The sequence below is a fragment of the Pseudoalteromonas sp. SWYJZ19 genome, assembly GCF_015864375.1.
Classification (GTDB): Bacteria; Pseudomonadota; Gammaproteobacteria; order Enterobacterales; family Alteromonadaceae; genus Pseudoalteromonas; species Pseudoalteromonas arctica.
The window spans coordinates 173014-273398 of sequence record NZ_JADYXI010000004.1; the positions used below are offsets into that span (position 1 = coordinate 173014).

Genomic DNA, 100385 nt, shown 5'->3' on the forward strand with positions numbered 1-100385 from the left:
TTTCGCTACTTTTGCCAGCAAGGAGCAAGTAATAAATGCCGAACTCCAATGACCGAGTTACCTAATGAGCTTGCCGTCGCTATTGCTAAATACGATATTGGCGGAGTTATTTTATTTTCTGAAAACACTCAATCAATAGAACAAACCATTACGCTTAATAGCCAATTGCAAACAGCTGCAAGTAAGTCCAGTAGTAAGCTGCCTTTATTTATATCAATAGATCAAGAAGGCGGACGTGTAGCGCGTTTACCACGCGATGTTGCTACATCATTTACCGGTAATATGTCGATTGGCGCAACGTACAAAAAACACGGTACAAGCTTTGCCACAAAAACAGCAACAGTAATAGCTAAAGAGCTAAATTCGCTGGGTATCAATGTAAATTATGCGCCTACGGTTGATGTAAACATGAACCCCGATAACCCTGTTATCAACGTACGCTCATTTGGTGAAAACCCAGCACTCGTTAGTAAGCTAGGCGCAGCTCAAGTTGCAGGGTTTGAAAACAATGGCGTTATTACTTCGTTAAAGCACTTTCCTGGGCATGGCGATACAAATGTAGATAGCCATACAGGTTTGCCTCAAGTAAACCATGTAAAAGAGGTTATTTACGAGCAAGACCTATCACCGTTTAAACACATTATCGCCAAGCAAAACCCTGGCATGATCATGACGGCGCATATCCAGTATCCAGCGCTCGATAGCACAACGTTTGTAAGTGTTGATGGCAAAACCATGATAAAACCGGCAACAATGTCGCGCGCAATCATTACTGATATTTTACGCGGTGAGCTTAATTACCAAGGTGTTGTAGTAACCGATGCGCTTGATATGGCAGGTATTAGTAACTTTTTTACACCAACTCAAGCGGTAATTAATACGTTTGCGGCTGGGGCTGACATTGCCCTAATGCCCGTTGAAATTAGAACGCCGGATGATTTAAACAAGCTCGATGACCTTATTAAAGAGCTTGTTGCAGCGGTTAAATCAAAACAACTTGATGAGCAAGAAATAGCACAATCTGCGATGCGTATTACCTCTCTTAAAAATAAATTTAGATTAAGCACTAATTTTGACCCTATTACCGCGCTTACTGAAGCTAAGCAGGTTATTGGCAGTGCAGCACATCGTGAAATAGAAGCGCAACTTGCTGTAGAGGCTATAACGCAGGTTAAAAATAATAACAGTATTTTACCGCTTAATTTAAAAGCAGGAAGTAATGTTCATATTATTATGCCCGACACGCGTAAATGTATGGCAATGCAGCAAGCAATTGAAGCTACCAGCCAGCAAAAATTCACCTATAGCTGTAGTAGCTTACAAGGGTTCGACCCTGCACTCGCAAAAGCACAAATACACGCTGCTGATATAGTTATAGCCGGCAATGCAACGCCTAATCAAAGTGCGGTAGAAATTGGCGGTATGGATGATTTAAAAGACGATCCTAATTTTGCACTTAATAATGCAGAGCAACCAAAAGCACTTGAGTCATTATTAAATATGGCAAAAGAGGAAAATAAAAGCACTGTTTTTATAAGCCTAAGAGCACCGTACGACATTGCTAAATTTGGTAATTATGCAAATGCTGTACTTGCATCCTACGCATATAATATTGATGTAGATAAAAACGATATTGTATCTGGGCCTGCTTTTACCGCCCTTGCAAAAGTGTTACTGGGTGAAGCGCCTGCTAACGGCGTACTGCCTGTTACAATAAAATCGCAAAAGGCGCATTAATATGAAACTTAATTGTGATTTAGGCGAAAGTTTTGGCGCGTGGAAAATGGGGCTAGACGATGATGTAATGCCACATATTGATATGGCTAATATTGCCTGTGGTTTTCATGCCGGCGATGCCGATGTAATGGCAAGCACGCTCACACTTGCCAAACAATATAACGTACAAATTGGCGCTCACCCCAGCTACCCAGACCTGCAAGGTTTTGGTAGGCGCTCAATGAATCTTAGTACAAGCGAGCTAATAAACTGCCTGCATTATCAAATAGCCGCTATTGAGGGCATGGCAAAAGTACAAGGTTTAACGCTTAGCTATGTTAAACCACATGGCGCGCTTTATAACGACATGATGGCAAATGAGTCAATATTACAAACCGTTATAAATGCAATTGCCAGCTACCCTACCGATTTAAAACTAATGGTTTTAGCGACTAAAAATGCCAATAAGCACATTCAGATAGCTAAAAACTCAGGAGTTGAGCTAATACTCGAGGCATTTGCCGATAGACAGTACACCGACGACGGGCATTTAGTGTCACGAACACTTGAGGGTAGTGTTCACAACAAAGCTGCATTACTAAAACAAGTAACTCAGCTTTTATCCGATGGCAGCGTGACAACACGAACTGGAAAAAAGCTAACGCTCAACGCCGATAGCTTATGCGTACATGGCGACAACGCTGATGGCATAGCGCTTATAAAAGATATAAAAGCCCTGTGTAACTCAGCTAACTAAACTTTTACACAACCTCAAATAGAAGCTGTAAACCCCCTTTACAGCTTTAACTCATAGAGTTAAATAAGAGCTTCATCGCATCCTACTGTTAATTTAATAATCCCTAACATATAACTACTTAGCAAATTAAAAAAGTAACAACAGGGATTAAAATGAAACAGCTTTTAACACTTAGCCTCATTTTAGGCTGTAGCAATTTAGCCTACGCTGAAACAAATACACTACAACTGCAAGACGTGTTTAATTTAGAATATGCCAATCAAATAGATATAACCGAAGACGGTAAAACTGTTTATTTTGTGCGTAACCGCATGGATATAAAAACAGATCGCAAAGTTGGTAATATTTGGTCTGTTGATTACAAAACCAAACAAATGCAGCCGCTAACCTCTGGCGTGCATATGGATTATTCGCCAGTCCTCTCTCCTGATGGTCAACGCCTTGCGTTTATATCAACCCGCGATGGCAGCAGCCAAATATATATTAAATGGCTTAAAACAGGTGCCATGGCAAAAATTAGTAACTTAACGAGTAGTCCACGTGCGATTACATGGAGCCCTGATTCTAGTCAGCTAATATTTAGCATGTTTGTTCCAAGCGCTAATTCAGCGCCAGTGAGCTTACCAGGCAAACCAAAAGGCGCAACCTGGGCAGAGCCCGCTAAATTTATTGATGATGTTTATTACCGTTCAGATGGTGGCGGTTACACGCAAAAAGGTTTTAGCCAATTATTTTCCATAGATGCTAACGGTGGTAATGCCAAACAACTCACTCATGATGAATTTGATAACGCAGGCGATGTAAGTTTTAGCAACGATGGTAAATCGCTTTATTTTTCTGCGAACAGGCACACAAACAACCAGCTAAAACCCACAAACAGTGAAATCTATCAACTCGAGTTAGCCACACAAAATATAACTAAAATTACTGACCGAAACGGACCTGACGAGCAGCCTAAAGTATCGCCCGATGGTCGTTACTTAGCGTACACAGGTTACGATGATAAACGCACTAACTACGAAAACGCTCAGCTTTATATTCGTGATTTAAAAACAGGTAACACAACTAGCTTAACGCCAGATTTTGATCGTAGCGTAGGTCAAATGAAATGGAGTGCAAACTCCAAAGGCATATACTTTAGCTATGCAGATAAAGGTCAAACCGCCCTCGCCTATCAACCACGCAGCGGCAAGCGTAAAATAATAACAACTCAAATTGGCAGTGTTGCCTTTGGACGCCCTTATTCTGGTGGTGACTTTGATGTAAGCGAAGATGGCGAAGTAGCCTTTACCCTTGCCGATACTCAGCGCCCTGCTGATATAGCAACAATTAAACGCGGTAAAGCGCAGCGTTTAACTACCCTTAATAGTGATGCTCTGGCTGATAAAACTTTGGCTAAAGTGGAAGAAATTTGGATTAAATCAAGCCACGATGAGCTACCAATCCAAGGTTGGATTGCTTACCCACCAGAATTTGACAGCAGCAAAAAATATCCGCTAATACTAGAAATACATGGCGGTCCAGTAGCTAATTATGGCCCGCACTTTAGCGCTGAAATTCAGCTGTTTGCAGCCAAAGGAAATGTAGTTTTATACATGAACCCACGTGGTAGTGATTCATACGGTAAAGAGTTTGCACAAACTATTCATCATAATTATCCAAGTAACGATTTTGATGATTTAATGACTGGCGTTGATGCGCTAATAGCGAAAGGCTTTATTGACGAGTCTAAATTGTTTGTAACCGGTGGCTCTGGCGGTGGTGTATTAACAGCTTGGATTGTAGGTCATACAGATCGCTTTGCTGCGGCTGTAGTTGCTAAGCCTGTTATTAATTGGATCAGCTTTGTACTAACTGCCGATTTTTACCCGTTTTTTGCTGATTACTGGTTTCCGGGTAAACCGTGGGATCACATTGAGCATTACATGAAGCGCTCGCCTATTAGTTATGTTGGAAACGTTAAAACTCCTACTATGTTGCTCACTGGCGAATCTGACTACCGTACACCAATATCAGAAACTGAGCAGTTTTATCAGGCATTAAAACTACAAGGCGTTGATACTGCAATGGTGCGCATTCCTAATGCATCGCATGGTATTACAGCTCACCCATCAAACTTAATGACTAAAGTAGCTTATATTCAATGGTGGTTTGATAAACACACTAAATAAACTCTGGGTAATAAATTTATAGCTCAAATAAAAGCCACTTCAAATAAGTGGCTTTTATGTTTACCGCCTTAGTATTCAAACTGTAAACCCCCTTTACACTTCTGTGGCAGTTAAATATCGGACTTAGCTAAAACTTCAGTTAGTAAAATTTCGGTTTATAGCATTTTTTGTAACTTGAGTTGGTAAAAAATCGGTTTGAGTCACTGTTTATACCCTCTCAGTTAGTAAAATTTTGTTTTATAGCACAGAGAAGTTAGTAAAAAATCGGTTTATAAATTCGCTAAGTTTGCTTATTAAAGCAAAAATCAGTCACTTACCTGCCTTTTAAAGTTGTTGTAAACGCTTTTTACAGCAAAATCACCCCAAATATGCTGTTTTATGAAAGGTTAGTTAAACTCTGATCTGTAAATTCACTCAGGTAGTTAAATAGTGATCCAACATGATTTGGCAAGGGCGTGTTGAACTTTGGTGGGTTAATTTGCAGCAGTATGTTTGGTTTTTAGGCAAGACGGAGCTTATGTAGTGTGGTTATTCCCCATGAATAGGCGATAACGTAGCATAAATACCAAACATGCGCTGCCCTTTGGGTTCTTTCTAGGGACGATAAACTCTTTGTTGCTCGGTTTTTACTTAGCCCACTAGGTTACAAACCTCGCGCCGCGATTTAATCGCCCCTAGATTGAACAAATTTCAATCCACAAAGATCAACACGCCCTAGTTAAAGTCTGATCTGTAATTGTGCTTCAATGTTCTAACTTTACTTAAAGCAATAAAAAAGGGCCTATTGGCCCTTGAGTAACACTATCTAGTTAGGAATTAAAATTGGTTCATGGTGTTATCTTCACCACCGGCTTTTAGCGCGTTATCACCAGAGAAGTATTCTTTGTGTGTATCGCCCATGTTAGACCCCGCTAAATCTTGGTGCTTAACAGATGCCTGCTCACGGCGAATTTCTTGGCGTTGTACATCACGTACATACGCCAGCATACCCATGTCGCCAAAGTAACCTTCCGATAAAATATCAGTGCTTAGCGCAGCTGTATGGTATGTAGGCAGAGTAATTAAGTGATGGAAAATACCCGCTTCACGTGCGCCATCGCGTTGGAAGTTTTGTACTAATAAATCGGCTGCTTGAGCAAGCTCTGTTGCATCCATTTCTGGAGCCATTAAGCCTTTGTTGTCGCCAAGGCTTGGGTAAGCACTTAAGTCACGGCCAGCTTCTTGCCATTCTTGATACACTTGCTCACGAAACTTAAGCGTCCAGTTAAACGAAGGCGAGTTGTTGTATACCAGTTTTGCATTTGGCACATGCTCTTTTACACGATTTACAAGCTCTGCAATTTGTTTAACATGTGGTTTTTCTGTTTCAATCCACAGTAAATCAGCGCCCGACTGCAAGCTTGTAATACAATCTAGTACTACGCGGTCTTTTTCAGTGCCTTCGCGGAACTGAAATAAACCGTTATCTAGGCGAGTTGGTTTACATAACTGGCCATTAATTTTCATTGCTGTGTCGCCTTCATTTAAGTCATCAACACCGTTAATTGGCGTGGTTTCTAAAAATGCATTGTACTGGCTTGCTAAATCACCAGGTGTTTGCGACACAGGTACTTTTTGAGTAAGGCTGGCACCTAATGAATCTGTGCGTGCCACAATAATACCGTTATCAATACCGAGTTCTAAAAAAGCGTAACGTACTGCATTGATTTTTGCTAAAAAGTCTTCGTGCGGTACTGTAACTTTACCCGCTTGGTGACCACATTGCTTAGCGTCAGACACTTGGTTTTCTATTTGAATGGCACACGCACCGGCTTCAATCATTTTTTTAGCGAGTAAATAAGTTGCTTCTTCGTTACCAAAACCAGCGTCAATATCAGCAATAATTGGCACAACATGGGTTTCAAAGTTGTCTATTTTATCAATAACCGCTTGAACGTCACCGCCATTCGCTTTTGCTGCATCTAGGTCATTAAATAAGTGGTCAAGTTCGCGTGCATCAGCTTGCTTTAAAAACGTATAAATTTCTTCAATTAATGCAGGAACCGACGTTTTTTCGTGCATGCTTTGATCTGGCAGCGGGCCAAATGCAGAGCGAAGCGCTGCAACCATCCAGCCACTTAAGTACACATAGCTGCGTTTAGTTGTTTTTTGGTGGCGCTTAATAGCCATCATCATTTGTTGGGCAGTAAAACCATGCCAACACCCCAAAGACTGTGTGTACTGGCTTGTGTCTGCGTCATATGCAGCCATATCTTCACGCATTACGTCTGCTGTGTATTGCGCAATTTCAATCCCAGTACGAAAGCGGTTTTGTAAACGCATACGGCTTGCGTATTCAGGGTTAATAGCTTTCCATGGGCTGCCTTGAGATTGGCAAAGAGTAGAAAGAGTGTCTGTTTCGCGTTGATATGTTGTCATAATAAAATCCTTCGAACGAGTGTGTAAATTATTTTAATGTTGTGAGAGTGGCTAGGAGTGTGTGCTCCGTTTCGCTTGATTCAACATTAGGCTCATTTTTTAGATTTAGTAAATTTATAGTTATTATTGCGGCTATACATTTTGTGAATGGCTAAAAAGCACTCAACATTGCTTTTTTGAGTTATTGTTGCCTTAACGCACAAGCACACAACAACATCGCGACCGTTTAAGGAAGGCAATTATGTCCCACACTCTCACACATTCAGGACTCAGCGTAGACACACAACTTGCTGATTTCGTTAAAAACCAATTACTCCCTGGCACGCATTTGAGTGAGCAGCAGTTTTGGCAAAACTTTGCACATATAGTGCAAACACTTACCCCTACAAACACAGCATTGCTTGAAAAGCGAGAGCTGCTTCAAAAGCAAATAGACGACTACCATCTTGCTAATAAAGCGTGGGATAGCGTTAAGTACCAAGCCTTTTTGCAAGATATTGGTTATTTAGTAAAAGAGCCTGCCAACTTTGAGATTGAAACTCAAAATGTAGAACCCGAGGTAGCGCTTACAGCAGGGCCTCAGTTGGTTGTGCCTGTAAGTAACGCACGCTTTGCACTTAATGCTGCTAACGCACGTTGGGGTTCGTTATACGACGCTTTATACGGCACTGATGTGTTAAGCGAAGAAGACGGCGCCGAAAAAGGCACTACTTACAACCCAGTACGTGGTTTTAAAGTCATGGCCTACGCTCGTCAGTTTTTAGATAAAGCATTGCCGCTGACTAATGGCTCGCACATAGAAAGCACTAATTATTCAGTAGTAGATGGCGCACTTTTAATTACGTTACGTGATAGCTCTCAAACCACATTAGCCGACCCATCTCAGCTTATTGGCTATCAAGGTGAAGCGCAAAATCCTACTGTAGTATTATTAAAAAACAATGATTTACACATAGAGCTACATATCGATCACCACCACATTATTGGCCAAGCAGATAAAGCAGGCTTAAAAGATGTAGTGTTAGAGGCCGCGCTTACAACCATTATGGATTGTGAAGATTCTGTAGCTGCGGTAGATGCAGAAGATAAAGTACAAGTTTATAAAAATTGGCTTGGTCTGATGCAAGGTAACCTAGTTGAATCGTTTAAAAAAGGCGATAAAACTGTAGAGCGCACTCTGCAAAGTGATAAAACATACACCGCACTCGATGGCGGCACCGTTACTTTAAAAGGCCGTAGCATGATGTTTGTTAGAAACGTTGGCCATTTAATGACGAACCCTGCTATTACCGATGTGTACAATCAACCGGTATTTGAAGGCATTATGGATGCGATGTTTACTGCCACCGCTGCCCTGCACGACCTAAATAAAAAAACAGGTATTAAAAATACCAGCGCGCAAAGTATTAATATAGTAAAACCAAAAATGCATGGCCCTGAAGAGGTAGCGTTTACTAACACTTTATTTAGCTTAGTAGAGGAAGCGCTAAGCTTACCTAAAAACACGCTTAAAATGGGTATTATGGATGAAGAACGCCGTACTTCTGTAAACCTAAAAGCCTGTATTTATGCAGCTAAAGAGCGTGTTGTATTTATAAATACTGGATTTTTAGACAGAACAGGCGATGAAATTCATACCTCTATGCAAGCGGGTGTTGTACTTCCAAAAGCACAGATTAAGCAGCAACCATGGATACAAGCTTATGAGGATCGCAACGTCGATATTGGCCTTGCTTGTGGCTTAAGTCATAAAGCACAAATAGGTAAAGGCATGTGGCCAATGCCAGATAAAATGGCATTAATGATGGAGCAAAAACAAGCTCACCCTAAATCAGGCGCTAATACTGCATGGGTGCCCTCCCCTACAGCCGCTACTCTGCATGCAATGCATTATCACGATATAAACGTATTTACCGAGCAGCAAAGTATAGCTAAGCGAACTATTGCGAGCCTTAATGACCTGCTTACACCGCCGCTAATGACAGACCCTAAAAGGCTTTCAAAAGAAGATATTCAAAGCGAGCTTGAAAACAACGCACAAGGCATTTTAGGTTACGTTGTACGTTGGATTGATCAAGGCGTTGGCTGCTCAAAAGTACCCGACATTAACCATATCGGGCTAATGGAAGACAGAGCAACACTGCGTATTTCAAGCCAGCATATGGCTAATTGGTTGCTAAATGGCGTGTGTTCACAGGCGCAAATAAAATCAACAATGGCTAAAATGGCCAAAGTAGTTGATGGTCAAAACGAGCACGACACTGCGTATACACCCATGGCAATAAACGAAGAAACCCTTAATAACAGCATTGCGTTTCAAGCTGCACTTGCACTGGTTTTAGAAGGCGCAACACAACCGAGTGGTTACACTGAACCACTACTACATAGCTACCGTATAAAATATAAAGCACAAAAAACGAATACGCTTTAAGCGCTTAAGCAAAGTTCAGATTAAGTACTAAACCAGCTTTTAAGCTGGTTTTTTATCTCCTAAAATTAGAATAACAGCACTTTTAAGGCATTTTAAAAATATATATTCAAATAAGCATAATACACATGAATATCTAACATTTATTCAAACGTAAAAAAGCGTGTTTTGCATACACAAAACACGCTTTTTAAATCTTTTAGCTAATTAAATCTAATTTTTTACAATAGCATTGTGATAAATGTTTTGTACATCGTCACAATCTTCAAGCATATTTATAAACTTATCAAAGTTAGCAATAACTTCTTCGTCTTCAATTTCAATATTAACTTGAGGAATAAACGTAATTTCGTCAACTTCAAAGTTAATGCCTTCAAATGCGTCTTCAAGGGCAGTTTTAGCTTTAAAGTATTCTGTTGGCGGTGCAAATACCGATATTTTACCGTCCTCGGCTTCAACATCGCTAACATCAACATCAGCCATCATTAATGCTTCTAATACTATTTCGTCGTCATCACCCGCAAAGCCAAGTACCGCATAATGATCAAACATATGTGCTACGCAGCCAGGAGTACCAATTTTTGAGTCTGTTTTAGTAAACGGTAAGCGTACATCTTTAATTGTACGGTTCGGATTGTCAGTTAAACAGTCAACTATAACCATGCAATTACCAGGACCATAGCCTTCGTAACGGGCAACAGAGTAATCTTCCCCTGCGCCACCGGCTGCTTTTTCAATTGCTTTATCGATAACGTGCGCGGGTACTTGGTCTTTTTTAGCTTTTTCGATTAGACGGCGTAGTGTTTGATTTACTTCGGGATCGGGATCGCCACTTTTTGCTGCAACGTAAATCTCTTTACCATACTTTGAGTTTACTTTTGTTTTTGCATTAGCTGTTTTGATCATAGAACTTTGACGAACTACAAATGCTCTGCCCATTTTTTGCCCCTAATGAATACGTTACGTTTTGCGGTATTTTACCAATTCAAAACGTATTGGGCTAGGAACAAACGTTATTTTGTAATTTAAATAACGTAGCACTTATTCTTAAATAAATTTAATAGTGCGCTATTTAACATAACTCTATTTTTTCAGAATAACTCTCAACTAATGTCACTAATTCAACAAAGTCATGTAAAACGTAATCTGCCTGATCGGCATAAGCAGGCGTTGACTCTGGAGCGTATAAACACGCGCGCATATTTGCATTGTGCGCAGCTTGAATGTCGTAAAGGTAATCGCCTACATAAAGTAAATTTCTGGCGTTAATGTTCCAAAGTGTAGCAATGGCATTTAAAGCGCTGGGATCTGGCTTTGCTGGGGCATCGCTTCGTGTTAAAACTGTACTGATAGGGAGTGGATTATTTTGTAATTTAATTGCCGCTGCTTTATCAAAATTGCGAGTAACAATCGCCATCGGAATATTTTTAGACTTTAAAGCATGAATAGCTTCACTCACACCAGGTAATATTCTGGCATGTTGTGCATCTATTAATTCGTGTTGGTGAACTATATTCATTGCCTCTTCACGCATATACGGTGAGGGCAACTGAGCAATGTAATCAAGTAAGTCTTGCTCGCAAGGGCAACCTATTTGGGCCTTTATTAATGCAAAATCTAATTCTGATGAAACCAATGTTCCATCTAAATCAAAAATCACTCCAAAAATAGCCTCAACCTGAGTAGTCATATCATTCCCTGAATTTAGTTATTACTAAATGAAATTTAAACATAAAATTCTCTACTGCTTATGCCCTAGGCCGGTAAATACAAAGGGATAAATGAAACTAACTATATTTAAATATTAATACGCACCATTATCAATCTATTGATAACAAAGTAATTTAAGTGCTTGATATATCATGCGCAAAAAAAGGTAAATATACAAATTGAACTCACAAATTTTACGTAAATTTACAAATAACAGATCAAACATGAACGCAGTTTAAACGTATGAAGAAAACGCGCACATAAACAACTGCTGTGCGCGTCGGTTGGGGAAGTTTTAAATATTAATTTTGCTCAAAGCGGGCTTCGAGCCAAGTATCATCTTGAGCAAAGTTTAAAGTTTTAATCTTACCTTTGCCCTCAACGTTTACCATATTTACCTGAGATGGCCATAAATCACGAAGTGCGCCATTACTCATTTTAATTCCTTCAATATTTTCAGGAATTGGTGCTTCTTGGTAAACCCAAAAAAACTTACCATCAACTTGTGCTCCCACAAAGTTAAGTGGTAAAGGTTCACCACTTAACGTTTGTAGAGCAACATGCGATTCAACATACTTAGCAAAACGTTGTTGGTCGGCTTTATTACTAATAATATCAATTTTGCCTTTAAACAATGTTCCTACGGCGTGTTCGGTATCATGTAAATAAAAGCGATGCATTAATTCAACATTATGCGTTCGTTTATTAAAAAGCACGGTTGTAACTGACGACTTTAGTTGATGCGCCATACTTGGCGCAGCAACTAAAAGGCAAACAATAATAAGCAAAAAGCGCATTATTGCTGCTCCTCACCGTCATCCTTTTCGTCTTTCTTCTCATCAGTTTTAAGCTCAGTTTTAATATCTTGCATGATATCGCGACTTACTTTAGCTTTACTCTTTTCCTTTTTAAACACTTCAATACGTGAAGGAATAATACGACGAGGGTAGTTATTGTTTTCAACATCTACGTCAGCTGTTTCCCAGCCTGGGTCAACAGTAACTGATACAAGCGGTTTGTTTTTATCGGTAACAATCAGCTTTTGAACGTTTTTATAATTACGACGCCAAATTTCAGCAGGAATATAGCGCTCTTCTTTAGTGCCATCTTCATATGTTAGCTCTAATAAAATAGGCATTACCAAACCACCAAGGTTTGAAAATTCCATAACGTAATAGTTTTTATCTTCTTCTAAAGCACGCTCAAGCGTTTTACGCTCCCACGGCTCTAAGCCTTTTAAAAACTTATTGTACGAGTTACGTTCTTTATTGGTTACAGTAAAACGGTCGTTTTCGTCATAAAAATCGGTAACATCAGAGTTTTTCTCAACCCATGTTTTTTTACCTTGTGCGCGGTTACGCTCAACAAATAATGAAGTAGGTTTGTCTGCTTCAATATCACGTAAACGGCTGTAATCAATATCAGGGTTTTTAGTGTCTAAACGTAGTTGATATACTTTATCTAAAGAGATATCTACATGGTCTGTGGTGTAAAACCAGCCACGCCAAAACCAATCTAAATCAACACCAGAGGCTTCTTCCATTGTACGGAAAAAATCAGCTGGAGTAGGGCGCTTGTATTTCCAGCGCTGAGCATACTCTTTAAATGCAAAGTCGAATAAGTCACGGCCTAAAATTACTTCACGTAAAATATTAAGGGCTGCTGCAGGTTTAGTATAAGCATTAGGACCTAAGCGTAATACACTGTCTGACTGAGTCATAACAGGTACTTGGTTTTCAGACTTCATGTAGCTCACTATATCGCGAGGCTCAACACCCCAAGGAATAGTAGGATCCCATTCACGACCAGCAACGCCATCTAAAAAGCTATTTAAGCCTTCATCCATCCACGTCCATTGGCGCTCATCTGAGTTAACAATCATTGGAAAGTAAATATGACCCACTTCATGAATAACTACGCCAAGTAAAAAGCGCTTTTCAGCTTGAGAATAAGTACGTGTACCATCATCTTGTAACTTAGTACGCGGGCCGTTAAAGGTAATCATTGGGTATTCCATACCGCCAACAGGGCCATTTACCGATTGCGCAGTTGGGTATGGGTAGTCAAAAGAATACTTAGAGTACACTTCCATTGTGTGTACTACCGCTTCAGTTGAGTACTTCTCCCATAAGTCACCACCTTCTTTAGGGAAGAACGACATTGCCATAACTAAAGGTTGAACGTCACCACCTTGCTGATAACCCTTTGCATCCCACATAAACTTACGAGACGACGCCCAAGCAAAGTCACGTACGTTTTGCGCTTTAAAGTGCCACGTTTTAGTTTTGTCGGTGCCTTCTTTTTCGTTTTCTAGCGCTTCTTCTGCGTTAACAATAAACACAGGACGCTTAGATGTTTCGGCTTGCTTTAAACGTTTACGCTGAGTACTCGTAAGTACTTTGCTCGCGTTATCAAGTTTACCTGTTGCCGATACAATGTGATCTGCCGGAACAGTAATCTCAACATCGTAATCACCAAACTCAAGCGTAAACTCACCTGAGCCTAAAAACGGCTTGTTTGTCCATGCTTCGTAATCGGTATAAGCCGCTAAACGAGGAAACCACTGAGCAATTAAGAATATGTCGTTGCCGTCTTCTTCAAAGTGCTCGTAACCAGAACGTGCACCCACTGCATCTTCTTCAACAATGTTGAAGGCAAAGTTCATGCTAAATTCTACTTCTTTACCTGGTTTTAATGGCTCGTTTAAATCGATGCGCATTAAGGTATCAACTACAGTTACGCGTAGTTCTTTACCATCGTCATCTTTTACGCCACTGATTGTATAACCCAGTTCGTTGTCGCTCATAAATTGCTGGCGACGTAATTCACCTAAACTTAATTTAGCGGGCTTTTGAGCTGGTAGGCTTTCTAAAGTGCTTTTAAATGTTTTTGTTGTTTCGGCAATAGAATCGCTTTTAAAAATATTTTGATCTAACTGTAACCATAAATATTTAAGCGTATGTGGTGAGTTATTTTTATATTCAATGCTTTGACTACCAGTAATGCGGTGCTTTTTTTCATCTAGCTTCACATCAATATCGTAATTTACACGTTGCTGCCAGTATTTTTCACCTGGTTCGCCAGCGGCACTACGATAAACATTGGGTGTAGGAAGTGCTTCGTCTAATTGACGAAATTTATCAACAAAAGAACCTTTTGTTTGCTCAACCGAAGACGCCATAGCTGCACTCGATATTGCGAACGGCAATACAAAAGCACTTAGCGTAAGACCTATTTTTTTCATTGTTAGTCCTAATATAATTTTGTGAGCGTACTTTGACAAATATACCAGTTAGCTTCAATAAATTAGCGACCAAGTACCGTATTTTTAGGGTGATGCTCACTTAGTTTTTTAGATTGAAAAATACAATTATTTTGTAACAAAATACGAATAGATAAAAACTGTAAAGGGGGTTTACAAAATTGGGTTTTAATAATGGTTTTGATCGGTTAAATACAAAGTCCCAGAACTTAAAAAAATATCATTCATTTTATATATATTGCTAAAAAAGTATTGCTTTGGCATTACCAGGTAAACCATTAATCCTACGTATAAGTATTACTAATTCGCAACAAGTAAAATGGCCTAAAAGCCCTTTCTACTGAACAAAAACACAGTGAAACGAGTAAATAATTGGCTCAAATATTGCCGAACTTCATTAATATTCGCTATTTGTACGATAAATGACAAATAGTGTAATTTTAGGTTGATCTTTAGTGCTGTTTATATTTAAAATCGCCAACCTTTTTATTTGAGGCAAATAAATTCGTCACATTTATCCTCAAATTAATATCGATTACTAGCAAGAAATGCGGTGGGCTTATGGATTTTTACATCCTAAAAAAACAACAAGAACTAATTGCGATTCCAGCAAGTGAGAATAACTGTAAGCAGTATCTCGATTCGGGTTATTTTTATATCGATAAAGTAGCAGCGTGCAACGAAACTAATGCACTAAAGGCGCTACACGCAAAACAAACTAAAACGTTAAAAATCCCATTATTAATGGCACTTTTAGCATTGCCGGTTGTTTTTTCAGCGTGGTACAGTTTAACCTAAAGTAATGCGGGTCTTAGGCTTGCATCTTTAACTGCCTTGGGTATATTGGCGCTCTTACGGTTTTATTAAGAGCGCGACATGAAAGTCCTCCACACCTCAGATTGGCACCTTGGCCAACAATTTTACGAACACGATCGCCGTGTTGAACATCAAGCTTTTTTTACCTGGCTATTAGCCACTCTTGTTGATCAACAAATAGACTTACTTTTAGTTGCTGGCGACATTTATCATACAGCGACTCCAAGTGCTAGCGCCGAAAATCAGCTTTATCAATTTATTAAAGATGCCAAAAAAGCATGCCCACTATTACATGTAGTGATTATTGCGGGTAACCACGACTCTGCAAATCGTATTTTGGCAGCTCAGCCATTACTAGCCCAGTTTGATACTCACGTAATAGGGCGCTTTGATGTCGCAACACCCGATGAAACTGTTATTACCATAAATACTAATGGTAAACGCGCTGTAATCGTCGCTATGCCATTTTTACGCGCAAGCGATGTAAGTTCACTTAGCCAAACTGAAAACGGCTCTAGCTATGCACAAGGCGTTGCAAAAGCTTACGAACTTGCACTAGAGCAAGCTGTTAATATAAATGAGCAAAACTCACCATTAATAGTTATGGGGCACTTACACGCTAAAGGCGGAGATATATCAAGTGATTCTGAGCGTAACTTAGTAATAGGCGGTGAAGAGTCTATTTCAGCTAATGTATTTGGTAAACAAGCCAACTATGTTGCTCTTGGGCATTTACACAAAGCGCAACAAGTTGCTAAAAGCGATGTTATTCGCTACAGCGGCACACCCATTCCAATGTCGTTTTCAGAGCGTAACTACACGCACCAAGTAAATGTTGTTGAGTTTATTACTGATGAAAAACAACATATTAGTACAACTGTAAACCCCCTTTACATTCCGCGCTCTGCCGATGTAATTGTTTTACCAAAAGGGGAGTGCGTTCCATTAAGTGAACTGTGCGAGCAAATAAAAGCACTCGACACATCACAAAATACAATAGCGCCTTATTTACGTGTAAAGCTTAAATCGAGCGATACTGACACCACCTTCAGAGAGCAAATAGAACAAGCACTTGAAGGTAAGCATATTAAATTTTGTGGTATTGAACGCGTACGCGAGCAATTAGCTAACAATGACGACAGCACCGTATTTGAAGATTTAAGCGAGGTTGAAATGCTCAACCCACTAAACCTATTAGAACAAGCATTCGCAAACGATAAAGACATGGCAGGGCAAAGCGTACCCGATGAGCTAAAAGCACTTTTAAGTGACGTGATAAACGAGCTAACGGAGCAAGAACAACTATGAAAATAACCGCAGTTCGTATTCATAACTTGGCCTCAATTGTTGACGCTGAAATAGACTTTACTAAAGCCCCATTAAAAGACGCGGGTTTATTTGCCATTACAGGCGATACCGGCGCAGGTAAAAGTACCTTTTTAGATGCGATATGTTTAGCGCTTTATACAAAAACAGCACGGCTACGTGGCGATAAAGGTAATTTAATAGAGTTTAACGGCGACAGCATTAAGCTAAATGATGCGCGAAACTTACTGCGTAGAGGTACCTGGGAAGGCTACGCTGAGGTCGACTTTTTAGGGCAAGATAAACAGCTTTATCGTGCACGCTATACAATTTCACGCACCCATAAAAAAGTAACAGGCAAACTTAAAGTAGCAGAGCACACATTAGTAACCCTGCCAGACGAAACCCTAATAGCTGACAAAAGCCACACAATAAAAGAAGTAGAAAGCAAAATAGGGCTTAACTTTGAGCAATTCTCCCGTGCGGTTTTATTAGCGCAACACGAGTTTGCTGCCTTTTTAAAAGCTACGGGCGATGAGCGAGCGCAACTTTTGGAGTGCTTAACAGGCACCGACAAGTTTAGCCGTATTGGCGTGCGTATTTTTGAACGCCATAAAGAGCAAGTAGCAAAGCTTGAAGCGCTTAAAGCAGGCCTTGAAAGCTATACCTTATTAACAAGCGAAGAGCTTGAGTTACAACAAACCAAGTTAGCCGATTTAAAAACGCAAACCGAACACACTAAAAAAGAGCTGACCAAAACAGAAAAAGCACTTAGCTGGTATCAGCAAGCTACAGTGCTTGAGCAAAACTTACTGCAAGCACAGCAAACGCAGCAACAAGCAAGTTCAGCGCTTGAAAGTATCGTTGAGCAAAGCGAGCAGGCAAAACAAGCTAAACAAGCGCTTGAAATAAAAGATAACCGCAGCCGTTTTAGTTTGTTAACAGATCAAAACACGGTGCAAAATGAGCAAATTACAACGCTTAAAAGTGTTGATCATTTAGCGGTAATTAATGAGTGTAGTACTGCGCTGACCAAACATACCGAGCAGCTTAATAACGCCAATGAGCAAAAACAAAATGCAGCGCCCGTTATCGCTAAAGCGCGCGAGCTCGACAGCAACATTGCTTTGCAAAGCCAAAGTATAAAAGGTACTGAGTCACAAATAGCTAAAGAGAAAACGCAACTTGATGAACTCAATCAGCAGTTAAAGCAAAGCAGTAACGAGTTAGAACTCGCTAATACCGACTCTACAAAAAGCCAGCAATGGCTTAATGAGCATGAGCAGCTGCATGTTTTAGCAAAAGATTGGAGCTATTATAAGCAAAGTTTTACTACCTACTTAAGTGCACAGCAGCAATTAGCCGCAAACGTTACGCAAAGCCAAACTCTTAATAGCGAGCTTACAAATCAGAGTGAGCTTTTAAATACGCAAAATAATAAAGTGCAGCAGTGCGAGGCGTTACTTAATAATGAGCAATCGGCATTACAGGTATTAAATAACCAGCTGACTGAATTTAATGCAGAGCATTGCGACGCGCAGCTAAAGAGTATTGATTACTTAAAAGAGCAACGCGAGCGTTATGGGCAATTTAATACAGAACTAAAACAAAGCACGCAACGCCAACAAGTGCTCAACCAGCAGTTAAATGAAAGCCAGCAAGCTCATGCTTTACTTAATCAACATTTAATAACCAGTGAGCAAGCGCTAAAAGGCAGCGAGTACGCACTTAACCAAGCGCGCTTAAGAGCCAGCGAAAACGTTGAGCATTTACGTACTGAGCTTCGCCCTAATGAGCCTTGTTTAGTGTGCGGTGCAACGGAGCACCCGTACGCGGTAAATCAAAATCAGCAATTAAATAACTTAATTACTGATTTTGAAAATGCTTTTAATACCGCCAAAAAGCAATTTGAGAATGCACAAAGCGAGCTGCATAAGCATCAAACGCAACATGCTGTATTAGCTGCTGAACACGGACAACTTGAGCAAGTAATACAAACGGCAAAAGCTAAACAGCTTGATATTAAAAATACCATGCAAGGTGCACGTACCGAGCTTAACGACTTAACGGCCGATCAGCTTGAAGTCACTTATAAGCGGTTAACGGAGCAAAAAGCGCAGTATTTTGAGCAACAAAAACGCCAGCGTACACTGCAAACTAAAGTAAATGAGCTACAAGCAGCACTTAAAGCAGAGCAGCAAGCACAGCAGCAACTTAGTAATAAACAGCTTGAGCTTACACATCAGCAAAACCAAATAACGAGTAAGCATAGCGAACTAAATGCGCAAATTAACGAGCTGGATACAACGCTTAATAGTCAATTTGAAAACAGTGATTTTTGGCAGCAACTACAAGGCAATACGCTTGAGCTTACCCAGTTGCACGAGCAGGTTACGCAGTACCAGCAAACTCAAACGCAACTCGAGCAAAGCCAAAAACGCCAACACACAGCTAATGAGCAAATAAAGCAGCTTACCCCGCTTATAAGTAACAACGAACAATCGTTAAAAACACTCAATGAAGAGCTCATAAAAGCTAAAGCGCTATTAAGCACTGTGCAAACTGAGCGCTTAGCATTATTTAATAACGAGCAAATAAGCGCAGACGACTACCAAGCAAAGCTCACAAGTGAGCAAGAGCAAAAGCAATTGCTGGTTCAAGCAAGTCAAAAAGCGCATGATGATGCTATTAAGCAGCGAGACGAGCACGCTATAACACTTAAAAACGCAGAGCAACGCTTGCTTGAAAACAGTCAAGAGCTAGCAACGCTTGAGGCACGTTATAACGAGTGGTTTAGCGACTTTAAAGCGCAATTTAGCAATGCGACGCACGAACAGGTCAAAATTTTACTAACACTTAGTAGCGAGACGATTAAAGCGCATTTAAATCAGCACGAGCAGTTAACTCAAGCGCTAACCGATGCAAATGCCGCATTAAAACAGCAGCAACTTACGCTTGAAAAACACAACAGTAGCGATAAACCAACGCAAAGTGCAGAGGCTTTAAATACCCAATTAAGTAGCTTAAACGAGCAACAAACGCAGCTGCAAAGTTCATTACTAGCGACTAATACTGCCATTGAGCAGCATAACCAAAATACAAAGGCGCTTGAAGGTAAGCAAGCCGAACTAACAACGCTTAAAACGCAGGTTGAACAGTGGCACTTGCTTAATAAAGTACTAGGCGATGCAACGGGTAAAACCATGCGTAACTTAGCGCAAACACAAACATTAAAAATATTACTGCACTATGCCAACAGCCATTTAAAAACACTCAACAAGCGCTACGAATTAACGGCAATAGCACAAACGCTCGACATTGCGATTATTGACCGCGACATGGCCGACGAGCAACGCTCTGTTAATACGCTCTCGGGCGGGGAGTCATTTTTAGTATCACTGGCGCTTGCACTTGGTTTAGCATCGCTTTCGTCAAACAAAGTACAAATCAATTCTTTGTTTATTGACGAAGGGTTTGGTACGTTAGACAGCGAAACCCTCAGCATTGCAATGGACGCTCTTGATTCATTACAAGCACAAGGTAGAAAAGTAGGCGTTATATCGCACGTAACACAAATGAGCGAGCGCGTAGCCACTCAAGTGCATGTAGCCAAAAAGCCAGGTGGATATTCCACAGTTGAAGTTATATAGCTATTAGGGAGTTTAAAAATGCCAACATTTACAGGCGAACAAGCAACACAATACGATAGCCGCATTACTCGTTTAGTTCCAGGTTATGAGTTATTACACCAACTAACTAACGCACAGCTACAAGCAACGCTAAGCGACAATGCACATATTTTAGTAGTAGGGGCAGGCACTGGTAAAGAAGTGCTCGCACTGGCTGCATTAAACCCAACATGGCAATTTACTGCGCAAGATACATCAGCCGATATGCTTGCTATCGCACAGCAGCAATTTGATGAACAAGGCATAACTAGTCGCGTAACGATTCACAATGGCCCTGTTGATAAATTATCAGTTAAAGCTGATGCCATTTTATGTTTATTAGTCATGCATTTTGTACAAGACAATGGCGATAAAAAGCAGCTATTAAAAGCAATGAAGGGCAATCTTAAAAAAGATGCACTCCTTTATATTGCTGATTTAATGCGCCCCGAAACGACGTTTGAGCGCGAAGCCCAACTTACGACGTGTGCGCAATTAGGTTTAACCGAAACCGGTAAAACACAAATGGGACACGATTTAGAAAATGAGTTTTACCCACTCGATAGAATGCGCTTTAGCGAGCTGCTAAATGAGTGCAAATTTGGTATTCCAAAGCTGTATTTTAAAGCGCTAGGTTTTAGTGGGTATGTAGTTTAATTTATCGATCTATTTAGAAGAATGTGGCTTACACCACTGAACTGTGTGCTTATGGCGCGGTATTGTTTTACATTCTTTATTAGAGTTGGCACCTGGCTCGCTAGCATATTGCGAGCTTGGGGCTACGTTGGCACAACCTGCAGCCAATAATATAGCAAATACGGGTATTAATTTTTTCATTTCATCACCTATTAAAATATGTTTTAAAGCGCATTGCAGTTACTGTAAATACAAAGCGCTTATTAGTTTGCTAGCATCTCTCACCAATATGGCGGGTAGTTATGCATCTACAAAAATAACTTCGCCAGTAATAAAGCCATCAACCGAACGCTCAAACGCTTTACCTACAAGCTTGCCTGGTACTGGTTGAAAACCTGGCATCATCTCGCCGTATACGTCCCATGCTTCTTCAAGTACGGTAGGGTTAACCACATTAATACGTGTGCCACGTGGCATTTCAAGTGATACGCATTTTGCAAACGTATCTATTGCACCGCTGGTTGTTGCATCAGCAATCGCAAACGGAATAGGTTTAACGTTTAAAATACCGCTAATTAGCGTAAATGAACCGCTATCGGCAATGTACTTTTGACCAATGCGTACAAGGTTAATTTGCCCCATCATTTTGCTCATAATAGTGCTCATCCACTGGGCTTCGCTCATATCTGCAAACGTTTCGTACTCACATAAACCTACGGTATTAACTACGGCATCAAAATGGCCTACTTTTTCGTACAGTTCAGTAATTGATTGCTCGCTGGTAATATCAACAATATGATCCACATCGCCCGAACGACCCGCTGTAATTACTTTATGCTTAGATAAACCGGTTAATGCCGCTTGACCCATTTTACCTAGTGCGCCTATTAAAATTACTGTTTTCATTGTTTGCTCCAATCATTTGTTCACTTTAGTGTGTAGGAGCATAGTAAGGGAGTATTTTAACAATTAGAAACAACCCTTTTATGTAAGAGATACAAGATAATTTGGTTATGTGATAAGTTAAATATTACTACTAAATAACTCTGGCAGCAGCATGAGCAAGTTAGACCGATTAGATATAAAACAATTGCGTATTTTCCAAGCGCTCATTCGCGAGAAGAACGCCTCAAAAGCAGCGAGTAAATTGGGCTTAACCCAACAAGCAGTGAGTGAGCAACTAAAAAAGTTACGCGACGTGTTTGACGACCAGCTGTTTTTGAGAAAAACCACTGGCTTTGTGCCTACACCTTATGCAGAGGAGTTGTCGGTAGACATAGACAAACTCCTAAACGACTTTCAGGCATTATTAGCACCTAAAATATTTGACCCAAAAACAGTTAATGATGAGTTTGTAATAGCCGCTACCGACTACGCACAGCAAGTCGTTTTACCAGCATTAGTTAAAGTACTCCGGGCACAAGCGCCAAATTTAAAGCTTATAATAAGAGACTTCGAGATAGACAGTCTGCACGATTTAATGGAAAGCGGCAAAGTAAACCTAGCCATTGCCTTCCCCGACTACATCCCAAGTACTTACCCCATTATTAAGTTATTTGAAGAGCAACATATTTGCGTTACCTCGCCGAATTCATCAATAGCAGGAACTAAGCCAAGCCTTGCTGAAATCGCCAGTTATCCAAGTATTATTGCCTCGCCTTCGCGTCCAAATTTTAAAGGGTCTATTGACGATTGGTTTAAAAGCTTTGATTTAACGCGTAACGTAGTGGTGTCGGCACCGTGTTTTTCTATTGTGCCGATGTACCTAGAAACAACCGACTCTATCGCATTTTTACCCTCACGCGCAGTAAGCTCAGAGCTAGTAAAAATAGAGCTGCTACAGTTACCCGCGCCGTTTGACGTAATAGCCGCATGGCATCCGCGCTACAATAAAAACCCGCTTCATAAATGGGTAGTATCGAAGTTGGTTGTTGAGTGATTTGAGAGTTATTATTTGTAATAAAAAATAAAGCGGTTTTAATAAAGCTTTTAAGACAAGAGCATTATGAAACGTAGATCGGTTAAGTGAAGCGTCCCCCGTCGCTCCAATATTCATATCAATCAGATTGTTGCTTCACCAGCAACCTAACCAATCTCTCCAAGTGCTTTCATTGCAGCTTGTGCTTTATCTGTTTGTACAAAAATATGGTCGTGATAAAACGCAGCTACCACATTAGCGCTAATGCCATGCTCAGTGAGCTTTGCAGATACCGCAGCGGTTAACCCTACGGCCTCTAAGCTTGAATGTACGTTAAGAGTAATTAAATTATATTTACTCTCAAAGGTAATACCTGCTTTATCGGCGGTTTCAGCTTTTAAAATAAGGGTTAGCCCTTCTTCTTCTACATAAGTGGCAAGTGGGTCTAAATGAACATAATCAGCAAGCTTTCCTGCCAAACAACAAAAAATATACTCGCCTTGCTTAAGCTCTGGCTGCATTGATTTTAATAATTGGTTTAACTCTAAAATTCCGGCCATGGTCGCTCTTATTAACCTAATTCAATTCAAATAAGTAAGTCTATTTTCAAACTGTTTTTTAATTAAATTACTATCTCGTTTAACTATTATTTTTTCGACAATATCCCAAACACCGATCAAATTTTAAGGCTCTATTGGCGATTGGTTTAAGCTTATACCATTCCAATAAATAGCAGATCTATTTTACTTGCTAAAACAACCCATTTCTTTGTTGTCAATTTCGCAAAGGGAACAACCATTTACATCAATTTACGCCTAGAACTGAATTATTTTTTCGGCGTAAAATTTAGATCACATACTTAATGGAATTGGTATTAAATACTATAAAAGGAGTAAGTTTAAAGAGTCGCTTAGTTTTTAAGTTGAGCAAATTAACTTTCAATCATTTTTATTATTTTTGCAGGATTCCCACCTATAACAACGTTATCGCCAAACGATTTTGTAACAACAGCACCCGATGCAACAACTACATTATTACCTAAAGTAACGCCTGGATTTATGACTGCATGACCACCAATCCAACAATCATTTCCTATTGTTATTGTTTTTGCATATTCGAGCCCACTTCTTCTATCAATTGGGTTTATAGGGTGTGTAGCGGTATAAATTCCAACCTGTGGTGCAATAAAGCAATTGTTACCAATATTAACTTCCGCAGCGTCTAAAATAACGCAGCCAAAATTAGCATAAAAATTTTCACCTACATGAATATTTGACCCATAATCACAATTAAATGATGACTCTACATGAACTTGTTTTCCTGTTGAGCCAAATAACGCATGTATAATTTGAGCTCTTTCATCCAAATGAATAACACTTGTTTGGTTTAGCGCTTCCGTTTTTAAGCTAGCTTTTAATCGTAATTCAATAAGCTCAGGGTCACTTGGGTCATAATACTGACCAGATAGCATTTTTTCTTTTTCTGTCATAATTTAAAATCCAAATAATATATTTTTTATAAGTGGCAGATTCAGCTTTTAAGCTAAGCACCACTACCTTTGTTTAGTACGTGTGCATTTAGTTACTTTTAACTATTTTTTAGTTGTGCAACTAGCTCGCTAAGCCTAGCTATTTTTATATTACTTAGCTGCCTGTAATCAAAATACGGGCATACTATAATATTGTTGGCTATATCTATTGCAAATTCGTCGTCGAGCCACTCAAATTTCGCATTAAGCTTACCTTGTTGGAGTAAGCTTTTAGCGTGCGTACGCCCAGCAATTATGTGTAGCTGGTTTTTATTATTTGAAGCTTTATCTGTACAAGTAACAGTAATATTAGGCGCGCTAAATAGCAGGGCGGTTTTACTACTTTTTTGCAGTAAAAACTCATCGCGATATTGCTGCCAAGTAGGCGCTTGTTTAGCAAATGAGTAATACTCACTTGGTAGAGCAAACAATACTTTGGCGTACACGTTAAATACTTTGCGCCAACCATTACCGCAGTGCTGGTTTATGGTATTTATTTGTTCATTTATAACCGGTTCAAGGCATTGAAGTGTTTCAAAAAACGGCATTGGCGGCGCTTTTGCTACATACACTGCCACGCTAAATTGGGTATCGCCTAAGCCAACTAATTGGGTATTCAAGTTAGTTAGCCTTGTTTTGCGCTAAAATACGATCGAGATTATTAGCAAAATTTTGACGGTCGGTTTGACTAAGTGGAGGCGGCCCGCCACTCATTTCTACACCACTTGAGCGCATGGTATCCATAAAGTCGCGTACGTTAAGTATTGAGCGAATATTCTCCGTGGTGTAAAGCTCGCCACGCGGGTTGAGCGCCTGCCCACCGTTATCAATTACTTCACTCGCCAGCGGTATATCGCCAGTAATAACTAAATCGCCTTTTTCAATACGTTTCACTATTTCGTCGTCGGCTACATCAAAGCCTGACGATACTTGAACGCGGCTTATGTATTTTGACGGCGGAATACGCATTGCGTGATTAGCCACTAAAATAGTGTCGATTTTCATACGCTCTGCCGCTCTAAAAAGTATTTCTTTTATAACGACAGGACACGCGTCTGCATCTACCCAAATTTTCATGCTATGGTCATTTTTATTGCTTTAGAATTAAGACGATCCTATAGCAAATTTTATTCTTGTGAAATAGCATAAATTACATAATTGAAAAGGAGCTTACATGAAGGCTATAAAATACGGTTTACTTATTACTGGTCTATTTTTTCTTAGTGCCTGCACCAGCCCCCCTGAGGGAATAACACCCGTTAAAAACTTTGATATACAAAAATATAAAGGCAAATGGTTTGAAATAGCGCGTCTTAATCACTCGTTTGAAGAAGGTATGGAGCAAGTTACCGCGACTTATTCAATTAACGACGACGGCACAGTAAAGGTCCTTAACAAAGGCTATTTAACGGATGATAAAAAATGGGATGACGCCGAAGGCTTGGCCAAATTTGTTGAGGGCACCGACACCGGACATTTTAAAGTCTCGTTTTTTGGTCCATTTTATGGCGCTTACGTGATTTTTGAACTTGACCAACCCGATTATCAATATGCATTTATAACCAGTTACAACAAAGATTACTTGTGGTTTTTATCGCGTACACCAACGGTTAGCAAAGAGCTTAAAGAGCACTTTTTAACTAAAGCGAAAGAGTTAGGCTTTGCTACTGATGAAATAATTTGGGTAAATCAAGAGAGTATGTAAAGGGGGTTTACAGTTAGCTGTATGCGCTTTTAAAGTGGTAATAAAAACGTCATCTAACTGTAAAGTAAATTAAATATATAAACGCTATATTGCTAGCACTTACAGTGAGACAGTAAGTATTAGGAACACTGAATATCCCCTATTGTTGGCAAGCTATATAGCTTGCCATTTTTTTTGCCTAGGGCGTGTTGATCTTTGTGGATTGAAATCTGTTCAATCTAGGGGCGATTAAATCGCGGCGCGAGGTTTGTAACCTAGTGGGCTAAGTAAAAACCGAGCAAAGCTTCCGCGTCCTGCTCACGCCCCTTACCTACATCCATGTAGGCAACAAAGAGTTAATCGTCCCTAAAAAGAACCCAAAGGGCAGCGCATGTTTGGTATTTATGCTGCGTTATCGCCTATTTATGGGGAATAACCACACTACATAGGCTCTGCCTTGCCTAAATACCAAACAGTCTGCTGCAAATTCACCCACCAAAGATCAACACGCCCTAATCTATGGGAAAGTAACGGATCACGTTTTTACTAACTAAGGCTAGTTTAACGCTAAAAATAGACCGCTAAGTACAATTAATAAGGCGCTTAAAACACTAAACCACTTTACGTAGCCTACTAAAAAGTTATAAAAAACCATTATAATTAAGACACTTAGGCTCATAAACCCACAAAATAGTAACGCGCCATAACCACTTTGAGTTGCTACGCAAAGTACTAAGCTTAGTAAAATACTGATCCAAGCAATAAATAGCAGGCTTTTACTTTGTAATTCTGTAGGGCGTTTTTTAAATACATCTTTAAAATGATTAAACTTAGCCAGTGCAAAACCATTAAAACCAAACAAACACAGACTAAAACCAAGTAAATCAATCATGATTTTTGCCTTTTAAGATTATTAGATTGGTTAGGGCTGATTATTTTTGAGTTGTTTTTAGCAGTACGTAATTTTTCGGTTTGTATAAAAAATAATATACTAAATAACAAAAACAGTGCATCAAAAGTAAATAAAGCCCACTGTTTGTGCATCAAATAGCTAACTATATTACCGTTAGTTGTAAGTGCATTAATAACCGGTACGCTTAAACATGCAACAGCATTTATAGCTGCCATAACTCGCCATTGCAGTGTGTCGCGCTTTATAAGTGCTAAAAGAGCAACCGCTAGCCATGTTAAAAAGAACGCGAGTATTTCTTTATCGGCGCGCTCTGCGGTAGTTGGGCTAAGTAGTCTGTTAGCAATAAAAAATGCACACGTTGCCAGTGGTAGTCCCATAATAGTGGCTAGGTTTAACCCCTCAACTAGTTTTAAACCAAACGAAGGTTTAACGTTATTTTTAGTTCGCTCGCGAATTCGCTTAGCCCACATAATACAGCCAGAGCCAATCATTACACAGCCTGCAATACCGCCTAATACGTATAACCAACGCAGTAACCACGTAGATAAACGCCCTGTATGCATTGAATTAAGTGATTCGTAAAGCGCTTTGCTACTAGTTAGCTCGTCATCAGTTTTAGCAACCATTTGCCCTGTAGCACCACTAAATATTAAGCGTGGTGCTTGGTCACGCAGTGTTTTACCTGCGCTTACCAATACGGTAATTGTTGAAGCTGCCATATTTGGTTGGTTAACTTGTACGCGAGTAATATCTGCATGAGGCCACTTAGTATAAACCTGATCCAAAATGCTTTGAATCGGCACCATTGACGATTCGCCTTGGGCTTTATCGGTCATGGTGTTGCGAGGGGTTACATCGTTAAAAAAGCCACGCATGCCGTTATCGTAAGACGTTTGCGCAGGGTAGGGAAACAACATAAATATGAGCGTAATCATGCCCGTGTAAGTAATCATTAAATGAAAAGGCAGGGCAAGCACAGAGCTTAAATTGTGGGCATCTAACCACGTACGGCTACCTTTATTACGTCTAAAACTAAACATATCTTTAAAAATACGCTTGTGAATAACCACACCCGATATAATGGCAATTAGCATAAAAAAGCTAGCAAAGCACACAATCCAGCGTGCGGTTATTGCATCCATGTAATGTAAATCATAGTGCAGCCGATAAAAAAAGTTACCACCTTTAGTATCTACAAAGGGCTCAAGCTCTTTCATGGTATTAGGGTTTAACTGTGTGTTTTTAAACTGGCTGCGGCGCTGGCCTGGCTCTTTTGGCTTTGCATAACCATAAATTAAATAAGGAATACGCGGCTCAGGTAATGTAATACGCCAGCTTGATGAGTTAGCTCCATGGTTAGCTAAGTAATCGAACCCTGTAATTATTTGTTGTTTTTGCGCTTCTATACGCTGTGTTTGGGCTTGTACATTATGTATGGCAGGTTGATTCCACAGCGTTATTTCGTCTCTAAAAAAGCTAAGTGTTCCTGCAAAAAATATTAAATATAATAACCAACAAACGAGTAACCCTACCCAAGTGTGTAACCAAGTCATCGATCTGAAAAAGCTGTCTTTCATACCCAACCCTTTAGTAATACAAGCAATCCGATAAACGCACCTGTACTTAGTAAAATACTGATCCAAATTTTTCTTAATGATTTAACGCTAAAGGCATAAATAAATACTACGGCATAAATTAAAATGCTGATTGAAACACTAAACAGTACAGCGTCTTGCTTAGCTATTGGCAATACAAAACTTAATAACGCAGTACTTGCAGAGGTAAAGGCATAGCCACCAATTATGGCAATAAAAAAACGTAAAAATACCAAAACTCGATAACTGCTTACGCTTTTTACTATAAGCGCAATTACGTTAACCTTATCGAATGGCGCACTGTGCAAAGGTGCCTGCATAGTTAATTAATCCCTTTATTTAAAGCTGAGGATAAAACAAAGGCGCTATTATATATGTTACAAATACAAAAGATAGCTATTCTCATTTACGGCGGCTAACTTTTAGTAAATTATCCTTCTTACTTAACCTGAACCTTGGTTAACAGGTTTTATACGTATTGAATTATGGTGATATTTAAATTTATTTTCTCTAGCGCTGAAAATAGCTGCTCGAGATAGATTTATTATCCAGAGTTCAGATTACTTAGTAAAATACTGATCTGTTATTGTTTAATGATATTGCACAGGCTGCATGTAAAGCTTAAGGTTAATAAACTGAGTAAAAATAAAGAGTGAAATAACGATGAGCGATCACGAAAAACTAAATTACGTAGAGTTTCCTGCATGCGACTTACCCGCAACTAAGGCCTTTTTTAGTCATGTATTTAATTGGCAGTTTACTGACTACGGCCCAGAATACACGGCGTTTAGTGGGCAGGGGTTAGATGGTGGGATTTTTCAGGCTCCATTAAAATCACTAACTCAGTATGGGGCAGCATTACTTATTTTTTATAGCGACGACATACACGCAACCTTTAAAAAAGTAGAGACATTTGGCGGAGTAATATTAAAACCTATTTTTGAGTTTCCTGGCGGTTGTCGGTTTCACTTTACAGAACCAAGTGGTAACGAATTTGCGGTATGGGCGAAAGAACACTAGGTACTATAAGGGCTGTAGGGCATTTAGGCTTAAAGATCAGGATTTTACTAACTAATCGCCATTTTAGATAAAATAAACCGATTTTTTACCAACTCATTTATCCTAAATGGCCATTTAGGATGAAAATTAAGCATTTAAGGCCAAATAAACATGAATAGTCACCAATTAATAGACCAAGTTAGTAAATGCGTGATCTGTGATCCTCATTTACCTTTAGGGGCTCGACCTGTAATACAATTTAACCCAAACGCACGTATTTTAATCGCAGGCCAAGCACCGGGTATAAAAGTTCACGAAACAGGCGTGCCGTTTAACGATGCAAGCGGAAACCGCCTACGAGAATGGCTTGGGCTAACACGTGATGAATTTTACGACGCTAATAATATAGCAATTTTACCTATGGGCTTTTGCTACCCGGGTAGGGGGAAGTCGGGTGATTTACCACCGAGAAAAGAATGTGCCCCAGCATGGCGCGAGCAATTATTGGCTGCACTACCAAATATTGAGCTGACAATAGTATTAGGTAAATACGCGCAGGCGTATCATTTACCGGAGACTAAAAAAATGCCACTTACGGAGTTAGTAAAATCGTGGCGTGAGTATTGGCCAAATTATTTAGTGCTTCCACATCCGAGTCCGCGCAATAATATATGGCTTAAAAAGAATCCATGGTTTGAGCAAGATGTACTTCCAGAACTGGGTAAACGCATTGCTACTATTTTAAATAAGTAATGCTTCTAGCATTAGGATTTATTGTAAAGGGGCGTTATACCAATCCGCAATAATACTTAATCATTTTGCGGGGCTAAACGTGTCGCTACCTGTGTTAAAAAATTCTCATTTAGAACAACTAAATAGCGAATTTTTTGCCTAGCTATCAACACGTTTTTCTATCCTCAAAATAGATCACTTAATTAAGCGAATTGGTATACAGTTAACTTAAAAATTAACACTCCAATTAAAAAAAATAACAAACGAGGCTGTCTAATTTGAATGCATCTATATTAACTGAAGTAATACTTCCGCTCGCCCTTGCACTTATTATGTTTGGTATGGGTCTTGGGCTCACAACAAACGATTTTACTCGTCTATTTAAAAGCCCGCTCGCCATTGTTATGGGTTTAATAGGCCAACTTGTAGCAATGCCTTTATTAGCATTAGGGCTGTGTTATTTACTTAACCTACCAACGCCTATAGCTATTGGTTTAATGATATTAGCTGCCTGCCCAGGCGGTACTATGTCAAATGTAGTAAGCCAGCTTGCTAAAGCTAATTTAGCGCTTTCGGTAAGTTTAACCGCTGCCTCTACCGCAATTAGTATAATAACCACACCGTTTATTATTGGCTTTGCTATGAGCCAGTTTGCCCCAGCAGACGATGCTACTTTCTCTATTTTAATTACTTCATTAGGGCTATTTTTTATTACCTTAGTGCCAGTTGCTATAGGCATTTGGTTACGTCACTTTAAAAGTGATTTTGCCATTAAAGCAGAGCCGTTTTTTAGACGCTTCTCGTTGTTTTTTATGCTTATGATGATTGCAGCACTCGTAATAAAAGAGCGCGATTTATTAGTTAGCTCATTTAACGATGTATTTTGGGCGTGCATAGCACTTAATATTGGTTCAATGGTTGTTGGTTGGTTAATTGCTAAGTGTTCAAAATTAAATTTAACTGATTCGCTGACGCTTTCAATTGAGGTTGGAATTCAAAATGCATCGTTAGCTATTTTAATTGCTATTAGCTTTTTGAATAAACCAGAATACGCGGTCACCGGTGGCGTGTATGGCCTTGCCATGTTTATAGGGCCACTGCTATTAATTGGCGGGTTAAAGCTTAAAAATAAACGTACCGCTAGGGCTGTTAACTAGGACTTTTAATTAGGGCATGTTGACCAAGTTACTTTAATTTAAGGCTACGGATAACGTAGCCGTAAACTCCAGTCTAAAAATACCACCTGTTAAATGTATGCTCTGCACCCATCGCGTCAACAAGTTGTAGGCTTACAAAAGACTCTTAAGCTTGAATATTGCACTAGGCGCTGAGCTTGTTTGCGCGAGGAGTGAAGCTTCTAATTACTAGGGCGCATTTTAGGATAGGATAAGAGTGTAAGTAATACGGTAAAAAAGCAGTTAATTATTTGGTTACTAAAACTGCGCCTCAAATATGAGGCGCTACTTTAAAACTTACTATTTGGTTTGCATGTTTTTAGCGCGTTCTTCTGCATCTATTAATGCTTGCGATTTAGGCGCGCGTTTTTTCTCTTCTATTTTGGGCTTTTCAGCCGAGTCAGGATCCCAGCTTGAGTCTAACGATAAGTTAGCAAATGGATTGTTACTGTCCGCTTTTTTAGGCTCAATTACTGGCTCATCAACTAGCGGTGTTGTTTGTGCTTGCTCAGGTATCGCGTCTTCTTTTTTAGGCGTCGGCTTTTCACCAGGTAATGGTGCATCTGGGTTAAATGTACGCACCTCTGGTTCTTTAAAGTCTTGCTCGGTTGTATACGTAGTCGATTGGGCGTCAGATATTTGCTCTGGAGCGTGTAAATCTATAACCGGCTCACTCGCTGTTACTGGCTCGGGAGTACTAATAACCGGCTCTACAGTGTTATGTTCAGCTTCTATTGGCGCAGATTCCGTTACTTGCGCTGTATGGTGCTTACGTTGTTTTTTTACTGGCTTTGCATCTGGGTCAAAGTCGCGTACCTCTGGCTCATTAAAGCTGCTGGCATTTTTAATGCGCTCTAAGGTTGTTTTGGCGGCGGCTTCAAACTCGGCGGTATTAGGTTCAGGTTTTTGTTTTACTTCGTTAAACGTAGCGGTACTTGTTTGCTCTAAAGTATCAGTTAAGTTAAGCGGTGTAGGCTCAATTTCGCTTGTTTTCACTTGTGTAGCTACGTTGTTTTGCTCATCTGAAATTTGCGTTGTTGTATGTTCAATATCAGTATTTTGCGCTGTGTTAGTAGGTTCCACTGACTCTTCATTTGTCGCTACGCTGCTCTCAACTGCTTTATTATTTTGAGTTGCTTCGTTGATGACGACAGGCTCAATCTCTGGCTCTTTTGTTGTTTGTACTGGCTTTGTTGCTTTAGTTTCAGGTTTAGCTGACGTAGCAATTTTTTCTGATTTAACTTTAGGTGGAGCCGCTATAGTCGGTTCTGCCATCGCTTTGCTTTGTTTTGCACGGCGCAGGCGCACGACTATCATAGCGCCAATAAGTACCACTATAACAAGTATTAAAGTGGGTAAAAGTAACGAGCTTGGGCTCTGCGCTACAGGTTGCGGCGTAATTACTGGCGCTGGTTTAGTTAACACAGCTGCTGGTTTTACAGGTACAGGCTTTTCAGGCGTAGGTTGAACGTTTTGCTCTGGCGTTGCCGGTTTTACTTGCTCTATCACAGCTTCGTTTTTTTGCTCTGTAACTACTTGCTCGGGTGCTGCTTTTGTTGGCTCTGCATCAATTACTATTTCGTTACTGTTGGTATTTAGCTGATCGTTTATTTGTTGTTTTTGATCATTAGTTAAATTAAGGGTTTGCTCGTTGATGCTTTCTTTAACAGCTTCTTCAGTGGGTTTAATTACAGGGGCAGGTTCAACAATTTTAGGTTGTGGCTGAGTAATAATAGTCGGTTCAGGCTCTATTATTTGGGGCTTAGGTTGTGCTTGAATTTCTTTTGGCTTATTACAGTTATTTTTGTAATCACGCGCAGCTTTACGATATTTTTGACTCGCTTTATTATTACTATTTTGCTGTATTTCTTGTTTAATTAAAATGCACATAGCTTCGTTGTATGCAGCACTTTGCGCACTATAAAATAAGGCAAAGCAAAGGGTAAATCTAATTAGTTTTGATATCATGAAGTTATGCGCGCTTAAATATTAATAGTTTGATTTTAAGCGCAAAATTAAAAATTATCCAGAGTAATACAACTAATCAATAACCATAAGGCTGCGATATTCATCGTAAGCAAATTGGTCGGTCATACCGCTTATATAATCTTGGATTAATCTACAACGATAATAAAACTCGTATGCCGCAAAGTGATCGGGCTCTTCTTGCATCGCATCTATTGCGTGTTGGTAACTATTTAAGTGCTTTTTAGAGAGCTTTTTAACAAGTCGCGACTCTATTAATAAACGTGAATCGCCATTTAGTGCACGCTTAAAGTCATCCTTGTTTAGTAGCAGTAATGGTTTATAGCAATCGAGCAAACCATTAATTATGCGATACCCTTGTAGCTCTAATTTTTCGACTTCTTTGTTTGAAAATACATGCTCAAGCGCTACCTGCTTTAGTGTTTTAGTTACTGCATGTAGATGGCTTCTATCTTCTAAAAGCGCTTGGTTAAAATCGCCATGATAAATAGGTTCTATATTTTCGATAAAGCGTTTTGCGGCGTGATTTACTAGCGGATGTAGCAATGCAACCCGCAAGTATATAAAAAATTCACTATTAAAATTATAGGGTTGTGCTTGTGCACGCTCTAGTGCGTAGTCTACTGCTTTGTCTACAAAATTTTGATGTTGAGCGTCGTCGATTAACAGGTTTATTAATACTTTTTTGTAACTACTTTTAAGTTTTTCGCACAGCAACTCAGTGCTTATTATGTCTTTTTCTACGGCGTCTTCTATGTCGGCTAGGCAATACGAAATGTCGTCGGCGGCTTCCATTATGTAACTTGCAGGATGGCGGCAGTAAGGCTCAATAGTGAGCTCTTTTTGTAGCGCTTCAACAAAGTTTTTTTCGCTGTAGTAGTAACCCACTTTTTTCATTAAGTAGTTTTTATTTTGGGGTATGTCTTTTACATCAAGCCCAGCAGGGCGAGTGTATTTTAAAATACCAGCACTTTGGCTGTAGGTTAAATTAAGCGTTTGCAAAGAATGAATTATACGTATGCCTTGAGCGTTGCCCTCAAAGTTACAAATATCAAGCGCAAGGTGTTTAAAAACAACACCTATACCGGTGTTTGGTTCTTTACAGCGCTCGGGTGTTACGCTTGCTAGGTTGTTATTAAACCAGTGGTTAATAGCCGCTTCGCCAAAATGCCCAAACGGTGGGTTGCCTATGTCGTGCATTAGGCAGGCCATTTCTACTAAGCTTTCTAGCGGGCGTTCTAGGTCGGTTAAGCCGTAATCTTTTTGCTGTTGGTAGCTTAAATTAGCAAAAATACGTTGCACTATAAAACGACCAACCTGTTGTACCTCAAGCGAGTGAGTTAAGCGCGAACGAACAGCTGCGTTACGCTCAAGCGGAAACACTTGTGTTTTTTGCTGCAGCCTGCGAATAGCGGCACTGTTAATAATACGGCCACGGTCGCTTTCTAGCGCCATCTGTAAGTTAGAGGTTGTGCGGTACATTCGTGCTGGCGTTATTTTTTTACTAAAATCTATGGTCATCTTTATACTTGTCCTTTTTTACAATTGATGACTGGCATAGTTTTTAGCACATAGTCATTTGTCTTTAATATACAGGGTTTAATCTATCAGTTTGTATCATAAAGTAACAACTTGCTTTAAAATAATTTTTTGAGTAATTGTTGTGCATTTATAGGTGTTTATAATGAAACAGTGGATTTTAAAGGCAGTATCAATTTGCCTAATGTTAGGAATGAACAGCGCATTTGCTGCAAAAGAGCAAACTGTGGTGCTTGTATCAATTGATGGCTTGCGTTGGGATTATATTGAAAAACACGGCGCGCCAAATTTAAAAGCAATGGCCGAGCGCGGTGTTCGCGCACAAAAGCTAATACCTGTTTATCCAACTAAAACGTTTCCTAACCATATTTCTATTATTACGGGCTTACTGCCAGTAAACCATGGCATTGTTGATAATAGCTTTTGTGATAAAGCGCGTAAAAACGACTGTTACAGCATGGGCAAAGCATTGGGCGATAGCACATGGGTAAAGGGTATTCCGCTTTGGAATTTAGCCAAAATGCAGGGACTTAAATCGGCTACTTATTTTTGGCCTGAGTCAGATGCATTATTTAACGGCATGACACCAGATTACTTTTATCACTATTCTAAATACAGCGATTACCAAAGCCGTGTTGATCAAATTATTCAGTGGTTAAGCTTACCAAAAGCACAGCGCCCACGTTTTATTGCGAGTTACTTTTCGCTAGTTGATAGCATGGGCCATGAATTTGGGCCAGACGCACCACAAACGCGTGATGCAGTTAAACAGCTTGATGAATTAATGGGGCAATTACAAACTCGCTTAAGTAAATTAGAGCAAGAGGTAAACTTAGTTATTGTCTCGGATCATGGTATGGCGAGTATAGATCCAGATAAAAGCATTGATGTAACCACACTGCCTCAAGATGAAAACTTTTTAGTTAAAAATACTGGCCCACGTTTACTTATTTATACCCAACCGGATGCTAAAAACGCTGATATTGAAGGTTACAAAGCACGTTTACGAGATGCGTCAAACGGTCGTTATACAGTATTAACTGACGAGCAATTAGCAGCGTATCATTACAATAAAGGCACTCGCGTAGGCGATATTGTGGTGCAAACTACAGCGCCAGCGGTATTTACCAATGGTAAAAAACCAACCTATTTAGGGACTCACGGTTATGCATATACCGAGGATATGGCAGCATCATTTATTGCTGTAGGCCCTGCATTTAAACAAGGTGTAAGCCTTAAAGAAGTAAATAACCTTGATATTTACCCAGTACTTGCAAAAGTGATGGGACTTAAATTGTTAAACAAAGTAGACGGCAATGGTAAAACATTAATGCCAGCAATTAAGCAAAAAATCGTTGTGCATTAGCTTAATCTAAAAGAGCGCGTAAGCGCTCTGCAGGGAAGAACATGTTAAAACTATAAAGTGGGCTATTTAGCCCACTTTTTTATTGGGCAGCTTATTTAAAGTTAGCAATACTTGTTTTTGTAGCAGTAACTGTGCGAATTGCATGCGCTTGGTTTGTAATACCAAATGCAATACCGTTTACGCTCCAGCCAGGGTTAGAGAAGTAATCGTACTGAGTAGCGCTACCGTAAACGTGCGGGTAAGCCATTATACTTGCAAACTCGTTTTGTACGCCGTGACCCATGCCATCTACATATACACCGCCAGACGTATCACCTTGTTTGCGTGAATGCGCTAAACCTTGGTTATGACCAAGTTCGTGTACAAATGTAGTTGCACCACAATCAATTGCAGTGATTGAGTACATACGGCTGCTCATTGAGCTGTATAGATTGCCATTAGTGCCTTGGCCAACCCATGCTAAACCACATGAAATAAGCCCATTGCCAGCACTTTGACCAGTACCTAATACGGCAATCATGTCGGCTTTCCAATCGCTGCGTAAACCATCTACGTAGCTGCTATTTGTAACCGAATCTAACCAATCCTCAGACGGCGTTACTGCATAGTCACCTAAGTTTTGTTTGCCAGCTAAGCGTAGTGTTATATCAACGCCATTTTGGCTATATACCTGATTACTAAAAGCAATTAGTTGATTTATTTTAGTGTCAATATTGCTAGTTGCAGCAGCTGATTGGTCGGTATATAAAATACCGATATCGATTGTTTCTGCTTGTGCAACACTTGCTGCACATAATGCCGCAGCCAGTGCGGTTGTTGTGATTACTTTTTTCATTATTGTATTTCCTTACTCTTGTTGTGGTTGGAACTTGTTTTTAACTTGGTTGATCTCATAAAAAGCAGACACACTAAAGCTGCCCTATAGTGCGGCTTTAGTTGTTTTTTATATTTTGATTATTGGTTAGCCATCAATTTTTGGTGCAAATATATCGATGCTTTTATCTGATTTGGGTTTTGGTGCGGTTACATCATGCTCTATGTGGCTTTTATATAAATCGCGTTTTGCTGCAATCCATCCGTACTTACCTTTACTTTCGAATACATAATTGCCAGAAGGCGCAGTAAATTGACCATATACGGCATCTTTACCTACCGTTAAAACGGTATTATGCATGCGGCCATCAACACCCACTATTTTGCCAAATATGCTCTTATCGCCATTTTCAGACTCAACCACATTAGTCACTTCTGCGGTGAATGTTTCGGCTGTTTGCGGAATAGCTAAATCAAAATTTTCGCCAGTCTCTAACGCCTGTAAAGAATTTAAATCAAACTCAATATAGGCCTCGTTATGTAAGTCGGTAGGTAAAACTTTTGCGTTTATAAGCACTTGCTTTGCTTTGTCGGATAGGCGATTTACGGCATCAAATTCTTCAAACGGTAAGCTGTTGTCAGGGGTAATAATAGGTTTAACGGTAATTGGATCTTTACTCATATCAATAGGTGCCGGGGGATGTGTATTGCGCGTTTTTTGTAAATCAATAGGAACAAAATCAATAGCAACAGGCGCGATAGGTTCGCCCGTTTCATCTGCATTAAAAAATAGCCCATAAACTGCAAATGCCGATAATGGTATAGCAATTAGTAAGACGACAGATCTCTTCATTTGTTTCTCTTTTAGTGTTTTTAGTTAACTGTTTGTTATGTTTTATATTATTAAATGGATTAGATCAAGATAATAAATGTAACCGAAAAGAATTAATTCTAAATTTCATAATTCCTTATAAAATATAAGGATATTTATTTTTGGTATGTTTTTCACTCTTTTTAGTATTGGTTTTTTGTAGGGTTTATGCGGCCTTTGGCGCGTTTGTGGGTACTTGTTTGTTTAGTTAAATACAATGGTTAAAAGTGACTTTTTGACGTTAATTACAATGAAAAATAAAAAGTGAATTTTTTTCACTCTTTGTAAACTAATCGCTAATTGCAATGCATTTATCGGGCACGTATGTTGTGTGCTGCATAAATGGCATTACGAGGGATTTATGAAGGTGTCTGATCAGTTGCTTAACCGAATTACAGCAGGGCTTGTGGCTGTAATTATTGGTTTTTCGAGTTCCATTGCATTGATTTATCAGGTGGTGATAACCCTTGGAGGCACGCCTGATTTAGTAGCTAGTTGGATTTTAATGCTTGGTTTAGTGATGGGCACAACGTCAATAGGTTTGTCGTACTATTACAAAGTGCCTGTTTTAATTGCGTGGTCTACCACGGGGGCTGCATTACTGATTTCAAGTGCACAAGGGTATAACTTAAACGAGGCTATTGGCGCGTTTATGCTCAGTGCATTGCTCGTTTTTTTGTCGGGGGTGACGGGCTGGTTTGAAAAAATAATGAACCGTATTCCAAGTGAGCTTGCGTGCGCCATGTTGGCCGGCGTACTTGTTACCTTTGGTATTGATGTGTTTAATTTTATGAACGACATGCCTTTAGTGATTGGCTTAATGGTTGTTATGTACTTTATTGGTAAACGCTTTTTTGCCCGCTTTGCTATGTTAAGTGTGCTTATTATAGGTGTACTACTCGCTTGGCAAATGGGCCATATTGATACCAGCGCACTGCACTGGAAAATGAGCGAATTTGCTTATATTGACCCCGTTTTTCACTTGCAAGCATGCATTAGCATAGGTTTACCACTTTATATAGTTACCATGACCTCGCAAAATTTACCGGGTATTGCTGTTTTAAAAGCGCATAAATATAAAGCGCCAATATCGGCTACTTTAAACGTGACTGGTTTTGTGAATATATTCACAGCCCCATTTGGAGTTTACTCTATTAATTTAGCTGCTATTACTGCTGCTATTTGTATGAGTGATGAAGCGGATAAAAATCATGATAAACGTTATTGGGCGAGTATAGCTGCGGGCGCATTTTATATTTTAATGGCGCTGCGCGCAGCTACATTAGTTGGGTTGGTAGCAAGTTTACCGCAGGCACTTATTTTAGCTTTGGCGGGCATTGCGCTATTTGGCACCATTGCTAATAGTTTGCAGCAAGCCCTTAGCAGTACTAAATATACGGAGGCCGCAATTGTTACTTTTTTAGTAACAGCATCTAACTTAACATTGCTTTCAGTGGGGTCTGCCTTTTGGGGGATTATAGCAGGTGTGCTTACGCTCCTTATCACCCAAAAAGACTAAAAGCTTTATTGTGTACAAAGAGCTGCTGGTGAGTATTTAAAACAAAATTATAGTTTATTTATATCATTAAAATAGCTTAACTAAGCTTATAAAAAAGGCTGCAATTGCAGCCTTTAGTTTTATAAAACAAGATTTACCTAATCAAAAGTATGATGGCGAGTTACACTAAACCGATTAAGTATATGGTGCATAATATACACAATGCACAAACTTAATATTATAGCCACCGATACCGAGCTAAACCGGTACATTGCGCTATAAACAAGATCTTGGCCTGGTCCGAGTGAGTTCCCAAATAAAATACCAAACGTAGTCAACACACCAAAACCAATACCAGGTATGCCTCCGCCTAAAATATGAAAACGCGCAAAAAGAAACGAAAGTATCCATAAAATAGCCATCGGAAAAAGTAAAAAATCAGAGTGACTATACAAAAATAGTTGCGATAGTAACGCTGCATTACACCCTATAAGCGTTCCAATTGCTCGCTGCCAACCAGCCATACCTGCGGCTTTCCAGCATAATGAAAACAAAATAAGCACAGAAGCTGCCTGCGCAGATATTGAGTCTTGTAAATCAAGAACCTGAAAAACCACAAAAGAGAGCGTAGCCACGGTTGAGCATAACAATACCTCATGGCGAATACTTTCTTTTGCTTTAGCTGGCATTACTCGCCCGGGCCTTGCGGTTACATCAGGAAATAGGCCATGCATTAATGCTCCAATAACAACGGTTAAAAATATAGCCAAACCATTAGTTAAAATTAACGGATAAATACTACTTCCTTCATCAACATAGCTCGAAAAATGCAGCTGAATAGAAAGGCTTATCACGCCTAAAGCGCCAAATAAAAAGGCACTACCGCTACTCATTTGGTAAAATAAAAAGCAAAAAACACCAAACACTAATAATGTCATAACGACTGGTAAGTGAGAAAACAATCCCTGCATTATCAGCACTATAAGCGCGCTAAATGCAGCAGATGCTATAAATTGATTTATAAGCCCACGACTTAACGTAGGTACCATGCCCAATATCAACATAGGATAAACGGTAAAAAATATACCATTTGGCCAGTTCATTAATTTACTAATAGTAAAGCCAAGGGTGCATCCACCTGCAATGCGTAGTGCTTGGCGAAGGCCATTAGAGTCTAATTGTGGGCCTTGGCTAACAATTTGAGTCATAAAGTCTCCATTAATAAATGTAGTGTAACCAGCTAATAAACCTAATTTGTGCAGAGCCAAACCATTGCCCAATTGTCGATTCTGGTAATAATTGTACTGTTGCACGTGACCCGCTCGGCATGTTTGCTATTAAGTCTTGATGATTTACGAGCTTTAAATGAATGCGTTGACGCTGTGCATCGCGTACCCAACGATTGCTGGTTTCTGTTGTACTTAGTAAACCATTTGCACTAAGTTGACCGTTGCTAACACCTGCTTCAAATGTTTCTAGTATTGCGTCGTAAACTTCACCTGGGCGGCTATCAAATACTACGCGCGCTTGAGTGCCTTGCTTCATATTTGAGAGTGACTTTTCTCTAAAGTCGGCAACTAAATCGGCTTTTTTAGCGACAATAGCTAATAATGGGCTACCTGCAACAGCATACGCGCCGTCTAATAACTGTAAGTTAGCAACTACGCCGTCACTTAGTGCACGTACTTGCGTGTAGGATAAATTTAACTCAGCCTGCGCTAACTGGTTAGCAGCATGACGCATAGCTAAGTTTTTATTACCTGAGTCACCTCTAGCTAAAACTGCTTCAGCTAACTGCGCTTCTAGAGCCGCAACATTTGCTTTACTGGCTTCAAAGTTAGCACGAATGCTTTCAAGCTCTTGCTCCGATATAGACTTTTGAGTATAGAGTTTTTCGCCTCTGCTTTTTAATAGCTTTTGCTCATGCTGCTTAGCATTTGCAGCACTAATTTGTGCTTCAAGGGCTTTAACATTGGTATCAAGACGCTTATTTTGTAATTTGGCATCATCAAGCGCGAGTTGAGCTTGCTCTTTGGCTAAATTATATGGGCCTTCATCGATACTAAATAATATATCGCCCGCTTTAACTGGTTGGTTATTATTAACTTGCACACTAGTGACTCGGCCACTAATTTGCGGTGATATTTGCACAACAGGGTGGTATACACGTGCCTGTGGTGTCACAGGTAAAACCATATCGGCCACTAAATAGTAAATAAATACTAAGATAAACCCTATGAGAGAAAACCTTACATAGCGTGCAAACTTTTGATCCGGTGTCATTTTTAGCCTTACTTATTAACTTGAATACATTTAAGGGCGTTTTGCTCTATTTTGATCAAACCAAATGCAATGGCATCTAGCTGCTCAACAGATAAACCGCTGTATAACTGATTTTTTATATCGGAAATGGTCTCTTGCAATGAATGTAAAATGGCATCACTTTGCTCAGTAAAATAGAGTCTTTTACTGCGCTTATCATGTTTGTCTACACGGCGAACGATTAACGATTGCTCCTCTAATTGCTTAAGCGTGCGAGTCAGTGAAGGCATTTCTATCCCTAAGCTATTAGCAAGTTCAAGTTGTGTTAGTCCCTCACCACGCATATTTATATGCATTAGTGCAGTCCAGCGCGACTGAGTAAGCCCCAAAGGCTCAACAGCAATGGTTACTGCTTCGCGGCATAAGCGATGAACTCGGCCCATATTACCGATAACGGTTAAATCGAGCGTCTCGTGAAAAGGTTTTTGTGTAGGCATAGCCATCCCAACATAGTTAGCAAGCTAACTATTTTATCATTACTTAGCAAGCTAAGTAAATATGCGTAAGTGCGAGAAGTGGCAAAATATTTGCTAAACCTCACCTGTAAAAAAATGGTGAGGTTTAGGGAGTTTTAAAAGTTAAGTAAATTAGCTGGGGAGTATTGATCGGTAAGTACTTTTGTATCTGCAGGCCAATCTTGGCCGTCTTTAGTAAAGTGCATAAGTTGGCTAATCGCTTTTATATCTACACCGTATTTTACTAATTTAGGGGCGAGAGCATTAACACGCGTGTTAATTTGCGCTTCGCTCGGTATTGATTTAAGTCCCGCTAAAATAATACGGTTGCTGCGATTTTCGCGGCTTACATTTATAAAGTCGCCAAATACAGCGTGGTAAGTTGCCGACTCATGCTCATAAAGTTTACTACTTGAAAACGTATTTGCGGCAATAACGCCACCATCGGCTAATACGCTTTGTACTTCTTCAAAAAACTCTTTAGTGAGCAAATGCTCCGGAATATAGTCACCGTTAAACGCATCCAAAATAATCCAATCGTACTTTTGCTTTTTAATAGCGGCGCGCTTTATAAAAATACGGCCATCTTGCACGCTTGATGTCACTAAGTCGTTTTCTATAAAGTTAAAGTAATCGCGTGCAACTTTAGTTACTGCAGGATCTATTTCAACATTATGAATATTTGCAGTGGGGTATAGCTCATGAATAACATTAGAAAGCGTACCGCCACCTAATCCTATAATAAGTACACTTTTAGGGTTGTCGGTTACTAAAAGGCTCGCAAACGTCAATTTTGTGTAATTAAAAACAAGTTTGTCGGGATTGCTTTTATACATGCAACTTTGGCTTGTTTGGCTACTTTTAGTATTAAATTTAAGGCAACGTAAGTCGCTCGTTTCTTCAACAATAATATTGCGATAAAGCGAGCGTTCTTCATGAATAACGTTACTAAACGCAGAACCTGAAAACACAATTAATGGCAGTAGCAAATATTTAAGCATGAGCAAGCCCCTTATTATTAACCAAGGTATTAATAACAATCGCGACTAAACCCAGTGCCCCAAGTGTTAAAGCAAAGGCGCTAATAATTGTATTTACGTCAAACGCGAGCACAAAGTAAAACGAGGTAATAATAGTACCCAGGGCACTGCCAAGCGTACTTACAAAGTATAAACGCCCAGCAACTTGGCCGCTTTTATCGCTATCTGTTACCAGTAAGCGCACAGAGTAGGGCGAGATCATGCCTAAAATAACGGTAGGTATAAAAAATAAAGCAGTTGACGCTAAGAGTGAGCCGTAGCGGCTATCTTCAATATGGGTAAATATAAATTCCATTATAGGCTGCGAAAATAATGTAATAGGAACAACCATAATGCTGGCAATTAAAAATATTAAACCATATTTGGTAAGGGATGCATTTTTAGTGCTGAGTTTACCACCAAGTAAATACCCAAAAGATAAACTAAGCATAAACACAGTAATTATACTGCCCCAAATATGCACGCTACTGCCAAAAAAGGGGGCAAGAATCCTCCCACCTAAAAGCTCAATGCCCATTATGCAAAAGCCGCTGCAAAAAGCTAAAAAGTAAATTAACGCGTTTGTTTTTATGCTCATGTAATTATCGTTATGTAACTTAAGTAGAACACTATACTAACGTGATGCATACAAAGCTGCTAGGGCCTGTTGACCTTTCAGGATTAAAAATTGTTCTATCTAGGGGCGATTTAATCGCGGCGCGAGGTTTGTAACCTAGTGGGCTCGGTAACTGCTCCTGCGTTACCCTACTGGCTTACATCCATGTAAGAATAAGTAAAAACCGAGCAAAGCTTCCGCGTCCTGCTCACGCCCCTTACCTACATCCATGCAGGCAACAAAGAGTTAATCGTCCCTAGAAAGAACCCAGAGGGCAGCGCATGTTTGGTATTTATGCTGCGTTATCGCCCATTAATGGGGAATAACCACACTACATAGGCTCTGCCTTGCCTAAAAACCAAACATGCTGCTGCAAATTTAACCTCGAAAGATAAATAGGCCCTAGGGTAATAATTAACCTAAGTTTAATTTAAAAAAGAAGTTTTGTTATAGCAATTTGTTAGTTAGTTGAATTCTGATCTATTTAGCTTGCCTAGGCCCTCGCGATTTAATACTTAAGACGCTTTTTCATTTAAATTAAATTTCTTAAGTTTTCTTTAAGTTTCACTCGTTAAGTTTAAACCCTGAAATATAAACAGGTTTAAATGAGCGAGCTTATGCAATTAGCCCACACTTCTACATCATTAGATTTAACACAAAATAACAGTCAGTTTATTAGTGCTCGTATTGATGATGTGCATCGAAAAAATCTCGAAAATACAGTGAAAGAAGGTTTTTTAGTTGCGTATAACGCTAAGCTTACTTCTTTTATGCCACTACTTTGCCAATACGTTACCGAGCAAGGAAAGTGCACGTTAGGGCTAAGGCAAGCAACTTCGCCATTGTTTATTGAGCAATATTTAGCATCACCCGTTGAAGATTTTTTAGATGAAAGTATTTCTCGCAATAAAATTTTTGAACTTGGTAATCTCTGCTCTACAAATCGAAGAGCAACACTTGCACATTTTATTATTGTTAACGAAGCTCTGCAAAGTGTGGGGGCAAAACATTTAGTGTTTTGTGCAACCAACAAAGTGCGTGCTTTATTGCGCTTACTTGGTGTTACGTGTACCGAAATTGCACTTGCGAGCAGTTTTGTAGTTGAGAACCCATTAAAGTGGGGCAGCTATTACGCCAACCAACCAACAGTATGCATTGTGAGCCTAGAGCAAGCTCACCAACAAGTATTAAATACCCCAATGCTTTATAGTTTGATGCAGCAAAACCACTCAAATATCAATTCTTTGGTAAACGCATTGGTGAATGTATGAACTACTATAATACTCATTCAGTATCGCCATTAATTATTGCCCATAATAAAGATCTAACACGTGAAATTAACGGTGATGAGTTTAACCAGCAAATACAAAAAGTAGTAAAAATACTACAAAGCTTTAACGGCAAATGTGTCGCTTATAAGCTCGATAATACGCCAGCTTGGCTTGTTATTGATGCCGCTACTGCGGTTTCTAATAAAGTGGCTGTGCCAATTGCTCACTTTTTTAGTGAACAACAAACTCAATATGTACTAGCGCAATGCGGCGCTAATGTATTTATGAGCGACACGCTAAACCCTTTATTTGGGGAGCCGACCGCATCAATCAATTTATTTGAGTGTTACACATTATATATTTACGAAATTGTTGCAGCTAAACCCGTCAGTTATTTTCCAGAAACTCAAAAAGTAACGTTTACATCAGGATCGACTGGGCAACCAAAAGGCGTGTGTTTATCTACAAAGAGCCAAATGCAGGTAGCGCAATCGCTGTGCGATAAAATTAATATTAAAAACCCTGTTCATTTATGTTTATTGCCGCTTGCTGTATTGCTTGAAAATATAGCCGGTGTGTATGCCCCTTTAAAAAGTGGCGGTACAGTACATTTAATGCCATTAAATGAATTAGGCTTTGTTGGAACTACATTAAAACAGCCCGCACAGCTTATAGCTGCTATTGATAAAGTTAAGCCAAATACGCTTATTTTAGTGCCTGAACTATTAGCATGCTTAGTCGCTTTTGCAGAGCAAGGGTGGCAACCGCCTAGTTCGTTACAGTTTATTGCAGTAGGTGGTGCGCTTGTCAGCGAAATGCTAATAGTTAAAGCGCGTAGCTTAAACTTACCGGTGTACCAAGGTTATGGACTTTCTGAGGCGGCATCTGTAGTTAGTTTAAATACGCCCACAAACGATAACCTTCACAGTGCAGGCTCTGTGTTACCTCATATTCAAACCAAAATTGAAAATGGCCAGCTTTTTATAAAAGGCGATTTGTTTTTAGGTTACTTAAATCATCAACCTCACGACAAAAACCAGTGGTATGCAACCGGCGATCTGGTCGATCAGCATCAAAATACCTTATTTATTAAAGGCCGCTTAAAAAACCTAATTATTACCAGTATGGGGCGCAACATTAGTGCCGAGTGGCCTGAATCACTATTACTAAGTCAAAGCGGTATTTTACAAGCGGTTGTGTTTGGTGAAGGTCGACCTTTTTTAACCGCCATTATTTATGCCGATTCAAAGCTAAGTAACCCAGCGTTAGCGCAATACATTAACGCAATTAATAAACAACTACCCGACTATGCACGAATTCAAAAATGGCATCGTTTAACTGCCCCATTAAGTGTGCAACAAGGATTATTAACCACAAATAATCGCCCAAAACGAGATGCCATAAGTAAGCAGTATCATGCTGTGTTTGAGCAATTTTACCGACTTGGAGAAGTAATTAATGAGTGATTTTTTTAACACCCTTAAAGAGCAAACTAAACAAGAGCAAAACTATCTGCTTGCAGCACCTATTATTCAGCGTGTTTTTAAAGGCGAAGCATCACTTGAAGAATACGCCTCGTTTTTAGCACAAGCGTATCACCATGTTAAGCACACCGTGCCATTAATGATGTCAGTTGGTGCACGATTAACTGACGATCAAGAATGGCTGCGCGAAGCGGTCGCAGAATACATTGAAGAAGAAATAGGCCATCAAGAGTGGATACTTAACGATATTGCAGCCTGTGGTTTTAATAAAGAAGCAGTGCGGTGCAGTCAGCCACAATTTGCTACCGAGATGATGGTGTCGTATGCGTACGACTCCATTGCACGTAAAAATCCATTGAGCTTTTTTGGCATGGTGCATGTACTTGAAGGTACTTCGATAGCGCTTGCTGATGGCGCGGCTTCAAACATTGCTAATGCTGTGGGCTTACCTAAAAAAGCATTTAGTTATTTAACCTCTCACGGCGCACTTGATATAGAGCATGTAAAGTTTTTTGAAAACCTGATGAACCAAATAACAGATGAGGCGGATCAAGAAGCCATACTTCATGGTGCAAAGCGCTTTTATCGTTTATACGGCGATATATTTCGTGGACTCGATGATGAACCGTTTTTTAAAGCAAGTGCACAAGGCAAATCGGCATGAGCAGCTCTTTATGTGTGCTAACTGGTGCAACAGGCGGAATAGGGCAAGCAATTGCTAAAGCCCTATATGCAAAAGGGTGGACGTTACTGCTTGTAGGGCGTAATACGCAAGCTCTTGAAAAACTGAGCCGTGAATGCCCAGACAGTGAAACATTTACTGGCGATTTAACCGACGATACAACACGCATTAACTTAGCCATAAAAGCCAAGCAACTCGGTGGCGTTAAATTACTTATTAATAACGCTGGCGTAAATACGATGCAAAGCCTTGAGCACACAAGTAATGAGCAAATAGATAATATGCTGACTACTAATTTGTCGGTACCTATTAAATTATGCCAACTATTTTTAGGGCAGTTACAATATACCAAAGGCACCATTGTTAACGTGGGATCATCGTTTGGCAGTATTGGTTACCCGTTTCAAACACTTTATTGCGCCAGTAAATTTGGTTTACGTGGTTTTACAGAAGCGTTATCGCGTGAGTTGAATGGTTCAGGCGTTAAAGTGACCTATTTAGCACCAAGAGCAACAGATACCTCTATTAATAGCAGTAAAGCGCGGGCAATGAATAAAGAGCTCGGTAATAAAATGGACTCGCCAGAATTAGTTGCTCAAGAGTTATTAGCACTTATAAGTTCGAACCAAACAAGGCGCTTTATTGGTTTTCCTGAAAAATTATTTGCACGCATAAATGGCGCATTCCCAAGCGTTGTTGATAACGCTATTGCAAAACAACTTCCTAAAATCAAACGCTTTTTAAGTTAACAAACACACACAAGGGCAAAATTATGTATAAATTTACACTCGCATTATATTTAATATTAACGGCTGTATTTACGACCGCAGTACAGGCAGATGAAGCGCAAGACTTAACCTCAATTCAACAAAAGTGGGCAATTGCCAACTACGAACTTGAAGACGATGCGCAAATAGACGCGTTTACGCAACTAAGTGAGCAAAGCGCGTTATTTGTTAAAAACTACCCAAGCTCAGCACAAACACATATTTGGAATGGCATTGTGTTAGCTAGCTTTGCAGGTGCAAAAGGGGGCTTGGGTGCACTTGGTTTGGCAAAAGAGGCAAAAGTGTCACTTGAAAATGCACTCTCAATAGATGGTACTGCATTAAATGGGTCAGCTTACGCAAGCCTTGCAACGCTTTACAGTAAAGTACCTGGTTGGCCAATTGGTTTTGGTGATGACGACAAAGCTGAAAAATTATTTAAACAAGCGCTCGCTTTTAATCTCGAAGGCATTGATACTAATTACTTATACGGTGAATATTTGTATGACGAAGGCGATTATAAACAAGCTAAAGCACGACTACTTGTAGCACAAGCCGCGGGCATTCGTGATACTCGTGCAAAAGCAGATAAATATCGTCAACAAGCAATAAGCCAGCTATTGGTAAAAGTAGATAAAAAACTAAAAAGATAAACACATAATGCATTTATTACTCGTTGAGGACGATCATTTAGTGGCGCAAGGGCTTATTCGCTCTTTGCGTCAAGAGGGCTACAGCGTAGAGCATAGTGGTACAGTAAAGCACGCCTTAGAGTGCCTTTCTAGTGGTGAAATTGAGCTTGTTATTCTCGATTTAGGATTACCTGATGGCGATGGTTCGCAAGTTTTAAAGCATATTAAATCGCAAAAAAAAGTTATTCCGGTGGTTATTTTAACTGCTCGCGGCAGTATTGACGACAAAGTCCAAGGGCTTGATATGGGAGCAGACGATTACCTTGCAAAGCCGTTTGACCCCGCTGAGTTATTTGCCCGTTTACGTGTAGCAAGTCGGCGCATTAACCAAACGCAATCAAGCTTATTGCGTTGTAGTGATGTAGTAATGGATACTTCTGCTCATACAGTTACACTAAGTGGGCAATCACTTACGCTACCACGAAAAGAGTACATGCTTTTAAAAGCGCTGATGGAAAATCAGGGAAGGGTGCAATCAAAACAACAACTCGAAAACAAACTTTACCAATGGGGTGAAGAAGTTGGCTCTAATGCCATAGAGGTGCATATTCATCATCTTCGTAAAAAATTCCCTAGCGATTTTATTAAAACCTTACGTGGCATTGGCTACGTGGTTGGTAAGCGTTAGAGTGTGTTTGTTTTTCGAGGTTGAAAATGTCTATTCGTAAACGTCTGACCTTAATTTTACTTTCAATGATGGTGCTTACTTGTTTTTTAGCATTAGTAAAAGGCTATCAAAAAAGCATGCACCACGGCGAAAACTTGCTTGATAATGAGCTTAAAATAGTGGCTGGCGTTTTAATTGAACAACCATTGGCACTAACCACAAATGCAGCGCAAGTAAGTAATAATAGTGCTCAGTTATTGTATCAAATTTGGCAAAATAATCATTTACTTAGTGGTTCATCTAGTTTAACAAATAACCAAATTAGTTTTAGCGAGGGCTTTCAAACTGCAAATTTAGCAGGGCAGCGTATGCGAGTGTTTGTAATGAGCAAAAATACTCGTAAAGTCATCATTGCTGAACCTATAGCAAAGCGGTTTGAATTAGCTGAAGCCGTTATTTTATCGGCAATGTTACCTATGTTATGGGCAGTTCCCCTGCTTGCTATTTTTATAAGCTTTTTTGTTAAATACGCATTAGCCCCTCTTACCCGACTATCTAGGCAGTTGGCTTCTCGCCAAGCAAACGATTTTACGCCAATTAACTGGCAAGTAACCGACGAAGAAATTAAACCGGTTATTAATCGTTTAAACGACTTATTTAAACGCGTAGAAACCGCTTACTTACGAGAGCGCTTTTTTGCCTCAGATGCAGCTCACGAATTACGTACCCCGCTCAGTAGCTTAAAAATTAATGTACATAATTTAGCTAATAAGCAAAGTAACTCGCAAAATAATCAAGAATTACAAGCAATGTCACAAGGCATTAATCGCTTAAGTAATATTGTTGAACAAATGCTAATTTTAGGGCGCACTCAGCCAGAACAGTGGCAAAAGCAGTTTAGCGAGCAGTCATTGCTAGCGATTACTCAGCAAGTTGTATCGGAGCAATACGATAAAATAGACGAAAAAAACCAAACGATTAGCCTCGAAGGTGATGATTTTGTAATTAATGGTGATGAGTTTACATTAACCACACTCATCGCTAACTTGCTCAGTAATGCGATTAAATACACACCTAGTAACGGTCAAATTATAATTAAATTAGCATCAAGTAATAATGACTATAGTTGGCAAATAGATGATTCTGGTACAGGCATGACTGAAGAGCAAAAAGACCGAATATTTAATCGCTTTTATCGCGTAGGGGGCGATCAGCATCCATCAGGCGAGCAAGGTGCCGGTTTAGGTATGGCGATTGTTCAACACATAATTGCTATTTATGACGCAAAGATTCATTTAGCGAATAGTCGTTTAGGTGGACTAACCGTTAAGGTTACTTTTACAGGAGTAAAAAGTGACTAAACGTTTATTCAATCAATGCCTTTGTTGTTTACTGTTTTTATCGTTTAACGCGGTGAGTAAAGAGTACCTTATTATTTTAAAAGATCACTTGTTCTATCCCTCACAAATTACAATTCCCGTGAATAAAAAAGTAAAACTATTAATAGAAAACCAAGACAGCACACCAGAAGAGTTTGATAGCTTTGATCTAAACAGAGAAAAAGTACTCTACCCAAACCGTAAAAGCATTATTTATATAGGACCGCTAAGTAAAGGGCATTACGAGTTTTTTGGTGAGTTTTCGCCAAATACAGCAAGGGGCGTTGTAATAGTTGGCGATGAAGAGGCTCAGCATGTTAATAACTAGTTTAGTCATGAGCCTTAATCAATTACTACCTGTGGCTATTTTATTAGTGCTATTACAAGTATTTAAAAAACAGAGCTCTTTGCGAATATGCTCTGCTGTGTTAATTGGCGCGGTAATGTCGTTTTTGTACATGCAAAGCGCATCATGGGTGAGCCAGTGGTTTGAACACCAAGGGTTAGAGTACTCACAAATAGGGCTATGTATTACTATATTTATTGCTGTGTTGGTATTTGCACTAAAGCAAAAGTCAGCGGCATTTTATATCGCAGTTATCAGTACAGTAACATTGTATTTAAGCCATTATATTATTTACCTCACCAGTTTTTGGCAAAATAGTGATGCAGGGCAAAGCTTATTTATTGGCACTTTATTAGGCAGTGGAATTTGCTTAAGTTTTAGCGTATTGCTGTACTTTTTAATGAATACAATTAAGTACAGCTTTGGTATGTATCCGCTTTTTACTTTGCTTGCTTTTAACAGCGCGGCTAAGTTATTAGTTGCACTGGATTTGGCAAGCCAAATAGATTTAATTACAAACACCTCAACAGTGTGGGATTTACGTGATGTGCTAAGTGAAAATTCTGAACTAGGGCGCGTACTGCGTGCGCTTGTTGGTTACGAGGCCACTCCTGATTTAATGAGTGTACTTATATATAGTACAAGCAGCGTGTTATTTTTATTACTTTGTTATGTTATTCCGGCTTCAATAACTAAGGAACGTGTATGAAAGCACTCAACCTATATTTCGCGCTTAGTTTTACCGTTTTTTGTGTGTTGTTACTTCCAACCCAAGCGAATGCTGACGGTATTGTTGTTGATAAGGTATATCACCCCTATGTTTTGCCTTTTGAGCGTGAATTTGAGTGGCGATTAGTGTCGCATCAAACTGATAGTGGCAACATACTAGCGCAGCGTTTGGGTGGTGGCGGTGCTATTAACGATACAATGGCACTCGAAGGCTATTTAGTTGGTGAGCGAGACGATAACGGCGATTTTGGATTAGAAGCTTATGAGCTTGAGCTACGTTGGCAATTAATTGAACAAGGTAAATTATGGGCTGATTGGGGCGCGTTATTTGAGCTTGAAAAAAAACATAACGAAGATGTGTATGAGGCAACCTCGGGTTTTGTGATCGAAAAAGAATTTGGAAAAACAAGTCTTACGCTAAATGCTTTTTTGGTTTATGAGTGGGGGCAAGACATTAAAAACGAATGGGAAAGTGAGTTTAGAGCACAATATCGCTATCGATATCGCTCTGCTTTCCAGCCTTCTATAGAGGTTTACCTAGGTGAAGACTTTATTGGTATAGGGCCTGGCTTTATAGGTTTACAGCGCTTTGATGGGCAAAAGCAATTAAAATGGGAAGCGGGTTTCATCACTGAGATAAGCCAATCAGAAAAAAACCATAGTTTTAGGCTCGCATTAGAATTTGAATTTTAATAACCAATGATAGCTGTTTTGGTTGTTTATCATTCTGATTATAGATAGGTACTTGACATATTATTTAAACTCTATATAGTGGGCCGCAGCTAGAAAGAAAGCATGTAAGCTATAAATCTCCATTTCGATATAAGTAATACTTGTAGTACCGTCCTGAAGTTTTTAAAGTACCATCTCATTTTTTGCTACACCCGCTCTTATGAGCATATTTTTATTTTTATTTCAGGATATTACAATGTCTAACATCGTATCAGGTACAGTTAAGTGGTTTAACGAGTCTAAAGGTTTTGGTTTCATCGAGCAAGAAAATGGCCCAGACGTTTTCGCACATTTCTCAGCAATCAAAAGCGAAGGTTTCAAAACTTTAGCTGAAGGCCAACGTGTAGAGTTTACTCTTTCACAAGGTCAAAAAGGTCCACAAGCTGATAACATCACAGCTGTATAATTTTACTTTTTAAGTAAAATGAAAAAAAAGCGCTTAAGGCGCTTTTTTTGTGTCTGAAATTTGACTCAAACCAAGCAACGCCCATTATCAATGTAAATTAACTAAATGATATTGCTATTATTTAGCCCTCCTAATATTCGTTTTTCTATTCTTCTAAGTCATTGCGCTAATGCAAGTGAGTTTAAGCTTGTAATTTATACCGAACATTTCTCCCTTATAATTTCAAAACAACAAATTCAAAACGACAAAGATCAGCTTGTTAGTAGTACTCTCAATATTGTAAAAGGTATTTGCACAGCTATTGATATAACCTGCGAGTTTAAATTGCTACTTTGGAAGCGTGCTTATAACTTAGTTTAAAAGCCCCTTACTTTGGCATTGTTTCAATAATTAAAAACATCGAACGTGACCCTCTATTTAATTGGGGTCAGCCGCTAGCATCTAGTAAAACCTTCTTTTATAAGCTCAAAGCTAATAAGCAAGTTATACCAATTCCATTAAGTATGTGATCTAAATTTTAAGCCGAAAAAAAATTCAGTTCTAGGCGTATATAAAATTGGTTTTAAAGCGGGTAAAAACTTACTAATGTTTGGAGGCGAAAACAATATATGGATTTGTTTTTAAAAAGAAAAATAGATCTAATTTTGGGCTCATAATGACAATAATGCATCAGCTGGAACCTTTGACTATAAAGTGGGGAAGGTGCTGAAAGGCTGTAAAAATTATATCTTTGTGCGCTTGCTAGCAATTGCATCGCATTTAATAAGTAAGTAGTTGTGCGTGTCATAAAGCGATTTAACAAAGAATATAAAAAGTTAAAAATGAAAGATGATTTTGCCGCCTATAAGCATACTTACCTTCAATGATTTATCTTTCATAAGGCAGCCCTTTATTTTGCTTTATTTTTAAAAATGCAGCTTGCAGTGCTTCTATTAAATGCATATCTGTTTTTTTATTCGCAGCTAAATAAGCATCAATTGTTAGCTCATCTATTTTATAAATAAACTTTAAGTGTGCTGGTTCAAGCTTTAAATAGTCGCTCATCTGCTGCATATATAATGGATCGTCTACTATTAAATCTACTTTTTTAGCTAATAGTAAAGAGTATGATTTTTGAATATCAGAGGTTAAAACAACTTCAAATCCAAGTTTCGTGAGGGTTTGTGTTGAAAAGTCATTGCGTTGCATTGCAATTTTATACACTTTTGCTTGTTCAGTATTATTTATAATAAGATCATCACGCTCTGATAGGCCGATAAAGCCCAGCTCAAATCGTCCAACTGGTCCAATCCAATAAAATTTATTTTCTCGCTCTACAGTGCGTGCAAGGCTGTATATAAAGGTGTTTTTTAACTCATCTGCAATTTTATAAGCACGTGCCCAAGGATACATTTGAATGTTAGGTGTGAGATCAGCCTCAGCAAATATATCTCTAATAAACTGAGTACCTTCACCTGCTACCTCGCCATTAATCAATACTTGGTTTGGTGGTGCTAACTCTGTAACAACAAGCAGGGCTTCCTTTGCTTGAACATACACAGAGCAAATTAAAAAAAGAGAATAAAGAATATATTTCACAATAGCGAATCGTCATTCGGTTAGCTTAAGTAATAATAAGTGTGGCTGAAAATATGAAAAACACAAAAATTATTTATGTGAACTTGTTACTAAGATATTGGTTTATTTGAGTTATGTATAACTATAAAGGGGGCTAGATAGATAAGTGGCTTGGGGTTTGAAGTAGTTGAGGCTAAAAATTAAGGCCTAAAACGATAAAAGGGCCTTGCGGCCCTTGGTGAAGTATCGTTCAAGTCAGATAGAGCTTTAACCCCTTAAAGCGCTATCCTCTTGTTTTGCAACACCGGTGTTCATCTCAATAAGTTTCTAAGCTAGCGAGAGGAAAAACCCAGCAATTGCTGCGCTCATAAGGTTAGCCATAGATCCTGCTAACACTGCTCTGAGCCCTAAGCGTGCGATATCCTTCCGCCGACTAGGCGCCATACCGCCTAACCCACCTAGTAAAATGGCTATCGATGATAAGTTAGCAAACCCACATAAAGCAAAAGTAACGATTGCTTGTGTGTGCGCGCTTAACGTATCGCGATAATTTATAAAGTCTAAGTAAGCAACAAACTCGTTTACTACTATCTTTTGACCAATAAAGCTGCCGGCTATAATCGCTTCATCCCATGGCACACCTAGTAACCATGCAACTGGAGCAAATACATAACCTAATATTTCTTGAAGCGTTAATGTTGGGTAATCAAACCACCCGCCAATACCGCCTAATAAACCGTTTAATAATGCAATTAGCGCTACAAAAGCAAGTAACATTGCACCTACATTAAGTGCTAAATGCATACCGTTTGCAGCACCTGATGCAGCTGCATCAATTACATTTACAGGTTTATCTTCGTCATCTAAATCTAAATCAGCTAAGTTATCTCTAGGCGTTTCAGTTTCTGGCACAATCATCTTGGCCATTAAGAAACCACCTGGTGCAGCCATAAAGCTCGCAGCAATAAGATACTTAAGATCTACGCCAATAATTACGTAACCGGCCATTACAGAGCCTGCTACAGTGGCTAAGCCACCTACCATTACTGCAAACAATTCCGATTTTGTCATCGTTGCTATAAATGGCTTAACTATTAACGGTGCTTCAGTTTGGCCTACAAAAATATTTGCAGTTGCTGAAAGCGATTCTGTGCGAGAGGTCTTCAATAATTTTTGTAAACCGCCGCCTAAAATCCTAATTATCCAATCCATAATGCCAAGGTGATATAACACAGCAACAAGCGCTGAGAAAAACACGATAACTGGCAAAACTTGAATTGCAAAAATAAAACCTAATGTGTCTTGCGAGGCGAGTGGACCAAATAAAAACCCAATACCATCATTAGCATAACCAATAACCGACGAGACGGCTGATGACATGCTAGTTAACACATTTTTTCCTGCTTCGAAAAACAGAACAAAACCGCCTATAACAATTTGCATCGCAAATGCTATACCAACGGTTCTTAAATTAATTGCCTTGCGATTAGTTGACGCAGCAAAGGCAATGCTTAGTAGCACACACATGCCTACTAAGCTCATAAATGTTGTCATACAAATGTTTCCCGTTGTTATTCTTGTAGTAAATATTTAATTTTACTTTTTATTATATCAATCGCAACGCGGTTCATGCCGCCTCGAGTCACAACTAAATCAGCATTATGCTTAGAAGGCTCAATGAATTGATAAAACATCGGTCTAACAGTTGCCTGATATTGCTCAACAACAGATTGTAATGTTCTGCCTCGTTGCTCCATATCACGTTGCATACGACGCATTAAACAAATATCTAAAGGTGTGTCTATAAACACCTTAATATCAAATTCTTTATTAAGCGCTTTATCACTCAATAGTAAAATACCTTCAACAATCAGTATTTTAGCAGCTGGCACTCGGCGTGTGGTTGCGCTACGCGTGTGCTGTGCATAATCATACGTTGGTACTTCTACTGAGTTACCACAACGAAGTTGCGTTAAATGCTCAAGCATTAATGCGTGTTCAAATGCATCTGGATGGTCGTAATTTGTTTGCGTACGATGAGCCATCGGCAAATGCGACTGATCCTTGTAATAAGCATCTTCTTCAATAATGGCGATAGCGCCTGGTTCAAGCTCATTAACCAATTCATTGTAAATTGTTTGGCTAAAAAGAGATTTGCCCGACGCTGATGCGCCTGCAATGGCTATAATAGTAGTTCGTGTCACTAAAGTTCTCATCCACACAGAAAGATATATTGTTGGTAGATCACAATAGCAAAAAAGACACGATTAATCTCTTTTGCTTCGCTCAAGGGTGCAAATTTATAATGTTTAGGTTTTATGAAACAGGACTTTTGTCCTGTACGGAAAATTCGATCAGCGGATAAAGTAACCACCTAGAATCAAAGTGAGGTCAAAATGGCAAGAGCAATTATTTTAATGGCAGATAGCCTAGGAATCGGTGCAGCACCAGATGCAGATAAATTCGGCGATCTTGGGGCTAATACATTCGCTCACTTACTAAAAGCATATTACGACGAAACAGGCAGTGCGCTGTCGCTTCCTAACCTATCAAAACTTGGGTTAGTGGATGCATGCGAAGCTGCCGGTGGCGAACCGTGTTTAATTTCAGACCGCCAAGCTCCTCAAGGTGCATGGGGTTACGCTAAAGAAATCTCTAGCGGAAAAGACACGCCATCAGGTCATTGGGAAATGGCAGGCGTACCGGTGTTATTTGATTGGGGATATTTCCCAAAAACACAGCCAAGTTTCCCACAAGAATTTATAGACGAGTTTATTGCTCGTACAGGTATTCCTGGTATTTTAGGCAATTGCCATGCATCAGGAACTACCATTTTAGAACAGCTAGGTGAAGAGCACGTAAAAACAGGTAAACCAATCTGTTACACCTCAGCTGATAGCGTGTTTCAAATAGCCGCGCATGAAGAGTCATTCGGCCTAGAGAAGCTTTATCAAGTTTGCGAAATCGCACGGGCGCTACTTGATGAAATGAATATAGGACGAGTGATTGCGCGGCCATTTTTGGGTTCAAATAGCCAAGACTTTGCTCGAACGGGTAATCGTCGTGACTATTCAGTACTTCCGCCTGCACCAACATTGCTAGATGTACTAGCAAAAGACGGCGGCGAAGTAATTAGTATTGGTAAAATTTCAGATATTTACGCGCATCAGGGCATAACCCAAAAGCATAAAGCACCTGGACTTATGAACTTGCTAGAAAAAACCAGCGAAGTAATGGAAAGCGCGCCAGATCGTAGCTTAATCTTTACTAACCTAGTTGATTTTGATGAAAAATTTGGTCATCGTCGTAATCCAGTAGGATACGCAAAAGCATTAAAAGAATTTGATGACTATTTACCAACTATACTAAATCAGTTAAAAGCAGATGACGTATTAATGATCACTGCAGATCATGGCTGTGACCCAACCTTTCCAGGTTCTGAGCACACTCGTGAATACGTACCTGTTATTGCATACCAACCAGGTATGAGTAACACACCATTAGGTGAACGCAACAGCTTTGCAGATATAGGTCAAACACTGGCACAGTGGTTTAGCTTATCTGCGCTTGATTACGGCGACAGCTTTTTAAATGAGCTAAAAACGCCAAATAAAAAGGAAAACAATTAATGAGTACTCCGCATATCAGTGCAAACGTTGGTGATTTCGCCGAAACAGTATTAATGCCAGGCGATCCGCTACGTGCGCAATATATTGCTGAAAACTTTTTAGATGATGCAGTACAAGTTACAGGCGTTCGTAACATGTACGGTTTCACTGGTACTTACAAAGGTAAGCCAGTAAGTATCATGGGTTCAGGCATGGGCATTCCATCAATGTCTATTTATGCACGTGAGCTAATTGTAAGCTTTGGCGTTAAAAATATTATACGTATTGGTACGTGTGGCGGTATTGGCACAGATATCAAAATTCGTGACGTAATTTTTGCACAAGGTGCAAGCACAGATTCAAACGTAAACCGTGCACGCGTACGTGGCTACGATTTTGCTGCTATTGCTAACTTTGACCTACTTTTAAACGGCGTAAACGCTGCTAAAGAGCTAGGAATTAAAGCAAAAGTAGGTAACGTATTTACGACAGACACATTCTATCAAGCAGATGATTCGTTCTATAAAGACTTAGACAAGTTAGGCATGCTAGCAGTAGATATGGAAACAGCAGGCTTATACGGCGTTGCAGCTGAATACGGCGCAAACGCAATGGCATTATTTACAGTAAGTGACCACGTAATCACTGGCGAAGCAACACCTGCTGATGAGCGTCAAAGCACGTTTAACGAAATGGTTAAAATTGCATTAGAGTCAATAGCTTAAATAACACATAACAGTTCCTTGGTAACGTATTCACTAAGTTTTGGAGACACGCCCAAAGTGAAGTGAGACTAAACCTCCAAAGCCGCATTTTATGCGGCTTTTTTTATGCCTGAAGAAAATGGGTAGCAGCTTCTAATTACTTATACCAATTCGCTTAATTAAGTGATCTATTTTGAGGATGGAAAAACGTGTTGATAGCTAGGCAAAAAATTCGCTATTTAGTTGTTCTAAATGAGATTTTTTTAACGCAGGTAGCGACACGTTTAGCCCCTAAAAATGATTAAGTATTATTGCGGGTTGGTATTAATTCAACCATCTAAAAACTGCGTTTTTAAACGCCTGCAAGCAGCGCGTCTACAGGTAAATTAAACTGCTGAGTGTAAGTTTCTCAGGTAGGCGCTAAGCTTGCTCGCGCGCGAAGCACAGCTTCTAATTACTTAAGCTAACTACTCTAAAAGCGCAGCATCTCTAAACCTATTTGTGTATAACAGCCCTAAAAAAAATATGCACGCAGAGAAGAAAAAGAGGAGCAAATGAGAAGAGCAAAACCAATGCTGACTCGGCATTATAAAAGTACAAGCGTTGCTTTAAATGCTTGTAACCTGCGCGAATAGCAGTGTTTATACCAAGTTTAGAGTATGACTTGTTGCTCATGTTAGAAGCACAGTTTCTGATTGTTTTTATTATTTTAACTTCTAAGCTCTTCTCTAAAAGCGCAGCATCTCTAAACCTATTTGTGTATAACAGCCCTAAAAAACAATATGCACGCAGAGAAGAAAAAGAGGAGCAAATGAGAAGAGCAAAACCAATGCTGACTCGGCATTATAAAAGTACAAGCGTTGCTTTAAAAGCTTGTAACTTGCGCGAATAGCAGTGTTTATACCAAGTTTAGAGTATGACTTGTTGCTCATGTTAGAAGCACAACTTCTGATTATTTTAACTTCTAAGCTCTTCTCTAAAAGCGCAGCGTCTCTAAACCTCTTTGTGAATTAATCACTTTAGGTCTTAACTCTACGGTAGAGCAGAGTTTGTAGAGCGCAGTAAAGCTTCTAATTATACCAATCTGCTTATATATGGGGTCTATTTAACGTTAAGAAAATTAAGCTAGAACTAGGCAAAAATTTTTGTATCTAGTGTTCTAAATAAAAAATTTTTAACGACGTTATAGTGCAATTTAATTCGTTAAATTGATCAAAAATTTATGCAGGTTGGTATTACCCAACAAACATAACCTTTAAAAACAAAAAAAGGGCCAAGGCCCTTTTTTATGATGTTGCGCCTAATCATACAGGCCAAATACTGAGTGCTTAAACAACTTCACCAGCTACTATCGTATTAAAGCTGTCGTTGTCATGTAAGCTTGCAAATGCGCTCTCATGTAATAGCTCATTACGTAAATTTGGAGAGTATTCAAGTGCCATTTTAATGTCGGCTAATGCATCAGCATGCTTATGTGTTAGCGCATAAGCACATGCTCGTTGCCAATAGGCATAACCATAGACACTATCTATATCAATGGCTTGATTACACAACTCAATGGCTTGTGCTGTTTCATTTATTTCTAATAACGCATCGGCCTTATAAGCAATGGCTTCAACATCCTCTGGTTTGCGTTTTAAAATCTCATCAAATATTTCAATTTTATTAGCAAAATCACTTTCTAAATTGGCGCGCATCCATAACGAATGAACCTCGTTGGTAACTGATATGCGCTCTTGGTTACTGAGTATTTCTTCTGAGCGTACGCGTAGTTTTTCTTCAAGAATTTTTAATCGGTCTTCATACTCGTCAGTAATTACACTTACACGTGTATTTACAATATCTTCTACTTTGTTTTTAACATCGCGTAGTGAGTTCCAGCCCACTAAAACCAAAATAGAAGCCGTAGCGGTAATTATAAAAAATACATTATTAATAGTATCGGTAGTGTATGTTAATGCGCGATCTGCAGTATCAAGCTGTGCATGAGTAACTTGCTTAGTTACATCCTCACGGAGTTTTTGTTGATCTTGCCTTACGGCTTTTAGCTCGTCGAGTATGTAGCGCTCCATTAGCGGTTTAAACATAGACTCTTTAAGTTGTTTGAGGGCTTGTTGCTCTTGTTGTGCTGTAGGGGCTGCTGGTTTTTGTTCAGCAGAATTTACTATGCCCGAAAAAAAAGTTAAACAAACAAAAAGTGTAGATAGGTAATAACGCATCGGTACGCCTAATTAAATTAATTACTGTAATAACTTTAACATGCAGGGCTGAATGGCACTAGGGCGCGTTGACTTTTCAGGATTAAAATTGACCTAATTTAGATAGGAGTAATAGTTGTAAGAATTTTTTAGCCTAGTGAGCTTAGCAATAACAGGTTAAAGCATGAGCATTTTGCTAATACTTAGTTGGTTTTAAGAAAAAATAGGCAAAAAAAACCAGCTCAATATGAGCTGGCAAAAACTGCTTAAAACAACAATATGTCGTAGGGGTTCACAGGAGAACAACTTCATACTAACTGAATCTTTATGAACAAATACTTAATTCAATTCAATTAGTTAAAAATATAAGAATACTCAAAGTATTCGGTTTATAAAGTAAAGGTGCATTGGGCTTAAGTAATGCACCTTTATAATTATAACTATATAACTACAATTTCATGGTGAAGGGGGGTATTCCAATGTGCGCTTCAAATAAATTAAAGCCACTTTCAAACCCTTCACATACCATTACGCCGAAATTTTTCAATTCGATCACAGGTCTAGTAAAAAGGTTAAGGTTAATTCACTAATTTTTTTTTATCTTACGTAATACCTTACACGAGCGTCATCAGATTTATTTTTACTATTATTTTGAATGTAATTACAAAGCTATTGTATTAGCAAAAGGCCAATCAAAAATATAAATTGGAGCAATCGTTTTAAATAGTATGTTGAGGCTGGCGTAGCATAATTTATGCGCCTATATTAAGGATACGTAAGTGTTTAGGCAGGCACACTAAATAATAAGTAAGCCGATTAAATAAAAATAACCGTTACTTTTTAAAAAGTTATAAATACATAAACAACAATACTGATTGATTAAGTATTTTACTTTTCTATTATAAGGATTCCAGAATGAGCAACCCTAAAGCAGGCCAATGTCCGGTCATGCACGGCAGTAATACTAAAACGTCTAATCCCAATACTGATTGGTGGCCAAATGCCCTAAACTTAGACATTCTTCATCAGCACGACACCAAATCAAATCCATACAATAGCGACTTTAATTACGCTGAAGCATTTAAATCAATCGATCTTGACGCGCTAAAAACAGACGTAAAAAGCTTAATGACCGATAGCCAAGATTGGTGGCCAGCCGATTGGGGACATTACGGCGGTTTAATGATTCGTTTAGCATGGCACTCAGCGGGTTCATACCGTTTGGCCGATGGTAGAGGGGGCGGTGGTACAGGTAATCAACGTTTTGCGCCACTAAATTCATGGCCAGACAACGGTAACCTCGACAAAGCGCGCCGTTTACTTTGGCCAATAAAGAAAAAATACGGTAACAAGCTTTCATGGGCCGACTTAATTATTTTAGCGGGCAACATGGCATACGAATCAATGGGTTTAAAAACCTTTGGTTTTGCCGGCGGCCGAGAAGATATTTGGCATCCTGAAAAAGACGTTTACTGGGGAGCTGAAAAAGAATGGTTAGCGCCAAGTGACGGTCGTTACGAAAGTGTAGATAAACCAGACACCATGGAAAACCCATTAGCCGCAGTACAAATGGGCTTAATTTATGTAAACCCTGAAGGTGTAAATGGTATACCTGATCCGCTTAAAACAGCGGCCCAAATTCGCGAAACTTTTGCGCGTATGGCAATGGATGACGAAGAAACCGCTGCATTAACGGTAGGCGGGCACACAGTAGGTAAAGCACATGGTAATGGCAAAGCAGAAAACTTAGGCCCAGAGCCAGAAGCTGCTGACGTACACGAGCAAGGCCTTGGTTGGAATAACACTACAACCCGTGGTATTGGCCGCGATACAGTTACATCAGGTGTAGAGGGCGCATGGACTACGCACCCAACACAATGGGATAACGAATACTGTAAGCTTTTATTAACCTACGAATGGGAACTCACTAAAAGCCCTGCAGGTGCTCATCAGTGGGAGCCTATTAATATTAAAGAAGAAGACAAGCCCGTCGATGTAGAAGATTCATCAATTCGTTTGAACCCAATGATGACAGATGCTGATATGGCCATGAAAGTGGACCCAACGTACCGTAAAATTATTGAGCGTTTTTATAACGACTTTGACTACTTTTCAGACGTGTTTGCACGTGCCTGGTTTAAACTAACTCACCGCGATTTAGGCCCTAAATCATGTTACTTAGGTGCTGACGTACCAAGCGAAGACTTAATTTGGCAAGATCCAATTCCAACCGTTGATTACACATTAACAGACGACGAAATTAGCAATCTAAAAACAACATTATTAAATTGTGGTGTTAGTGCCGCTGATTTAATAAATACAGCTTGGGATAGCGCACGTACTTATCGTGGTTCTGATAAACGTGGCGGCGCAAATGGTGCACGCATTCGTTTAGCACCGCAAAAAGATTGGCAAGGTAATGAGCCAGAACGTTTAACATCAGTACTTAGTGCGCTTGAAAAAGTGCAGGCTGGCTTGAGTAAACCTGTTAGCATCGCCGACTTAATTGTTTTAGGTGGTACAGCAGCCGTAGAACAAGCTGCAAAACAAGCCGGTGTTGATGTAAACGTGCCGTTTGCTCCAGGACGTGGAGATGCAACAGACGAAATGACTGATGCAGAATCGTTTGATGTACTAGAACCAATACACGATGGTTTTAGAAACTGGCTGAAAAAAGATTACGCAGTGTCAGCGGAAGAGTTATTACTAGAGCGCAGCCAATTAATGGGATTAAGTGCACCAGAAATGTCGGTACTTATTGGTGGGATGCGAGTACTAGGTACTAACTATGCTGGCAGCGAACACGGCGTATTTACAAATAGCGTAGGCTCATTAACCAACGACTTCTTTGTAAACTTAACTGACATGTCAAACCGTTGGGAGCCAACTCAAAAAGGTTTATACAATATAGTAGACCGTAAAAGTGGCACTACTAAATGGACTGCAACACGCGTTGATTTAGTATTTGGATCAAACTCTATATTGCGCGCACTTGCTGAGTTTTATGCACAAGACGACAACAAAGAGCGCTTTGTACATGACTTTGTAAACGCATGGGTAAAAGTAATGAACGCAGACAGATTCGATCTTAAATAATCTGTACGCTAAATAAAAACGGGGGAGTAATAATTTACTCCCCCGTTTTTGCATATAGTCCCGGTCAGTATTACTTATAAAATATTGTAATTTATCTAAGTCATATAAAAATTAGGCATTAAAAAAGGCGGCAAAAGCCACCTTTTTATAAAACAATAAAACTTATAGAAGTGCAAAAAGCTTTTGTAGTTGTGGCATGTATTCGCTCACAAGTTCAAGGTTGCTTTCGCTTACTAAAGACTCTGTAGACTCCTCAGCTGCGCTTGACGATTTACCAAACGAACCCATTAACGAACTAGCGCCTTTATCTTTAGCACTTTTCATGCTTTGAAAACCGCCCATTACTTTATTCGCTGTTTCTTGATTATCAGCAGATAAACCCGATTTAAGGTTTTCGATATAAGCCATTGATACTTCAGAACCTACAGTTACTAGTTGCTCTGGTGTAAAGCCGTAGCGGCCTGTAACACCCGCGAAGCTTTTGTATAGGTCTTGCTCTTTAATCATGCTTAGTGCGCTATTAGCTAAAGAGCTTTGTTCGTCAACACTTTGATCTGCAGAACCACCTAACATACTTGCTAAGTCTAAGTCTTTTAAAGACTCTTGGCTGCTTGCCCAGCTCGTTACAGCTGGCAGTGCTTTCATATAGCTTTGAAGTTGACCTTCGTTAATATCTACTGCAAGGCTTGAGAAACTCATTGCTAATAAGCTAAGTGATACAAGTATTTTTTTCATTGAGCATTTCCTAGTATTAAAGTTGTGCCAATTAGAAACTAATAAGCAACACTTGCCAACACAAAATAATATATTGGCTGATTTTATAGTACAATTTATGAGAATTTATTTAAGTTCTAAGAATTTAGTTCATTCACCACAAGCTAATGTACTGATGATATAATACATTTTTGACAAATAGAGCTGAACACAATGTTAACAATTTCAAATACTGTCACTATCGATGAATGGGAACTAGAGCTAACGGCTATTCGTTCGCAAGGTGCCGGTGGTCAAAATGTTAACAAAGTCGCAAGTGCAATTCATTTACGCTTTGATATTAACCGCTCTAAATTACCTGATTTTTATAAAGAGCGTTTGCTAGCCTTAAATGATACAAGAATTACCAAAGAAGGCGTTTTAATAATTAAAGCGCAAAGCCATCGTACTCAAGAGCTAAACCGAGAAGATGCCCTTAAGCGCTTAAAAGATTTAATACTTAGTGCTACCGTTGTTAATAAAGCGCGTCGTGCCACCAAGCCCAGCCGTAATTCACAGCGAAAGCGCATGGATAAAAAAACTAAACACGGGCAAAACAAAGCGCTACGCGGCAACATAAAGTTTTAGTTTTAAACGGTATTAATAAAGTATAGAAGGGACTTGATGCCTACATGCAGGCATCATTTTTACATCGTATTGTACGTATAAAAATATGAGTGAGGGGTAGCCTCACTTATATTTAATAACTATTAATACCTACTTAGCCATTTCTAAATCAGATTCTGCATTTGCCAACATTGCAAACTCTTCATCAGCGCTTTTAGCAACTAAGTGTTTTGAGCTATAGCCAAAGTAATATGCGGCGCCCACAATAAACAGCACCATAGTGTATAAAAATGCACGAGGGTCAAACGCATACACACCCGTTAATGCTATAAGCGAAAGTACTAAAGCAATACTTGACGTAACTACGCCACCTGGAGTTTTGTACGGGCGAGGTAAATCAGGTTGTTTAACGCGAAGTAAAATATGGCTCAGCGCCATTAATGCATACGAGAGCGTTGCACCTACTACTGCCATTGCAAGTATTAAGTCACCCTCACCACTGAGTGATACTAAAAAGCCAAATACTGCCGGTACAATCAACGCACGTGCTGGCACTTTGCGATTAGTCGTAATAGACAACGAACGTGGTAAATAACCGGCTCTAGATAAAGCAAACACTAAGCGACTATAACCATAAATAATAGAGAAAAACGAAGCAACTAAACCCGCAAGCCCTAATATATTTACAACGGTTGCTAAGCCCTCACTACCCGATGCATTTAATGCATCAACTAAAGGTACAGCACTTGCCCCCATTGCAGCAGCACCGCCAGCACCAGGTACTAAAACAACAACTAAAAAAGCAGTAAATAACAAAAAGATCATTGCACCAATAATGCCTTTTGGCACATCTCTAGCGGGATCTTTTGCTTCTTCAGCAGCAAGCGGTACACCTTCAACTGCTAAAAATAACCACATGGCAAACGGTAATGCAGCCCAAACCCCGTACCAACCTAAAGGTAAAAACTCACTAGCTCCCACTGCATCGGTTACGGGGACGTCAAATAAGCGTGATGCATCAAAATTTGTGATTAAAACAAAAGCCGTTGCAATAATAGCTAATACCGCTAAACCACTTATTACCATCATTACTTTTAGCGCTTCTCCTACGCCCGCTAAATGAATTCCTACAAATAGTAAGTAAAATAATGCATATACCCATGGACCATTAAACCCGGTGAGGGCTTCAACTGCCGAGCCTATAAAAATAACAATAGCAGCGGGCGCTAAGGCATATTCAATTAATACGGCAAGCCCGGTTAAATAGCCTCCTGCTGGCCCCATAGCTTGACGCGCAAAACTATAACCACCGCCTGCAGCAGGTATTGCAGCTGACATTTCAGCAAGCGATAGTACAAGCGCTAAATACATAACCGCCATTAATACTGCAGCAATGGCAAAACCACCCCAACCGGCTTCGGCGATACCAAAGTTCCAGCCTGCAAAGTCACCCGATATTACATACGACACACCCAAACCTGCGAGCAATAACCACCCCGCAGTACCCCGTTTTAACTGTCTTTTAGCAAGGTACTCTGTATTATTATTAGTAGACATAACCTTTCTCCGTTGATGTTTAGTTTTTATTTTTTTATTTCATGTGTTTTTAATTAAAATTACTCAGCAATTAAAAAGTTAGTGGTTGAAACCTGATGCTCAATTACATCATCTTGTGTGCGGTCTTTTAAATTAACCCCAGTTAGTTTTAGTTTTTTAGCTTCACGTAATAAGTACAGTGCGCGTCTAGCTGCTTCTGTATAAGGTAGGCCTGCAGGGCGAATATTCGATATGCAATTACGACATGCATCGTTAAGTCCTGTTTTGGGCTCCCATGTTAAATACAAGCCAAGGCTATCTGGCGAACTAAGTCCTGGGCGCTCTCCTATTAACACCATAACCACCTGCGCATTTAGCAACTCACCTATATCGTCGCCAATCGCTACTCGCCCTTGCTCAACCAAAGTAATGGGAGCAATTTTAAATTGCTTGTCTGTTGTAAGGTGCGTTAATAGCTCTGTTATAAATGGGTATGCATTTTTTTGTACCGCCAACGACGAAAGTCCATCAACCACTACAATCGCTAAATCGTATTTAACCTGCGTAGTGTGTTTTTGTTTATTCATATAGCTGAGAAGTACTTGCCTACCATTTTCATCAAGTTTGCGGCCTAAATCGGGTCGCTGAAGGTAAGTAACCCTGTTAACGGCTTGGCTGTGTAAATGCAGGGGAGGGGCAACCTCTTTTAGAGCACTAATACTGCCTAGTTGCTCAGTTATTTCGTTAATATCAAGCGGAAAACTCACCGCATCACGCGCTTGTGCATGAGATAGCTGAAAAGCCAGCATTTCTGAGGTTGGCAAACTTATACCAGCGCGACCAAGCCCAATACGGGCGTCGGTAAAACGCCGTAAATCACTCCAAGGGTTGTGCACTACATTACCGTTATTTTTATGCTCATTTACTGAGTTATCTAATGGAGTGGTCGGTTTTGAACGTGATTTCATGAGCCACCTCCAGCAATTGCACCCAGAGGTTTAGCAAAAGCGGGAGGCAAGGTATCTGAAAGTGTCATATCGGTAGTGCTTTGCATAATTTTCATTTTGCTTAGCCATGCTTCAAACTCAGGGGCGGGTCTAGAGCCAAGAACTCGACGCACATATAATGCATCATGAAACGACGTAGTTTGGTAGTTAAGCATAATATCGTCAGAGCCAGGTATTCCCATTACAAACGAGCAACCTGCAACACCTAATAGCGTTAGCAAATTATCCATATCGTTTTGATCGGCCTCTGCATGATTGGTGTAACACACGTCACACCCCATCGGTATGCCTAGTAACTTAGCGCAAAAGTGATCCTCAAGTCCTGCTCGGGTAATTTCTTTACCATCAAACAAATATTCAGGGCCAATAAACCCCACCACGGTATTAACCAGTAACGGATCAAACTTACGAGCAACTGCATAAGCGCGAGCTTCACACGTTTGCTGATCAAGCCCATGATGCGCATTTGCTGAAAGCGAACTGCCTTGCCCAGTTTCAAAATACATCACATTATTGCCAACAGTGCCGCGCTTTAAACTCAAAGCGGCATCTTGCGCTTCAGCTAAAGTATTTAAATTAAAACCAAAACTTGAGTTAGTAGCCTCCGTGCCGCCAATCGACTGAAATACCAAATCAACCGGTGCGCCAGCTTCTATACATTCAATAGTGTTAGTAACATGGGTAAGCACACAGCTTTGCGTCGGTATGGCGTATTTTTGAATAACATCATCCATTAATGTCATTAATTTAATGGCCTGGGCAACGTTGTCGGTTGCTGGGTTTATACCTATTACGGCATCGCCATTACCGTATAGCAGCCCATCAAGCATGCATGCAGCAATACCGTTAATATCGTCAGTTGGATGATTTGGTTGTAAACGTGTAGATAAATGCCCAGGGAGGCCAATAGTGTTTCTAAAAGCACTTGTAACATGGCACTTTTTAGCAATTAATATGAGATCTTGATTGCGCATTATTTTGCTAACTGCAGCAGCCATTTCAGGCGTAATTCCTTGCCTTATACTTGCAAGTACAGCGGGTGTTGCAAAGTCGCTTAAAAGCCAATTACGAAAATCGCCTACAGTTAAATGTGCAATAGCCATAAAGGCATTGGCATCGTGCTCGTCAATAATTAAGCGTGTAATTTCGTCATCTTCGTAGGGAATAAGTACCTCATTTAAAAATGTTTTAAGAGGTACATCGGCCAATGTCATTTGAGCCACAGCACGTTCTTGTGCTGATTGTGCAATGACGCCCGCTAAGCGATCACCCGAACGCTGTGGCGTTGCTTTAGCCATTAACTGGGCTAAGTTCTTGAATTTATAAGTGTGTGTACCTAAAGTGTAACTGTACGCTTGCCCCATGATTTACTCCACATAACTAACATGATAAACCTTGGTATAGGTTTTGCTGCATCTTTAGCTATAAATCAATTTTCAATAGTTACAAGACAGCTTATTTTGTACCAAGTAACTATCGAATTTCGGCAAAAGATTATTTATTAATCCAATTCAATTGGTTACATACGCAAAGCGGTGTTAACTTAACCATAATAAAAGTGTAACGAAAAAGAGCATCCCCTATATGGCGCAGCAAAGTAGCTACAACGCACCACTAAAGAGCAAGGTGCAAACACACGATATAGACGAGCAAGCGCATAGCCTTACTCAATGGCAGCAAAAATACGATCAAATGAGCGACGGCAGCTTTTATGGTTTTATTGAAGAAACAGATTACGTCAATATTCATGTGTTTAAAGAATACACCGAGCGAGCGCTTCGTCAGCAATGTAACATCGCCCCCAATTCGGTTTGGCTTGGCATTCCTTGTCAGTCGCAGCAAAGTAAGATTAATGGTCTAAGTGTGGCAAGTAATCAATTTATGTGCCGTACAAGTGATAATGACTTTGAGCTGATAACCCCTGAGCAATTTAATATTTATGGTTTGGTAATCGATTGGAATTCAATTGAATATATGGCGCAGCTACAAGGCGTAACATTGAAAAACCTATCATCAGCACAATCAGCTCGCTTATCGGTAAGCAACTCATCATTGCAAACGGCAAGGCAAATAATTAATAGCATGGTTGTAGGCAAGGGCTTTGGACTTAAAACCGAATCGCAACAAGATATGCTAAACATGTTGGCACTACACTTATTACAAGCAGATAATCCACAACAAAATATTGCGCCAAGTTATAAACATCGAAAAGCCGTAGTAGATAAAGTAAAAGATTACGTGGCCACAAATCCACAAAACCCAATAACCATAACCGAGCTGTGCGAGCTTGCCTTTGTAAGTAGGCGCACACTTCAGTATAGTTTTGAGAGTGTTTTAGGAATTAACCCTTTGCGGTTTTTACGTTTAACACGCTTAAATAATGTAAGGCGGGAACTAAAAAAACCAAACCAAGATAAGCCAATTTCAGTAATAGCAGCCAATTGGGGATTTTGGCATGCGGGACAATTTGCTAAAGATTACACGCAACTATTTGGTGAAAACCCATCACAAACAGTTAAAAATTCAGCACAGCAGTTTAAACCACCGTGCTCTACAAACTTGTAGGTGCGAATTTACTTCGCGCTCATGTAACGTGGCTTTAATGCTCTAAAAGTGAAAGCGAGGTATAAAACCTCACCTACATCGTGCAAACACCAAACCCGTAGGTGCGAATTTATTTCGCGCTCATGTAACATGGCTTTAATGCTCTAAAAGTGAAAGCGAGGTATAAAACCTCACCTACACCGTGCAAATACCAAACCCGTAGGTGCGAATTTATTTCGCGCTTATGTAACGTGGCTTGTATGCTTTAAAAGTAAAAGCGAGGTATAAAACCTCGCTTACTATATTCAAAAGCCCTATTTGATCGGTGCTATTTAAGCCGCGATTAAATAGGACTCTTGTCCTGAATGCTTGTTGTTGCGTTTAAACGAACCTTTGCCTTTTTTAGCTTTAACCACTTGTGGTTTAAATAATTTAGAGGTGACCATCGCCGCTAGTGCATTGTGGTTTATAACGCCTCGTCCTGTGTCTACCGCGCTGTTGCTTGCGGTTTTTGCTTTAGATTTTTTAGTCATATATTTCCTATCAACTAATGGTTATTTTAAGTTAAATAATAAAAAGGCTTTTATATTAGCCTATTTAAGAGATGGCGATTGTAGGCTTAATTTTCAACCGCGCAAGTATTTTTAATGCCCAACAGGTACTTTTTTAGTAATAAAAAAGTATAAAAAAAGCGCAGTTAATAACTGCGCTTAATATTACTTTAGTTTGCTTTATAAATTAAAAACTAAAGCTTACTTTTGCATAGTACGTTCTGCCGTCAAAGCCGTAAGGTAATGCACGTACTGGGTATTTAAATGCGCCGTTGGTGATAAAGTTAAGTACTTCGTCGTCGCCTAGCTCGTCTGGCGTTTCGTCAAATACGTTATCGGCACCCACTGAAAGCGCAAACATGTCGTTAATTTGGTAGCTAACATTTAAATCAACTAACACAGCAGACTCAACCGTACTTGTTGGTTTAAACGATCCTGTTGGCGAAAGCTCACCTGGTAATGAAATATGGTCATTACCAAAGTATTTTACATCTGTTTCGCCAAAGTAGTTAAAGCGAATGGTTGATGTGTAGGCATCGCGTTCGTAGTCAAACGTAAGCGTTGCACGTTCACTAGGTTGTCCGTCGGTAAAAAAGCTACGTTGTAAATCATCAAAAGCAACCGCTTCAGGAATACCGTCTTCAGCATTTACGCCGTCAATTTTAGTATCGTTTAGGTTACCTGCAAAGGTTACTCCTAAATTGCCACCTTCAACTTCTGTACGGTACGATGCAATAATATCAACGCCTTGCGTAGTAGAATCAACCGAGTTTGAGAAGTAGTTAGCTTGCACAGCTCCAGTTGCTTGTAGCGCTGCAACTGCTTCTGAGCTAAACGATACGTCGTCAGCGGTAAGTAAGCTGCCAAGCGTAATACGGTCTTCAATTTCTACACGGTAAAAATCAACCGTTAACGAAAGCTCGCTTGTTACATCGTAAACAAAACCTGCACTGTAGTTTGTTGAAGTTTCAAGCTCTAAGCTATCTACGCCTAACGCACTTGGGAAAGCGGTCCCTGTGTTTGCAGTGAACGATTGCGTTAATGTGCCGTCTGAGCCTAAGTTAGTTGTAAAGGCTGTATAACCACTTTGTTGAAGTGATGGTGCTCTAAAACCAGTAGATACCGCACCACGTACAGCAAAATCATCTGAAAATTCATAACGTGTTGCTAATTTACCAATTAAATCATCCCCAGCATCTGAGAAATCTTCATAACGTAGCGCACCACTGACGTTCCATGCATCGGTGATCATAGTTTCTACGTCTACATAAACTGCGTAGCTGTTACGGTCGCTGTCGTTAGCTGCTTCAGGGCGTAGGCCGTTATAAGCCTGAAAACCACACTGTGCAAATTGGTCTGGATCGTTTACTGATGGGTACGAGGTATCCATATTTGCTAGTCCACAGGCGTATGATGCTTCATCGCCAGGTACTATTTCGTAGTTTTCTTTACGATATTCAGCGCCTACTGTTACATATAAAGGTTCACCACGGCCAATATCTACAATACCGTTTACATCAAGGTTAAGCGTTGTTTGATCAAATCTAAAACCACCTGAGTAACCGCCACTAGGGCCTGAGTTTGCTGCAATATCGGCATCGCTTGCACTTGGGTTGTTAAATAAATACTCAGCCGCGTAAGAAGCGTTTAATGTATTGCGTGATGTAAAGTCGTATTGATTTTCACCATAAACAGCCGATACATCGTAATTCCAATCTGTGTTTATATCGCCTTTAAAACCAAGCGCGACTGAAATATCTTGTGCTTCGTTATATATGCGCGGTAAAAAACCATCGCTATATACTTGAGTTACGTTTTTAGACGCTTCGTTAAAGTTACGGTAAAAACCATTACCCAGCGCCGTGCGCTCTGAGTAGCCACCAAACGAGTAAAGCTCGCCGTCGCCCATTGGTAATGCCATGTTGTAAAATAGCGATGTAAATTCACTTTCTGAGTTACCTTGGCCCCAGCGTACGTCTTCACTTAACGTACCTGGTTCAACATTAAGCGAACCCCCCGTATCACGCTCGGCGCGGTTAGTGCCATCTGCATCACGGTACTCAAGCGATAGGTTAATAAAGCCGCCTTCGTTACCTAATTCAAAACCACGGTTTAAACCTGCTGAAATAGTGTCGCCGTCACCTTCACTTGTGCCGCCGTATTGTACAAAACCCGTTGTAATACCGGTTGAGTTATTAAGAGATAAGTTAATTACGCCTGCAATAGCATCAGAGCCATATTGCGCCGCTGCGCCATCGCGTAATACTTCAACGCCTTTAAGGGCCGTTAGCGGAATCGCATTCATATCAGTACCCGCAGCGCCCGCGCCTACTGTACCGTTAAGGCCAAAAATTGATTGGTTATGGCGACGTTTACCATTTACTAATACAAGAGTTTGATCTGGCTGTAGGCCACGAAGTGTGGCGGGTCTAAATAAATCAGAACCGTCAGATACTTGTGTACGCGAAAAGTTAAATGAAGGCGCTGTCGCTTGAAGGCTTTGGCCAAGCTCGGTAAAGCCACCTTTGGTTAAGTCATCTGCGTCAATTAAATCAATAGGAGAAGAAGACTCAGTAGAAGTACGGTTAGATACACGCGATCCTAATACAGATATTTGCTCAATGTTTTTAGCAGCTTGCACTGGTGCTTCTTCTGCGTTAACAATGCTTGGTGCGCTAAACGCGAAAGCAACGGCTACAGCAAGTGTGTTTAAACGGTATGTTGGCATAGTGACGACCCTGTTTTTTTGTGTTCTTATAATATGTGTGTGGTTATGGTGCTCATAACCTGTTGCAAACATCCTAGCAACATATGCAAACAAAAAGAAATGAAAAAAACTAAATATTTGGTCTAAGTATGCAAATAAATTTCAAGATAAGAAAAAACTACCTTTAATCGATTAAAATACACGCTACAAGGGCATTAAACTTCAAAAAAAGATCTGTTAACTTTTTATTTACATTGTGGTTTTGTTCGTTAGTTTACGCTTTTAAAGGTAATAGGCAGCGGATGGTCGTACCTGTCCCTAATGTGCTGTTAACTTCTATTTTTCCGCCATGATCGCTCACCATAGCGTATACAAGTGTCATACCCATACCGGTACCTTCACCAACTTCTTTTGTTGTATAAAAAGGGTCAAACATATGCGCTATTGTGTCTTCACTCATTCCACAGCCATTATCTTTTACCTCAATACAGATATTTGTGTTTAGTTCAAAAATATTGACCTCAATAATGCAGCCTTTTTCTAAATCAAGCTCGCATGCTTGCCAAGCATTCATTAAGAGATTTACAAAAATTTGATTAATTGATGATAAATTGCACCAAATAAGTGGTAGTGGTTCAAACCGCGTTTTTATCTCGCATAGTTTGAGTTTGTTACTTAATAACCTTAAAGCATTATTAGCACCCGTTGTTACATCGGTTAGTTGCTTATCTTGCGAGGAGGAGGGGTGGGCAAAGTTTAATAAGTCATGCACAATTTGTTTTATTCGTTTGAGTCCTTCAACGCTGTCGTTAACTTGTCCCTGCAAATTGTTATAAAGCCACGCATACGGATACTGTAAGTTGAGTATGTCGATTTCGTGTTTAAAACGGCTCTCTTTAATTTCGTTGTTTAAGTATTGCTCGTTAAGCTTTAGCAACGTGATGAGCAAAGGAGTAGAATTTTGTAAGCTTTCTATATTACTCATTGCATAGGCAAGCGGGGTATTTATTTCATGGGCTACGCCTGCACAAAGCGTTCCTAAGGTTGCCATTTTTTCGGTTTGCACAAACAGCATTTGCTGGTGTTCTAAATCGGCTACTTTTTTTTGTAATTCATTATTTATGGCAACTAAAACGGTGCTTTTATCTTTGAGTAATTGTTCTGCGGCCAAGCGCAGCTTTTGTTCGTTTAAAAAAGCACGTTCAAAATTACCATCTGATCCATTCATTCCTTTCATCCATATAGATAACTTTATACTTAACGTTTAGTCGTCTACATGCAAATTTGCAACTTTAGTGTGAGCATTTATCTACTTATAGATAATAACCACATTAGGTGACTCCTACTCTATATAAAAGGTAAGCATAAACAGGTCACGGATGTTTTTTTAAGCTATTATTTAGCCAGAAGTAATTTAAAGGCGGCGCAATGACTCAAGCAACACCAAACACACCAATGAATCAGGTTGATGTACTTTGTATTGATGATGACGAAATAGTACTACGTACGTTAACACGACTACTTGAAGTAAATGGCTTAACGGTTATTGTTTGCGATAATCCGCAAAACGCATTAACACTTTTTAAAAATCATGAATTTGGTTTAATTATTAGCGACATGCGGATGCCAGTAATGAACGGTGCCGAGTTTTTAGAAAAAGCGCGTGCGCTGGCACCCGACACTCAACGCATTTTATTAACCGGTTACGCCGATATACAAACAACCCTAGCGGCTGTTAACCAAGGGCAAATAAATGGTTATATTCAAAAACCATGGCAAAACGACTTATTACTTCGAAGCATTAAAGATAGCCTAGAAAAATTTGCGCTAAAAAAGCAAAACAAAAAATTAGAAACACAAGTTAAGGCGCAAAACCAAGAACTACTTGAGCTAAACAACACGTTAGAGCAACGAGTAGAAAAACGTACCTTACAAATCAAACAAGTTTTAAAAAAGCTAGAAGACGCCAACGAGCGCGAAAAACAAGAGCACAAATCAACCGTTGAGCTGCTATATAATTTTGTTAACGCAAACCCTTACCTTGATGGCAACAAAGCACAAAATATTGCAAATACCTGCACACAAATAGCGCTTTACTTAAATCTGTCGCAAAAAAGCATCGATCTTGCCCCAATGGCGGGTTATTTAGCACAAATAGGTTTGCTTGCTATGGACCCTGAACTTTATAAAAAACCGCTAAATCGGCTAAATGAGCAACAACGTAAGACCTTTTATACTCATCCAAGTACTGCACAATTAATGCTAATGCCAGCAATACACTTACACGATTTATCGGATGCTATTTATTATCAGTTTGAACGTTTTAACGGAAATGGAATGCCCAAAGGCCTTGCTGGAAACGACATACCGATAGGGGCTATGGTATTAGGGTTAGCGCGCGATTACTGGGACGCGTTTGAGCAGAGCAATGCAAGCGATGAAAAGCAGCGCCACGAGGACGCACTCGAAAGTGTAAAACTTTATAGTGGTTCGTTTTACCACCCTAAAATAGTTCGTGCGCTTGAAGCAAGCCATGCAAAACTACACGAACAAAAAAGTTCAGCAGGATCTGTACTAATTTGTAATGCCCATGAGCTTAAAGATCAAATGATACTCGGCCATGCTCTGCACAGCCATTCGGGTATAATGTTGCTGCCTAAAGGTCATGTATTTAGCCGCAAATCAATAGAAAAACTGCAGCAACTAGAATCTAAAAAACCAGCCCCATTTAGAATTATGGTTAAAACTGCTAAATGATTGATCTAAACGGCAGTTTTTTTCGTTACAATGTGCATAAAATACATTATTGAATTTGCTTGAAGGAGCACTCTGTGTCGCGATTTTCTGCGGTTACTGACAATCCCCATGATGGGCGTTTTAACCAAAAAACGGGAATACTGCTTACTAACTTAGGTAGCCCTGATGCACCAACAGCTGCTGCGCTTCGTATATACTTACGTGAGTTTTTATCAGATCCACGCATTGTAGAAATACCACGCCTAGTATGGATGATAATTTTACATGGCATTATTTTGCGTGTGCGCCCTAAGCGTTCGGCTAAATTATACGAAAGTATATGGACCGAAAATGGCTCGCCGCTTACTCACATCACTCGACAACAAAGCGTAAAGCTAAATACCTTATTAAAAGAGCAAGGTTATACCAATACCGAAGTGGTAATGGCAATGCGCTATGGTAATCCCTCAATAGAGGCCGGCCTTGAGGAGCTTCGTGATAAAGGCTTAACGCGTATTATTATATTGCCAATGTATCCGCAATATTCTAGCCCAACCACGGGTTCAACGTTCGATGCTGTATCAAGCGTACTGCGTAAATGGCGCTGGGTGCCAGAGCTGCACTTTATTAATGGCTATCATAAAAACACCCGTTATATTGAGTCACTTGCTAATAGTATTAGTGAGGATTTAGAAGCGAATGGTATGCCACAAAAAATTGTTTTTTCGTATCACGGTATGCCAAAACTATTTTTAGAGCGAGGCGATCCGTACCATTGCCTATGTTTACAAACCACGCGTTTAGTTGTCGAAAAACTAGGCCTTGATAAAGACAAAGTAATTAGTACTTTTCAAAGTCGATTTGGTAAAGCCGAGTGGTTAAAGCCTTACACCGACGCAACGCTTGAAGCCCTGCCTGATGAGGGTATTACCGATGTAGCCATTATCAGTCCTGCTTTTAGCGCCGACTGCCTAGAAACACTTGAAGAGCTAGAAGGTGAAAACCGAGAAATATTCGAAAACGCAGGCGGCAAAAAATACCGTTACATAGCGGCACTAAACGACAGAGACGACCACATAGAAGCTGTGTTTGATGTTATAAAACCGATGTTGTAAATCTGATTATAAAAGCACATAGCTATAAATAGTTCGCATTAAGCGGTGTTAAAATTAACACCGCTTTTTTGTTTTAAGGGCTTTTAAAATATTTAGTTAATTAATTCACAAAGAGGTTAAGAGGCGCTGCGCTTTCGGAGTTTTTCAAGTTAGTTGTCGCATCAAATTAAATTTTATGCCGCCCGCATTGCTTCTTTTTTCTCTGGATTTAAATTTACTTCATTGATCATCGTCCAATCTCGAGACTTTCCTGACCAACGACTTGGATTCTGTAATTTCGCCATCTCATTTACCTGATGACGTTTCGCTAGTATCGCTTCATCTAATCCTAAATGACGCTGGTTTGGCGTGACAAATTTAATACCGCTGTGCAAGTGCTCATCGTTGTACCAATCAACAAATCCGCTAACCCACTTTCTTGCGCTACCCATGCTTTCAAAGGCTTTCTCAGGGTATTCCGGGCGATACTTTAACGTCTTAAATAGCGATTCAGAATAAGGATTATCATTACTCACAGACGGTCGGCTAAATGAAGGAACAATACCTAACTCCTGCAATGTCACTAATAACGTTGCCCCTTTCATTGGACTGCCATTATCCGAGTGCAGCGTGACTTGCTCAGGCTTTACCTGCTCTCGCCTGCAAATATCTACCATTAAATCAGCCGCCAGTGTGCTTAGTTGTGTATCATGAACCTGCCAACCAACTATTTTTCGACTATAAATATCCATCACTAAATATAAGTATAAAAACTGACCTTTAACAGCTGTTGGCAAATACGTGATATCCCATGTATAAATTTCGTTTACACGTATTGCCTTGAGCGCTTTTGGCTTTTTTATCTTTTTATTTGGTTTAACTTTTTCTCTGTGTGTTAATAATTTATGTGATTTCATAACGCGATAAAACGAGCTTTCTGATGCTATCCACACACCTTTATCCAATAGTTTAGGGACTATCTTGCTGGGTGGTAAATGTCCATATTCTATTGAATTAACAGTCTTAATTATACGCTTTTGCTCTAATTCAGTTAGCCTGTTAGGTGGTCGCTTTATCGTACTTGTTCGCTTATCTGTCATATCATCAGCTTCAATCCAGCGTTGAATTGTTCTTGCCGTTAGACCAAGTAACTCACATGCTTTTTCTTGCCTTGCCCCTGATTTCTGCGCGTCGGTAATGAGCTTTATCAATTCATGACGCTCAGTTGAGCTGGTTAATCGTCCTCGTTGAAACCCCAAAGCGCATCTGCTTTTTTTTTGAGTACAAGTAAGGCGGCTGTTTCTGCTAACGCTTTGTCTTTACGATTAAGCTCTTTTTGAAGCTGCTTAATTTCTTGTTTGAGCTGTTTACTGTCTGATTTTACGGGCTTCGTTGAAGGCCCTTTAGCAAAATCTTGCTTCCATTGTTTAATATGATGCGGGTAAAGCCCCTTAGCGCGGCAATATTCATTAAGAGCTGCTTCATCTAAACTCGCACATTCAATAATGGCGTTAAGCCTTTCTTCTAAGCTCCAGTCATGAGGGCGTTTTTCTGTTGTCATATGACTACCATTATTTTTAGTTTCAAGTTCATGGTTTTTAGCAAGCGCGATCCATCGTTGCAAGGTTGAATAACCGATGCCTAAATCAAGCGCAATATCTTCTAGGCGAACATCATCACATTGAGATAATACTTTTTCAACAGCGTGAACTTTAAATTCTGGTGTAAATCGACGTCTCATTTTATCTGCCTCTATTAAAAGTTAGAGGCGACAACTATCCTGACACAGGGGGCTTTTAGAGTAGTGATAAAACATAAAAATACTGTTTTTGGCTTTCTCATTTACTCCTCTTTTACTTCTCATTGTGCAAATAAAAGCTTTTAAAGGGCGAATTAATTCACAAAGAGCTTAAGAGACGCTGCGCTTTTTAAAGTAGTGATAAAACATAAAATACTGGTTTTTGTTTTCGGCTTTCTCATTCACTCCTCTTTTACTTCTCATTGTGCAAATAAAAGCTTTTAAANGGTAATCTAGTTTGTTTTCCTCTAAAAGCGAAGCGCCTCTTAACTTCTTTGTGAATAAATTACTTAAAGGTCTTTGCGCAAAAAGAAGAAAAAGAGAAGTAAATGGGGGCAGGGTAATAAAATGCTGAGCTAAACAGCCGCTCAATATTTATATTTTTATCTAAGTAATCTAGTTTGTTTTCCTCTAAAAGCGAAGCGCCTCTTAACCTCTTTGTAAATAAATTACTTAAAGGTTTTTTGCACAAAGAAAAGAGAATGAGCAGTAGAGGAGGGTATAAAAAGTCGCAGCCTAAGTGGCTTTCATATACAGCTCAATATTGTTTGGTTCTGCATGCTCGATTAATTCAAACTCATTTACTGCTTCAATCAACATATGTTGCTGTTGTTTTTCAAGCTTTAGCTCAGCGCTTAGTAACTCTGCGCGTATTGTGGCGTAATCACTTATCGTATTCTGATTAGCTTTTAAATAGCTACGAGCAGCGCGCAGAGGCTGTAATGCATAAGTATCAAATTCACTAACTACTTGCGTTAACTCATTTAGCTGTTGGGTATTAATACTTAAATTTAATGAGTCTAAATAAAGTAGCAATAAGCATAAATTAACATTTTTTCCTTGCTGGTTTTGTAGTGCCAGCAAGGTTGTTTGTTGCTCAGGCTTTGCGTACAAAGTGCACGCAAACTGCCAAAAATGGTCGCTATTGAGCAAGTTCATCGGCGAACGCCTGCTCTTTTTCTTCCATTTCTTCAAGTGCCATAAGTAACTCTTCTTCAACGTCGTTAAGTTTAGGTGTAAGCGTTGCTTGCTTGGCTAATAACTCTTTAAGCTTGGCTTTGTTGTCGTCGTTGTACAGTTCGTTATCACCTAAGGTCACTTCAACTTCACTTAATTCGGCGGTAAATTTATCGAGTTGCTTTTCAAGCTTTTCAATTTGCTTTTTAAGTGGCTGAGTGGCTTTTCTAAACTCAGCCTCTAAGCGCTTTTGCTCCTTACGGTTAACACCTGGGTTTGCTTTAGGCTCGTCGGTTTGCTGCGCTTTAACCGCTTCTTTATTCGCGTTAAGTAACCATTGATAATATGCATCTAAGTCGTAGCCAAACTGAGTTACTTTGCCGTCATCTACTAAGTAAAACTCATCGGCAGTATTTTTAAGCATATGGCGATCATGCGATACGGTAACCATAGCGCCTTCAAACCCTTGTAGTGCCATAACAAGTGCATGGCGCATTTCTAAATCAAGGTGGTTAGTTGGCTCATCCAGTAGTAATAAATTTGGTTTTTGATATACCAACATGGCAAGCACTAAACGTGCTTTTTCGCCGCCCGAAAATGGGGCTACAGGCTCAAGTGCTTTATCGCCAATGAAGGCAAAGCCGCCTAAAAAGTCACGTAGTGATTGTTCAGTGGCTTTTGGGTCTAGTCGTTGTATGTGCGTTATTGCACTGGCTTTTAAATCAAGAGATTCCAGCTGATGCTGCGCAAAGTAACCAATATTTAATCCGTGATGCTGAATAACTTCGCCCGCTTGCGGCTCTAAATCACCAGAAAGCAGTTTAATTAACGTTGATTTACCCGCGCCATTTCGACCAAGTAAAGCAATTCGGCTACCTGGTACAAGGTTTAGCTCTATATTATTTAAAATAGTGACGTCACCATAACCCGCTTTGGCTTTATCTATTGTCATTAGTGGGTTTGGTAATGCTTTTGGCTCTGCAAACTCAAAGTTAAATGGCGAGTCGGCATGTGCTGGCGCTAGTTTTTCCATGCGTTCAAGCGCTTTTACACGGCTTTGTGCTTGTTTAGCTTTACTGGCTTTTGCTTTAAAGCGCGTTATAAATTGCTCTAAGTGTGCAATTTGATCTTGCTGCTTATCAAACATTGCTTGTTGTTGTAGTAAACGCTCTGCTTTTTGGCGCTCAAACTGCGAGTAGTTACCTTTGTACACATTGATAAGTTGCTTATCTACATGCCAAATTTGATCAACCACCGCATCTAAAAACTCACGGTCATGCGATATAAGTACAAGGGTACCGGTATAAGCACGTAAAAAGCGTTCAAGCCAATAAACGGCATCTAAATCAAGGTGGTTTGTTGGCTCATCGAGTAATAGTAAATCGGCGTCGCGTATTAATGCTTGGGCAAGGTTTAAACGCATACGCCAACCACCCGAAAACGAGCTGACAGGGTTTTCTATAAGGCTATTGGCAAAGCCTAAGCCGTGTAATAGCTCACCGGCGGTTGATTCAATGCTGTAGCCTTTAATGTTTTCAAGCTGAATATGTACTTTGGCTTGTGTGTCGCCATCGTTGTTTTTCTCGGCCTCACGCAGTGCTATGCGCATTGCGTAGTATTCTGGGTGGCCTTGAAGTACATAATCAATCGCGCTTATTTCAAGTGCAGGTGTCTCTTGCTTAACAGAGGCAATAGACCAATCTTTTGGAATGCTGCAGTTACCGGCATCTAGTTGTAGTTCTGATTTTAGTAAACCAAATAACGTTGATTTTCCACAGCCATTAGCGCCAACAAGGCCTACTTTGTGTTCTGGGAATAATGTAGCTGATGCGTTTTTTAATAAGGCTTTACCGCCACGAAGTAGTTCTATTTCTGAGATTTGGATCATGAATGCGTTACTTTGCTGTGCCCTTGTTAAGTTGGCGCTATCATAACATAGAACTTAATGCTCTTATCAAGCGTATCAACAAGTGAAGTTATACGATAAAATAACGGCAGTTCAAACCACAGGAAAAATGTTGTGAGACAAAAGAAGCGATTTATTGCTGGTGCATCGTGCCCTGAGTGTAAAGCCATGGATACTATGATGCTATACAGAGAACATGATGTTGAAAAAGTAGAGTGTGTTGAGTGCGGTCATAAAATGGCGCAACCCGATAACGCTGTTCAGGCGTCTACTCGCCAATTTGAACAAGTAATTGGTGTGTTTAAACCGGGCGACTAACCCGGTTTTTTTATTGCCTAATTTTTACCGGCTTTAGTAATGCGGTGGAGGCGGCTCAGGTACTTCAGACATCATAGACGATGATGACTGCGACTCTTTAATTTTTTCTGCTAGCAGCTCTGTTTGGCGTTTCATTTTTGCTAAAAGTTGCTGATGCACTTTTATTTCATCATTTAAAACTTCAATCGTTTCGTCTTGAAAAGCCACTTTGGCTTCAAGTTCCATTAAGCGATGTTCAATTGTGTTCATTATTCTCTCGTATAATAAATCGCTCTGCGATACCGCTGGAGCTTTCGGTTAACAACGACTTACCGTTATCTGTAAATGTCACATCTAGCACCACCGCCGATTTAGGCTTACTGCCTTCGCGCGGGGTAACCTGCCAAGTTTGAATTTTTTCACCGCTTGGTATTTGCCACAAATCTACGCGCTTATTTGGCGAGCCGGTTGCAAGCAAAGTGCCTTGTTCGTTAAAGCGCACAGCAGTAAAAATTTTCTGACGCGCAATATACTTCAGTTTACTCACAAGATCACCTGTAGTCAGCTTCCATACATTTGCTTGTGCCATACTGTCGGCCGTAAACGCATAGCGACCCTGTGGATCGAGCGTCACTTGGGTAACACGCGTTGGGTGATTAAAACGATGAATTACTTGCCCTGTACGTGTATCCCAAAAGTAAGCAACATAATCGTTAGAGCCACTTAAGGCGTAGCGTCCGTTAGGTGATAGGTCAACGGTGTTAACTTTATCTTGATGACCTAAAAACTCAATACGACGTCCGGTTTCTAGGTTTACAAATACGACAACGCCGTCGCTACGGCCGTATAAAACACTACGGCCTTGATTGCTAATAGCAATATCGCGAATACTGGCTTTTTGTATTTTGTAATAACCTTTATTTTTGCCTGTGGCTATATCCCACACAGCAAACGTGGTTTTTTCGGCGGTAACAGCCACGCTGTTATCAAAAGCAATAGCAACGGCGTATACCAAACTGTCTTGAGCTTGCTGCTGAAACCATTGGTATTTTAGTACCTGCTGTTGATTATCCCACAGGGCGACCCCATGGTTGATAGAGGAGATCAAACTGTATTTACCATCGTTTGAAAGTGTTGATGAAAACGCACCTTGTGCAGCATGTTCGTAACTTGCTACAGCGTGTTGCTTTTTATCGGTACAGGCGATGGCTAAAAAACAGCTAAATACGATTAAAAAAGTACGAAATATCGACATATTACAGGTATTTCCCCTTAACTCTTAGTGACTGAGAGGTTAGACTAGGACGCGTTAAATGCCTAGGTTGTTTGTCTAATCACTGGATATGTTTTTAGTTTAGCTAACAATGTGGAATTTAGTCATTAAACAAGCAGCCTATCATGTGGGCCGTTAATCTTTAACTAGTAATAATACATTAAAATGACAACTGCAAAGTGTGTCGGAGATTTAAAATGAAAAAGACGATTAGATTGTCATTGATTGCAGCGTCAGTTTTAGCGCTTACAGCTTGTAATCAAGAAGCAAAAAAAGAACAAGCTGAAGTTAAATTAGACACTGTAGAACAGCAACAAGCATACGGTATTGGTGCATCTGTAGGTAACTTTTTAAATAAAGACCTAGCAGACAAAACAGAAATTGGTATTGAGCTAGACCAAGCACTTCTAATCCGTGGTTTTGAAGATGCACTTGCTGGTAATGCAAAAATTGACGAAGAAAAAATTCGCGAAGTATTAACTGAACTAGATACATCAGTACGTACTAAGCAAGAAGAAAAAGCAAAAGTAGAGTCTGAAAAAAGCAAAGAAGCGGGTGTTAAATACCTAGCTGACAACGCTAAAAAAGAAGGCGTTACAGTAACTGAGTCTGGCCTGCAGTATGAAGTACTTAGCGAAGGCGATGGCGAAAAGCCAGTAGCAACAGACGTAGTTAAAGTACACTACAAAGGTACTTTATTAGACGGTACTGAGTTTGATAGCTCATATGCACGTAACGAACCTACAACTTTCCCTCTTAACCGCGTAATTGCTGGTTGGACTGAAGGTTTACAACTTATGTCAGTGGGTTCTAAGTACAAGTTCACTATTCCTTCAGAACTTGCTTACGGCGACCGCGACTTAGGTAAGATTCCAGCTAATTCAACACTTGTATTTGAAGTTGAATTACTTGAAATTCAAAATGAAGAAGCACCAGCACAATAATAAGCTTATTGTGTAAATGCAAAAAGGGACCTTAGGTCCCTTTTTTAATATGCGTAAATAACATATTAGTTTGCGTGATTAGAAAACAAGTTATCAATAAGCTCATCTTCAAGTGCAAAGCGTGCTTCTAATGCCTCACCAATAACAGACAAGTCATCATCAAAACCCTTTAACAAGTCTTCTTTGTCTACTTCAGCGTACTTATCATTAAAATCTAACGCTATGTCGGTTGTACTGGAAATACGCGGGTAAATAGAGTTTGCAAGCTCTTGGCTCTGTAAGCCCTTTTTTTCACATGCTTTTGCTATATCGTCATACACTTCAAAATGGCCCGCAGATAGGTAATCCATTAAAAGTTGGCAAAATGATTCAATTAGTTTTGGCTCTGGCAATGCTTGATCTTGTTTTTCGTACGGCGTAAAACCTGCAATTTTGCAATAAAGTACAATAAGGTCTTGGCGTTCGTTTAGCCATTTATCAATTACTGTGTGGCTACCACCCCATTTTTGTTGAGCTTTTTCTACACGCGTCAGCATAACTGTTCTCCTAGCTGGGTTGGTCTTTCAATTAGAATATAATAAGTTTATGTACATCAAGATATATTTAATTTGCGAGTATATCAACAAGTAAAGTTGAGCTACTTTGAGGGGTGTACCTTTTTATATAATCTAAGGCGAGGGATTTTATTTTAGGCAAGAAAAAACCACCATTTACGGTGGTCTAATTTCTTTCAGTGACTTGTTATAACAAGCTTTCTTATTTTTATGAGATGATTTTTATTGTTATTATTTTAAAACATTTATTTTTATTGTTTTAAGATTTTTATTATTTTTTTTGTTAACGCGGGACAAACAATAACAAGGTTTTTGTAATGTTGCAAACATATTAATAAAAAGTTTTAAATGTTATTCTTTTTTGCTTACTTTATAGTCAAAATGGATTAAAGCACGCCATTATATTGATCTGCCTCTAGGTAAAGCTGTTTTCGTCCCTAAGCAATAGAGGGTCGGAGAATATGGTGGTACAATCTTGCACAATTTATACAAGTCTTAGGATCATTTACGCCATGAGCGAATTAAAAAACGACCGTTATTTACGTGCACTTGCAAAACAACCTGTTGATGTAACTCCGGTATGGATGATGCGCCAAGCAGGACGCTATTTACCAGAGTATCGCGCTACACGTGCACAAGCGGGCGATTTTATGAGCCTGTGCCGTAATGCTGAGCTTGCATGTGAAGTAACACTGCAGCCACTACGTCGCTACCCGTTAGATGCCGCTATATTATTTAGTGATATTTTAACGATTCCAGATGCGATGGGTTTAGGTCTTTACTTTGAAACTGGCGAAGGCCCTAAATTTGAACGTCCTATTTCATCACTTGCTGATGTTAAAAAAATTCCAAAGTTAGACCCTACAGACGAGCTTGGCTACGTAATGAACGCAGTAAGCACTATTCGTCGTGAGCTTAAGGGTGAAGTACCGCTTATTGGTTTTTCTGGTTCACCTTGGACACTAGCAACTTACATGGTTGAAGGCGGTAGCAGCAAAGTATTTGGTAAAATCAAAAAAATGGCGTTTGCAGAGCCGCAAACACTTCATTTATTACTCGATAAGTTAGCTGACTCAGTTATTGATTATTTAAATGCTCAAATTAAAGCTGGCGCGCAATCGCTAATGGTATTTGACTCATGGGGTGGTGTATTAAGCCCGCGCGATTACAACGAATTTTCACTGCAATATATGCATAAAATTGTAGATGGCTTAATTCGTGAATACGATGGTCGTAAAGTACCGGTTACTTTGTTCACTAAAAATGGTGGTCAATGGATTGAAGCTATTGCAGCAACAGGTTGTGATGCAATTGGTCTTGATTGGACTATTAATATTAGCGACGCTAAACGCCGTGTGGGTGATAAAGTAGCTCTACAAGGTAATATGGACCCATCTATGTTACACGGTACACCAGAGCGTATTCGCCAAGAAGTAGGCACTATTTTAGAAGACTTCGGTACAGGCAATGGCCACGTGTTTAACTTAGGCCACGGTATTACACCAGATGTAGACCCTGAAAATGCTGGTGTATTCATTAATGCAGTACATGAGCTAAGTGCTAAGTACCATAAGTAATAGCTACTTAAATAAACTTTAAAACTGTTTAAAAGTAAAAAACCCGCTAAGTTGCGGGTTTTTTGTTATCTATTTATAAAGGCTTTTAAAACTACTTATTTAAATAAGCGATTTAAACCATTTAATGCCGCAACACGGTAGGCTTCAGCCATGGTTGGGTAGTTAAATGTGGTATTTACAAAGTAGTCGATATTATTGCCACCATTTTTTTGCTCCATAATGGCTTGGCCAATGTGAACAATTTCAGAGGCACGCTCGCCAAAACAATGTACGCCAAGTACTTCTTTGGTTTCAGTGTGGAATAATATTTTTAAACTACCTACTTCAGTACCAGCAATTTGCGCACGTGCCAAATGCTTAAACTGAGCACGGCCAACTTCATATGGTACTTTAGCGGCTGTAAGTTCTTGCTCTGTTTTACCTACTGAGCTCATTTCTGGAATGGTATAAATACCAGCCGGAATATCAACAATCAGTCTGTCATCACAGTTACCACACGCAATGGCATCAGCAGCTATGCGACCTTGGTCAAACGCAGCACTTGCAAGGCTTGGATAGCCAATTACATCACCTACAGCGTAAACGTTATCAATTTCTGTTTGATATGTTTCGTTAACTTTTAATTGGCCACGGCTATCGGCTTTTAAACCAATGGCTTCAAGGTTTAATGTATCAGTGTTACCAGTACGGCCATTAGCAAATAAAATACAGTCAGCTTTTACGCGTTTGCCTGATTTTAAATGCATAATAACGCAGTCGTCACGGGTCTCTATTCGGTCAAACTCTTCGTTATGACGAATAACAATACCGCTGTTCCAAAAGTGATAGCTAAGCGCGTCAGATATTTCAGCATCCATAAAAGCAAGTAATCGGTCGCGTGTATTAACTAAATCAACTTTAGCGCCTAAACCTTTAAATATAGAAGCGTACTCACAACCAATTACACCAGCGCCGTATATAAGTACGCGGTGAGGGTCGTGTTTAAGACCTAAAATAGTGTCGCTCTCATAAATACGAGAATGCGTAAAATCGACTTCAGGTGGGCGATAAGGGCGTGAGCCGGTTGCTATAACAATCGTTTTAGCAGTCAGTCGCTCAGTTGAACCATCATTTCTTTTTACTTCAATTGTGTGCTTATCTACAAAGCTCGCATCACCTTGAAACATATGAATGCGGTTACGATCGTAAAAGCTACTACGTAAATTAGATTGCTTAGAAATAACAGAACTTGCGTGACGTAAAATATCAGGAAATGTTAAGCGGCTAGGGCGCTCACCAACATTAAATAACGGATTTGCTTTGTATTCAATATAGCGGCTAACAGAGTGGCGAAGCGCTTTTGAAGGAATTGTTCCCCAATGCACACAACCGCCACCAACTGATTCTTGGCGTTCAATAACCGCTACTTTTTTGTCATTTTTTGAAAGGTTCATGGCGGTACCTTCACCGCCAGGACCCGTGCCAATAATTATTGCATCATATTGGTATGTCACGGGTACTTTTTTTTGTTCTGGTTGTTTGGCCACAGCCACTCCTAAATTAATTAAAAGAGGCTTTTAATAACCTCGCATTAAGTGCTAGCCATGCCTGTTTTTGATTTTCCCAGGCGGCTTCCAACTCATGGTATTGTGCCATTAATGCTGAGCGTTCACACTGCTTTGCCATGTTATTTTTTTTAACTTCTAACACTTGTTTTTGTAGTGAACAATAATTTTGCAGTTTTTTCAGCAGTAAATCGTACTCTTGTTGTAATAATGTAATCTTATCTTGTGCTAAAGGCAATTTTGCAAGACGCGTTTGCGTTTTGCTCATTAGCGTTTCGGCCTTTGCTTTTTCGATACGTTCAACTGGCGTACGCTTTAATTTATTAGCTAAACCAACAGCTGCTAAAGAGCGGATCATCCATTTTGTTGGATCGTAATGAAACCATTTAATACCGTTACGGTAGTCGCTTGCAAAAATATGGTGGAAGTTGTGATACCCCTCACCGTATGTAAATAACGCTAAAAAGCCGTTATCGCGTGCCGTATTTTTTTCGGTATATGGGCGAGAGCCCCAAATATGTGCAACCGAATTAATAAAAAAGGTAAAGTGTTGGCTTAGTACTAAGCGTAGTAAACCTGCAAGAATTAACATACCCCATACATCGCCTACCATTAAGCCAAGTGCAAGAGGCAAACCTACGTTCATAGCAATAGCTAGTTTTAAGTAGTGCTTATGTTGCCACATAACGACTTTATTTCGTTGTAAATCACGACAATTACTATAGTCGTTGTAGCTATCGCCTTGGTAGTCACGTAACATCCAGCCGATATGGCTATACCAAAAACCATTGGTCGCCGCGTAAGGGTCTTTTATTGGGTCGTCAACTTGACCGTGATGTATACGGTGATCGCTACTCCAATGCAGAGCACTGTTTTGTAGTGCAAAAGCACCGCCAAGCGCAAAAATAAATTCAACAGCAGGGTGTGCGTTATAGGTTTTATGTGCCCATAATCGATGGTAGCCAGCAGTAATTGATAAGCCTGCATAAAACATGCAGCCAACAAAAGCAATCCAATGCGCGCTGGTAAATCCGTAGCTAATGGCGTACCAAGGTACAAGTGTGGCAGCCGCCAAAAAGGTTAGGCTAAAAAATAGGACGTTTGTCCAAATAATCGGTGGTTTATTCATAATTCTCAATCTCAGCGTACAACTGTAAGCTAAAATAGTATTTCAAACTCTCGTCGTCAAGTATTAGACTGTACAATTGAGCTAATATCACTAAATATTCATATAAAATAATTCAGGGAGCTGTTGATGTCGGGTGTTAGAGCGCAACAGAAACAAAAAACACGACAGGCGTTAATTCAAGCGGCATTTAATCAGCTGAGTGCTGATCATAGTTTTTCGAATTTAAGTTTACGCGAAGTAGCACGAGAAGCCGGTATTGCCCCGACTTCTTTTTATCGTCATTTTAAAGACATGGATGAGCTAGGTTTAACCATGGTAGACGAAGCAGGTTTAACCCTTCGCCAACTTATGCGTCAAGCACGTAGACGAATAGCAAACGATGGCGGCAGTGTTATAAATACCTCAGTGGTTACTTTTATGGAGTTTATTGATAACTCAAGTAACCAATTTAGGTTGTTGCTGCGAGAACGCTCAGGGACTTCTAAAGCATTTAGAGCCGCTGTAGCCCGCGAGGTAAAACATTTTATTTTAGAGCTGGCTCATTATTTAGAAAGCGAAACTAAATGTAATGCTATGCATGCCTATATTCAGGCGGAATCTATGGTAACGCTCGTATTTAATGCGGGTGCAGAGGCGCTCGATATAGAAGGATTGCAACGCGACGAATTGATTGAGCGCGTTATTTGGCAGCTGCGTTATATTACTCGTGGAGCCGGACATTACGTAAGAGAAAACACTGAACAAAGTTAGCAAATTTAAAAATTCATTGTAGATTTTTTGTGCCTATTTCTTTATATTAACGCACTATAATAACGGCATACCTTTTAGCCGTAACTAAATAATAAATAAGTCTCTTATTAAGAGAAAGCGAGGATGCAAATGCTCACCAAGGATCCGGTGAACTTAAATTACCCCCCACTATTTGAACAACCACATAATGAGCCTGAAAATTCAGAGCCTGTGGTTACATTCTCTTATTTAAGTCGTGCTCAGCTTTGCAAACTTCCTAAAGTGTTGCAAAGGCAACTGCAAGACAACCTGTTTGGTGCGCTAGATAAACACCAAGCTGCGCGATTACGCGACGACACTCGGTGCCAATATTGGGCTAAAGACAAAGAGTGGAAAAAGGTACCATATTCTCTGTTTAAGCAAGCTAGTACACGCCTAGCTGTTTACCCAAAACAAACTCAAGCACCAACAAAGTACTCGGGCGCGGTTAATAATGGTTCAGTTACATCATCGCAAACAGCGTTGCAAAACAATACTTTTATAAATAACACAGTAATGACGCCAAGCACTTCTGCATTTATAAACAGCCAATCAGCTGCGCAAAATAGTCCGCAATTTATAAATCAGCAAAGTTATAATCAAAAACCTAAAAAAGCGGTGCAACCTATACAACAACATGCGCCCGCTGTACGCATTTATAAGCCAGAGCTAAACAGCACAATGCTACTAAAAGCGTCTCACACTGTTAGGCAAAATTTTACAACCCACGTACTTAGCGCCGCCGAAACCGTAGATCAATTAGCACAGCAATATACCGGCTATAAAAATGCCAATTTAATTTACGATTACAACTTAGGCTATAGCGAGCGAAAACCTGCTAAAGCAGGCACAAGCTTAACAGTACCCAGTGGTTGGAAACTTAATATAGAAGGCTCATGCAGTAACAGTCGCAGTGTAGTTATTCAGTGGCAAGGGCCAACAAGTGGTCAAATAACACTACAACTAGAAAAAAAACGCCCAGACGAAGTCTCGTTTTGGCAGCACTACGCTGAGGTAAAACCGGGTCTTTATAATGTTACGGTAACGGCCAGTGGCGCAACCGACACCACCACATTTACTGTTGAACAACCCACTTTAGCCTACGAAATAGAACTACTCGACGAAGCTGGCGAACCACAAGCCAACATGGGCTACAAAATACGGCTACGCAACGGCCACATTATTACCGGGCAGCTTGATCAAAACGGTTATGCCAACGTATCAGGCCCCGACTTTGAAAACGCTAAAGTCAGCTTTTTTGAACTCGACAGCGAAGATTGGTCTGTAGGCAAAGTTTAAGGATACACAATGACCCAACAACACACCGTAGCCCAAGGTGAAACGCTATTGCGCATAGCTAAGCAATACGGCTACCAAACATCTAAAGCGCTTTACAACCACCCAAGCAACGCAGAGTTTAAAGCCTTACGCCCAGACCCAAACTTAATTTACCCGGGCGATAAAATTACTATTCCGCCAAAAAAAGAAAAGTTTATACCACTGCGCACCAACAGCATTAATAGCTTTGTTGTACAAAACGAAAAAGAGTATTTTCGCCTGCAAATTATTCATGAAGATGGCGACGATATTACGGGTAAGCGCATCGTAATTACTATTGGCAGTCAAACAATAGACACTGTATTACCTAGCGATGGTTTAATAGAAGTTGAGTTAAACGATAACGATTCACTCACTGGGCAGGTTGATTTATACCTCAAGGAAGATCAAAGTTCACCTAGCGAAAGTTTTACTGCACAAGTGGGTCATTTAGATCCCATCGATACACTTTCAGGTGTGCAAGCTCGCTGTAATTTATTAGGCTTTGACTGCGGTACAGTTGATGGAATTAACGGCTCAAAAACCAAAGCGGGAGTGAGGGATTTTCAATACGAGCATGATCTTGAAGTAGATGGAATTGCAGGGGCTAAAACCAAAGCAAAATTACAGCAAGTATTTGGGAGCTAAAATGAGTATTTCACAGTGTTCGCCCATGCAGATAAATAATATAAATAAAAAGTATATTACAGAGCCAAAAATCACCTTTGAATACCAGTTAAATTTAAGCAAATCGTCGAGCAAGCCTATAAACCCGCTTAATGAAAAAATTATTTTGGAACATGTAGAAAGCTGTTGGCGTCAAGAGTGCCTTGTTGGTGATCGACGTATTGTAAATACCGACTGGGTTCGTCTAACATTTAGAAAAATCCCTACAGAAGGTACTTTTAATTTAATACAAGATCCAGATGACGGGGCTGAGCCTTTTTATATCTTCGAACGAGTGCCTTATACACAGTTGAGTGGTCAAACACCTCAAGCAGAATTAATGCCAAGCATTAATATAGATGATGAGTGAATTTATAAATAATATAGGTTTATAAGATAAAGCTATTAATGAATTCACACCGCACATACTAGGATTACCCATGTCATTAATCTCAGAAAACACAGCCCGATTTAAACCGCTTTTACACAGCATAACGAATATAAAGGCGTTTAGTAAAAGCGCGCGAAGCAGCGCTATGATATTACTAAGTATTACTACATTGTTTTTAACTGCGTGTGGCGGTGAATCTAACTTTAGTAAAGATAAAATAGCGTATCGCCATACATACCATCCGGAGTGGCCAAAAGAGGTGCGTAATGAGGTGTATGGCGATAAAGAAACATTTTCAACCCCGCGTATTTTATTTAGTGCTGAGATAGAGTGGATAGGGCAAACTACATTATTTTCTGCACGTATGGATGGCTCTGATAGGCGCCGGATCATTCCAGAAAGTGCATTTTCGGGTAAGAAAATGATCGACGGCCATAAACTTGAGCGCTCTCCTGATAATCGATATATCGCAATGTTGATGTATGTCCCTGAGGTTGGCCACACACGTCAGCTCTGGGATACCAAAACCCAACAGTTTATTTTAATGAGCGAAGGCCATGGCGCTATCCATTTTAATTGGACTAACGACAGTGAAAACGTGCTTTTTTACAGCAATGGTAAGCATTATAATTACCATGTACCCACTAAAAAGCTCAGAGAGCGGCCAATTATTAACTCCAATGGCTTATATTTATTACCAGATGGTAAAACTTTTTTAGCATATAAAAAAAATGAGTATTGGTTGCATGATTTTAATGGCGGCGTGTTGGAGAAGGTCAATTTAGGTATTAATAACCATTCTACTATGCAGGGTTTAGAAGTATCCCCTTTCGGCGATTATATTTATTTTAAATCAGGGAGTACACATTACTTTATTAATTTATCAGACCCCAGTAAACGTATTACATCACGAAGTATAAGCTCGTATATTTTCTCGGATAAAAAAAATAAAGCAATAACATTTTGGTTAATAGAATCAAGGGAACTTATGGGTAATGGTCAATATTATCAAGATGAATTATTGGTTGAGTTTGATTTAAATACTCAGCAAACACGAGAAATGCGACTTAAAGAAAGTAATATATGGGGTATGGGAACTATATATATTTATGGCGTGTTTAATATCAAGGATGAACAATGACAGAGCAATTTTATACTGGGCAATGTAGCTTCCCTAAAGCGTATTTACTCACGGGTTATGTTAATAGAGGCGAGCCAATCAGCAAGCTCACCCCGTTGTTTAACCGTGTGGTGGTGGCTGATAGCGATGGAGCTGCACCAATACTATTAAGCAGTGATAAAGGTGCGGTACTTGAGGCTGTTGATGGTAAGCTGTTGACAACACGCACACCGTTTCATGCCCATAAAACTACCCCACTCAAGCTTAGCAATGCTGCCTCTAGGACCAATTTATACCGTACAATCAAGGACTGCCAATGTCATTAATCCCACGAAATAAAACCCGATTTAAACCGCTTTTACACAACATAAAAAATATAAAAGCGTTTAGTAAAAGCGTGCGTAGCAGCGCAATGATATTGCTAAGTATTACTACATTGCTATTAACTGGCTGTGGTGAGGAGCCTAATCCACCTACAAAACAAGTTGTTGAAGAGCAACCAAGCCGATTTAGTAAAGACAAATTGGCGTATCGTCATAGTTATCACCCTGAGTGGCCTAAAGAGGTGCGCAATGAGGTGTATGGCGATAAAGAAACGTTTTCAACCCCGCGTATTTTATTTAAAGCCGACATAGAGTGGACGGGGCAAACTACATTATTTTCTGCACGTATGGACCTCTCTGATAGGCGCCGTATTATTCCCGAAACTGCATTTAATGATAAATGGATGGTTGGGCTACATAAACCTGAGCGCTCGCCGGATAACCGCTACATTGCCTTATCCATGGATACAACAGAGCACGGTTTTACCCGTGAGCTTTGGGATACCAAAACCCAACAGTTTATTTTTATGAGTAAAGGCTATGGCTATGCCCATTTTAACTGGACTAAAGACAGTGAAAATGTGATTTTTTACGCCAGTGGTAAACATTATAACTACCATGTACCCACTAAAACACTTACTGAGCGGTCAATTATTTACTCTAATGGCTTGTTTTTATTACCAGATGGTAAAACCTTTTTAGCTGATAAAAAAAATAAATACTGGTTACATGACTTTAATGGCGACGTGATAGAAAAGGTTGATTTAGGCTATAACAACCATTTTACTATGAAGTATTTAGAAGTATCCCCCTTCGGTGATTATATTTATTTTGTATCAGAAGGACTTGGGGCCGCGCAAAATTATTGGATTAATTTATCAGACCCCAGCAAACGCATTATATTACCAAGAAAAGCAGATACTTACTTTTTCTCAGATAAAAAAAATAAAGTGTTAACAAAATCTAAAAGAAAGTCTACTGAGCTTCTTGGGAATGGTTGGGCGTTTAATAATTATTACTTTATTGAGTTAGATTTAGTGACCAGGCAAACAAAAGAGATACCGATTAAAGAAAGTAATATTTGGGGCATGACCGGAATATTTATTTATGGCGTGTTTAATATCAAGGATGAACAATGGCAGAGCAATTGAATACAGGGCAATCTAGTTTTCCTAAAGCGTATTTACTCACAGGTTATGTTAATAGAGGCGAGCCAATCAGCAAGCTCACCCCGTTGTTTAACCGTGTGGTGGTGGCTGATAGCGATGGAGCTGCACCAATACTGTTAAGCAGTGATGAAGGTGCGGTGTTAGAAGCAGTTGATGGTAAGCAGTTAACAACACGGACACCGTTTCATGCCCATAAAAACCGACCTATTATTGTGCCGCCGGTTGATGCGATAAGCTTGTTAGCGGCAAGCCAAGGTGATAAGTGGTTTGAGGCATTTAAAACTGAACTAGGAAGCTATAAGGGCAAGACTAATATCCTGAACTACAAAAAAATTGCAGTTGAAGATTTGCAACGTCCCGACACTAATAGTAAAGATAAAACCTACAGCGACTGGTATAACGAACACATTATTAAGAGCAAGGTAAACCATATTTATGGTTATGTTATGCCCAAAACACGGGCGCTGTTGCTCAGTGTAAATCGCTCTATTCCGTTGGCAGCCGGCGTTGGTAATGTTGAAATAATAAAAGGTACTGAAAGGGCCATTGAAGGTTTTTTTGATATAGCAAAAGCCAAGAGAGAAGAAAGTAAAGTTTATAGTGCGGTTATAAATAATAATGATAAAAAGCTGAGTGCAGGCTTATACAAAATACGAATTAAATTGAATGATGACGCTTTAGGTCAACAAGGTCACCGTTGGAGCCATAACGCTCTTAGCTATGATGAACATGGCACTCCTTATTACGAACTCAGTGAAATGTTGCATTTTGATATTCAAAATGAAGCGGGCGAGTTTGATATTATTAACTGCGACCCAATTTCAGTTGAAGAGTCGCTGATTAAGCAGTTTCCGAGTTATTACACCCACTTAATTAATTTTGCAAAAAACACGGCCTCTGCTCCTGCTGCTTTTGACCCTAATGAGCCAAAAAAAGGCTTGCCTGAATATGGCGCACCCGATGCCAAAATGCCGAATAGCAAACCCACGGCAATAGCCAGTGGCTTTTTGGATTACTGTACAAACTGGGAATTAACTAAAACCCGCGCCAGCCTTGCTGCGGGCTTTTTAGTTGCCGACATGCAGCAATATGTAGATGCCGATGGCGTACACCATGATAACCGAGGGAAATTTGCCAAGTTAATTGCTAAAACGCTGCATACCCACTTTCAATCTAACCAAGACCCTGCAGTATCAGCAATGCTTGATGCTACCTTTGCACTTGATAGCGGTGTTGATGCCTGGGGTAAAGTGAGGGAGGCACTAACTAACCCCAATGGCGTGACAACAAGCGATGCATTAAGGGAAAGATTCTTGCCTTTTAGTTTAGCCAACAATAGTTTAACTGATAATCAGGAACGGCAATTCAATAATACCTTAGGTAGTGCGTTAGGAGTGCCTGCAAGCGTACTCAACGTATTAGATAAGTCTATTAATACCGTTAATTTAGCTGTAAGTATTAGCGCGTTTAGTGAGGCGACCATATCGTATTTTGGTGAAGCGGAAAACACCTTAAATACCAGTGTTAATCATTATAAAAGAGTAGCTGATGATTATTTTGCCCGTTTAAGCGAGCGCGAAGTAAGCCACGATGTAGTTATTCAAAGCCAGTTTGAACTTGATAGTGATGTTGTGAGTGAGCAGTACCAAAATGAAATAATATCGCGTAGCCAAATTATTGTTGAAGGGCTGCTCGCAAACCCTAATGCAATGGTTGATATTTCAGGGTATACCTGTGATATAGGCGGCGTTGAATATAATAAAAAACTGTCTTTAAGGCGCGCTGAGGCTGTTAAAGCTATTTTAGCTGAGCAGATGATTAGCCGCGGTATGGATTCTAACCAAGTTGAATCTCGCATGCGGGTATATGGGTACGGCATGCTTGAGAACTTGGTTGATAACGACTCAGAAGCCCAGCGCAAAATCAACCGGCGGGTAAACCTTAAGGCTTATATTGTAAGTAGCCTTGCTGTAAGTGCCTCTCGTGAGGGGCTGAATAATTTAGAACGTTACCGTAGCTTAAGTGTTGAGAAAAAAATCGCACGCTCAAAAGAGGGCGACAAAGCATTAATGGCCGCACTTGACACTGCGCTTGCAGTATTAAGTGTAATACCTCATACCGCGCTTGCAGCACGTTCAATTGGTTTTTTTAAAGTGGTGGTAGACGGAGCGCCTATTGTTATTCGCGGCGTTGCTGCCTTAGCTGATGAAGTAATGACAGATAATATATGCAAACAATATTTAGCAGTTGATGATAGGCAAAAACAGCAAAGCGAAAGAAGCAGCGCCAATCAAGCATTAATGCGTGATTTAGTAACAGAGATGAACAGTAACCATACCATTGCTAATAGCACTTTATGGGCGGCGCAATACAGAGTGCGAGCCGAAGCCATCGCGGGGTTGGTTGGTTTACTGCTAAGAGCACAAGTGTATGCAAGCACCAAAGACGATTACATTAACAATGCAAAAAAATTAGAGATTCAGGCGTATATTGAAAACTTTTTACTCGGCGATGAGTGGGCATATCCACTAATAGATAACGCGGTAATAAAAATGGATACGTTTTGGGTTAACTTAGTTGAAAACGTAAATAAAATGAAAAGCTCTGGTGCCGCTGAGCGGGAATACCAATTAACTTATGGTGTAAATCAAGACTTTAAATTAACCGCCGCGAGTGACCGTAAAGTATTATACGACAACCATGTTCAAGTAATAGATGATAAAAGATCAACTGCACTTTGGGTAGGTGCATGGGCAGGTATAATTACCCCTGCGCTTGGGTTTTATATGATGTCTAAAGCGCCAGTGTCTTCCTTACAAGGTTACTTACAAACACAGTATCAAAAGTATTTTCCGATTCATACTTTAGGCACCAATGAGCTTGACAACTTTATTGATACTTTTGACCCGTTAATGATGCAATACGGTGAAGCAAATTATCATTGTAGTGTGATGTATTACCAAGATGTGAATACTAAAAAATGGCATTTAATGAGTGATTTAGGTGATGAATCAATTACCCCATTTACTCCGGTTAGAGTGCTGGTGGTGTTTGATGAAACGATGGCTCATATAGCACCACTCACATTTGAAGTGGAGCGTATAGATGGCTGGGATGTGACCAGCATTAAGTATTCAGAGCTTGCACGTGCGTTGACCAAAGATGAGCTGTTTATAAATCAAGACGGTTTTGATGAGTCGCGTTATATAGGCATGGTTGGGTGTGTATTTCAGCCATTTTATCAACTTGGGCCTAAAACGTATTTAGGTATAAAGCCAACCGCACACCAAGGAGCTTTTTTATTACCCGGGATTAATAGCGCAGATGATTATGCTGACTCTGGTCGTCTAAATAATATGCGCTATAGAATCACGTGCCAAGTGGCTGGCACTAAGAGTGAAGATTTACCGCTTAAACAAACACCTTCACAAGGCCCCGTTGAGTTTGATGGGGTATTTAGTTTTATTGAAGACGACTTTTTAGTAAGTGTTGATAAAGAAAAACACAGCTCGCTGTTAATTAAAGACTACCTAACAAGCTATGATTCAAGCTTTGCCTACCCTGAGTTATTTGATGGTGAGAAAACCGTTACTATGGCAATTAGAATTGGGGGCGAAGGCGCGCCGTTTATCTCATTAGCGAATTTAAACAATGAGTATTTAGAGGGACCTTACAAAAAAACTATTAATACAACTCTTTATCAAAAAGAGCTTCGTTTAAGTGAAATAGAAAACGACCTTACAATTACTCGCCATGGTAATGGCCTTAAAATTGAAAAATATGATTGGGATACTGAAATAGAAGTGTTTGTCGTGGTAACCGCTGATAAGTTACTTGAAGATAATTACAGCAAAGATCTGATTAACCTAAACCCGAATACTATTCCTTGCTCTTTGAGTATGGCGGGTATTTCGTCGGGTTGGCTCAAAGACAGTGAGTTGCAAGGGCCTACTTATCCCAGTAATTTAATTAATGTTGGTGAAATTGAGCGTTCTTTAACAGGTGGTTTTAACAGAGGCAAAATACGTGATAACCACTATAAGCTGACAAGACGACGTAAAGTTAAAGAGCAATTTCAACTTCGCGATTTTATTTCATTTTTAAAAGACGATTCTTCAGAGGTACTCTCGCTATTTAATTGGCATAACAAAAAAGCTGAGTTAGACAAGCAAGGCCAAACTGAGAAAAAACATTTATATGTAGCGCGTTTTAAACTTGACTATACAACCCCTAAAGGCAATAAAATAAAAGGTATTCGCCCTTTTGGTAACGTGGATATAAACGCTAATGGCTCTGTTGATGAATCACCTAAACTATGTTTTAAAAAATTTAGAACGGCTGGTAATTCAGGTATAAGGGTTGCCGACTTTAGTACTGTTGATGGTTTGTTATTAGACGATACATACAGTCACGGCTTTGGCCTAGAGGTGGAGTTACCGAAATCGGTAACCAGTAACGCGCCATGGTCTAAAGCAATGAAGAGTAAACGCTATAACAAACTCGAGCCCCACTTGAGTGATTATCAAAAAGACTTTTATAGTTCGAATGACATGACTGTTGATGAAGTTAAAGAGTGGTTTGAAACACATGCAAAAAGCTTAGACGAAGCGCGTATAGAGGCAATAAATGTACGTAAAATAAGTGATTAGCCACAACATATAAAAAAGCCCATTAACTTGGGCTTTTTTATTGAGTTTTTAAAAAGGATATTTAAATGTTTTTGCCAAAGAGGCTGTGTGTTTTTACATTGATTTTTAGTTTAATTGTGTTTTTAACTGGTTGCTCAGAGCCCTCATCGCAAAGTTCACCACAAGTAGAGGTTGATGTTGCTAAATACCCATGGGCTAAAGAGCACAAAAATCATCCAGAGTGGCCACTCGAAATACGCGAAGAGGTGTACGGCGATGCAGATACATTTTCAACCCCGCGGTTAATGTTTTGGAATAAATATAAATACAGTGAAGTGCGCACGCTTTGGTCATC

Annotated in this window: 87 protein-coding genes and 1 pseudogene (1 of these 88 running past the window's edge); 46 read left to right on the forward strand and 42 right to left on the reverse strand. The window is 39.7% G+C overall.

The window, feature by feature from the left end:
* From I6F45_RS05840 to I6F45_RS05850, 3 genes are all read left to right on the forward strand, one after another.
* A protein-coding gene (locus I6F45_RS05840; RefSeq protein ID WP_165740907.1) for a glycoside hydrolase family 3 protein crosses the window boundary here: on the forward strand, positions 1 to 1737 show its 3' portion. It extends 75 nt beyond the left edge of the window; only the last 1737 of its 1812 coding nucleotides appear in the window; its start codon lies beyond the left edge, outside the window; it ends in the stop codon at positions 1735 to 1737.
* A gap of 1 nt (position 1738) precedes the next feature.
* Positions 1739 to 2473: a 5-oxoprolinase subunit PxpA gene (locus tag I6F45_RS05845; protein ID WP_197159935.1), complete on the forward strand. Its 735-nt coding sequence runs from the start codon at positions 1739 to 1741 to the stop codon at positions 2471 to 2473.
* Between the two features lie 152 nt (positions 2474 to 2625).
* The gene (locus I6F45_RS05850) at positions 2626 to 4644 is read left to right on the forward strand and encodes a S9 family peptidase (protein WP_197159936.1); all 2019 of its coding nucleotides are present in this window, start codon (positions 2626 to 2628) and stop codon (positions 4642 to 4644) included.
* Positions 4645 to 5460: 816 nt separating this feature from the next.
* On the opposite strand, the gene I6F45_RS05855 is transcribed toward I6F45_RS05850, so the two are convergent.
* Complete coding sequence (locus I6F45_RS05855; protein ID WP_165741547.1) at positions 5461 to 7062, reverse strand: isocitrate lyase; 1602 nt, start codon at positions 7060 to 7062, stop codon at positions 5461 to 5463.
* 241 nt (positions 7063 to 7303) lie between these two features.
* Between I6F45_RS05855 and I6F45_RS05860 the strand changes: the two genes are divergently transcribed.
* On the forward strand, positions 7304 to 9493 hold the full coding sequence (locus I6F45_RS05860) for a malate synthase G (RefSeq protein ID WP_197159937.1): 2190 nt from the start codon (positions 7304 to 7306) through the stop codon (positions 9491 to 9493).
* 210 nt (positions 9494 to 9703) lie between these two features.
* On the opposite strand, the gene I6F45_RS05865 is transcribed toward I6F45_RS05860, so the two are convergent.
* The 4 genes from I6F45_RS05865 to I6F45_RS05880 all read right to left on the reverse strand — a co-directional run bounded on the left by I6F45_RS05865 (position 9704) and on the right by I6F45_RS05880 (position 14444).
* Positions 9704 to 10429, reverse strand: a complete 726-nt coding sequence (locus I6F45_RS05865; protein WP_024591562.1) for a YebC/PmpR family DNA-binding transcriptional regulator — start codon at positions 10427 to 10429, stop codon at positions 9704 to 9706.
* Between the two features lie 133 nt (positions 10430 to 10562).
* Positions 10563 to 11180, reverse strand: coding sequence for an HAD family hydrolase (locus I6F45_RS05870; RefSeq protein ID WP_024592706.1), 618 nt, complete (start codon positions 11178 to 11180; stop codon positions 10563 to 10565).
* Positions 11181 to 11502: 322 nt separating this feature from the next.
* On the reverse strand, positions 11503 to 11997 hold the full coding sequence (locus tag I6F45_RS05875) for a DUF6702 family protein (RefSeq protein ID WP_007583614.1): 495 nt from the start codon (positions 11995 to 11997) through the stop codon (positions 11503 to 11505).
* Positions 11997 to 14444: a M1 family metallopeptidase gene (locus tag I6F45_RS05880; RefSeq protein ID WP_024592705.1), complete on the reverse strand. Its 2448-nt coding sequence runs from the start codon at positions 14442 to 14444 to the stop codon at positions 11997 to 11999. Before I6F45_RS05880 ends, I6F45_RS05875 begins: the two co-directional genes overlap by 1 nt.
* Before the next feature lie 579 nt (positions 14445 to 15023).
* On the opposite strand from I6F45_RS05880, the gene I6F45_RS05885 reads away from it, so the two are divergent.
* The 4 genes from I6F45_RS05885 to I6F45_RS05900 all read left to right on the forward strand — a co-directional run bounded on the left by I6F45_RS05885 (position 15024) and on the right by I6F45_RS05900 (position 20908).
* Entirely contained in the window at positions 15024 to 15260 is a 237-nt protein-coding gene (locus I6F45_RS05885; RefSeq protein ID WP_002959190.1) for a hypothetical protein, read from the forward strand.
* A gap of 78 nt (positions 15261 to 15338) precedes the next feature.
* Entirely contained in the window at positions 15339 to 16586 is a 1248-nt protein-coding gene (locus tag I6F45_RS05890; protein ID WP_197159938.1) for an exonuclease SbcCD subunit D C-terminal domain-containing protein, read from the forward strand.
* Entirely contained in the window at positions 16583 to 20233 is a 3651-nt protein-coding gene (locus tag I6F45_RS05895) for an AAA family ATPase (protein ID WP_197159943.1), read from the forward strand. Before I6F45_RS05890 ends, I6F45_RS05895 begins: the two co-directional genes overlap by 4 nt.
* 18 nt (positions 20234 to 20251) lie before the next feature.
* Positions 20252 to 20908, forward strand: coding sequence for a class I SAM-dependent methyltransferase (locus I6F45_RS05900; RefSeq protein WP_165741057.1), 657 nt, complete (start codon positions 20252 to 20254; stop codon positions 20906 to 20908).
* 9 nt (positions 20909 to 20917) lie between these two features.
* Here the strand turns inward: I6F45_RS05900 and I6F45_RS05905 are convergent, their stop codons facing one another.
* Both I6F45_RS05905 and I6F45_RS05910 read right to left on the reverse strand, forming a co-directional pair.
* Positions 20918 to 21088, reverse strand: a complete 171-nt coding sequence (locus I6F45_RS05905) for a hypothetical protein (protein ID WP_165741056.1) — start codon at positions 21086 to 21088, stop codon at positions 20918 to 20920.
* A gap of 99 nt (positions 21089 to 21187) precedes the next feature.
* Positions 21188 to 21793 (reverse strand): short chain dehydrogenase, encoded by a 606-nt coding sequence (locus I6F45_RS05910; RefSeq protein WP_165727910.1) that lies wholly within the window; start codon positions 21791 to 21793, stop codon positions 21188 to 21190.
* 151 nt (positions 21794 to 21944) lie between these two features.
* On the opposite strand from I6F45_RS05910, the gene I6F45_RS05915 reads away from it, so the two are divergent.
* Positions 21945 to 22826: a LysR family transcriptional regulator gene (locus I6F45_RS05915; RefSeq protein WP_165741055.1), complete on the forward strand. Its 882-nt coding sequence runs from the start codon at positions 21945 to 21947 to the stop codon at positions 22824 to 22826.
* Between the two features lie 146 nt (positions 22827 to 22972).
* On the opposite strand, the gene I6F45_RS05920 is transcribed toward I6F45_RS05915, so the two are convergent.
* The 4 genes from I6F45_RS05920 to I6F45_RS05935 all read right to left on the reverse strand — a co-directional run bounded on the left by I6F45_RS05920 (position 22973) and on the right by I6F45_RS05935 (position 25410).
* A complete protein-coding gene (locus I6F45_RS05920) occupies positions 22973 to 23365 on the reverse strand; it encodes an ACT domain-containing protein (protein WP_165741054.1) in 393 nt (130 codons plus the stop codon).
* Positions 23366 to 23736: 371 nt separating this feature from the next.
* Positions 23737 to 24294 (reverse strand): sugar O-acetyltransferase, encoded by a 558-nt coding sequence (locus I6F45_RS05925; protein WP_024613121.1) that lies wholly within the window; start codon positions 24292 to 24294, stop codon positions 23737 to 23739.
* A gap of 98 nt (positions 24295 to 24392) precedes the next feature.
* Positions 24393 to 24953, reverse strand: coding sequence for a DUF6942 family protein (locus I6F45_RS05930; RefSeq protein WP_166112806.1), 561 nt, complete (start codon positions 24951 to 24953; stop codon positions 24393 to 24395).
* Position 24954: 1 nt separating this feature from the next.
* Positions 24955 to 25410: a YaiI/YqxD family protein gene (locus tag I6F45_RS05935; protein WP_165727905.1), complete on the reverse strand. Its 456-nt coding sequence runs from the start codon at positions 25408 to 25410 to the stop codon at positions 24955 to 24957.
* A 97-nt stretch (positions 25411 to 25507) separates the two neighbouring features.
* On the opposite strand from I6F45_RS05935, the gene I6F45_RS05940 reads away from it, so the two are divergent.
* Positions 25508 to 26038: a lipocalin family protein gene (locus I6F45_RS05940; RefSeq protein ID WP_165741980.1), complete on the forward strand. Its 531-nt coding sequence runs from the start codon at positions 25508 to 25510 to the stop codon at positions 26036 to 26038.
* A 535-nt stretch (positions 26039 to 26573) separates the two neighbouring features.
* Here I6F45_RS05940 and I6F45_RS05945 read toward each other — a convergent pair.
* Genes I6F45_RS05945 through I6F45_RS05955 form a run of 3 tightly spaced genes read right to left on the reverse strand, consistent with a single transcriptional unit; the run spans position 26574 to position 28845 of the window.
* A complete protein-coding gene (locus tag I6F45_RS05945; protein ID WP_165728814.1) occupies positions 26574 to 26909 on the reverse strand; it encodes a DUF3325 domain-containing protein in 336 nt (111 codons plus the stop codon).
* A complete protein-coding gene (locus tag I6F45_RS05950) occupies positions 26906 to 28507 on the reverse strand; it encodes a PepSY-associated TM helix domain-containing protein (protein WP_197159945.1) in 1602 nt (533 codons plus the stop codon). The genes I6F45_RS05945 and I6F45_RS05950 overlap by 4 nt, the downstream gene beginning before the upstream one ends.
* Positions 28504 to 28845, reverse strand: a complete 342-nt coding sequence (locus I6F45_RS05955; protein ID WP_165728812.1) for a hypothetical protein — start codon at positions 28843 to 28845, stop codon at positions 28504 to 28506. The genes I6F45_RS05950 and I6F45_RS05955 overlap by 4 nt, the downstream gene beginning before the upstream one ends.
* A 343-nt stretch (positions 28846 to 29188) precedes the next feature.
* Between I6F45_RS05955 and I6F45_RS05960 the strand changes: the two genes are divergently transcribed.
* The 3 genes from I6F45_RS05960 (at position 29189) to I6F45_RS05970 (ending at position 31413) form a co-directional block, all read left to right on the forward strand.
* Positions 29189 to 29545 (forward strand): VOC family protein, encoded by a 357-nt coding sequence (locus I6F45_RS05960; RefSeq protein ID WP_165740799.1) that lies wholly within the window; start codon positions 29189 to 29191, stop codon positions 29543 to 29545.
* Positions 29546 to 29695: 150 nt separating this feature from the next.
* Entirely contained in the window at positions 29696 to 30277 is a 582-nt protein-coding gene (locus I6F45_RS05965; protein WP_024591552.1) for a uracil-DNA glycosylase family protein, read from the forward strand.
* A 257-nt stretch (positions 30278 to 30534) separates the two neighbouring features.
* A complete protein-coding gene (locus I6F45_RS05970; RefSeq protein ID WP_101216036.1) occupies positions 30535 to 31413 on the forward strand; it encodes a bile acid:sodium symporter family protein in 879 nt (292 codons plus the stop codon).
* Positions 31414 to 31731: 318 nt separating this feature from the next.
* On the opposite strand, the gene I6F45_RS05975 is transcribed toward I6F45_RS05970, so the two are convergent.
* Positions 31732 to 33399: a cell surface protein gene (locus tag I6F45_RS05975; protein WP_197159946.1), complete on the reverse strand. Its 1668-nt coding sequence runs from the start codon at positions 33397 to 33399 to the stop codon at positions 31732 to 31734.
* A gap of 72 nt (positions 33400 to 33471) precedes the next feature.
* Positions 33472 to 34938, reverse strand: coding sequence for a dGTPase (gene dgt, locus I6F45_RS05980; RefSeq protein ID WP_007583580.1), 1467 nt, complete (start codon positions 34936 to 34938; stop codon positions 33472 to 33474).
* Positions 34939 to 35101: 163 nt separating this feature from the next.
* On the opposite strand from dgt, the gene I6F45_RS05985 reads away from it, so the two are divergent.
* Entirely contained in the window at positions 35102 to 36322 is a 1221-nt protein-coding gene (locus tag I6F45_RS05985) for an alkaline phosphatase family protein (RefSeq protein ID WP_165728810.1), read from the forward strand.
* A 91-nt stretch (positions 36323 to 36413) separates the two neighbouring features.
* On the opposite strand, the gene I6F45_RS05990 is transcribed toward I6F45_RS05985, so the two are convergent.
* Both I6F45_RS05990 and I6F45_RS05995 read right to left on the reverse strand, forming a co-directional pair.
* Positions 36414 to 37157, reverse strand: a complete 744-nt coding sequence (locus I6F45_RS05990) for a zinc-dependent metalloprotease family protein (protein WP_007583576.1) — start codon at positions 37155 to 37157, stop codon at positions 36414 to 36416.
* Positions 37158 to 37283: 126 nt separating this feature from the next.
* Positions 37284 to 37988, reverse strand: a complete 705-nt coding sequence (locus tag I6F45_RS05995; protein WP_165740796.1) for a hypothetical protein — start codon at positions 37986 to 37988, stop codon at positions 37284 to 37286.
* Positions 37989 to 38367: 379 nt separating this feature from the next.
* Between I6F45_RS05995 and I6F45_RS06000 the strand changes: the two genes are divergently transcribed.
* Complete coding sequence (locus tag I6F45_RS06000; protein WP_197159949.1) at positions 38368 to 39525, forward strand: benzoate/H(+) symporter BenE family transporter; 1158 nt, start codon at positions 38368 to 38370, stop codon at positions 39523 to 39525.
* A 137-nt stretch (positions 39526 to 39662) separates the two neighbouring features.
* Here the strand turns inward: I6F45_RS06000 and I6F45_RS06005 are convergent, their stop codons facing one another.
* From I6F45_RS06005 to I6F45_RS06025, 5 genes are all read right to left on the reverse strand, one after another.
* Entirely contained in the window at positions 39663 to 40712 is a 1050-nt protein-coding gene (locus I6F45_RS06005) for a DUF2955 domain-containing protein (protein ID WP_165740505.1), read from the reverse strand.
* A 10-nt stretch (positions 40713 to 40722) separates the two neighbouring features.
* Positions 40723 to 41787: an HlyD family secretion protein gene (locus I6F45_RS06010; RefSeq protein ID WP_121953524.1), complete on the reverse strand. Its 1065-nt coding sequence runs from the start codon at positions 41785 to 41787 to the stop codon at positions 40723 to 40725.
* 8 nt (positions 41788 to 41795) lie between these two features.
* Positions 41796 to 42263: a MarR family transcriptional regulator gene (locus tag I6F45_RS06015; RefSeq protein WP_007583567.1), complete on the reverse strand. Its 468-nt coding sequence runs from the start codon at positions 42261 to 42263 to the stop codon at positions 41796 to 41798.
* A 134-nt stretch (positions 42264 to 42397) separates the two neighbouring features.
* Entirely contained in the window at positions 42398 to 43282 is an 885-nt protein-coding gene (locus tag I6F45_RS06020; protein WP_121953523.1) for a spermidine synthase, read from the reverse strand.
* Positions 43275 to 43898: a fused MFS/spermidine synthase gene (locus I6F45_RS06025; protein ID WP_007583564.1), complete on the reverse strand. Its 624-nt coding sequence runs from the start codon at positions 43896 to 43898 to the stop codon at positions 43275 to 43277. Before I6F45_RS06025 ends, I6F45_RS06020 begins: the two co-directional genes overlap by 8 nt.
* Before the next feature lie 635 nt (positions 43899 to 44533).
* Here I6F45_RS06025 and I6F45_RS06030 point away from each other — a divergent pair.
* From I6F45_RS06030 to I6F45_RS06080, 11 genes are all read left to right on the forward strand, one after another.
* A complete protein-coding gene (locus I6F45_RS06030; RefSeq protein WP_033026818.1) occupies positions 44534 to 45187 on the forward strand; it encodes a thermostable hemolysin in 654 nt (217 codons plus the stop codon).
* The gene (locus I6F45_RS06035; RefSeq protein ID WP_165728807.1) at positions 45184 to 46653 is read left to right on the forward strand and encodes an AMP-binding protein; all 1470 of its coding nucleotides are present in this window, start codon (positions 45184 to 45186) and stop codon (positions 46651 to 46653) included. The genes I6F45_RS06030 and I6F45_RS06035 overlap by 4 nt, the downstream gene beginning before the upstream one ends.
* Entirely contained in the window at positions 46646 to 47335 is a 690-nt protein-coding gene (locus I6F45_RS06040; RefSeq protein ID WP_165740508.1) for a TenA family transcriptional regulator, read from the forward strand. Before I6F45_RS06035 ends, I6F45_RS06040 begins: the two co-directional genes overlap by 8 nt.
* Positions 47332 to 48102 (forward strand): SDR family oxidoreductase, encoded by a 771-nt coding sequence (locus I6F45_RS06045; protein ID WP_165740509.1) that lies wholly within the window; start codon positions 47332 to 47334, stop codon positions 48100 to 48102. Before I6F45_RS06040 ends, I6F45_RS06045 begins: the two co-directional genes overlap by 4 nt.
* Positions 48103 to 48125: 23 nt before the next feature.
* On the forward strand, positions 48126 to 48773 hold the full coding sequence (locus I6F45_RS06050) for a hypothetical protein (RefSeq protein ID WP_197159951.1): 648 nt from the start codon (positions 48126 to 48128) through the stop codon (positions 48771 to 48773).
* Positions 48774 to 48780: 7 nt separating this feature from the next.
* Positions 48781 to 49440: a response regulator gene (locus I6F45_RS06055; protein ID WP_197159953.1), complete on the forward strand. Its 660-nt coding sequence runs from the start codon at positions 48781 to 48783 to the stop codon at positions 49438 to 49440.
* 26 nt (positions 49441 to 49466) lie between these two features.
* Positions 49467 to 50780 carry an ATP-binding protein gene (locus I6F45_RS06060; protein ID WP_197159955.1) on the forward strand — a complete coding sequence of 438 codons (1314 nt, stop codon included), beginning with the start codon at positions 49467 to 49469 and terminating at the stop codon, positions 50778 to 50780.
* Positions 50773 to 51126 carry a cupredoxin domain-containing protein gene (locus I6F45_RS06065; protein ID WP_197159957.1) on the forward strand — a complete coding sequence of 118 codons (354 nt, stop codon included), beginning with the start codon at positions 50773 to 50775 and terminating at the stop codon, positions 51124 to 51126. The genes I6F45_RS06060 and I6F45_RS06065 overlap by 8 nt, the downstream gene beginning before the upstream one ends.
* The gene (locus I6F45_RS06070; protein ID WP_197159959.1) at positions 51113 to 51853 is read left to right on the forward strand and encodes an iron transporter; all 741 of its coding nucleotides are present in this window, start codon (positions 51113 to 51115) and stop codon (positions 51851 to 51853) included. Before I6F45_RS06065 ends, I6F45_RS06070 begins: the two co-directional genes overlap by 14 nt.
* Positions 51850 to 52566, forward strand: coding sequence for a hypothetical protein (locus tag I6F45_RS06075; RefSeq protein WP_197119033.1), 717 nt, complete (start codon positions 51850 to 51852; stop codon positions 52564 to 52566). The genes I6F45_RS06070 and I6F45_RS06075 overlap by 4 nt, the downstream gene beginning before the upstream one ends.
* Positions 52567 to 52801: 235 nt before the next feature.
* Positions 52802 to 53011 carry a cold-shock protein gene (locus I6F45_RS06080; RefSeq protein WP_002959120.1) on the forward strand — a complete coding sequence of 70 codons (210 nt, stop codon included), beginning with the start codon at positions 52802 to 52804 and terminating at the stop codon, positions 53009 to 53011.
* Positions 53012 to 53878: 867 nt separating this feature from the next.
* Here I6F45_RS06080 and I6F45_RS06085 read toward each other — a convergent pair.
* The 3 genes from I6F45_RS06085 to udk form a co-directional block, all read right to left on the reverse strand.
* Entirely contained in the window at positions 53879 to 54589 is a 711-nt protein-coding gene (locus I6F45_RS06085) for a substrate-binding periplasmic protein (RefSeq protein WP_197141692.1), read from the reverse strand.
* Positions 54590 to 54895: 306 nt separating this feature from the next.
* Positions 54896 to 56122: a NupC/NupG family nucleoside CNT transporter gene (locus I6F45_RS06090; RefSeq protein ID WP_007583535.1), complete on the reverse strand. Its 1227-nt coding sequence runs from the start codon at positions 56120 to 56122 to the stop codon at positions 54896 to 54898.
* A 17-nt stretch (positions 56123 to 56139) separates the two neighbouring features.
* Positions 56140 to 56772: a uridine kinase gene (gene udk, locus I6F45_RS06095; protein ID WP_007583533.1), complete on the reverse strand. Its 633-nt coding sequence runs from the start codon at positions 56770 to 56772 to the stop codon at positions 56140 to 56142.
* A 192-nt stretch (positions 56773 to 56964) separates the two neighbouring features.
* Here udk and I6F45_RS06100 point away from each other — a divergent pair, with 192 nt between their 5' ends.
* From I6F45_RS06100 to I6F45_RS06110, 3 genes are all read left to right on the forward strand, one after another.
* A complete protein-coding gene (locus I6F45_RS06100; RefSeq protein ID WP_010555228.1) occupies positions 56965 to 58197 on the forward strand; it encodes a phosphopentomutase in 1233 nt (410 codons plus the stop codon).
* Positions 58197 to 58901: a purine-nucleoside phosphorylase gene (deoD, locus tag I6F45_RS06105; RefSeq protein WP_002959109.1), complete on the forward strand. Its 705-nt coding sequence runs from the start codon at positions 58197 to 58199 to the stop codon at positions 58899 to 58901. The genes I6F45_RS06100 and deoD overlap by 1 nt, the downstream gene beginning before the upstream one ends.
* A gap of 652 nt (positions 58902 to 59553) precedes the next feature.
* On the forward strand, positions 59554 to 59772 hold the full coding sequence (locus I6F45_RS06110; RefSeq protein WP_165722933.1) for a hypothetical protein: 219 nt from the start codon (positions 59554 to 59556) through the stop codon (positions 59770 to 59772).
* A gap of 436 nt (positions 59773 to 60208) precedes the next feature.
* On the opposite strand, the gene I6F45_RS06115 is transcribed toward I6F45_RS06110, so the two are convergent.
* Positions 60209 to 61099, reverse strand: coding sequence for a tetratricopeptide repeat protein (locus I6F45_RS06115; protein ID WP_007583526.1), 891 nt, complete (start codon positions 61097 to 61099; stop codon positions 60209 to 60211).
* Between the two features lie 894 nt (positions 61100 to 61993).
* Between I6F45_RS06115 and katG the strand changes: the two genes are divergently transcribed.
* Positions 61994 to 64174: a catalase/peroxidase HPI gene (gene katG / locus I6F45_RS06120; protein ID WP_165728797.1), complete on the forward strand. Its 2181-nt coding sequence runs from the start codon at positions 61994 to 61996 to the stop codon at positions 64172 to 64174.
* A 162-nt stretch (positions 64175 to 64336) separates the two neighbouring features.
* On the opposite strand, the gene I6F45_RS06125 is transcribed toward katG, so the two are convergent.
* The gene (locus I6F45_RS06125) at positions 64337 to 64909 is read right to left on the reverse strand and encodes a hypothetical protein (RefSeq protein WP_010555231.1); all 573 of its coding nucleotides are present in this window, start codon (positions 64907 to 64909) and stop codon (positions 64337 to 64339) included.
* 192 nt (positions 64910 to 65101) lie between these two features.
* Between I6F45_RS06125 and arfB the strand changes: the two genes are divergently transcribed.
* Positions 65102 to 65515, forward strand: coding sequence for an alternative ribosome rescue aminoacyl-tRNA hydrolase ArfB (gene arfB / locus I6F45_RS06130; protein ID WP_007583522.1), 414 nt, complete (start codon positions 65102 to 65104; stop codon positions 65513 to 65515).
* A 129-nt stretch (positions 65516 to 65644) separates the two neighbouring features.
* Here arfB and eat read toward each other — a convergent pair whose 3' ends face one another.
* From eat to I6F45_RS06145, 3 genes are read right to left on the reverse strand one after another with little or no spacing between them, the layout of a single operon-like run.
* Positions 65645 to 67051, reverse strand: coding sequence for an ethanolamine permease (gene eat, locus I6F45_RS06135; protein ID WP_197159960.1), 1407 nt, complete (start codon positions 67049 to 67051; stop codon positions 65645 to 65647).
* A gap of 59 nt (positions 67052 to 67110) precedes the next feature.
* Positions 67111 to 67998, reverse strand: a complete 888-nt coding sequence (gene eutC, locus I6F45_RS06140) for an ethanolamine ammonia-lyase subunit EutC (RefSeq protein ID WP_197159961.1) — start codon at positions 67996 to 67998, stop codon at positions 67111 to 67113.
* Positions 67995 to 69401, reverse strand: coding sequence for an ethanolamine ammonia-lyase subunit EutB (locus tag I6F45_RS06145; protein ID WP_197116876.1), 1407 nt, complete (start codon positions 69399 to 69401; stop codon positions 67995 to 67997). The genes eutC and I6F45_RS06145 overlap by 4 nt, the downstream gene beginning before the upstream one ends.
* A 220-nt stretch (positions 69402 to 69621) precedes the next feature.
* On the opposite strand from I6F45_RS06145, the gene I6F45_RS06150 reads away from it, so the two are divergent.
* Positions 69622 to 70602: a helix-turn-helix domain-containing protein gene (locus tag I6F45_RS06150; protein ID WP_165741312.1), complete on the forward strand. Its 981-nt coding sequence runs from the start codon at positions 69622 to 69624 to the stop codon at positions 70600 to 70602.
* A gap of 311 nt (positions 70603 to 70913) precedes the next feature.
* On the opposite strand, the gene arfA is transcribed toward I6F45_RS06150, so the two are convergent.
* The 3 genes from arfA to I6F45_RS06165 all read right to left on the reverse strand — a co-directional run bounded on the left by arfA (position 70914) and on the right by I6F45_RS06165 (position 75067).
* Positions 70914 to 71114 carry a ribosome alternative rescue factor ArfA gene (gene arfA, locus I6F45_RS06155; protein WP_024593211.1) on the reverse strand — a complete coding sequence of 67 codons (201 nt, stop codon included), beginning with the start codon at positions 71112 to 71114 and terminating at the stop codon, positions 70914 to 70916.
* Positions 71115 to 71319: 205 nt separating this feature from the next.
* Positions 71320 to 73860, reverse strand: a complete 2541-nt coding sequence (locus I6F45_RS06160; protein WP_165728793.1) for a TonB-dependent receptor plug domain-containing protein — start codon at positions 73858 to 73860, stop codon at positions 71320 to 71322.
* A gap of 253 nt (positions 73861 to 74113) precedes the next feature.
* Positions 74114 to 75067 carry a sensor histidine kinase gene (locus tag I6F45_RS06165; RefSeq protein ID WP_007583514.1) on the reverse strand — a complete coding sequence of 318 codons (954 nt, stop codon included), beginning with the start codon at positions 75065 to 75067 and terminating at the stop codon, positions 74114 to 74116.
* Between the two features lie 200 nt (positions 75068 to 75267).
* Between I6F45_RS06165 and I6F45_RS06170 the strand changes: the two genes are divergently transcribed.
* Together I6F45_RS06170 and hemH are read left to right on the forward strand one after the other, a co-directional pair.
* A complete protein-coding gene (locus tag I6F45_RS06170; protein ID WP_165735969.1) occupies positions 75268 to 76596 on the forward strand; it encodes an HD domain-containing phosphohydrolase in 1329 nt (442 codons plus the stop codon).
* A gap of 74 nt (positions 76597 to 76670) precedes the next feature.
* The gene (hemH, locus tag I6F45_RS06175) at positions 76671 to 77690 is read left to right on the forward strand and encodes a ferrochelatase (protein WP_007583511.1); all 1020 of its coding nucleotides are present in this window, start codon (positions 76671 to 76673) and stop codon (positions 77688 to 77690) included.
* Positions 77691 to 77863: 173 nt separating this feature from the next.
* Here the strand turns inward: hemH and I6F45_RS06180 are convergent.
* The 3 genes from I6F45_RS06180 to I6F45_RS06190 form a co-directional block, all read right to left on the reverse strand.
* A protein-coding gene (locus I6F45_RS06180; protein WP_197159962.1) for an IS3 family transposase occupies positions 77864 to 79410 on the reverse strand; the annotation gives its coding sequence in 2 pieces (ribosomal slippage) (positions 77864 to 78951 and positions 78951 to 79410; 1548 coding nt in all).
* A 573-nt stretch (positions 79411 to 79983) separates the two neighbouring features.
* On the reverse strand, positions 79984 to 80406 hold the full coding sequence (locus tag I6F45_RS06185) for a TIGR02444 family protein (protein WP_165729561.1): 423 nt from the start codon (positions 80404 to 80406) through the stop codon (positions 79984 to 79986).
* Positions 80390 to 82312, reverse strand: a complete 1923-nt coding sequence (locus I6F45_RS06190; RefSeq protein ID WP_197159966.1) for an ATP-binding cassette domain-containing protein — start codon at positions 82310 to 82312, stop codon at positions 80390 to 80392. Before I6F45_RS06190 ends, I6F45_RS06185 begins: the two co-directional genes overlap by 17 nt.
* A gap of 132 nt (positions 82313 to 82444) precedes the next feature.
* On the opposite strand from I6F45_RS06190, the gene I6F45_RS06195 reads away from it, so the two are divergent.
* Positions 82445 to 82648, forward strand: coding sequence for a YheV family putative zinc ribbon protein (locus I6F45_RS06195; protein WP_004589620.1), 204 nt, complete (start codon positions 82445 to 82447; stop codon positions 82646 to 82648).
* 33 nt (positions 82649 to 82681) lie between these two features.
* Here the strand turns inward: I6F45_RS06195 and I6F45_RS06200 are convergent, their stop codons facing one another.
* Positions 82682 to 82897 (reverse strand): SlyX family protein, encoded by a 216-nt coding sequence (locus I6F45_RS06200; protein WP_004335946.1) that lies wholly within the window; start codon positions 82895 to 82897, stop codon positions 82682 to 82684.
* Positions 82884 to 83882, reverse strand: a complete 999-nt coding sequence (locus I6F45_RS06205; RefSeq protein WP_197120232.1) for a WD40 repeat domain-containing protein — start codon at positions 83880 to 83882, stop codon at positions 82884 to 82886. The genes I6F45_RS06200 and I6F45_RS06205 overlap by 14 nt, the downstream gene beginning before the upstream one ends.
* Before the next feature lie 215 nt (positions 83883 to 84097).
* Between I6F45_RS06205 and fkpA the strand changes: the two genes are divergently transcribed.
* A complete protein-coding gene (gene fkpA / locus I6F45_RS06210) occupies positions 84098 to 84844 on the forward strand; it encodes an FKBP-type peptidyl-prolyl cis-trans isomerase (RefSeq protein ID WP_007582243.1) in 747 nt (248 codons plus the stop codon).
* A gap of 65 nt (positions 84845 to 84909) precedes the next feature.
* Here the strand turns inward: fkpA and I6F45_RS06215 are convergent, their stop codons facing one another.
* Entirely contained in the window at positions 84910 to 85380 is a 471-nt protein-coding gene (locus I6F45_RS06215; protein ID WP_007582240.1) for an Rsd/AlgQ family anti-sigma factor, read from the reverse strand.
* 530 nt (positions 85381 to 85910) lie between these two features.
* On the opposite strand from I6F45_RS06215, the gene hemE reads away from it, so the two are divergent.
* The gene (gene hemE / locus I6F45_RS06220) at positions 85911 to 86975 is read left to right on the forward strand and encodes a uroporphyrinogen decarboxylase (RefSeq protein WP_002961084.1); all 1065 of its coding nucleotides are present in this window, start codon (positions 85911 to 85913) and stop codon (positions 86973 to 86975) included.
* A gap of 95 nt (positions 86976 to 87070) precedes the next feature.
* On the opposite strand, the gene sthA is transcribed toward hemE, so the two are convergent.
* Complete coding sequence (sthA, locus tag I6F45_RS06225) at positions 87071 to 88501, reverse strand: Si-specific NAD(P)(+) transhydrogenase (protein WP_033040546.1); 1431 nt, start codon at positions 88499 to 88501, stop codon at positions 87071 to 87073.
* Positions 88502 to 88514: 13 nt separating this feature from the next.
* Entirely contained in the window at positions 88515 to 89648 is a 1134-nt protein-coding gene (locus I6F45_RS06230) for an acyl-CoA desaturase (protein ID WP_197159967.1), read from the reverse strand.
* A gap of 126 nt (positions 89649 to 89774) precedes the next feature.
* Here I6F45_RS06230 and fabR point away from each other — a divergent pair, with 126 nt between their 5' ends.
* The 9 genes and pseudogenes from fabR to I6F45_RS06275 all read left to right on the forward strand — a co-directional run.
* On the forward strand, positions 89775 to 90398 hold the full coding sequence (gene fabR, locus I6F45_RS06235; RefSeq protein WP_007582233.1) for an HTH-type transcriptional repressor FabR: 624 nt from the start codon (positions 89775 to 89777) through the stop codon (positions 90396 to 90398).
* Positions 90399 to 90545: 147 nt separating this feature from the next.
* On the forward strand, positions 90546 to 91715 hold the full coding sequence (locus I6F45_RS06240) for a hypothetical protein (RefSeq protein WP_331460638.1): 1170 nt from the start codon (positions 90546 to 90548) through the stop codon (positions 91713 to 91715).
* Positions 91716 to 91724: 9 nt separating this feature from the next.
* Positions 91725 to 92381, forward strand: coding sequence for a PGRP and LysM peptidoglycan-binding domain-containing protein (locus tag I6F45_RS06245; protein ID WP_197120198.1), 657 nt, complete (start codon positions 91725 to 91727; stop codon positions 92379 to 92381).
* 1 nt (position 92382) lies between these two features.
* Positions 92383 to 92769 (forward strand): hypothetical protein, encoded by a 387-nt coding sequence (locus tag I6F45_RS06250; protein WP_007582226.1) that lies wholly within the window; start codon positions 92383 to 92385, stop codon positions 92767 to 92769.
* A 70-nt stretch (positions 92770 to 92839) separates the two neighbouring features.
* The gene (locus tag I6F45_RS06255; RefSeq protein ID WP_197120197.1) at positions 92840 to 93931 is read left to right on the forward strand and encodes a hypothetical protein; all 1092 of its coding nucleotides are present in this window, start codon (positions 92840 to 92842) and stop codon (positions 93929 to 93931) included.
* Positions 93928 to 94236 (forward strand): hypothetical protein, encoded by a 309-nt coding sequence (locus I6F45_RS06260; RefSeq protein WP_197120196.1) that lies wholly within the window; start codon positions 93928 to 93930, stop codon positions 94234 to 94236. Before I6F45_RS06255 ends, I6F45_RS06260 begins: the two co-directional genes overlap by 4 nt.
* Positions 94227 to 95384, forward strand: a complete 1158-nt coding sequence (locus I6F45_RS06265) for a hypothetical protein (protein WP_197120195.1) — start codon at positions 94227 to 94229, stop codon at positions 95382 to 95384. Before I6F45_RS06260 ends, I6F45_RS06265 begins: the two co-directional genes overlap by 10 nt.
* On the forward strand, positions 95369 to 100051 hold the full coding sequence (locus I6F45_RS06270) for an OmpA family protein (protein WP_197120194.1): 4683 nt from the start codon (positions 95369 to 95371) through the stop codon (positions 100049 to 100051). Before I6F45_RS06265 ends, I6F45_RS06270 begins: the two co-directional genes overlap by 16 nt.
* A gap of 65 nt (positions 100052 to 100116) precedes the next feature.
* Positions 100117 to 100385: pseudogene (locus tag I6F45_RS06275) on the forward strand (hypothetical protein); the annotation flags it as partial.

Bases quoted from the DNA above. Each gene is read 5' to 3' on its own strand.
- I6F45_RS06110 (WP_165722933.1), top strand. From the start codon at position 59,554: ATGTTAGAAGCACAGTTTCTGATTGTTTTTATTATTTTAACTTCTAAG.
- I6F45_RS06075 (WP_197119033.1), top strand. From the start codon at position 51,850: ATGAAAGCACTCAACCTATATTTCGCGCTTAGTTTTACCGTTTTTTGT.
- I6F45_RS06230 (WP_197159967.1), bottom strand. From the start codon at position 89,648: ATGAATAAACCACCGATTATTTGGACAAACGTCCTATTTTTTAGCCTA.
- I6F45_RS05910 (WP_165727910.1), bottom strand. From the start codon at position 21,793: ATGAAAACAGTAATTTTAATAGGCGCACTAGGTAAAATGGGTCAAGCG.
- I6F45_RS06055 (WP_197159953.1), top strand. From the start codon at position 48,781: ATGCATTTATTACTCGTTGAGGACGATCATTTAGTGGCGCAAGGGCTT.
- I6F45_RS06255 (WP_197120197.1), top strand. From the start codon at position 92,840: ATGTCATTAATCTCAGAAAACACAGCCCGATTTAAACCGCTTTTACAC.
- I6F45_RS06090 (WP_007583535.1), bottom strand. From the start codon at position 56,122: ATGACAACATTTATGAGCTTAGTAGGCATGTGTGTGCTACTAAGCATT.
- I6F45_RS05900 (WP_165741057.1), top strand. From the start codon at position 20,252: ATGCCAACATTTACAGGCGAACAAGCAACACAATACGATAGCCGCATT.
- fabR (WP_007582233.1), top strand. From the start codon at position 89,775: ATGTCGGGTGTTAGAGCGCAACAGAAACAAAAAACACGACAGGCGTTA.
- I6F45_RS05915 (WP_165741055.1), top strand. From the start codon at position 21,945: ATGAGCAAGTTAGACCGATTAGATATAAAACAATTGCGTATTTTCCAA.
- hemE (WP_002961084.1), top strand. From the start codon at position 85,911: ATGAGCGAATTAAAAAACGACCGTTATTTACGTGCACTTGCAAAACAA.
- I6F45_RS06190 (WP_197159966.1), bottom strand. From the start codon at position 82,312: ATGATCCAAATCTCAGAAATAGAACTACTTCGTGGCGGTAAAGCCTTA.
- katG (WP_165728797.1), top strand. From the start codon at position 61,994: ATGAGCAACCCTAAAGCAGGCCAATGTCCGGTCATGCACGGCAGTAAT.
- I6F45_RS05955 (WP_165728812.1), bottom strand. From the start codon at position 28,845: ATGCAGGCACCTTTGCACAGTGCGCCATTCGATAAGGTTAACGTAATT.
- I6F45_RS06185 (WP_165729561.1), bottom strand. From the start codon at position 80,406: ATGAACTTGCTCAATAGCGACCATTTTTGGCAGTTTGCGTGCACTTTG.
- fkpA (WP_007582243.1), top strand. From the start codon at position 84,098: ATGAAAAAGACGATTAGATTGTCATTGATTGCAGCGTCAGTTTTAGCG.
- I6F45_RS06125 (WP_010555231.1), bottom strand. From the start codon at position 64,909: ATGAAAAAAATACTTGTATCACTTAGCTTATTAGCAATGAGTTTCTCA.
- deoD (WP_002959109.1), top strand. From the start codon at position 58,197: ATGAGTACTCCGCATATCAGTGCAAACGTTGGTGATTTCGCCGAAACA.
- I6F45_RS06015 (WP_007583567.1), bottom strand. From the start codon at position 42,263: ATGCCTACACAAAAACCTTTTCACGAGACGCTCGATTTAACCGTTATC.
- I6F45_RS06025 (WP_007583564.1), bottom strand. From the start codon at position 43,898: ATGAGCATAAAAACAAACGCGTTAATTTACTTTTTAGCTTTTTGCAGC.
- I6F45_RS05975 (WP_197159946.1), bottom strand. From the start codon at position 33,399: ATGATATCAAAACTAATTAGATTTACCCTTTGCTTTGCCTTATTTTAT.
- I6F45_RS05950 (WP_197159945.1), bottom strand. From the start codon at position 28,507: ATGAAAGACAGCTTTTTCAGATCGATGACTTGGTTACACACTTGGGTA.
- I6F45_RS05935 (WP_165727905.1), bottom strand. From the start codon at position 25,410: ATGAAAATTTGGGTAGATGCAGACGCGTGTCCTGTCGTTATAAAAGAA.
- I6F45_RS05905 (WP_165741056.1), bottom strand. From the start codon at position 21,088: ATGAAAAAATTAATACCCGTATTTGCTATATTATTGGCTGCAGGTTGT.
- I6F45_RS06165 (WP_007583514.1), bottom strand. From the start codon at position 75,067: ATGAATGGATCAGATGGTAATTTTGAACGTGCTTTTTTAAACGAACAA.
- arfA (WP_024593211.1), bottom strand. From the start codon at position 71,114: ATGACTAAAAAATCTAAAGCAAAAACCGCAAGCAACAGCGCGGTAGAC.
- I6F45_RS06005 (WP_165740505.1), bottom strand. From the start codon at position 40,712: ATGACTCAAATTGTTAGCCAAGGCCCACAATTAGACTCTAATGGCCTT.
- I6F45_RS05875 (WP_007583614.1), bottom strand. From the start codon at position 11,997: ATGCGCTTTTTGCTTATTATTGTTTGCCTTTTAGTTGCTGCGCCAAGT.
- I6F45_RS06205 (WP_197120232.1), bottom strand. From the start codon at position 83,882: ATGTCGATATTTCGTACTTTTTTAATCGTATTTAGCTGTTTTTTAGCC.
- I6F45_RS06060 (WP_197159955.1), top strand. From the start codon at position 49,467: ATGTCTATTCGTAAACGTCTGACCTTAATTTTACTTTCAATGATGGTG.
- I6F45_RS06150 (WP_165741312.1), top strand. From the start codon at position 69,622: ATGGCGCAGCAAAGTAGCTACAACGCACCACTAAAGAGCAAGGTGCAA.
- I6F45_RS05995 (WP_165740796.1), bottom strand. From the start codon at position 37,988: ATGAAGAGATCTGTCGTCTTACTAATTGCTATACCATTATCGGCATTT.
- eat (WP_197159960.1), bottom strand. From the start codon at position 67,051: ATGTCTACTAATAATAATACAGAGTACCTTGCTAAAAGACAGTTAAAA.
- I6F45_RS05870 (WP_024592706.1), bottom strand. From the start codon at position 11,180: ATGACTACTCAGGTTGAGGCTATTTTTGGAGTGATTTTTGATTTAGAT.
- I6F45_RS05985 (WP_165728810.1), top strand. From the start codon at position 35,102: ATGAAACAGTGGATTTTAAAGGCAGTATCAATTTGCCTAATGTTAGGA.
- I6F45_RS05925 (WP_024613121.1), bottom strand. From the start codon at position 24,294: ATGACAGAAAAAGAAAAAATGCTATCTGGTCAGTATTATGACCCAAGT.
- I6F45_RS06080 (WP_002959120.1), top strand. From the start codon at position 52,802: ATGTCTAACATCGTATCAGGTACAGTTAAGTGGTTTAACGAGTCTAAA.
- I6F45_RS06250 (WP_007582226.1), top strand. From the start codon at position 92,383: ATGAGTATTTCACAGTGTTCGCCCATGCAGATAAATAATATAAATAAA.
- I6F45_RS06260 (WP_197120196.1), top strand. From the start codon at position 93,928: ATGACAGAGCAATTTTATACTGGGCAATGTAGCTTCCCTAAAGCGTAT.
- I6F45_RS05845 (WP_197159935.1), top strand. From the start codon at position 1,739: ATGAAACTTAATTGTGATTTAGGCGAAAGTTTTGGCGCGTGGAAAATG.
- I6F45_RS05965 (WP_024591552.1), top strand. From the start codon at position 29,696: ATGAATAGTCACCAATTAATAGACCAAGTTAGTAAATGCGTGATCTGT.
- I6F45_RS06000 (WP_197159949.1), top strand. From the start codon at position 38,368: ATGAAGGTGTCTGATCAGTTGCTTAACCGAATTACAGCAGGGCTTGTG.
- dgt (WP_007583580.1), bottom strand. From the start codon at position 34,938: ATGACCATAGATTTTAGTAAAAAAATAACGCCAGCACGAATGTACCGC.
- I6F45_RS06035 (WP_165728807.1), top strand. From the start codon at position 45,184: ATGAACTACTATAATACTCATTCAGTATCGCCATTAATTATTGCCCAT.
- I6F45_RS05940 (WP_165741980.1), top strand. From the start codon at position 25,508: ATGAAGGCTATAAAATACGGTTTACTTATTACTGGTCTATTTTTTCTT.
- I6F45_RS06270 (WP_197120194.1), top strand. From the start codon at position 95,369: ATGGCAGAGCAATTGAATACAGGGCAATCTAGTTTTCCTAAAGCGTAT.
- I6F45_RS06215 (WP_007582240.1), bottom strand. From the start codon at position 85,380: ATGCTGACGCGTGTAGAAAAAGCTCAACAAAAATGGGGTGGTAGCCAC.
- I6F45_RS06170 (WP_165735969.1), top strand. From the start codon at position 75,268: ATGACTCAAGCAACACCAAACACACCAATGAATCAGGTTGATGTACTT.
- arfB (WP_007583522.1), top strand. From the start codon at position 65,102: ATGTTAACAATTTCAAATACTGTCACTATCGATGAATGGGAACTAGAG.
- I6F45_RS06145 (WP_197116876.1), bottom strand. From the start codon at position 69,401: ATGGGGCAAGCGTACAGTTACACTTTAGGTACACACACTTATAAATTC.
- I6F45_RS06050 (WP_197159951.1), top strand. From the start codon at position 48,126: ATGTATAAATTTACACTCGCATTATATTTAATATTAACGGCTGTATTT.
- I6F45_RS05990 (WP_007583576.1), bottom strand. From the start codon at position 37,157: ATGAAAAAAGTAATCACAACAACCGCACTGGCTGCGGCATTATGTGCA.
- I6F45_RS06030 (WP_033026818.1), top strand. From the start codon at position 44,534: ATGCAATTAGCCCACACTTCTACATCATTAGATTTAACACAAAATAAC.
- eutC (WP_197159961.1), bottom strand. From the start codon at position 67,998: ATGAAATCACGTTCAAAACCGACCACTCCATTAGATAACTCAGTAAAT.
- I6F45_RS05890 (WP_197159938.1), top strand. From the start codon at position 15,339: ATGAAAGTCCTCCACACCTCAGATTGGCACCTTGGCCAACAATTTTAC.
- I6F45_RS05895 (WP_197159943.1), top strand. From the start codon at position 16,583: ATGAAAATAACCGCAGTTCGTATTCATAACTTGGCCTCAATTGTTGAC.
- I6F45_RS06010 (WP_121953524.1), bottom strand. From the start codon at position 41,787: ATGACACCGGATCAAAAGTTTGCACGCTATGTAAGGTTTTCTCTCATA.
- I6F45_RS05865 (WP_024591562.1), bottom strand. From the start codon at position 10,429: ATGGGCAGAGCATTTGTAGTTCGTCAAAGTTCTATGATCAAAACAGCT.
- I6F45_RS05920 (WP_165741054.1), bottom strand. From the start codon at position 23,365: ATGGCCGGAATTTTAGAGTTAAACCAATTATTAAAATCAATGCAGCCA.
- I6F45_RS06245 (WP_197120198.1), top strand. From the start codon at position 91,725: ATGACCCAACAACACACCGTAGCCCAAGGTGAAACGCTATTGCGCATA.
- I6F45_RS06265 (WP_197120195.1), top strand. From the start codon at position 94,227: ATGTCATTAATCCCACGAAATAAAACCCGATTTAAACCGCTTTTACAC.
- I6F45_RS06040 (WP_165740508.1), top strand. From the start codon at position 46,646: ATGAGTGATTTTTTTAACACCCTTAAAGAGCAAACTAAACAAGAGCAA.
- I6F45_RS05960 (WP_165740799.1), top strand. From the start codon at position 29,189: ATGAGCGATCACGAAAAACTAAATTACGTAGAGTTTCCTGCATGCGAC.
- I6F45_RS06045 (WP_165740509.1), top strand. From the start codon at position 47,332: ATGAGCAGCTCTTTATGTGTGCTAACTGGTGCAACAGGCGGAATAGGG.
- I6F45_RS06020 (WP_121953523.1), bottom strand. From the start codon at position 43,282: ATGCTTAAATATTTGCTACTGCCATTAATTGTGTTTTCAGGTTCTGCG.
- I6F45_RS06200 (WP_004335946.1), bottom strand. From the start codon at position 82,897: ATGAACACAATTGAACATCGCTTAATGGAACTTGAAGCCAAAGTGGCT.
- I6F45_RS06115 (WP_007583526.1), bottom strand. From the start codon at position 61,099: ATGCGTTATTACCTATCTACACTTTTTGTTTGTTTAACTTTTTTTTCG.
- I6F45_RS05855 (WP_165741547.1), bottom strand. From the start codon at position 7,062: ATGACAACATATCAACGCGAAACAGACACTCTTTCTACTCTTTGCCAA.
- I6F45_RS06100 (WP_010555228.1), top strand. From the start codon at position 56,965: ATGGCAAGAGCAATTATTTTAATGGCAGATAGCCTAGGAATCGGTGCA.
- I6F45_RS06160 (WP_165728793.1), bottom strand. From the start codon at position 73,860: ATGCCAACATACCGTTTAAACACACTTGCTGTAGCCGTTGCTTTCGCG.
- I6F45_RS05945 (WP_165728814.1), bottom strand. From the start codon at position 26,909: ATGATTGATTTACTTGGTTTTAGTCTGTGTTTGTTTGGTTTTAATGGT.
- I6F45_RS05885 (WP_002959190.1), top strand. From the start codon at position 15,024: ATGGATTTTTACATCCTAAAAAAACAACAAGAACTAATTGCGATTCCA.
- I6F45_RS05850 (WP_197159936.1), top strand. From the start codon at position 2,626: ATGAAACAGCTTTTAACACTTAGCCTCATTTTAGGCTGTAGCAATTTA.
- I6F45_RS05880 (WP_024592705.1), bottom strand. From the start codon at position 14,444: ATGAAAAAAATAGGTCTTACGCTAAGTGCTTTTGTATTGCCGTTCGCA.
- I6F45_RS06070 (WP_197159959.1), top strand. From the start codon at position 51,113: ATGTTAATAACTAGTTTAGTCATGAGCCTTAATCAATTACTACCTGTG.
- I6F45_RS05860 (WP_197159937.1), top strand. From the start codon at position 7,304: ATGTCCCACACTCTCACACATTCAGGACTCAGCGTAGACACACAACTT.